This window comes from Pseudomonas sp. P110(2024) (assembly GCF_057480795.1).
The window spans coordinates 452,095-567,437 of sequence record NZ_JBLIYT010000001.1; the positions used below are offsets into that span (position 1 = coordinate 452,095).

Here is a 115,343-nt window from a genome sequence, read left to right on the forward strand (position 1 = left end):
GCTGCGCCAGGGCCGTCTGCAGTTGATGCTGGAAGTCGGCTTTGCTGGCTGCGGTGAAAAACGCCATCTGTGGTACTCCGCTTGGGCTTTGTTATAGGTGAAGCGTCGCGTACGTCCGCCGGTACGGATCAACGATAGCCAACCCGCGGCAAGCCGGACGGTAAAACCAGGCGTTGGACATGAACGTCATGTCCACCGACTGGGCAGCTTAACGACTGAACGGTCACCGCGGCTTGCAGCGCTGCGACAATTTCGGTCAATGCGCGGTAACTTTACGTTTATCGCGGCCGCCAAGGCTGTCAGAATTCCTTTCCTTTGCCATTGACCCGAGCCGCCCATGCAACTGAAAACCGCCCTGCTCTTCGCCACCCCCTGCGACGACGAGGAAGACAACATGGCGACCCTGTGCTGCCACAGCGACAAGGGCCAGATGTTCCTGCTGACCCGTTATCCGGACGAGGACACCGTCGACCTGACCCTGGATGACGAGCCGTCGACCCTGGACGGGCTGAAGGTGACCCTGAGCGCGCAGCGGCTGCTGATCGAGGTGGCGGCGGGGGATCGTGATGCGCTGAAGGGGGATGAAACGCTGGAGATCATTCTGACCAGCGCCGGAACCGACCTGGATGAAGTGAAGGAAACGTTGCAGAACATCCTTGCCGGGACCGGGACATTCGTGTCCGAAATCTGAGCTGTTACATCGCTCCTACAGGGACCGCGCAAGCCTTCAGGAGATTGACAGGCCACTATCGAGACAGGCATTGTCTGACAACCTGACCAATAAGAACCCCTGTCCATGCTAGAGCTCCAGCGCCCCGACACCCTCGTCGAACGTGTCGTCAGCGCCATCCGCGCCGAGATCGATTCCGGCCGCCTGGCCGCCGAATCGCGCCTGCCCACCGAACAGCAACTGGCTGAACAACTCAATGTCAGCCGCTCGGTGGTGCGCGAGGCCGTGGCGCAGCTCAAGGCCGACGGGGTGCTGATCGCCCGCCGCGGGCTCGGCTCGTACATCTCGCAGACGCCCAGCGGCACGGTGTTCCGCTTCCCCGGCAGCCAGGGGCGCAAGCCGGACCTGGTGCAGATGTTCGAGATGCGCCTGTGGATCGAAACCCAGGCCGCCGCCATCGCCGCCCGCCGCCGCGACGCCGACGACCTCGCGCGCATGGCCAGCGCCCTGGGCACCATGGAAAACCCGCGTAGCGACTTCGCCACGGCCTCGGCCGCCGACGTGGCCTTCCACCGCGCCATCGCCGAAGCCAGCAAGAACGACTACTTCGTCGCCTTCCACGATTTCCTCGGCGGCCAGCTGGCCGCCGCGCGCCGCACCGCCTGGGAAAACTCCGCCACCCCGGCGGTGGGCGGTTCGGCCGATGCCCTGCGCGAGCACCGGGCGCTGTACCAAGCCATCGCCGACGGTGACCGCCAGGCGGCTGCCGGCTGCGCTGAAGCCCACCTGCGCGCCTCTGCCAAGCGCCTGAAACTCGACCTTCCCGACCTCGACTGACTCCGGAGAACCCCATCGCGACCTGGCGAGGCTTTCACGCGAACTACTTAGTCTGACAACCTGATAAGCAGATTCACCGACAAGAATACCAAGGTACCCTGCATGACCTACGACTACTGCATCATCGGCGGCGGCATCGTCGGCCTCGCCACCGCGATGGCCCTGCTCGAACGACGCCCCGGCGCTTCGCTGCTGATCCTGGAAAAGGAAGCCAGCCTCGGTCGTCACCAGACCGGCCACAACAGCGGCGTGATCCATGCCGGCATCTACTACGCCCCCGGCAGCCTCAAAGCCGACCTGTGCAAGCGCGGCGCCCAGGCCACCAAGGATTTCTGCGGCGCGCACGGCATCGCCTTCGAGGTCTGCGGCAAGCTGCTGGTGGCCTCCAACGACCAGGAAGTGCAGCGCATGCAGGCGCTGTACGAGCGCTCGCAGCACAATGGCCTGAAGGTCGAGCGCCTGGATGCCGACGCCCTGCGCGAGCGGGAGCCGAACATCGTCGGCAAGGGCGCGTTGTTCCTCGATGCCACCGGAATCGTCGACTACCAGCAAGTGTGCGACGCCATGGCCAAGGTAATCCGCCAGGCCGGCGGCGAACTGCGCCTGTCCACCACCGTGCGCGCCATCCAGGAACATGGCGACCACGTCGCGATCAGCGCCGACGGCAACGCCTGGCGCGCCCGCCAGCTGGTGGCCTGTGCTGGCCTGCAGTCCGACCGCTTGGCGCGCCAGGCCGGGGTCAGGATCGACCATCAGATCATTCCCTTCCGCGGCGAGTACTACCGCCTGCCAGCGAGCAAGAGCCAGATCGTCAACCACCTGATCTACCCGATCCCCGACCCGGAGCTGCCGTTCCTCGGCGTGCACCTGACGCGGATGATCGACGGCAGCGTCACCGTCGGCCCCAACGCGGTGCTCGGCTTTGGTCGGGAGAACTACCGCAAGTTTTCGGTGAACTGGCGCGATGTCGCCGAGTACGCGCGCTTTCCGGGCTTCTGGAAAACCCTCTGGAACAACCTCGGTTCCGGCACCACCGAGATGAAGAATTCGCTGTTCAAGCGCGGCTATCTGGAGCAGTGCCGCAAGTATTGCCCGTCCCTCGAAGTCGAGGACCTGCTGCCCTATGAAGCCGGCATCCGCGCCCAGGCGGTGATGCGCGACGGCACCCTGGTGCACGACTTCCTGTTCGCCGAGACGCCACGCATGGTGCATGTGTGCAATGCGCCGTCGCCCGCCGCCACCTCGGCGATCCCCATCGGCCAGATGATCGCCGAGAAGATTCTCCAGGCCCACTGATCCACCCGCTGCATCCACAATTACAAAGACAACAAGGAAAACCTCAATGTCGGTACACGAAACGGCCCTGGCCGCGAGCGAAACCCCCGAACAGCAACGCAAGCGCCTGCGCAAGGTGGCGGCGGCGACCATCTTCGGCTCGATGCTGGAGTGGTACGACTTCTACCTCTACGCCACCATGGCGGCGATCGTCTTCTCGAAGATCTTCTTCGACCCGAGCAACCCGGCGGTGGCCTCGCTGCTGGCGTTCTCCACCTTCGCCATCGGCTTCATCGCCCGGCCCTTCGGCGGCGTGCTGTTCGGCTACCTGGGCGATCGCTTCGGGCGCAAGCACGTGCTGGTGATCACCTTTTGCATGATGGGCCTGTGCACCATGCTGATCGGCCTGATCCCCGGCTACGCCACCATCGGCATATGGGCGCCGATCCTGCTGGTGATCATCCGCATCATCCAGGGCCTGGGCGCCGGTGCCGAACTGTCCGGCGCGGCGGTGACCTCCTACGAGCACGCCAGCGAAGGCAAGCGCGGCAGCCAGGGCGCCTGGCCGGCGCTGGGGCTGAACCTGGGCCTGCTGCTGTCGTCGCTGACCGTGTACCTGTTGACCATGAACGGCAACGAGTTCCTGCTGGCCGGCGGCTGGCGCATCCCGTTCATCGCCAGCATCGCCCTGGTGGCGGTGGGCCTGTGGGTGCGCAAGAGCATCCCCGAGACCCCGGACTTCAAGGAGCTGGACAAGGACGACGACAAGCCGCAGGTGTCGCCGCTCAAGCTGCTGTTCCGGAACGACCTCAAAGGCCTGGCGGTGGTGTTCTTCGTGGCCGTGGGCTACAACGCCCTGAGCTACATCTTCAAGACTTTCTCGCTGGCCTACCTGACCCAGTTCAAGGGCGTCGAGGCCCACGTCACCTCGCTGTCGGTGACCTTGGCCAGCCTGGTGGCGATCTTTGCCGTGCCGTTCTTCGGCTGGCTGTGCGACAAGTGGAGCAGCAAGACCGTGCTGATGCTCGGCGGGTTGCTGTCGGCGCTGTTCGCCTTTCCGTTCCTGCAACTGCTGTCGACCGGCGAGCCGATGATGATCTACCTGGCCATTGCCGTGGGCACCGGGATCCTGGCGCCGATGATGTTCGCCCCGCAGGGCTCGTTCCTCAGCCGACAGTTCCCGACCCAGACCCGCTCGTCGGGGTTCGGCACCGGGCGCGAGGTCGGTACCGCCGTGGCCGGTGGCCTGGCGCCGCTGGGCGGGCTGGCGCTGGTGGCCGGGTCGGCGACTCACTCCACCGATGGCGTGGCGTTAATCCTCGCGGTAGCCGGGGTGCTGGTGGTGGTGTTTGCGTTCCTTGACCAGGGCTGGCGGCATTCGAAGTCGAAGAATTAAGCGACACCAACGATCTTGATCTTGATCTTGATCTTGATCTTGATCTTGATCTTGATCTTGATCTTGATCTTGATCTTGATCTTGATCGCAAGGCTAACCCCTCCTCACTAGCGACAGCTACGCCAGCCCAGGCGCCGCCCGTAACTTCGCGACTTCAGGAGGCCGAACGCAGGTCTTGCGCAGGGAGGTGACGGGCATGGATGCCCGTCAAGCGCTGGGGCCCAGGATGGGCCCTGCAGCGCGGTCCTCCCGGGAGCAAGGCCGGAGTGAGGGGACCCGAAGCGAAGCGTAGGGCCGGATGAATGGAGCGAGGATTTTTTGGTTCCTTTTTGATCCTTCAAAAAGGAACTCGCCGTAAGGGCGAAAAGGTGACTATGCGTCCACATCGCAAATGAATGCACCTACAACTATCAATACCAGCACTGACCGAATTTGACTTTGACTTTTAGAGCATGTGTTTTGAAATTTACATGCGCATTCATTCGCGATGGCGACGCGAATTTACCTTTCCGCCCTTACGGCGGGTAACTTTTTGAAGGATCAAAAAGTCACCAAAAAATCCTCGCTCCATTCATCCGGCCCCTACGCTTCGCTCCGGGGTCCCCTCGTTCCGTTCTTGCTCCCGGGAGGACCGCGCTGAACGCCCCATCCTGGGGCGCAGCGCTTGACGGCCATCCATGGCCGTCACCTCCCTCCGCAAGAACTCCGCTCGGCCTCCTGAAGTCGCAATTGGTGGCGCCTGAACTATTGCGCACTTAGAAGCAAGATCAAGATCAAGATCAAGATCAAGATCAAGATCAAGATCAAGATCAAGATCAAGAAATATGAATCACCTGCAGAGCAGGAAAACACCTATGGGGGATAGTGGGCGCCGCGTTACGTGTAACTACTGCCCCCTCAAAGCGACCGCCGTCAAGAAGCAATGAAGCGCCCCCAGCAACCCCATCCAACACCTGTAACAGACTTCCCTGCCACGATAGGTTCCCACTGCCTCACCTCTATCCTTTACACGATTTTTGCAAACCGCCATTGGTCGCCACCCCCCCGGATGGATTAAAGTATCCCCCCTCGCCCGGCAAGCGCCCTCAGCGCGCCAGGGCCCATCCCCAGGAACCGCCAACGATGGAACACCGTGAAGCGCTGATCGCGCTGCGCACCTTTCTCTCCTCCCAGATCCTCGGCCAGGAAAAACTGGTCGAGCGCCTGCTGATCGTGCTCCTGGCCGACGGCCACATGCTGGTCGAAGGCGCCCCGGGCCTGGCCAAGACCAAGGCTATCAAGGAGCTCGCCGAGGGCATCGAGGCGCAATTCCATCGCATCCAGTTCACCCCCGACCTGCTGCCCGCCGACATCACCGGTACCGAGATCTACCGCCCGGAAACCGGCAGCTTCGTGTTCCAGCAAGGACCGATCTTCCACAACCTGGTGCTGGCCGACGAAATCAACCGCGCCCCTGCCAAGGTTCAATCGGCGCTGCTCGAAGCCATGGCCGAGCGCCAGGTCAGCGTTGGACGCAGCACCTACGAGTTGTCGCCGCTGTTCCTGGTGATGGCCACGCAGAACCCGATCGAGCAGGAAGGCACCTACCCGCTGCCCGAGGCCCAGCTCGACCGCTTCCTCATGCACGTCAAAATCGGCTTCCCAGACGCCGCGGTGGAGCGACGCATCCTCCTGCAAGCCCGGGGCGAGGCACTGGGTGGCGAGGTGAAGCCCGAGCGCCGGGTCAGCCAGCAGGCCATCTTCGCCGCCCGCAAGGAAATCCTCGGCCTGTACATGGCAGATGCCGTGGAGGAATATCTGGTGCAGCTGGTCATGGCCACCCGCACCCCGGCCAAGTTCGACAGTGAGCTGGCCGACTGGATCGCCTACGGCGCCAGCCCCCGCGGCTCAATCGCCCTGGACCGTTGCGCACGCGCCCACGCCTGGCTGGCCGGGCGCGACTTCGTCAGCCCCGAGGATATCCAGGCAGTGCTGTTCGACGTGCTGCGCCACCGCATCATCCTCTCGTTCGAGGCCGAGGCGGCCGGGGTCGATCAAGACCGCGTGGTCCAGCGCATCCTCGACGTCGTCGCCGTCGCCTGACCCCATGCCCACCTCGCAGTTGGCCGAACCCGGCATCCGCATCGGCCTGGCCGACCTGATCGACATGCGCCACCGCGTGCGTGAGATCCAGCTGTTCTCCCGGCCCGGCCAGCGCAGCCCGCTGGTGGGCCTGCACCACTCCAAGCTGCGTGGCCGCGGCGTGGACTTCGACCAGGTGCGGGTCTACCAGGCCGGTGACGATGTGCGCAACATCGACTGGCGCGTCACCGCGCGCACCCAGGAGCCGCACACCAAGCTTTTTCACGAAGAGCGCGAGCGGCCGATCTTCATCATGGTCGAGCAGAGCCAGCGGCTGTTCTTCGGCTCCGGGCTGATGTTCAAGTCAGTGCTGGCGGCCCAGGCCGCGGCCCTGTTCGGCTGGGCGGCGCTGGGCCACAACGACCGTATCGGCGGGCTGGTGTTCGGCGACAGCGAGCCCCACGAGATCAAGCCGAGGCGCAGCAAGCAGAGCCTGCTGCAACTGCTCAACCGCCTGGCCAAGGTCAACCAGGCCCTGCACACCGAGGCCGTGCCACAGCCCGACAGCCTGGGCCTGGCCCTGCGCCGGGCACGCGAGGTGCTGCGCCCGGGCAGCCTGGCCATCGTCATCTGTGACGAGCGTGCCCTGAGCGCCAGCGTCGAGCAGCACCTGGCGATGCTGTCGCGTCACTGCGACGTGCTGCTGATGCCGGTCAGCGACCCGCTCGACCATGCCCTGCCCGCCGCCGGCCTGCTGCGTTTCGCCCAACGCGGCGCGCAACTGGAACTCGACACGCTGGATGCCAACCTGCGCCAGGCCTACCGCCAGCAGGCCGAGGCGCGCATCGAGCGCTGGGAACTGCTGGCGCAGAAGCTGCGGGTGGTGCTGATGCCGCTGAGCACCCAGAGTGAGATGATCGAGCAATTGCGCGAATACCTGAACGCGCAGCGTCCCGGGAGCGCCAAATGAACCCCCTGGATCAGTTGCAACCGCTCATCGCACCGCCGGCCATCGGTCTGTGGCCACCGGCCCCAGGCTGGTGGCTGTTGCTCGCCTTGCTGCCATTGCTCGGCTGGGGCCTGTGGCGCCTGCGCCACTGGCGCCCAGGCAAGCGCAAGGTGGTGCGCGCCGAACTGCCGCTGGACCCGATTCGTGTCGAGGCCCTGGCCGAGCTGGCGCGCCTGCCACGCCCCTATGACGGCGCGCCGGCCGGCGCCTGGCTGCAGCAGATCAACGCCCTGCTCAAGCGCCTGTGCCGCAACCACTATCCCGGCGCCAACAGCCACACCCTCAATGGCCGGCAGTGGCTGGCGTTTCTCGACAACCGCTGCCCGGCCGCCGGCCTGACCCGTTGGATGGTACTGGTCGAAGGCGCCTACAAGCCCGAGTGCAAGCTCGACGACAAGGCCATCGCCGGGCTCACCCAGGCGGTCGAAACCTGGATCCGCAAGCATGTTTGAACTGGCCTGGCCGTGGATCTTCCTGCTGTTGCCGCTGCCCTGGCTGGCGCGCTTGGCGCTGCCTGCCGCCGACAGCGGCGAGCCGGTGCTCAAGGTGGGCTTTCTCGACGAACTCGAAGGCCTGGCCGGGCGCCGCGCGCGGCTGAACCTGCCAACCTGGCGCCAGCAGGCGCCGTTCATCCTGATCTGGCTACTGCTGTTGCTGGCCGCCGCCCGCCCACAGTGGCTGGGCGATCCGCTGCCGGTGTCGGCCAGTGGCCGCGACCTGCTGGTGGCAGTGGATGTGTCGGGCTCCATGGACTTCCCCGACATGCAGTGGAAGGACGACGAGATCAGCCGTCTGGACCTGGTCAAGGCGCTGATGGGCGACTTCCTCCAGGACCGCCAGGGCGACCGCGTCGGCCTGATCCTGTTCGGCAGCCAGGCCTACCTGCAGGCCCCGCTGACCTTCGACCGGCGTACCGTGCGCACCTTCCTCGACGAGGCGCAGATCGGCATCGCCGGCAAGAACACCGCCATCGGCGACGCCATCGGCCTGGCGGTCAAGCGTCTGCGCCAGCGCCCGGCGCAAAGTCGGGTGCTGATCCTGATCACCGATGGCGCCAACAACGGCGGGCAGATCCACCCACTGACCGCCGCCCGCCTGGCCGCCCAGGAAGGCGTGCGCATCTACACCATCGGCATCGGTGCCAACCCTGAGGCCAGCGGCACGCCGGGCCTGCTCGGGCTGAACCCGAGCCTGGACCTGGACGAAGCCTCGCTCAAGGAAATCGCCGAAATTACCCACGGCAGCTACTTCCGCGCCCACGACGGCGCCGAGCTGAACGCCATCGGCGACACCCTTGACCAACTGGAACCGGTGGCCCAGCAGCCGACCCAGGCGCGCACCGCCCACGCGCTGTACGCCTGGCCGCTGGCCCTGGCGTTGCTGCTCAGCGTGCTGCTGGTGGTGGCCGTGCAGTGGCCGGACAACCTGCTGCAACGCCTGCTGCGCAAGCCACGCTTCCTGCAGCCCCACCCGGAATGGCGCCAGCGCCTCAAGCGCCTGCGCCTGAGGAGGCGGCGATGATCGAACTCTGGCCCCAATGGCTGCGCCCGCTCTGGCTGCTGGTGCTGCCCCTGCTCGGCTGGCTGCTGTTCAAGCTCTGGCATCGGCGCAAGCGCGCCGGGCGCTGGCAGTTGATCCTGCCGCAGCCGTTCCACGCGGTCTTGCTTGGCGGCGGCAGCGGCAGCACCAGCAAGCTGCCTTGGATCGCCCTGGGCCTGGCCTGGCTGCTGATCGTCCTGGCCCTGCTCGGGCCGAGTTGGCAGCGCCTGGAAGAAACCCGCCAACGCCCGGCCGACCCGCTGGTGATCCTGCTCGAACTGACGCCGCAGATGCTCGCCGAGGACAGCACGCCGAACCGCCTGGAACAGGCCCGGCGCAAGATCCTCGACCTGCTTGAGCACCGTCGCGACAGCCAGACCGCGCTGATCGTCTACGCAGGCTCCGCCCACACCCTGGTGCCGCTATCCGATGACCTGGGCACCACGCGCAACCTGCTCGAGGCCGTCGACCCGTCGATCATGCCGCAGCCCGGCCAGCGTGCCGACCTCGCCGTGCACAAGGGCCTGGCCCTGCTCGCCCAGAGCGGCCTCGGCCAGGGTCGCCTGCTACTGATCGGCTCGTCGCTGAGTGAACCGGAGCGCGAAGGCATTCGACAGGCCCTCGGGCGCCAGGGCCCAAACCTGCTGATGCTGGGCGTCGGCAGCGCCGAGGGTGCACCGGTACGCCAGGCCAACGGCGAGTACCTGAAGGACGACCAGGGCGGCATCCTCCTGCCACGCCTGGACAGCGCCTCGCTGAAAAGCTTCATCGGCTCGACCGGCGGGCGTTACCGCCATGCCCGCATCGACGACCTCGACCTGCGCGGCCTGGGCTTGTTCGACAACCCGCGACTGTTGCACAACGATGGCCAGACCCTGCAACTGGACAGCTGGGCCGACCAGGGCTACTGGCTGCTGTTGCCCCTGCTGCTGCTAGCCGCCTGCGCTGGCCGGCGCGGCTGGTTGTTCTGCCTGCCGCTGCTGCTGGCCTTGCCGCAACCGAGCCAGGCCTTCGAATTCAATGACCTGTGGCTACGCCCCGACCAGCAGGGCCAGCGCCTGCTGGAGCGGCAACGCCCGGCCCAGGCGGCCCGCCACTTCGAGGACAGCCAGTGGCGCGGCATGGCCCTGTACCAGGCCGGCGATTTCGAAGGCGCCGCCGCCGCCTTCGCCCAGGCCGGCACAGCGGCCGCCCACTACAATCGGGGTAATGCCCTGGCCCGCGCCGGGGAACTGGAGGCGGCGCTGGACGCCTATGAACAGGCCCTGGAACGCCAACCCGACCTGAAGGCCGCACTGGACAACCAGGCCCTGGTCCAGCAACTGTTGCAACAACGCCAGGCCAGCGCCGAGACCCAACCGAACAACGCCGATGCCCAAGGCACACCCGGCAGCGAAACCGAAGGCAACAGCAGCTCGACCAGCAGCCAGGCCCAGGGCACGCCAGGCAGCGACGAACAGGCCCAGGGCCAGCAGAACGGCGACAGCCAGGGCAACACCCAGGCCCCGCCCGGCGCTGCCGGCGGCGATGACGACAGCCTCACCCAGCCGCCCCAGCGGCCGCTCTCCACCAGCCTCGACGCCGAACAGCGCCAGGCCCTGGAGCAATGGCTGCGGGAGATCCCCGACAACCCGGCGGAACTGCTGCGGCGCAAATTCTGGTACGAACAGCAATTGCATCAGGAAACCCCACGATGAGTCGCCTCGGCGTCTTTCTCCTAGGCCTGCTGTGGAGCCTCGCGGCCCAGGCCGAACCGATCCTGCAGGCCAGCGTCGACCGCACGCGCCTGGAAGCCGGCGAAACCCTGGAACTCACCCTCGAGAGCCAGGACGTCACCCAGTTCGGCAAGCCCGACCTGCGCTCCCTCGAGCCCGACTTCGAGGTGCGCGGCACGCGCCAGCTCAACAGCTTGCATACCCTGGACGGCGAAACCCGCGCCAGCACCCGCTGGATCATCACCCTGCTGCCCCGGCGCAGCGGCAGCCTGCGCATTCCCGAGCTGCAGCTGGGCCAATCGCGCAGCCAGGCCATCGAACTGCAGGTGCAGCAGGCCGACAGCCAGCGCCCGGACGCGGCTGCGCAGGTGTTCGTCGAGGCCACCCTGGACAGCAGCGAGGTCTATGTCCAGGCCCAGGCCGTGTTGACCCTGCGCATCTACCATTCGGTGGCGCTGTACGACGACAGCAGCCTCAGCCCACTGCAGCTGGAAAACGCCAAGGTCGACCCGCTGGGCGAGTCGCGCACCTACGAGAAGGACATCAACGGCGTGCGTCACGGGGTGATCGAGACCCGTTATGCGATCTATCCGCAACAGAGCGGCAGCCTTGAAGTGCCGCCGCTGCGCTTCACCGCCACCGCCGCCGACAATGGCGAACAACCGGCCGGCACGCCGCGGGTCGGTCGCCAGGTGCAGGTCAGCTCGCTGCCGCTGCGTCTGACGGTCAAGCCGATCCCGGCCAGCTACCCGGCCGACCGCCCTTGGCTGCCGGCCCGCAACCTGACCCTGGAAGAACACTGGAACCCCGACCCGGAGCGCCAGCCGACGCAGATCGGCGACTCGCTCACGCGCAACATCACCGTGCGCGCCGAGGGCCTGTCGAGCACCCAGTTGCCGCCACTGCCGGCCACCGAAGCCGCCGGTCTGCGCCGCTACCCCGACCAGCCGCTGCTGCGCAACGAGATCGGCGAGCGCGGCATGGTCGCCAACCGCGAAGAGCGCGAGGCGCTGGTGCCGACCCACGCTGGCGAGCTGGCCTTGCCGGCGCTGGAGGTGACCTGGTGGAACACCCGCGAAGACCACCTGGAGCACAGCAGCCTGCCGGCCCGCACCCTGAACGTGCAGGACAACCCGGCGCTGAGCGCCGACACCCCGGCCGGCGACGGCAACCTGAGCCCCGGCCCGCTCTGGCCCTGGCAACTGGCCACGCTGGTCCTGGCCCTGACCACCCTGCTCGGCTTCACCCTGTGGTGGCGGGCCCGCTCGCAACCGGCGGTGCTGCGCGCGGCACAGACCGGCCCGAGCCCGCGCACGCTGCTCGATGACCTCAAGCGCGCCTGCCAGGCCAACGACCCGCAGGCCACCCGCCAGGCGCTGGACGCCTGGGCCCGGCAGCAGCCGGAAACCCTGGCCGAGATGGCGGCGCGCTTCGTGCCGTTGTCCGATGCGCTGGATGGGTTGAATGGCGCGTTGTACAGCGAGAGCGGGCAATACTGGCACGGCGACGAGCTGTGGCGCGCGATTGGCGCGATTCCGCCGGCCGAGCAGGTGCTGGCGCCGTCGGGCGAAGCCGGCAGCTTGCCGCCGCTGTATCCCAAGTAGCCTCATCGCGGGGCAAGCCCGCTCCCACGGCCCCGCGATGAGTTACCATAGCGCCCTAATCCAAACGCCCCCTGCCGCTCACCCAACGGATCTTCCATGCGTCTGTTTCACACCTCCGACTGGCACCTGGGCCAGAGCCTGCATGGCCAGGAACGCGATTTCGAACACGCCTGCTTCATTGACTGGCTGCTCGGCCAGCTGCGCCTGCGCCAACCCGACGCGCTGCTGATCGCCGGCGACATCTTCGACACGGTCAACCCGCCGGTCAAAGCCCAGGAGCGTCTCTACGACTTCATTGTCCAGGCCCACGAGCAACAGCCCAAGCTGAATATCGTGATGATCGCTGGCAACCACGACTCCGGCTCGCGCATCGAGCTGCCGGCGCCACTGATGCGCCGCCTGCGCACCCACGCCCTGGGCCGGGTGCACTGGCTAGACGAGGGCCAGCTGGACACCGAGCGACTGCTGATCCCGTTGACCAACGCCCGGGGCAAGGTCGGCGCCTGGTGCCTGGCCCTGCCCTTCCTGCGCCCCGCCGAAGTCACCGGCCCCGCGCTGGGGGACGACTACCTGCAGGGCATCAACCAGGTCCATGAGCAACTGATCGCCGCGGCGCAGAAGAAGCGCAAGAAAGACCAGGCACTGGTCGCCATCAGCCACGCGCACATGGCCGGCGGCAGCATCTCGGAAGACTCCGAGCGCAGCCTGATCATCGGCAACGCCGAGGCCTTGCCGGCCAGGCTGTTCGACAAGGCCATCAGCTATGTCGCCCTCGGCCACCTGCACAAGCCGCAGAAGGTCAACCGCGAAAACCGTATCCGCTACAGCGGCGCGCCGATCCCGTTGTCGTTCGCCGAGATCAACTACCCGCACCAGATCCTGGAGGTGGAGCTGGACGGTGCCGAGCTGGTCAGTGTCGAGCCGCGTCCGGTGCCCCGCGCGGTGGCCCTGCAACGGGTCGGGCCGGCGCCGCTGGGCGAATTGCTCGAACAGCTCGGGCAACTGCCGGTGATCGACCTGCTCGAAGACCCCAACCGCCAGCCCTGGCTGGAAGTGCGTGTGCGCCTGGACGAGCCGCAGCCCGACCTGCGCCAGCAGATCGAAGACGCCCTGCAGGGCAAGGCCGTGCGCCTGGTACGCATCAGCGCCGAATACGCCGGCAGCGGCCGCGCCGAGGACGACGAGCACGCCTTCGTCGAGCTGGCCCAGATGACCCCGCAGGACCTGTTCGGCCGTGCCTGGGAGCAGGCCTATGGCAACCCCGCCGACGACCAGGCCCTGGCCGATTTCGCCGAATTGCTGCAGGACGTCCTGCAAGAGGAGGAGCAGGCATGAAGATCCTCGCCATCCGCCTGAAGAACCTGGCCTCGCTGGCCGGCCCGATCGATATCGACTTCACCGCCGAGCCCCTGGCCAGCGCCGGCCTGTTCGCCATCACCGGCCCCACCGGCGCCGGCAAGAGCACGCTGCTCGACGCCCTGTGCCTGGCGCTGTTCGGCAGCGTGCCGCGCTTGAACGACATCGCCCGGGAAGCCAAGGTCCCGGACGCCGATGGCGAGATCCCCACCTCGGATCCGCGCAACCTGCTGCGTCGCGGCACTGGCAGCGGCTTCGCCGAGGTCGATTTCGTCGGCATCGACGGCGGCCGCTACCGCGCCCGCTGGGAAGCCAACCGCGCTCGCGAAAAGGCCACCGGCAAACTGCAGAACAGCCGCCAGAGCCTCTACGACCTGGACAGCGAGCAACTGCTGGGCAGCGGCAAGAACGAATACAAGCAACTGGTCGAGGCGCGCCTGGGCCTGAACTTCGAGCAGTTCACCCGCGCGGTGATGCTGGCCCAGAGCGAATTCGGTGCCTTCCTCAAGGCCGACGACCGTGAGCGCAGCGAACTGCTGGAAAAACTCACCAACACCGCGATCTACACCCGCCTGGGCCAACGCGCCTTCAGCAAGGCGCGGGAAACCGGCGAGGTTCACAACGACCTGAAGAAGCAGGCCGAGCACCTGCTGCCAATGGAAGCCGAAGCCCGCGCCGCCCTCGACCAGGCACTGGAACAGGCCCAGCAGCAGCTCAAGGCCGAACAGGCGCGCCAGCGCCAGCTGGAACAGCAGCGCACCTGGTTTGCCGAACAGCAGCGCCTGCAGGCGCTGCACAGTGAAGCCGGCACGGCCCTGCAAAACGCGGAACACGAGTGGCAACAACTGGCCGATCAGCGCGTCGACCTGCAACGCCTGGAACGCCTGGCGCCCCAGCGCCACCAGTTCCACCGTCAGCAGCACCTGGCCGCGCAACTGGCCCCGGTACTGGCCGATATCGACCAGCAACAGCGCCAGCACACCGAACTGCAGCAACACACCGACGCGCTGCAGCTGGCCCTGGAAACGGCCCGCCAGCACCTGATCGAGCACCAGGCCCTGCACGGCGAAAACGCCCCGCGCCTGCGCCAGGCCTTTGCTGCCCAGGGCGACCTGGCGCGCCTGGACAAGGAGCTTGCCGAGCAACGTGAAGCCTGCACCCGGGTCGAACAGGAAGTCGGTACAGCCCAGCAGCAACTGCTGCAGCTGGAGGACAGCCAGCAGCGCAGCCTGCAACAACTGGCTCGGATCGACAGCGCCCTGGCCGAGAGCGAAGCACTCGGCAGCCTGGCCGACGCCTGGCAGGCCTACCTGCCGCAGCTCAAACAGGTGATGCTGATCGGCGGCCGCCTGGCCAAGGGCCGCGAAGAGCTGCCCGCCCTGCAGGCCCAAGCCAGTCAGGCCAACGCCCAACTGCAAGCCCAGCGCGAGCATTTCGAGTTGCTGTTCCGCGAGGCCGGGGCCGAACCCCAGGCGCTGGCCGAGCAGATCGACCTGCTCGGCGCCATGCTCCAGGACAACCGTAAGCAGCAACGCGCGGTCGAGGAGCTGTCGCGCCTGCATGGCCGCGAAATGGAACTGCGCAACGGCCTCGATGCGCTGCGCGAGCGCCAACAATTGGCCATGCAGCAACGCCAGCAACTGATCGGTGAAGGCACGGCGGCCAAGGCCGAACTGGAGGGCGCCGAGCAGGCGCTGACCCTGACCCGCCAGTTGCTCGAGCGCCAGCGCCTGGCCCGCAACACCAGCGTCGAGGAACTGCGCGCCCAGCTGCGCGATGGCGAGCCCTGCCCGGTGTGCGGCAGCGCCGAGCATCCGTTCCATCAGCCCGAAGCGTTGCTGCAAAGGCTCGGGCGCCACGACCAGGCCGAGGAAGCGGCGGCGCAGCAGCAGGTCGAACAGCTCAATACCCGGTTGGTGGAGCTGCGCACCCAGCTGGGCGTGGTCAACGCCCAGCTCAAGGATTACCAGCAGCAACAGCAGCAGTTGGGCGAGCAGCTGCAGCCCGTCCTCGAGCAGGTCCAGGCCCATGCCTTGTGGCCAGCGCTGGCGCCGCAGGACGACAGCGGCCGGGGCAAGTGGCTCGACGGCCAGTTGCGCCGCCTCGGCGACGAGATCGACCGCGACGAGAAACGCCAGGGCGCCCTGCTCGCCCTGCAAAAGGACGCCGCGCGCCTCACCCAGCAATTGCAGGCCGCAGGCGAAGCACAGCAACAGGCCCAGCGCCACCTTGACCAGCAGCACCAGGCCCTGGCCGCCGACGAGCAGCAACTCGCGCAGGCCCTCGAAAGTCTCGAAAGCGTGCTGCCCCCGGACATTCTCCAGGCCCTGCGCGACGACCCGGCCAATGCGTTCCTCGGCCTCGACCAGCAGATTGCCCAACGCCGTCAGCAACTCGACCTGCGCAAGGACGAGCAGGAAGAACAGCAGGCTCGCCAGGTCCAGCTGGACAAAAAGCGCGATCAGCAACAGGCGCGCCTGCACAGCCAGCAACAGCTGCAACAGAAGCTTGCCGTGCTGGACGAACAACGCCGCCAGGCCCAGGCCACCCTGGGCGAACTGCTCGGCGATCAGCCCAGCGCCGAAGCCTGGCAGCAGCACATGGACACCCAGCTGGAGCAGGCCCGCGCCGCCGAGGCAGACAGCGCCCGGCAACTGCAGGCGCTGCACACCCAAGGTGTGCAACTGGCCGGCGAACTCAAGGCCAACCAGCAGCGCCAACAGGCACTGGAGCAGGAGCACCAGCAGCTGCAGGGCGAAATCGCCCAGTGGCGCAGCGAACACCCGGAACTGGACGACGCCGGCCTCGACCGCCTGCTGGCCATCGACGACAGCCAGGTGGGCGAGCTGCGCCAACGCCTGCAGGCCGCGGAAAAAGCTGTCGAGCAAGGCCGCGTGTTGCTAGGGGAGCGTGAGCAGCAGCTGCAGCAACACACCGCACAGGCCCACGGCGAACTGTCCGTCGAAGCGCTGGAAACCGCCCTCGCCGAGCTGGCCGTGCAGCTGTCAGCCCAGGAGCAGCAATGCGCTGAGCTGCGCGCCCAACAAGCCGAGGACCAGCGCCGGCAACAGGCCAGCCAGGCCCTGGCCGAACAGATCGACCAGGCCTACCAGCAATGGCAACGTTGGGCACGCCTGAATGCATTGATCGGCTCGGCCTCGGGCGATGTGTTCCGCAAGATCGCCCAGGGCTACAACCTCGACCTGCTGCTGCACCACGCCAACAGCCAGTTGCGCCAGCTGGCCCGGCGATATCGCCTCAAGCGCGGCGGCAGCGCCCTGGGCCTGCTGGTGCTGGACACCGAGATGGGCGACGAGCTGCGTTCGGTGCATTCGCTGTCGGGCGGCGAGACCTTCCTGGTGTCGCTGGCCCTGGCCCTGGGCCTGGCATCCATGGCGTCGAGCACCCTGCGTATCGAATCGCTGTTCATCGACGAAGGCTTCGGCAGCCTCGACCCCGAGTCGCTGCAACTGGCCATGGACGCCCTCGACGGCCTGCAGGCCCAGGGGCGCAAGGTGGCGGTGATCTCCCACGTGCAGGAGATGCACGAGCGCATTCCGGTGCAGATCCAGGTGCGCCGCCAGGGCAATGGCCTGAGCGACGTGCAGGTGTGCGGGTGATCCTCTACTCGTTCCGCCGCTGCCCCTGGGCCATGCGCGCGCGCCTGGCCCTGCGCTACGCCGGCTGCGACGTACAGGTCCACGAGGTGAAGATGAAGGAAAAGCCGGCCGAGCTGCTGGCACTGTCGCCCAAGGGCACGGTGCCGGTGCTCGATACCGGGGATGCGGTGCTGGAGGAAAGCCTGGACATCATGCGCTGGGCGCTGGCCCGACATGACCCCGAGGACTGGCGCCTGCAGGCAGACCCCGCCGCCGCGCGGCAGGCCGAAACGCTGATCGCGCGCAACGATGGCACCTTCAAGGCGCAAGTGAACTTGTACAAGTACGCCGAGCGCTACCCCGAGCACACCCGGGCGCACTACCGCGCCCAGGCCGAGCCTTGGCTGGCCGAGCTGGAACGTCTGCTCGAAGGCAGACCCTATCTGCTGGCCGCTCACCCAAGCCTGGCCGACGCCGCCTTGCTGCCCCTGATGCGCCAGTTTGCCGGGGTCGAACCCGAATGGTTCACCGAGGCGGCTTATCCGCGGTTGCGCAGCTGGTTGCAGGGCTGGCTGGCATCGCCGCTGTTCAAGGCCGTGATGGCCAAGTGAGACAGCGTGTCGCTCAAAGCGCCAGGATCGGCGCGGACATCAACAACAGCACTACCGCCGTGATACGCCACATCATGCTCTGCCCCTTTGGCGAGTCAAAAATTTAGCGTCAAATTAAATCACATGGCGTTGTGCTATTACCAATGGCTTTACACACTCAATTGGCATGCTTGCTCAGGGCGGCGTGGAAATGCGCGCTCTGCTGCAGGTATTTCTGGGTGTAGCTGTGGGTGTTGGACGCCTTGGCGCTTGGCTCCAGCTGGGCGTGGGCCGGCAGTACGACGGAGGCGGAGATGGCGGAAGCGGCGATGACCGGGAAGAGATTGAAGTTCATGTGGGCTGACCTCGACTTCGGTGGTTGACGTTGGCCCCTCGGGGGTCTTGGGTCAAAACTTACGCCGATGGACTCGACCACTGAAATTCATTGCAGCAGTAGCGATTATCACGCCTATCGATAATTGGAAGCCCCCCTGTGGGAGCGGCCTTGCGTCGCGAAAGGGCCGCACAGCGGCCCCGGCGATTCTTGCGTCAACGCTGAAACTCTGGGGCTGTTACGCAGCCCATTCGCGACGCAAGGCCGCTCCCACAGGGGGCGAGACAACCCGGCGGAGGATGATCACTCCAGAAACTTGAGGTCCGAAGGCGCCTGCTGGGGCAGTTTCTGCACCGTATCCCCCAACTTGCCGCTGCGCGGGTCGCGGCGCATGACCACGATCTGGTTGCTCTTCTGGTTCGCCACCAGCAGGTAGTTGCCATCCGGGTCGAGGGCAAACTCCCGGGGATGGTCGCCTTCCACCGAACGGCGCTGCAGCAGGGTGAGCCGGCCATCGTCCTTGCCCACGGCATACACCACGATCTCGTTGGCCGTGCCACGATTGCTGACATAGAGGAAACGCTCATCGGCCGACAGGTGCAGGCCGCCCGCGGCCTTCGCCGCGAAGTCCTTGCTTTCGGTCAGCGGCAGGCGCTGGCGCTCGGTCAGCGCGCCGTCCTGCACATCGAACACCACCACCTCGGCGCTCATCTCCAGGGTCAGGTAGGCATGCCGGCCCTTTGCGTCGAACAGCAGGTGACGTGGGCCGCTACCTGGTGGCAGTGTCACCGAGGGCGGGATCGCCGGGCTCAGCGGATGCTCGGGGCTGGCGCCGTCATAGCGGTAGATGAACACCTTGTCGGCGCCCAGATCGCTGGCGTACAGGTGGCGGCCATCGGGCGACAGCACCAGCGAATGCACATGGGCACCGGCCTGGCGCTCGGGATTGACCTGGCTCGGCGCATGCCGGGCCTGCTGCACCACCGGCTTGAGCTTGCCGTCGCGAGCCACCGGGATCACCACCAGGCTGCCACCGGGGTCGGGGGCTACGGCGTAGTTGGCGACGAACAGGTAGCGCTGGTCGTGGCTGAGGCTGGCGTGGGTCGGCTCGTCACCCTCGCTGGGCACCTGGTTCAGCAGCTTGATCTCGCCCTGCTTGCCCAGCGAGAAACCGCTGACCTGGCCCTTGGGTGTTTCATTGACCGCGAACAACTGGCGCCGGTCGGCGGACAGCACCAGCCACGAAGGGCTGACGCTCTTGACCACCTGCCGGGGCGTGGCGTCGATCTGACCGGTGCGGGCGTCGAAGTCGTAGCGGTAGATCCCTTCGCTGCCATTGTCGGTGTAGCTGCCCACCAGCAACGTGGCGGCCTGGGCGTTGACTGAAAACGCCATGAGGCTAGCGCTCAGCAGGTGGGTCCATTTCCTGTTCATCGTCTTCTTCATCCGGGGCACGAAAAGCACTCATACAGACTAGACGATGCTCGCCTTCGTCACTGGCCAGGCTCCAGTCGTCGCCCGCGCCGGTGGCGGCGGCGACCTGGTCGGGGGTGAAGGACCAGCGACGCAGCTGGCGGCCGTCCATGCATTCGATAGTGAGGCCGGATGCGTCGAAGGTGAAGTCGAAGGCGTGCAGGCCATCGATCAGGAGCATGTCGCAGGATGCGAGGGCGGTGGCGAGGGTGGTCATGGAGGCACCGATTGAGAAAATGGCCGCCATTATACGCATCGCGGGGCAAGCCCGCTCCCACGCCATGTAGGTCGTGGGAGCGGGCTTGCCCCGCGATCAGGCCCAGGTCAGTGAGCGAAGATCGAGCCACCCTCCTTGCCCGCCAGTTTCTCCGGCTTGATCAGGAACCGCGCCAGCGCCGGCAGCAGCCACAGGGCGCCGAACATGTTCCACAGCAGCATGAAGGTCAGCATCAGGCCCATGTCGGCCTGGAACTTGATGGCCGAGAAGATCCAGGTGCACACGCCGATGGCCAGGCACAGGCCGGTGAACAGCACCGCCTTGCCGGTGGAACGCAGGGTCTCGTAGTAGGCCTCCTGCAACGGCAGGCCGGCACGCAGGAAGCTCTCCAGGCGGCTGTAGATGTAGATGCCGTAGTCCACGCCGATGCCCACGCCCAGCGCCACCACTGGCAACGTGGCAACCTTCACGCCGATGCCCATGAACGCCATCAAAGCGTTGCCCAGCACCGAGGTCAGCACCAGCGGCAGGACGATGCACAGCGTCGCGGCGAACGAGCGGAAGGTGATCATGCACATCACCGCCACGCAGATATAGACCAGGATGAGGATGGTCAGCTCGGCCGACTTGATCACCTCGTTGGTGGCCGCCTCGATGCCGGCGTTACCCGCCGCCAGGAGGAACTGCAGGCCTTCCTTGTTGTGGCTGTCGGCAAAGGCCTTGGCCGCGGCGGTGACCCGCTCCAGGGTCTCGGCCTTGTGGTCGTTGAGGAATACCAGCACCGGCGCCAGCGAGCAGTCGGCGTTGTACAGGCCGTCGGCGCGGGCGATCGAGTTGTTGAGGATGTCCGGGTTGCGCGACAGGGTCTCCCATTTCAGGCTGCCCTCGTTCATGCCCTTGATGACCTGTTTCGACACGGTCACCAGGGAGATGGTCGACTGCACCCCCGGGGTGTTGTCCATGGTCCACATCAACTCGTCGATCGGCGCCATGGTCGAGTGGATCGAGCAGCTCTCGGCCGGGGTCTTGACCATGATCACCAGCACGTCGGAACTGGTCGAGTAGTTGCTGATGATGAAGCTGTTGTCCTGGTTGTAGCGCGAGTCCGGGCGCAGCTCCGGCGCGCCCTGGTCGAGGTCGCCGATCTTCAGGTTCTGGCTGTACCAGAGGCCGCCAACGAAGGCCAGCAACGCCAGTACCACCGACACCGGCGCTACCTTGGCACTGGCGAAGTTGGACAACAGGCGCCAGAACGGGTGCTCGCGGGTGGCGTCCTTCTTGCTGCGGGCGATGGCCTTCTGGCTGATGCCGACGTAGCTGATCGCCACCGGCAGCAGGATCAGGTTGGTGAAGACGATAACCGCCACGCCGATCGAGGCGCCGATGGCCAGCTCGCGGATCACCCCGATGTCGATGATCAGCAAGGTGATGAAGCCCACGGCGTCGGCGAGGATGGCGATCATCCCCGGCAGGAACAACTGGCGGAAGGTGCGCCGCGCCGCGGTCAGGGCGTTGTCGGCGTCGCTGGACTGCAGTGCGATGCCGTTGATCTTCTGCACCCCGTGCGAGATGCCGATGGCGAAGATCAGGAACGGCACCAGCATCGAGTACGGGTCCAGGCCAAAGCCCACCGCATGCATCAATCCCAACTGCCAGACCACCGCCACCAGGGTGGTGATGAGCACGGCGATGGTGCTGCGGATGCACCAGGTGAACCAGTACAACAGCGCCCAGGTAATCACCAGCGCCACGCCGAAGAACATCGCCACCATCACCAGGCCGTCGATCAGGTCGCCGACCTTCTTGGCGAAGCCGACGATATGGATCTTAACGTTGGGGTTCTGCGCCTGGAACTTGTCGCGGATCTTCTCTTCCAGCTGGTGCGAGAACTGCTGGTAGTCGAGCTTGACCTGGCGCCCCGGGTCCTGCGGGTCGGGGTAGCTTTCCAGCAGCGGGATGTCGATGATGCTGGACTTGAAGTTGTTGGCCACCAGGCGCCCGACCTGGCCGGACTTGAGCACGTTGTCGCGCAGCGTGTCGAGGCTGTCCTGGGAGCCGTTGTAGGTGTTGGGAATCACCTCGCCGCCGGAAAAGCCTTCTTCGGTGACCTCGCTCCAGCGCACGCTGGGGCTCCACAGCGACTTGAGGCCGGCGCGGTCGACGCCGGGGATGTAGAACACCTCGTCATGGACCTGACGCAGGGTCTCCATATAGTCCTTGTCGAAGATGTCACCCTTGGTCGACTCCACCGACACACGCACGGTGTTGCCGAGGTTGGCCAGGTCGTTGCGGTGCTCGAGCATCTGTTCGATGAACGGATGTTGCAGCGGAATCATCTTCTCGAAGCTGGTGGACGGGCGAATCTGCGTGGCCTGCCAGAACAGGAAGATGCTCACCAGCACGCAGATGGCGATGACAATCGGACGGTTGTTGAAGATCAGGCGTTCCAGCAGGGTGGCCTTGTCCTTGTGCTGCATGTCGAAACTCTCCCGGCTGGTCATGGACGCGCCTCCTGGGTACCGTCGGCCGAGGCCAGGTGCACGCCCCCTTGCCCGACCAGCAGCAGACCGCCACCGCCCAGGCCGCTGACGCCCGACAGGGCGATGCGATCGGCGCGGTTGCGCACGCTGAAAGTCTGCCCGTCATCATGGCTGCGCAGCACGCTGCCGCCGTTGCCGACCAGCACCAGGCTGCCGTCTTCGAGAAGCGTAGCGCTTGCCAGGCCGAATTCGAGCGGGCCGCGTTCGGCCTTGAGCTCGATCGGCTGCCAGCTGTCGCCGAAGTCGGTGGAGCGGAACAGGTTGCCGCGCAGACCGAAGGCCAGCAGGGTGTTGGGCTGAGCGGTGCCGATCACGCCGAACAGCGAGCCCTCGTAGGGGCCTTGGACCTTGGTCCAGCTCTGGCCGGCGTCGCTGGAGCGAAACATGCCGCCCTGCTCGCCGACGATGAACAGGCCGGCGTCCTTCACCAGAGTGATGGCGTTGAGGTGCAACTGGTCGGGGTTGTCCAGACGCTCGGCGACATCCTGCCAGTGCTGGCCGCCATCGAGGGTTTCCAGCAAGGCACCGTAGGCGCCCACGGCGAAGCCGTGCTGCGGGTCGAGGAAACGCACATCGAGCAAGGGGGCTTCGCGGGACAGGTCTTCGAACTGCTTGCTCCAGGTCGCGCCGCCGTCGCTGCTGGCGAGGATCTGCGCGTCATGGCCGACGGCCCAGCCGCGCTTGTCGTCGAGGAAGAACACGGCGGTGAGCAGTTGCCGGGTGGGGACCCGGGCCTGGGTCCAGGTCTTGCCCTGGTCGTCGGAGAACAGGATGTGGCCGCGATCACCGACCACCACCACGCGCTGCCCGGCGTGGGTGGCGCCGATCAGCAGGCTCTGGCTGGCCTTGGCCGACTCCACCGAGTATTCCTCGGCGGCCACCGCCGCCAGGACATGCCCGGACCCGATCCCCAGCGTCAGCGCCAGCATAGCGCTGGCCGCCAGGCTGTAGCGTGCCCTTGGCCGCTCTCTCATGACTGCCCCCTGTTGTGTTCTTGTGGTGGGTCAATCTATTGCCAGGCACTGCGAAAACCCTGTTCCAGAGCCCTGGAATAGCTTCGAGCCATCGTATCGGGGTTGTTCGGCGAAACACAACGAGCGGGACGTTATGTTTTGTTAACCACGAGAACAATTGGGGCCGCCTTGCGGCCCATCGCGACGCAAGGCCGCTCCCACAGGATATGCGCCAGTTCTGCCCTGGCGCCATCCCTGTGGGAGCGGCCTTGCGTCGCGATGGGCTGCGCAGCAGCCCCAATGTCTACCAGGCTTACGCCAGGCTCTTGCTCACCACCTCATACACATCGCTGGACAGCGCCCCGGACGCGAGAATCCGCTCCAGCTCGCCCTTCATCAGCGCCTGGCGCTTGTCGTCGTACTTGCGCCAGCGGGTCAGCGGGGCGAGTTGACGCGAGGCGATCTGCGGGTTCAGCGCGTTGAGCTCGATCACCAGGTCCGCCAGGAAGCGGTACCCCGAACCATCGGCGGCGTGGAAGTTGACCAGGTTCTGACCGGCGAAGGCACCGACCAGCGCGCGCACCTTGTTCGGGTTCTTCAGGGTGAAGGCCGGGTGCTGCATCAACGCCTGGACCCGCGCCAGGCCACCCGGCAGGGTGCTGGCCGCCTGTACGCTGAACCACTGGTCCATGACCAGCGGGTTGTCCTTGAAGTGCTCGGCGAAGGCTCCCAGCGCCTTGGCCCGCTCGGCCTCGAACGGCGAATTGACCAGCACCGCCAGGGCGGTGAGGCGCTCGGTCATGTTGTCGCAGTGCTCGAACTGTTCCAGGGTCGCCTCGAGCACCGGCGCCTTGGCGGTCAGCATCAGGTACGACAGGGCGATGTTCTGCAGGCTGCGGCGGGCGAAATGCTCGGCCGAGGCCACATAGGCGGTCTTGCGCGAGACCTCGCGGTTGGCCTGGTAGCGCGCCCACAGGGCGTCGAACAGCTGCTCGGCGATCTGCTGGCGGGCGAACTCGCGGGCGGCGTGGATCGCATCGACATCGGCCACCTGGCTGATCTCGGTGAGGTACGCCTCGCCCGGCAGCGAAAGCATCTCCGCGACCATGGCCGGGTCCAGCGCCTGATTGCCGAGCACGGTGCCCAATGCAGTGATCAGGCGCTGGTCGAGCGTGAGCGCTTCGCCCCGCTGGTGCTGGCCGATCAGCTCCTGCAGCACCTGTACCGACAGCTGCTGGCCCGCTTCCCAGCGGTTGAAGCCGTCGCTGTCGTGCTGCATGAGGAACATCAGCTGGTCACGGTCGTACGGGAAGCTCAGCTTGACCGGCGCGCTGAAGCCGCGCAGCAGCGACGGCAGCGGCTTGGCCTTGATCCCCTCGAAGGTGAAGGTCTGCTCGGCCTCGGTCACCGACAGCACGCGGCTGCTGCCGACGGCCTGCGCCTCGCCCACCAGGCGCAGCGGCAGGTCGTTGCCTTCGGCGTCCAGCAGGCCCAGGGCCACCGGGATCACGAACGGCAGTTTCTCGACCTTGTCCGGGGTCTGCGGGCAGCTCTGGCGGAAGGTCAGGCTGTAGGTCTGCGCGGCGGCGTCATAGGCCTCGCTGACTTCCAGGCGCGGCGTGCCGGCCTGGCTGTACCAGCGCTTGAACTGGGTCAGGTCGACGCCGTTGGCGTCTTCCATGGCCTTGATGAAGTCGTCGGTGGTCACCGCCTGACCGTCGTGACGCTCGAAGTACAGGTCGCTGCCCTTGCGGAAGCCCTCGGCGCCCAGCAGGGTATGGACCATGCCCACGACCTCGGCGCCCTTCTCGTACACGGTCAGGGTGTAGAAGTTGGAGATCTCGATGAAGCTCGCCGGGCGCACCGGGTGGGCCATGGGGCCGGCATCCTCGGCGAACTGGTGGGTGCGCAGGTAGGCGACATCCTCGATGCGCTTGACCGTGCGCGAGTTCATGTCGGCGCTGAACTCGGCGTCGCGGTACACCGTGAAGCCTTCCTTGAGCGACAGCTGGAACCAGTCGCGGCAGGTCACGCGGTTGCCCGACCAGTTGTGGAAGTACTCGTGGGCGACCACGCCCTCGACCCGCTGGTGGGCGGCATCGGTGGCGGTCTCGGCGCGGGCCAGCACGCAGCTGGAGTTGAAGATGTTCAGGCCCTTGTTTTCCATGGCGCCCATGTTGAAGTCGTTGACCGCGACGATCATGAAGATGTCCAGGTCATACTCACGACCGTAGACTTCCTCGTCCCAGCGCATGGACTTCTTCAGGCTGACCATGGCGTGGTCGCACTTGTCGAGGTTTTCCGGCTCGACGTAGATGCGCAGGGTCACGTCGCGGCCTGACTGGCGAACGAACGTGTCTTCCTTGCACCAGAGGTCACCGGCCACCAGCGCGAACAGGTAGGCCGGCTTCTTGAACGGGTCTTCCCAGGTCGCCCAGTGGCGGCCGTCCTCGCCCGGGCCGCTGCCGACCGGGTTGCCGTTGGACAACAGCACCGGGTAGCGATGCTGCTCGGCGATCACCGTGGTGGTGAAGGTGCTCATCACGTCGGGGCGGTCGAGGTAGTAGGTGATCTTGCGAAAGCCCTCGGCCTCGCACTGGGTGCAGAACATCTTGCCGGACTTGTACAGGCCTTCCAGCGCGGTGTTGCTCTCCGGGTGGATCTTCACGCTGGTGTCCAGGGTGAAGCGCTCGCCCTTCGGCTGCACGGTGAGGCTATCGTCGTCGAGCTGGTAGTCGTTGGCGTCCAGCGCCTGGTCGTCCAGCTGCACGCTCAGCAGTTCCAGGTGCTGGCCATCGAGCACCAGCGGCGGCAGGCCGGCGCCGCGCTCGGGGTTGCGGCGCATGACCAGCTGTGCATGGACCAGGCTGTGGTCCTCGAACAGTTCGAAGGTCAGGTGGGTCTCGTCGATCAGGTACTCGGGGGCCTGATAGTCCTTGAGGTAGATCACTTGCGGTTGTTCGGTACGCATGGTGACGATCCTTTTACTGGAGCACGGCCAGCTGGTAGGCCGTGTACTTGCGAATATTGATCACGCCGGTGTCGAAGATCAGGTACTGGCCCTTGATGCCCAACAGCGTGCCTTCCACGACCGGGTCCTTGTCGAGGTTGAAGCTGACGATCTTTTTCGGGTAGGCCTCGACCGGGTAGCGCATCTGCATCACCTCGGCGTCGGGCAGCGGCTGGATGGCCTGCAACCCGAAGCGCTCCTGCAGGCCGCGAATGCCGTCGGCGCAGGCGTCGAAGATCTGTTCGCGGATGGCCGGCAGGTCGAGTACCTCGGCATCGCCCTTGAGCAGCGCGCGCCAGTTGGTGCGGTCCGGTACCTGGCTGCGCAGCACGTCCTCGACCAGCCCGGATTGCTGGCGGGTGGCCACGCGCATGATCGGCAGCGCCTGGCTGGCGCCCTGGTCGAGCCAGCGGGTGGGCAGCTGGGTGGCGCGGGTGATGCCGACCTTGATGCCCGACGAGTTGGCCAGGTACACCACGTGGTCGGTCATGCAGAACTGCTCGCCCCACGAAGGCTCGCGGCAGGTGCCTGCGTCGTAGTGGCATTTCTCCGGGGCCATGATGCACACATCGCACTGGGCCAGCTTGGTCATGCACGGGTAGCAGTATCCCTGGCTGAAGCTGGTCTTGGTGCGTTTGCCGCAATGGGTGCAATGGATCGCCCCGAGGTATTCCAGACGGATCGACTGGCCGATCAGCGGATTGACCGGCACCTCGGCGTCATCCAGGCGGAAACTGTATTGAACGACCGGTGCGTCCAGGCGTACCGCCATCTTGCTCAAAGAGCCACGAGCGAGTTCGATCAATGTAGCGAGTCCGACTTGAACAGGATGTTGGCGATCGGCGCCGACTTCGAGGCGCACTCCTGCGGGCCCATGTAGCCGGTACGCTGCTCTTCGGGGAGGTTCTTCATCTCCCAGGCGATCACCGCCTGCAGCGACAGTTCCTTCTGTTCGGCGGTCAGCTTGCGGCCGTCGGACCATTTGCCGATCTCCACGGCCGTCTTCAGGCTCTCGTAGATCTCGGGGGTGATGTTTTCGATCATTTGCGCGAAAGTGGACATGCTGTCTCCTCAGTCAGGCGGACAGTTTACGCCGGGCCAGCGCGCCACCCAAGAGCCCTGTAAGGCATCCGATGAGCAACCCGCCGACATGAGCGGCGTTGGCGATCTGGCCGAAGCCGAGCTGCCCGACCACGCCGCTCAGGCAGATCACCAGCCAGATCAGCATCATCACCAGAACGCCTTTGGGCAGGTTGAACTGCGGATTGGGCGCCAGCCACTGGTACAGCCAGACATGCCCGAGCAAGCCGTAGAGCACCCCGGACAAGCCACCGAACAGGCTCGGGCCGCTGGTGAAATGCTGGGCCAGGTTGGACACCAGGCTGAACAGCAAGGTCAGGCCCAACAGCATCCACGGGCCCTGGCGCAGCTCGATGCGCTTGCCCAGCTCCCAATACCACAGGCCGTTCATTGCCAGGTGCAGCACGCCGAAGTGCAGCAGCATCGGCGACACCAGGCGCCACAACTGGCCTTCGGCCAGCCCCTGGAGCAACGGGGTGAAGTACAGGTAGTCGCCCTGCACCTTGAACGACAGGAAGGTGAACCAGCCGATGGTCGAGAGGTTGTCGCCCAGGCCGGTCACGGCGGCGACCACCACGCTCAGGATCAGTATCGCGGCGGTGACCTTGCAGGCCAGGACCTGCTCCTTCAGCGAAGGCTGCGCCGGAGCGACTTCCACGGGTTCGGGCATTGCCTGCAGATCGGCATTGCCGTCCGGGAAACGCCGGTACAACTCGAGCACATCCCCGGCCATGGCCGGCGGCGCCCACAGCACCTGTTCCTCGCCCTCCTCCACCACCCGGTGCGGCACCTGCAGGCGGCGCAGCAAGGCGACGAAACCGCTCAGGTCGACCGCCAGCGGCAGGCGCAGTACTTCGATCACGTTCATTGGCTGGCCTGCGGACGGTCGACGTCGACCCAGACGAACTTGTGCGGGTCGATGCGCGTTTCATCATCCAGGCGGTAGGCCGCCAGCTTGCCGTAGAGCACGGCGCTGTAGTCCAGGCAGGCCAGGTTGGCGCGAATCGGCGCCGGACGTCCGCTGCGCCAGTAGTGGCCAACGAATAGCAGTGGCTCGTCCTCGTCGTAGCGCAGCAGGGCGTTCTTCTGGCTGTGGCTGAGGGGCGTGCGGGCCACCTCGTCGGGTAGCGCGTCGGGCTGGAAGACGATGTCGCCGTAGGTCTGCGGGTCTTCCTCCCAGAACTTGGTGCGGAAGAAAGCGCGGGTCAGGCCGTCGCCGCCGGTCAGCGTCAGGCCGTCCGGCAGCCGCATGTCGGTACCGCGCAGCAGGCGGTTGCACACCGTGGCGGCGAAACTGCCGGACACCGCAGACGCCTGCACGAAGTGCTCGTCGATGCGGCCCGTGGGGTACTGCTGGCGCAGCGGCTCGATCAGCCGAGGGTCCCAGCAGGCGTGCACCAGGCGGAAGCGCCCGGCGTCGACGAACAGCGGCAGTTCATAGAACCACTGGATGAAATCGTGCCAGTCGCCGGGGTGCTGGGCGAACTGGGTGAGGGTCTCGTCGATCAGCCGGGCATGGCGCGGGGTGTGCTCGCGCACGAAGGCCTTGCCACTGCCGGGCAGTGCCGGGGTGACCCAGCCCAGGGCGTTGTACTCGTGGTTGCCCATGATGCAGAAGGCTTGGCCGGCCTCGACCATGTCGTGGACGATGTGCAGCGCCTCGCGGATGCGCGGGCCACGGTCGACGATGTCGCCGAGGAACAGCGCCTGGCGCCGAGGGTGTCGCCAGACCCCGCCGACACGCTTGTAGCCGAGCGCGTCGAGCAAGCGTTCGAGGGTGAGCGCACAGCCGTGCACGTCACCGATGATGTCGAAACTGCGCGCCGGATCGAGCATCAGTCGTCCCTGCCGCCCAGGCGGCTGCCCCAGCCGAGCTTGGTGCGGCAGACCTCGTAGTAGTTGTGGTCCAGCGGATGGATCAGGCGCAGCTTCTGCGGCTTCTTGCTCACCGTGATGGTGTCGCCGGGGGCGCAGGTGAAGTGGTTCTGCCCGTCACAGGAGACCTGCGGGTAAATCTGCAGGTCCTTGGATACGACGATCTTCAGTTCGCTGTTGCCGTCCACCACGATCGGCCGGCCCGACAGGGTGTGCGGGTACATCGGCACGATGACGATGGCGTCGAGCTTGGGGTGCATGATCGGGCCGCCGGCCGACAGCGCGTAGGCGGTTGAGCCGGTCGGGGTGGCGACGATCAGGCCGTCGGCCTTCTGGCTGCAGACGAACTGGCCGTCGATGTAGATCTCGAACTCGATCATTCGCGTCGACTTGCCCGGGTGCAGCACCACATCGTTCAGCGCATCGCCTTGGCCGATGGCCTCGTGGTGACGGCGCACCTCGGCCTGCAGCAGGAAGCGGTTCTCCACCAGATAGTGGCCGTCGAGCACCTCGGCGACCTTCTCTTCCAGCTCGTCGGGGCGGATGTCGGTGAGAAAACCCAGGTTGCCGCGGTTGATGCCCAGCACCGGGATGTTGTGCCGGGCCAGGGCGCGGGCAGCGCCAAGCAGGCTGCCGTCGCCGCCGACCACGATAACCAGGTCGCAGACCTCGCCCAGCAGCTTGCGCGTGGAGGTCTGCAGGCCGTGGCCGGGCAGGACTTCGGCGATGGTGTCCTCGAGGATCACGTGCAGGTGGCGCTCGAGGAGGAATTTTTTCAGTCGGCGAATGGTATCGAGCACCTGTGAGCTGCCAAGGCGTCCGATGATACCGATATTGCGAAATTGCTCCATGGTGCTCCTGCAAAGCTCTGCGGCGGGGGTGACAATGCCGGGATTATGGGCGAAAGGACCGGCCAGCGGCAAACCGGCTATGCTCGCTGGATGATGCCCTTCGCCGATCTCGAGTCCCTGCCCCGCCAGCTGCGCCACCCTGCCGTGCGCGACCTGGCCTGGGCGTTGCTGTCGCCACCGCTGCTGGCCCAGGCCGGCTGCCCCCAGCGCCACCCGCTGCAGGGCAGCGCCTGGGCCGATGATCCACAGCGTCTTGGCCACTGGCTCGCGGCGCTCGACCTGGCGCCCACGCCGCTGCTGAGCTGGCTGACACGCCTGAACAGCCGGCGGCTGGGCTTGTACTACGAAAGCCTGTGGCAGTTCGCCCTGCAGCAGGCGCCAGGCATCGAGCTGCTGGCGGCCAACCTGGCAATCCGCGACGGCGGGCGCACCCTGGGTGAACTCGACCTGTTGCTGCGCGACCGTGACGGCGATCATCATCTGGAACTGGCCATCAAGCTCTACCTGGGCCCACCCGTCGACGATGGCCAGGTCCCCGCGCACTGGCTCGGCCCCGGCTGCCACGACCGCCTCGGCACCAAGCTGGCGCACCTGGCCAGTCATCAACTGAGGATCTCCGGTCAGTCGCATAGCCGCGAAGCGCTGGCTGGCCTGGGTATCGCCGAAGTTCAGGCGCACTTGTGGCTCGGCGGTTATCTGTTCTATCCCTGGCCCGGACATGCCGAGGCGCCTTTGGGTGCTCATCCGACGCATTTGCGCGGGCGTTGGCTGCATCGGCGGGATTGGGCGGATTACCTCGAGCACTGCCCCCTGGGACGCTGGCAACCGTTATCCCGGCAGGGGTGGCTGGCTCCGGCGCGGGTTGAAGCAGACCGTTGCTGGGCGGCGGAGCAGTTCGACAGCTGGTTGCTAGGACTGGATGAAGTGGCTCCGGCGCAGTTGCTGGTCAGGCTTGAAGAGGTTGGAGACGGTGCCTGGCACGAAGCCGAGCGGCTGTTCCTGGTGGCAGACAGCTGGCCACACCTTACGGGGTGATGACCGTGTAGCACGAGACATTCTTGCCTGCCCATATCAACACATTTTTTACACCGCACCGTTACGATGACAGCCAGGCGCCAGCAAGAGCGCCCTTTCCAACCTGATGACGAGGACTCACCATGGATTCATCCACCCCCGCAGCCCATTACGCGCGGCTGTCGATCGCCCTGCACTGGCTGATGCTGGTGCTGCTGGCCGCTGTCTACGCCTGCATCGAGCTGCGCGGCCTGTTTCCCAAGGGCAGCGCCGAACGCGACCTGATGAAAGACTTGCACTTCATGCTTGGGCTGACGGTGTTCGTGCTGGTCTGGCTGCGTCTGGCCCTGCGCCTGTCGCGCCCCACGCCGCCAATCGTACCCAGGCCGCCGGCCTGGCAGACAGGCCTGTCGCACCTGGTGCACCTGCTGCTGTACCTGATGATGATCGGCCTGCCGCTGGCCGGCTGGGCGATCCTCAGCGCCGCTGACAAGCCGATCCCGTTCTATGGCCTGGAGCTGCCAGCCATCGTCGCTCCGGATCCGGACCTGAGCAAGTTCATCAAGGGCTGGCACGAGCGTATCGGCAGCTGGGGCTACTGGCTGATCGGCCTGCACGCGCTGGCTGGGCTCTATCACCACTATGTGCGGCGCGACAACACGCTGCTGCGCATGCTGCCCTACAAATAGCCGCGTCGTCCCTGCAGGCCTCCGGTGTGCAGGAACACCAGGCGGGTGCCGGGGGCGAAACGCCCGGCCTCGACCTGGTCGCGCAGGGCCAGCAGGGCCTTGCCGGTGTAGAGCGCTTCCAGCGGCATGCCGGTTTGCCGTTCGGTGTCGGCGATGAACGCCAGCAGTGCATCGTCGATACGGGCAAAGCCGCCACGGCTGGCGTCGTGCAGCTCGTAGCCCTGCACGCCCGCCAATGACACGACGGTCTCTGGCACGCCGTGGTCAAACGGCACGGCGAGAGCGCCATGAACGGCATGCCTGCCCGCCTCTTCCAGCACCAGCCCCGCCAGGGTGGTGCCGGTTCCCGCTGCCAGCCACCAGACGTCGTAGTCGGCCCAGCCGAGCGTTGCCAGTTGCGCCCGGCACTGCTCGATGATCAACCCGCAGCCCTGGGCACCAGCCAGGCCGCCACCGCCTTCGGGAATGCAGTGCCAGCCTGGGTACCGGGCCTGCCAGGGCTGCCAGAAGCCGGGTTCATGGCGGGCGCGGTAGCCGCCGAAACCGAGCCAGTGCAGTTCCATGCCCAGAGCTCGCAGGTCCTGTACCGTCGGTGTTTCCTGGGGGTGGCCACGCAGCAGGCCGGCGGTGGCGAAGCCGAAGCGCTTGCCGGCGGCCGCCAGGGCATGGAGATGGTTGGAATGGTTGCCGCCCAGGCTGATCAGGCCCGGGGCATTGGCCGTGCGGGCCTGGAGCAGGTGATGACGCAGCTTGAACCATTTGTTGCCGCTGATCAGTGGGTCGATCAGGTCCAGGCGCAGGACCGCGGCGTTGATTCTCGCGTGGCATAACCAAGGCAGGTCCAGGCGATGCAGAGGGGCTTGGGGGAGTGAAAAATCAGACATGAAGGCAGTTTATCTGATCGCGCAGATGCAGACGTGCTGCTCGTTGCCGTTGCCGTTGCCGTTGCCGTTGCCGTTGCCGTTGCCGTTGCCGTTGCCGTTGCCGTTGCCGTTGCCGTTGCCGATCAAGAGTCTAGCGCCATAGCCCGCTAGCGACAGCTGCGTCAGCCCAGGCGCCGCCCGTACCTCCTGAAGTCGCAATTGGTGGCGCCTGAACTATTGCGCACTTAGAAGCAACAGCAAGATCAAGATCAAGATCAAGATCAAGATCAAGAAGTGCGAAGTGGTAGTTAGCCGATTGGCAATAAAGAAACGAGCTTGACCCTATTACGTGCAAACCCGCTTCTACAAGTCATGTATAACTTCTTGTAGGAACGGGCTTGCACGAAATCAAAACAGACTTTAACGCGCTGGCGCGAGTTTGCCCTTGTCATCGGAGAAGACGATCTCGACCCGACGATTCTGCGCCCTGCCCCGCTCCGAGGCATTAGCCTCCACCGGATACTGGTCGCCATAACCCTCGACCTGGATACGCTTCTCATCTACCCCCAGATCGACCAGCATATCGGCGACCGACTGGGCGCGATCACGGGACAGCTTGAGGTTCTCTTCCGCAGCGCCAGTGCTATCGGTGTATCCCTCGATCCGCACCACCCGCCGTGGATTGAGCTGAAGGAACTGCACCAGCTTCAGTACAGTACGGCTGGCAGAATTCTTCAGGTCGGCCTGGCCGGTATCGAACAGCACGTCACCCAGAGTCATCACCAGGCCACGATCCGTCTGCTCCGACGCCAGCGCGACAATCTGCGCCTCGACGAACTTGCCCTGCTGCTGGACGCTGGCCAACTTGGCCTCGCGCAGCGCCAACTGCAGGCGCTGGCGCTCCAGATCAAGCTTGGCCAGACGCTCCTGGTTCAACGCCAGCTTGGCGTGCTCGCTGGCAATCTCGCTGTAGCGCTGGCTCAGGTAGGCGTAATGACGCACATCGCTGCCGGTGCCGACATAGCCAGCCAGACGCTCCGCGCGCGCCAACGACTCGCCGGCGCGGATCACATCGCGAGGTGCGCTGCGCAGCACATCGGAATCGTCCTTGACCTTCTGGAACGCGGCACTGGCGTCGTCCAACGCCGACTCGCTGCGCTGGCTGGCACAACCCTGCAAACCGACCAGGGCCAGCAAGGCCAAGGCCGCCATGGGCTTGAGGCGCTTCATGGCTGCGCCTCCAGTTGCTTGCGCAGGCGCTTGATCCGTGACTGCATCACCTGCAGCTGCTCCTCGCTCTTCTGGTTCAGCACCCGCGCCTCGGCCAGGCGCGCATCGAGCTCGGCCTGCTCGGCGCGCATGCGCGCATCGCGATGGCTTTCGCCGAGCATGTTGCTCTTGGCCCGGGCCAGCTTGTCTTCGGCCAACTTGAACTCCGGTACCTGCTCATTGGCGCCGACCGCCTTGGCCTGCTCCAACGCCTGTTCCGACAGGCGCAGCTGTTCATTGGGTGCCGGGTCGTTGGCACAGCCGGCCAGGCCAAGCACGGCCAGGGCGAGCATCAAGGGTTGGATTCTCACTCACGCTTCCTACTGTTTGGGGGCACCCTGCGACGCCTGCATCTGCGCCTTCCAACGCTCGACATTGCGCTGCAGCACAGCCTCGCTCGCCCCGGAGACCGGCAATTCTGTCAGTTTTTTCGCCAGTTGTCCGCGCAACCAGCTGTCGTTGCACGCCGAGTTGTGCGAGACCGCCAGGTACAGCCCCGGACGGTCCACCGGCAAACCCCGGGCGATGAGGTCGTTGCCCACGCCCAGGCTCTGCGCCATGGCCATGCCCGCGTAGCGCCCGGCCAATACATAATCGACCTGGCCGAGCACCAGCTTCTGGAAGGCCTGCGTCAGGTTTTGCGCCGGCTCCAGCTTGAGCTGGGACTTGGCGAAGGCATCGAAGGCCGGGGTCAGGCGGGCCTTCTCGGACAGCGCGCCACGGTACTGGGCGAGGTCTGCCGGGCCCTCGAACACCAATGTGGCGTCGTGGCGGGTCCAGACCAGGTACTCGTTGAGCTGCAAGGCCGGATGGATGTAGTCCAGGCTGGTCAGCTGGGTGACCTGCATCGGCGTGTCGAGCAGCAGGTCCATACGCCCGCTACGCACTTCCTCCAGGGCCTGCTCGCGCTTGCCTGCGTGCAGCACCTCGATCTTCACCCCAAGCTCGGCCGCCACCTGGCGCAGCAGGTCGACATTGGCGCCAATCAGGTGTTTCGGGTCCTGCGGGTCCTGCCAGGAGTACGGCGGCGCATCCGGGCTGCCGGTGGCGACCAGGCGCTCGCACTTGCCCACCGCCAAGGCCTGCGTCGACAGCAGCGCCAGCACGCAGGCCAGCCCTCCCTTGCTCCAGCGAAACGCCATGCAACCTCTCCCCGCCCCTGAAAAAACCATGAAAAAACCCGGACCGCCAAGGGCGGGCCGGGTTCTTTATAAGTGAAGCAGGCGGATCAGACCAGCTTTTCCAGCTCCGGAACCGCTTCGAACAGGTCGGCGACCAGGCCGTAGTCGGCGACCTGGAAGATCGGCGCCTCTTCGTCCTTGTTGATCGCGACGATCACTTTCGAGTCCTTCATGCCGGCCAGGTGCTGGATCGCGCCGGAGATACCGACGGCGATGTACAGCTGCGGCGCGACGATCTTGCCGGTCTGGCCGACCTGCATGTCGTTCGGCACGAAGCCTGCGTCAACCGCCGCGCGCGAGGCGCCGACGGCGGCGCCGAGCTTGTTGGCCAGGGCGTACAGGTGCTTGAAGTTGTCACCGTTGCCCATGCCGCGTCCGCCGGAAACGACGATCTTGGCGGCGGTCAGTTCAGGACGGTCGGACTTGGCCAGCTCTTCGCCAACGAAGGCCGACTTGCCGGCGTCATGGGCGGCAGCGACGGCTTCGACAGCGGCCGAACCACCTTCGGCGGCCACGGCGTCGAAGCCGGTGGTACGCACGGTGATGACCTTGACCGCAGCGCTCGATTGCACGGTGGCAATGGCGTTACCGGCATAGATCGGACGCTTGAAAGTGTCGGCGGATTCAACGGCGATGATCTCGGAGATCTGGTCGACGTCCAGCAGCGCGGCAACGCGCGGCAGGATGTTCTTGCCATTGGTGGTGGCCGGGGCCAGCACGTGGCTGTAACCCTTGGCCAGTTCGACCAGCAGCGGCGCGACGTTTTCCGGCAGGGCGTGGGCGTAGGCGGCGTTATCGGCAACCAGCACCTTGGCTACGCCGGCGATCTTGGCGGCGGACTCGGCGACGCCACCGACGTTCTGGCCGGCGACCAGCACGTGGATATCACCACCGATCTTGGCGGCAGCGGCGACAGTGTTCAGGGTGGCCGGGGCTACGGCACCGTTCTCGTGTTCAGCGACAACCAGGATAGTCATTTAGATTACCTTCGCTTCGTTCTTCAGCTTCTCGACCAGTTCGGCCACCGACTTGACCTTGATACCAGCGCTGCGGGCGGCAGGCGCTTCGACCTTGAGGGTCTTGTTGGTGGAGGCGATGGACACGCCCAGCGCGTCTGGAGTGATGGTCTCCAGCGGCTTCTTCTTGGCCTTCATGATGTTCGGCAGCGACGCGTAGCGCGGCTCGTTCAGGCGCAGGTCGGTGGTGACGATGGCAGGCAGGTTCAACGCGACGGTCTGCAGGCCGCCATCGATTTCACGGGTGACATTGACCTTGTCGCCAGCGACTTCGACCTTGGAGGCGAAGGTGCCCTGGGCGAAGCCGGTCAGCGCGGCGAGCATCTGGCCGGTCTGGTTGTTGTCGCTATCAATGGCCTGCTTGCCGAGGATGACCAGCTGCGGCTGCTCCTTGTCGACAACAGCTTTCAGCGCCTTGGCCACGGCCAGGGAATTCAGTTCGTCAGCGGCCTCGACCAGGATGGCGCGGTCGGCGCCCAGGGCCAGGGCGGTACGCAGTTGCTCCTGTGCGGCGGTCGGGCCGATGGAGACGACGACGATTTCGCTCGCCACGCCCTTCTCTTTCAGGCGGACGGCTTCTTCCACGGCGATTTCGCAGAAGGGGTTCATGGACATCTTGACGTTTGCAAGGTCGACGCCGGAGTTGTCCGCCTTGACGCGAACCTTGACGTTGTAGTCGACCACTCGTTTGACAGCTACAAGAACCTTCATGGATTCCTCGTTACTCTCCGGTGAAAAGAAGATCGCCTGGGGACTGCCCGGCGAATGCGCGTGGGTACAAGGGCACCTCTAAAAACGTTCCGACGCCGACAAAGCTCAATTGACCGATCAGTCCTGTTTCGACCCTTGCGGGTAAAACCCACGGGTCATTTTCTGTCGTGGCGTGTAGACTCCACTACAAAACCTGATTCGGCCCGTAAACCCTGCTCCACGCCTGGTCTTTAGGGGTGCACCTGCGCCCGACGGTCAGCCTACGGCGAACGCGAAAGCGCTCGTATCTTGACCGTAACACCCAATCCGGTCAATACGGCAAATTGGCCAGCCTCCAGCCGCCCACCTGCGATTCTACGGGCCTTCGGCAAATTCAAACAAACGTTTGTATTGGACCCGCCAAGTGGTGTAGATATAATGCGCGGCCAAGACAAAACGGTGTAGTCCATCACCTGCGAAGCTACAGCCTCTGCACGCCGCACGTGACCGTGAACACCCATAAAAGACAAGCAACGCGATGAGCCTTGAGTAGGAGAGAACCTGTGGAACGCGAATACATGGAATTCGACGTGGTCATCGTCGGCGCAGGCCCGGCGGGTCTGTCCGCCGCCTGCCGCCTGAAGCAGAAGGCCGCCGAAGCCGGTAGCGAGATCAGCGTCTGCGTGGTCGAGAAAGGCTCCGAAGTCGGCGCCCACATCCTCTCCGGCGCGGTGTTCGAGCCGCGCGCCCTGAACGAACTGTTCCCCGACTGGAAAGACCTCGGCGCGCCGCTGAACACCGAAGTGAAGCGCGACGACATCTATGTGCTGAAAAGTGCCGACAGCTCGACCAAGGTTCCCGACCTGTTCGTGCCCAAGACCATGCACAACCAGGGCAACTACATCATCTCCCTGGGCAACCTGTGCCGCTGGCTGGCCCAGCAGGCCGAGAGCCTGGGCGTCGAGATCTACCCGGGCTTCGCCGCCCAGGAAGCGCTGTTCGATGAGAACGGCGTGGTCCGCGGCATCGTCACCGGCGACCTGGGTGTCGACCGTGAAGGCCAGCCGAAGGACGGCCTGTACACGCCGGGCATGGAACTGCGCGCCAAGTACACCCTGTTCGCCGAGGGCTGCCGTGGCCATATCGGCAAGCAGCTGATCAAGCGCTTCGACCTGGACAACGAATCCGACGCCCAGCACTACGGCATCGGCCTCAAGGAAATCTGGGAAATCGACCCGGCCAAGCATGAGCAGGGCTTGGTGGTGCACACCGCCGGCTGGCCGCTGGACGTGATGAGCGCCGAGAACACCGGTGGCTCCTTCCTTTATCACCTGGAGAACAACCAGGTGGTGGTCGGCCTGATCGTCGACCTGTCCTACTCCAACCCGTACCTGTCGCCGTTCGACGAGTTCCAGCGCCTCAAGCACCACCCGGTGATGGCCCAGTACCTCGAAGGCGGCAAGCGCATCAGCTACGGCGCTCGTGCCATCTGCAAAGGCGGCCTGAACTCGCTGCCGAAGATGGTCTTCAATGGCGGCGCACTGATCGGCTGCGACCTGGGCACCCTGAACTTCTCCAAGATCAAGGGCACCCACACCGCGATGAAATCCGGCATGCTCGCCGCCGAGGCGGTGGCTGACGCATTGATCGCCGGCAGCGAAGGCGGCGACCAGCTCAACGGCTATGTCAGCGCCTTCAAGGCCAGCTGGCTGTATGAAGAGCTGTTCGCCAGCCGCAACTTCGGCCCGGCCCTGCACAAGTTCGGCCCGTTGCTCGGTGGCGCGTTCAACTACATCGACCAGAACTGGTTCGGCGGCAAGCTGCCGTTCACCCTGCATGACACCAAGCCGGACTACGCCTGCCTCAAGCTCGCCGCCGACTCGAAAAAGATCGACTACCCGAAACCGGACGGCAAGCTCAGCTTCGACAAGCTCAGCTCGGTATTCCTCTCCAGCACCAACCATGAAGAGGAGCAACCCTGCCACCTGAAGCTGACCGATCCGAATATCCCGATCGCCAGCAACCTGCCACTGTACGACGAGCCGGCACAGCGCTACTGCCCGGCCGGCGTGTACGAAGTGGTCACCCAGGAAGACGGCAACAAGCGTTTCCAGATCAACGCGCAGAACTGCGTGCACTGCAAGACCTGCGACATCAAGGACCCGGCCCAGAACATCACCTGGGTCACCCCTGAAGGCGCTGGCGGGCCGAACTACCCGAACATGTAAGCGCCCTGCCCTTGCGGTAAGCAAAAGCCCCCTGGCCGTGCGGCCAGGGGGCTTTTTCATGGTCGCTGATCTCGAGCACAAGACCTGCCCTGAAGTGCCATTGACCGGTCGTCCGTTTATAGGACTGTCAGATCGGAGGTCATAGCCAGATTAGCCTTCTAGTCCACTGCCAGGAAGTCCTGACCATGGGTGAGCATGAACGAAATCTCACTGGGTAGGCCATGCCCCGGAGCCTGATCGCCACTCCTGCCATCCAGTGTTTTCAATAGGGAGAAATCGACCGTCTGCTGGCGTTGCGCACTGTCAGTCAATAGCACGGCATGGCTGCTGGCGGTCAACTGGATACGGCTGATGTGGCGAAAGTCATGCAGCAGGTGCACGCCGGTCAGTTGCTTGCCATCACCGTAGACCACCATCCAGGCCTGATCAGGGTGCAGGCGGGACTCCAGCACGCAGGCCAGGCTGCGGCCCCAGCGGATCACCGGCGTTCTGGCTTGATCATCCGGTTTCGTGCTGGCGGGATTGGCAGCCGAAAAGCTCATCTGTGGCGGAAACGCAGGCAGCTGGGCCCGCGTCATCCAAGTGATGCTGAAACTGGACATGCATATTTCTCCTGACTGTATGAACGAATGGTCCATCAACGATCAGTCGAAATTACGTGCACAATCTCGAAGGCGCAGTAGGGGAGCAGAGCTGCAGACGCTCAAAATCCCTACCCTGCCTGTAGGACCTGTTGATTGCCTGGCCCGGAAGTCTGCCTCACTGCCCTGCAGCCTTTACCGCTTCATTTGTCACCACACATGAGCGGCATCGGCTGCGCCGCAAACCCCAACGGCTCACGGCGTCTGAAGTAGAGCGCCGTCAGCAATCCGACCATGCCCATGACCAGACAAAAGCCGACGCACACCCATGGGCTCCAGGGCATCAAGGCGATCAGCGCCAACGGCGTGGTGCTGGCCCACAGGGCGTACGCGACGTTGTAGGTGAAGGAGATGCCCGACACCCGGATCTCGGCCGGGAACAGCCCAACCATCACCGACGGCACCACCCCCACCACGCCACAGGACAGGCCAGCCAAGGCATAGGCCGCCCAGGTCTGCCCCCACTGCCCCACCAGGCTGGCGTACAAGGTGCCAATGCCCAAAGGCAGCAGCAGGCAGTAGAACATCAGCGCCCGCCAGGCGCCGATACGGTCCACCAGCAACCCCGCCAACACGCAGCCGATATTGAGGAAGACGATGCCCACGCTGCTCAGGGCGAAGGTGTGCCCGGCTGTCATGCCGAACCGTTGCTGCATCACGGTCGGGGTGATCACTACCAGTACCACCACCGCCGAGGTCAGCACACAGGTCAGCAGCGCGGCTGGAATCAAGGCCCGTCGGTGAGTGCCCAGCACCCGTCGCAGGGGGAAGGCCACCGGCTGCTCCTGCTGCGCCCGCAGGGCCAGGAACACCGGGGTTTCACTCAGCCAACGACGCAGCCAGACACCGATCACGCCAAACACGCCGCCAAGCAGGAAGGGATAGCGCCAGGCGTAGTCGAGGATCTCCTGGGGCGTGAACAATTGCGCCAGCAGGGTCGCGGTCAGCGCCCCGAGCAGGTAGCCGAAGGTCAGCCCGGCCTGCAGGAAGCCCAGCGCATAGCCGCGACGCCCAGGTGGCGCATGTTCGGCGACGAAGGTCCAGGCGCTGGGCACCTCGCCGCCGACCGCCGCCCCCTGCAAGATGCGCAAGGCCAGCAGGATCAGCGGCGCGGCGTAGCCGATGTCGGCGTAGGTCGGCATCACCCCGATCAGCAGGCACGGCAGCGCCATCATCAGGATACTCAGGCTGAACACCCGCTTGCGCCCCAGGTGGTCGGCGAAATGGGCCATGAGGATGCCACCCAGCGGCCTGGCCAGGTAGCCGGTGACGAAGATCCCGAAGCTCTGCAGCAGGCGCAGCCACTCCGGCATCTCAGGCGGGAAGAACAGCTGGCTGAGGGTCAGCGCGAAGAACACGAAAATGATGAAATCGTAGATTTCCAGGGCGCCACCCAGCGCGGCCAGTCCCAGGGTCCGGTGATCGCTACGGCTGAACCGTGGCGGGCGGGTGGTATCGATGGCAGTCATGGCAGCTTCCGCAACGAGGCAAAAGGCCAGAGGATAGCAAATTCACTGATCGCTCAGGGATTGCGGCAAAACACGGTCTGCGCAAGGTTGGTACGCCGCCGGGCATAACTGGACGCCCCCGCCAACCCCGGCGGCAAGGGCAGTTGCCCAACCAGCACCGGCATGTCGATGATCGCCATGAACGACTCCAGCGCCTCGCTGTCGGGCGCCTGGGGCAGGCTGATGCTGACGGCGTGGCGATCGCTCGGCGGTACGGCGGGCACTTTCAGGTGTGACGAGTGGTACAGCAGTGCGTGCTGGATCTGCGAACTGACCCTGCAGAAGCGCGCCAGGTCTACCCCGGCATGACTGGCCAGCTCTATGTTACCCACCAACAGGTTGAAGGGTTCCAGTGCGCTATGCACCAGGCGCTGCAGGTCGTCGAAACTCTCCACCGGGGCGATCCGGTAATAACCCAGCCCATTGAGCATTTTCTCCAGCTGCAGGCGCTGGCCGGGGTGCTCGTCGGCGATGAGGATGCGCATGGATTTGTTAGGCATCGTCCGGACCTGGGCAGTTGGGTGGTAACGGTAGCTCCATGACCATACTGCGCCGGCAACGGCAACGTCGGGCGCAATGCCTGAACGGGGGTCTTTATTGATAGTTGTCGTGATCCCGGGAGAAATCAAGTCGCCCACTCACGGAATTTTCACATCCGCAGGCGGCTCGCTCAGGACTCCCACTGGCGCATGCGCACACGGCAATGCTTCATGGCATTGACGATGTGCTTTTCCACCAGGCTGCGGGAAATACCCAGGCGCTCGGCGATCTGCTGGTGCGACAGGCCATCGAGCTTGCGCAGCAGGAAGCTGTCGCGGCAAGGCCCACTCAATTCATCCAGCGCCTGGCGCATCAGCGCCAGGCGCTGGTCGAGCTGCATGCTCTGGGTCAACGCCGGAGTATGCCAGCGCTCATCGTTGTCCAGAACCTCCAGCGGCTCGGCCTGACGCACCAGATGTCGACGGTGATGATCGACCACAAGATTCATGGCCGTACGATAGAGGTAGGCGCGCGGGTGCTCGATATGCTCGCCCTCCGTGCGCTCCAACACCCGGATGTAGGCATCGTGGGCGACGTCTTCGGCCGACTGGCGATTACCGAGTCGGGCGGACAGGAAGCTCACCAATTCGCGATAGTAATGTTCCACGACGGCACCTGGCGTCACCCTGCCCTAGCGTTGCGAGCCAAGGAAGAGGTCTGGATGATATCAGCGTGCGATCTTACAAATTATAATTATTCGCAGCAACACGCAGCCCCCTTCTCTGCGCTAAATCGTCATCGATATCATTCGTTTAACTGGGACCCCCGAGCGCACGCCCCATCGCGGCACTCGGCCACTACCTCCGGCTGGAAGCCCGCATGACACGCACATTCAATACCCGCCGCAGCGTGCTGATCGGCGCCCTGGGCCTGGTCGGTCTCGGCAGCCTGGTGGCCTGGCAGGTCCTGCCGCTCGGCGGCGCACCGGTCAGCACCGTGCCGGTGATCCGCGCCGACATCGAAAGCAGCGTCACCGCCTTGGGCACCCTGCAGCCGCGCCGCTATGTCGACGTGGGCGCCCAGGCCTCGGGGCAGATCCGCAAGCTGCATGTGGAACCCGGTGACGAAGTGCGCCAGGGCCAACTGCTGGTGGAGATCGACCCGTCCACGCAGCAGGCCAAGCTCGATGCCGGGCGCTACTCGATCGAAAACCTCAAGGCCCAGCTCGCCGAACAGCGGGCGCAGTACCTGCTCGCCCAGCAGCAGTACAAACGCCAGCAGGATCTGGCTGCGGCCGGCGCCAGCCGCCAGGAAGACCTGCAAACGGCAGCGGCGCAACTGAAGGTGACCCAGGCGCGCATCGACATGTACCAGGCGCAGATCCGCCAGGCCCAGGCCAGCCTGCGCAGCGACGAGGCGGAGCTGGGCTACACGCGGATCTACGCGCCCATGAGCGGCACCGTGGTGGCGGTGGACGCCCGCGAGGGCCAGACCCTCAACGCCCAGCAGCAGACACCGCTGATCCTGCGCATCGCCAAGCTCTCGCCAATGACCGTGTGGGCCCAGGTATCCGAAGCCGACATCGGCAAGGTCAAGCCGGGCATGACCGCCTACTTCAATACCCTGGCCGGCGGCAAGCGGCGCTGGACCAGCACCGTGCGGCAGATCCTGCCGGTACCGCCCAAGCCCCTGGACCAATCCAGCCAGGGCGGGGGCAGCCCGGCCAGCACCACGGCTGGCACCACGGGCACCAAGGTGGTCCAGTACACCGTGCTGCTGGACGTGGATAACCCCGACGGCGCCCTGATGGCGGAGATGACCACCCAGGTGTTCTTCGTCGCCGGCCAGGCCAGCCAGGTGCTCAGCGTGCCATTGGCCGCGCTGGACGAGACCCCCGAAGAGGGCTTGCGCCTGGCCCAGGTGCTGAACGGCAAGGGCCAGGTCGAGGCGCGCCAGGTGCGCACCGGCTTGAGCGACCGCCTGCGGGTGCAGATCCTTGAGGGTTTGAACGAAGGCGAGCGCCTGGTCATCGGCCTTCCTGCCGCCAGTGGGGGTTGAGATGGCCACGCCCCTGATCGAGCTGTGCGACATCCGCAAGGTCTATGGCGGTGTCGATTCGCCCAGGGTCGAGGTGCTGCGCGGCATCAGCCTGAGCATCCACCCCGGCGAGTTCGTCGCCATCGTCGGCGCCTCGGGCTCCGGCAAGTCGACCCTGATGAACATCCTCGGCTGCCTCGACCGCCCCACCTCGGGCAGCTACCGCTTCGCTGGCCGGGACGTGGCCGAACTGGACAGCGACGAGCTGGCCTGGCTGCGCCGCGAAGCCTTTGGCTTCGTGTTCCAGGGTTACCACCTGATCCCCTCGGGCTCGGCCCAGGAGAACGTCGAGATGCCGGCCATCTACGCCGGCACCCCGCCCGCCGAACGCCATGCCCGCGCCCGCGCCCTGCTCGAACGCCTAGGGCTGGCCAGCCGCACCGGCAACCGTCCGCACCAGTTGTCCGGCGGCCAGCAACAGCGGGTGTCGATTGCCCGTGCGCTGATGAACGGCGGGCATATCATCCTCGCCGACGAACCCACCGGCGCCCTCGACAGCCACAGTGGCGCCGAGGTGATGACCCTGCTCGACGAGCTGGCCAGCCAGGGCCATGTGATCATCCTCATCACCCATGATCGCGAGGTCGCGGCCCGCGCCCAGCGGATCATCGAGGTGCGCGACGGCGAGGTGGTCGGTGACTCGGCCACCCCGTCATCGGCCGATGCCCCGCCCCGACAGGTGCAAGCCGACGACCTGCGCCAACGCCTGGACTTCGGCGCCACCCAGCGCGGCGCCTGGAAAGGCGAACTGGCAGAGTCCCTGCAGGCCGCCTGGCGGGTGATGTGGATCAACCGCTTCCGCACCGCCCTGACCCTGCTCGGCATCATCATCGGGGTGGCCTCGGTGGTGGTCATGCTGGCGGTCGGCGAAGGCAGCAAGCGCCAGGTCATGGCGCAGATGGCCGCCTTCGGCTCGAACATCCTCTACCTCAACGGCAAGCACTCCTCCGAGGAGCTGACCGGTATCGTCACCCTCGATGATGTCGACGCCATCGGCGAACTGCCGCAGGTCAAGCGCGTCATGCCGGTGATCGGCGACAAGCTCATGGTGCGCCACGGCAACAAGGGCGAGCAGTTCTATGTCGGCGGCAACAACACCGGATTTCCCGAGATTTTCAACTGGCCGGTGGTCGAGGGCAGCTTCTACAGCGAGGCCGACGAAGCCAACGCCGCCGCCGTGGCCGTGATCGGACAGAAGGTGCGCGAGAAGATGTTTGGCGCAGGGAGCAATCCGCTCGGCCAGTACCTGCTGATCGGCAACGTGCCGTTCCAGGTGATCGGCGTGCTCCAGGGCAAAGGCGCCAGCTCCGGCAGCGAGGACAGCGACGAGCGCGTGGTGGTGCCCTACTCCGCCGCCTCCATCCGCCTGTTCGGCAGCCGCGATCCGGAATACGTCACCATCGCCGCCCTGGATTCCGGCCGGGTCAAGGAAACCGAGCAGGCGATCGAGCGCCTGATGCTGCAGCGCCACCAGGGCAAGCATGACTTCGTTTTGACCAACGATGCCGCGCTGATCCAGGCCGAGGCCCGCACCCAGAACAGCCTGTCGCTGATGCTTGGGGCGATCGCCGCGATCTCGCTGCTGGTCGGCGGCATCGGCGTGATGAACATCATGCTCATGACCGTGCGCGAGCGCACCCGCGAAATCGGTATCCGCATGGCCACCGGCGCGCGCCAGCGCGACATCCTGCGCCAGTTCCTCACCGAAGCGGTGATGCTGTCGATGGTCGGCGGCGTGACCGGCATCGTCCTGGCCCTGGCCATCGGCGGCGGCCTGTTGCTGGCCGACATCGCCGTGGCCTTCGCCCTGCCCGCCATCCTCGGCGCCTTCGCCTGCGCCGTGATCACCGGCGTGGTCTTCGGTTTCATGCCGGCCCGCAAGGCCGCCCGCCTCGACCCGGTCAAGGCCCTTACCAGCGAATAGTTCATGACGATTCCCAGCCGTACCAGCCTGTTGACCCTGAGCCTTTGCCTGGCCGCCTGCAGCAGCCCGCCGCCACCGGCGGCGAACATCGACACGCCACCCGCCTGGCAGGGGCCGGCCACAGCCCAGCCCCTGCCTGACAGCCAGTGGTGGCGCGCCTTCGCCAGCACCGAGCTGGACCGGCTGGTCGAACGCGCCCGCCTCAACAGCCACGACCTGGCCGCCGCCGCGGCGCGGGTGCGCAAGGCCCAGGCCAGCGCCGTGATCGCCGGCGCGCCATTGCTGCCCGAGGTGCAGTTGGGCCTGAACGGCAGCCGCCAGCGCTTGCTGCGCGGCGAGGGCAACGACCAACTCGACGCCAGCAGCAACGAACGCACCAGTACCTCGTTCGGAACCCGCCTGAGCGCCAGCTACGAGATCGACTTCTGGGGCGGTCTGCGCGCCACCCGTGACAGCGCCCTGCGCAGCCTCGACGCCAGCCGCTTCGATCGCCAGACCGTGGAGCTGACCCTGGTCAGCGCCGTGGCCGACAGCTATCTGCGAGGCCTGGCTCTCGACGAGCAACTGCGCATCGCCCGCCTCAACCTGAGCAACGCCCGCGACGTGCTGGGCCTGGTCGAAGCCCGTGAACGCTCGGGCTCGGCCACCCGCCTGGAACTGGCCCAGCAGCGCAGCCTGGTGGCCGCCCAGGAGCGCCAGTTACCACTGCTCGAACAACGCCGTCAGGACAACCGCATCGTCCTTGCCACCTTGCTGGGCGATCCTGTGCAGGCGCTGCCCGCCACCGACGAAACCATCGGCAACGTGCAGTGGCCAGCCATCGGCAGCGGCGTGCCCAGCGAACTGCTCGGCCGCCGCCCGGACATCGCCGCCGCCGAGGCACGCCTGGCGGCGGCTAGCGCCAATATCCAGGTAGCTCGGGCGGCGATGCTGCCGCGTCTGATACTGGGCGCGGACCTGGGCAGTGGCGCCCGGACCGTGCCCAATATCTTCGACAGCCCCTACTACACCCTCACCGCCGGGCTCACCGCGCCGATCTTCAACAACGGTCGGCTGAGTGCCGCCCGGGACGCGGCCCGTGCCGAACAGCAGGAGTTGCTGGAGCTGTACCGCGCCAGCATCCTGGCCGGGTTCTCGGATGTGGAGAAAGCCCTGAACGCCATCGCCGGCGTGGAGCGCCAGCGCCGCTGGCAGGACCAGGAAGTGGAACAGGCGCGTATCGCCTTTGATTTGGCCCAGCAACGCTACACCGCCGGTGCCGAGACCCTGCTCACCGTACTCGAGACCCAGCGCACGCTGTACCTGGCCCAGGACCAGCAAGCGCAGCTGCGCCTGGAGCAGTTACGGGGAAGCGTGGCGTTGTACAAGGCACTGGGCGGAGGCTGGCAGGCGCCGCAGACGCTGTAGGAGCAGGCTTGCACCGCAAAAGCGCCAGGCCAGAGAACTTCATTGTCTGGTCTGGCGCTTTCGCACGGAGCCTCAGGAAACGATGTTCTTCAACGAAAGGTGTCGCGCATACCAGGGCCGTTGCGGCACCTTGCGCAGCAGGTTGTCGAGCTTGTCCTCGTCACCGAAGGTGATGCGCAGGGCCAACTTCATGGTCTCCACGTCCATCTCCACCGACTTGCCCGGGCGCATGCCCGGCTGCGTGCTGCAGCCATGGGTATCCGGACCCAGCCAGGGATCATCGACCTCCACCCAGCGCCCGGGAGCGAACCAGGGCACGCCGTTGACTTCGAGGCGACGTACCTGACCGGGGTGATGGCGCTCATGGGCACGGAACCAGTCATCGATGCGATCGTCGATCCAGCCGTGGAACCCCCAGAAGACCGGATGCACATGGGAGGAAAACGGATCACCGAGGAAGTCGTTCTCAGGTTCGAACCAGCGCGCGGCGAAGTCCGCCTGGTCGCGGGCGAACGGCACCGGCGCGCCATTGTTGGGATCGCGCGGCACCGACGCCCAGCACATGTGCAGCCAATCGTGCAGGTTCATCTCCAGTTCCGAGCCGAAGGCGCCCAGGGTCAGTTTCGACAGGTACACCGGATCCTGGTACTGCGACTCCCACACCTGGAAGTTGCTGCAGTAGGTCTCGCCGGCCTTGATCGCTCCCACCCACTGGCCATAGGCGTCGTCGCCCGGCGCCTGCCAGCCTGGCGGCACGCAGTAGCCGTCGTGGTTGTCGAAGTAGCGGGCGAAACCTGCTCGATCGAATTCGACGCTGGGTTGCGGTAGCGGAAAGCGTTGCCAGGAAGGCAGGTCCTGCAGTGTGCGGGCATACATCAGCATGTGCCGGTGCATGAACAGGAAATCGATACCCGAACCATTGCGGTGCTTGCGCGGGCCGCGGGCATCACGCTCACGGTCGCGCGGCCCAGGTTGCCAGCCAAGGCCACGCAGTGCGTTCTGCTTGGTCTGCGGCAACTTGTGCCACTGGTCTCGGGTGGCATGCCAAAGCTGGTGGAACAGGCGATGCTCAGCGCCGACCACCCACTCGCGCATTTCGGGGGTATAGGGCAGACGCTCGCGGGCCTCGGGGAACAGACGCTTGACCGCGACGAAACGGCTGTCGGGCACCGGCAGGGTCAGCGGTCTATCCAGGCGTTGTACGCGGCCACTCAACGTGCCGCTACCGGCATTGGCGAACTCGGCCCAAACCTCGTCGAGACTCGCCACGCATTCATAACCCGGCCCGCCGTGCTGGTTGACCAGGCGCCAACGCACCTCGGTGCTGCTGGCACCGACCAGGTCACCGAGCACACGATAGGCCGGCTCGGCGGCACCGCGAAGACCCTCGCCGGTATCGACGAATCCGCGCAGGCCACGCCCCTTGGTGGCGACGTCGAGGAACATCTCGACGCCCTGTCGAGGCAGCCCGTCAAGTCCTCGTTCTACACCGTCGAAGCGGATCTCCCACACACCGCGCAGCCGGTCGGCCAGGACCTGCCCGGCATAGTCGGCCAGTTCGACGCTGGCCTCGCCGGGCGTGACGATATCGTCTTCAGGGTCGTGGGTCAGCTGCTGGTGCGCGTAATAGGCCGCCGTGCCTGTGGCGCCCGCCACTGCCAGGCCAGCGATGAATCCTCGTCGGGAAATTGTCATTGCGCCTCAATCCGTCTTCGCGTGCCGCGACTTCTATCCAAGCTAGGACGTAGATAGGCCGGGAAAATTTAGCCGTCTAATTAACCACCCGGCGCGCTCGTCTGTTGGTTATCTCCCGCTGACAGAGGCATACCCATGACCTCCCTGCACGATCGCCTGACCCAACCGCTCAAGGCCACGCCCTACCGCGTCTTCGACATTGATCTGAAGACCGTTGAACCCTTGAGCCCGTCACTGAGCCGCTTTGTCTTCACTGGCGAGGACGTGGCGCAGATGACCACCCTGGCCCCCGACCAGCGCGTCAAGCTGCTGTTTCCGACGCCCACAGGAGCACCGCCAAGCCTGCCCAAGCACGCGCAATGGCAACAGGCGCGGCGCGAGCTGGCGGCGCAGGACATGCCACCGATGCGCACCTACACCATCCGCGCCCTGCGCCGCGAAGCCCTTGAGGTAGAGGTGGACTTTGTCCTGCATGGCGTCAATGGCCCGGCCTCGGCCTGGGCCACCCATGCCCGTCCGGGTGACCGCCTGCAGATGGTCGCACCCAACCTGGCCTATGCCGACGACCCCGGCGGCTACGAATGGAAGCCGCCGCACAGTGTCCGGCGCATTCTGCTGATCGGTGACGAAACCGCCCTGCCGGCCATCGCCGGCATCCTCGAGCAGTTGGCCACGAACACGCCGGAACTGCAGGTGGAGGCCTTTATCGAAGTGCCGCTGGAAGCCGACTGCCTCGACCTGCGCCACAGCCCGGCCACCCGCCTGCACTGGCTGCCGCGTGACCTGCTGCGCAGCGAACATGGCCAGGGCATGCAGCACGCTGTGCGCGAACTGGCCAGCCTGCCGGCGGTGCGCGGCGCATCGACGGTCGAGCTGGAAGACGTGGATATCGACGAGCGCATCCTGTGGGAGCAGGCCAGCGGCGAGCACGGCGACTTCCATGCCTGGATCGCCGGGGAGTCGGGGACCGTCATGGATATCCGCCGGCACCTGATCAAGGAGCGCGGACTGCCAAGGGAGAGCCTGACGCTGATGGGCTACTGGCGCGCCGGTCGCACCTTCGACTAATACCTGCATCCTGCAGGAGATCACCCAGCCCTTCGGCCAGGGCGATCTCCTGCAGGGAATTTCGCCTGGATTCGAACACTCAGCCAGCTGATACCGCCGCCGCGACGGCCTCGGCAAACCTTGCCGCCACCTCGTCGATCTGCTCGGCACTGATGATCAGCGGCGGCAGGAAGCGCACCACCGCACCATGGCGGCCGCCCAGCTCGAGGATCAGGCCACGACGCAGGCATTCGCGCTGCACCTTCGGCGCCAGCTTGCGGCAGGCCGGCGGATGGCCTTGGACGTCGCGCTTGCCCGCCGGATCCACCAGTTCCACGCCCAGCATCAGGCCACGGCCACGGATATCGCCAAGCTGCGGATAGTCCTGCTGCAACCGTTGCAGGTGCCCGCGCAGGCGCTGGCCCATGGCCTCGGCGTGCTCGCACAGGCGGTGCTCCACCAGGTACTTCATCACCGCCGAGCCCGCGGCCATGGCCATCTGGTTACCACGGAAGGTACCGGCATGGGCACCCGGCGACCACTGGTCGAGCCAGTCGCGATAGACCATCACGGCCAGCGGCAGGCTGCCGCCAATAGCCTTGGACAGGGTGACCACGTCGGGCACGATGCCGGCGTGCTCGAAGGCGAACATCTTGCCGGTACGGGCGAAACCGCTCTGGATCTCGTCGACGATCAACGCCACCCCGGCCTGCTCGGTGATCCGGCGCAACCCGCGCAACCACTCGATATCGGCGGGGATCACCCCCCCCTCGCCCTGCACAACCTCAACGATCACTGCCGCCGGCAGCGCAACGCCGGCCTCCGGATCGCACAGCAGGTTTTCCAGGTAGTGCAGGTTGGCGCGCACGCCCGCCTCGCCGCCGAGGCCGAACGGGCAGCGGTAGTCATAGGGATAAGGCAGGAACTGCACGCCATTGTTCAGCAACGCGCCGAGCGGCTTTTTCGGCCCCAGGCTGCCCATCAGGCTCAGCGCGCCCTGGGTCATGCCATGGTAGGCCCCCTGGAACGCCAGCACGGTGCTGCGCCCGGTGACCGTGCGCACCAGCTTGAGCGCAGCCTCGACCGCATCGGTACCGGTCGGGCCGCAGAACTGGATCTTCGCTTCCCGGCGCAGGCCCTCGGGCAGCAGGGCGAACAGGTCCTGGACGAACTGATCCTTGACCGGCGTGGTCAGGTCCAGGGTGTGCAGCGGCAGTTCGTCGGCCAGCACACGCTGGATCGCGTCGATCACCACCGGATGGTTGTGACCCAGGGCCAGGGTGCCGGCACCTGCGAGGCAATCGATGAACTGGCGGCCCTCGACGTCCTCGACGTACAGGCCACGGGCGCGCTTGAGCGCCAGGGGGATGCGCCGGGGGTAGCTGCGGGCGTTGGATTCCTGCTGCTGCTGGCGCAGCAGCAAGGGCGAATCCTCGAATTCGTACAGGGCACGCGGCGCAGTGGCCGGCAGTACCTGGGCAAGACTGGAAGCGGTCGACATCGGAAAAACCCTCGCAAGCAAGCGAATGTGCCCGCCACGCGCCCTGTAACCGGATGTGTGTCGGGTTCTTATCGCTTGAAAAACGCTTCAGCGAGGTGCGGATTTAGCGGTTGTCATGGGATTTGTCGTAGATGTGCGGCCTCTGTCGCGGAGCAAGCCCGCTCCCACGGGCTCATGACCAAGCTGCTTGGGAGCGGGCTTGCCCCACGATGGGTACAGCGCCGAACTCAACTTCCTGAACGCGCCGGCACCTGCAGGCTCACCCGCAAACCATCGGCCCGGCTGTCGAACCGCAGGCTGCCAGCGCAGCGCTGGACGATGGCCTGGACGATCGCCAGCCCCAGCCCGCAACCTCCGCTCTGGCCGTTGCGCCAGAAACGTTCGGTCAGGTGTTCGAGATCTTCCTGGGCAATCCCCGGCCCATGATCGCGCACCAGGAAGTCCACCCGCCCGTCCTGCGCCTGTACCTCCAGCTCCACGGCGGCGTCGCCGCCATGGCGCAGGGCGTTGTCCAGCAAGTTGCGCAGCGCCGCCACCGCCAACGGCGCCGGCATGCTCAGGTAGACCTTGGCCGCCGCCTCGGGCAGGCGCAGGTGAATGCGCCGGTTGTCGCCGCCACCAGCATCCTCGATGGCCTGTCGGGCAACCTGCTCGGCGCTGCACTGCACGCCATCGTCGAAGGACAGGCTGCCCTCGACCCGCGCCAGCATCAGCAGTTGCTCCAGCGTGCGGTGCATGCGATCGGTACCCTGCTCGGCATGCTCCAACGCCTGCTCACGCACGGCACCGTCGGTCATGCGCGCCACCTGCAGATGGGTCTTGATGGCGGTCAGCGGGCTGCGCAGCTCATGGGCGGCGTCGTCAGTCAGACGGCGTTCGCGCTCGATGGTCTGGGCAATGCGCAGGAACAGCTGGTTCTGGGTATCGAGCAGCGGTTGCAGCTCGCTGGGCAGGCCGGCCACCTGCAACGGCTCGACGCTGTCGGCGCGGCGCCTGCGCAAGGCATCACGCATGCGATTGAGCGGCGCCAGCCCCTTGCCCAGGCCGATCCACAATAGCCCCAGGCTGCCCAGCAAGGCCATCAGCACAGGCGCCGAGGCCGCCAGCAGGATTGACTGGTTCAGCGCCTCGCGCTCCTGGTGGCGGTCGGCGGTGGTGATGCGCACATCGCCATGGTTGTAGGTGAAGGTACGCCAGGAGGCGCCATCGATGGTCTGGTCACGGAAGCCGCTGCGCTCGTCGTCCATGGCGCCGTCGTGCTTGTGGTTGCTGGCGAGGATCTCGCCGCGCAGCGAGCTGACCTGACAGGCCATGCCGTCCGGCACGCTGAACTGGTCGGCGGAAAAATGCGCATCCTGGCCCTTGGCAGTCAACGGTTGCGGCAACTGGTCGATCAGCCCCGCGACCATGCGCGCCGATGCCACCAGGCGCTGGTCGAGGGAGAACATCATCTGCTGGCGCAGGTCGCGCAGCATCCAGGCCGCCGCCAGCGCCCAGATGACGATGAACACACTGCCGAGAATCAGTGAAAGGCGAACCCGCAGGCTCATGACACACGCTCCTCCGGCTCCTGGGCCGGCCCCAGACGGTAGCCAAGGCCGCGTACGGTCTCGACGATGCTGTTGCCCAGTTTGCGCCGCAGGTGGTGGATATGCACGTTCAGCGCGTTGCTTTCGACCTCGTCGCTAAAACCGTAGACGCAGTCCTTGAGTTGCTCGCTGGACAGCACGCGCCCCGGGTTCTGCAGCAATGCCTGCAGCAGGGCCTGCTCGCGGCGCGACAGGTCCACCGCCTGGCCGCCCAGGGTCGCCGCGCAACTGCTGGGGTCGTAGCGCAGCGGGCCGTGCTCGATGACGTTCACCGCCCGCCCGGCGACGCGGCGCAGCAGGGTATGCAGGCGAGCGGCCAGTTCGCGCAGGTCGAAGGGCTTGAGCAGGTAGTCGTCGGCGCCGGCCTGCAGGCCGTCGACCCGGTCGGTGACCGCGTCGCGGGCGGTGAGCACCAGCACTGGCAGGGTCTCGCCCTGCTGGCGCAGGCGGCGCAACAGCTTGAGGCCGTCCTCGTCGGGCAGCCCCAGGTCGAGGATCATCACATCAAACTTCGCGGTTCCGAGCATCTGCCGGGCCTGCGAGGCGCTGTCCACCCGGTCCACGGTCAGGCCCTGGGCCGAGAGGCCGGCGCAGATGCCGCTGGCGATCAGGTCATCGTCCTCGCAGAGCAGAACATGCATATGGGGTCTCCTGGGTGGGGAAGCTGGCATTGCACAGGGTGGCGATTAAGGGGGGATTATGAACGGGTTTGGAGGACTTCGTCGGGCTGATAGCATCGGTACAGACAAGGCTGTCACCGGTCCTAAGACCAACTTAACTTTCAGTTAATAACCCAAGGCCAGCATGGCCCTCTTCAAAGCTCTGCCAAGGCGTCGACATGCGTGTTCTCCTGCTCTTCCTGACATTCCTGCTCGCCGGCCCCCTCCAGGCCAACCCCTTTGCGGTCAAGCCGGACTTCCTGCCGGTCAACGAAGCCTTCGTCCTGACCCACGATCGCCTGGAAAACGGCCAGATGCGCCTGCATTTCCAGATCAAGGACGGTTACTACCTTTACCAGAAACGCCTGAAGTTCGACGGACTGCCCCCTGAGCAGCACCCCGTGCTGCCCCAGGCCGAGAACCACCACGACGAGTTCTTCGGCGACAGCGCAGTCTATCGCTCCGAGCTGGAACTGCTGCTGCCGGCCGGCGCCGGCGGTGAACTGCGCCTGGGCTGGCAAGGCTGCGCCGACGCTGGCCTGTGCTACCCGCCGCAGACCACGCCGATCGCTCTCGGCGGCAGCGCCACGCCAGTCGCCGCTGCCGATCAGGCCAGCGACCAGGCGCTGGCCGGTACCCTGCAACAGGACAGCCTGGCCTGGAGCCTGCTGGCGTTCTTCGGCTTGGGCCTGCTGCTGGCCTTCACCCCCTGCTCGCTGCCGATGCTGCCGATCCTCGCCGGGCTGGTCCTGGGCAACGGCGCCAGCGCCCGGCGCGGCTGGTGGCTGGCCGGTATCTATGTGCTGAGCATGGCGCTGGTCTACGCCGCCCTGGGCGTGATCGCCGCGCTGCTGGGCGCAAGCCTGCAGGCCTGGTTGCAACAGCCCTGGCTGCTGGGCAGCCTGGCCGGCCTGTTCGTGCTCCTGGCCCTGCCGATGTTCGGCGCCTTCGAACTGCAGTTGCCGGCCGCCCTGCGTGACCGCCTGGACCGAGCCGGACAAGGCACCCGTGGCGGCAACCTCTACGGTGCGGCATTGCTGGGCGCGTTGTCGGGCCTGCTGCTGGGACCTTGCATGACCGCGCCACTGGCCGGCGCGTTGTTGTTCATCGCCCAGAGCGGCGATGTGCTGCAAGGCGCGCTGGTGCTGTTCAGCCTCGGGCTGGGCATGGGCGTGCCATTGCTGTTGCTGGTCACCCTGGGCAACCGCTACCTGCCACGCCCGGGTGCCTGGATGAACCTGGTCAAGGGCTTGTTCGGCTTCGTGTTCCTGGCCATGGCCCTGTACACCGTGCGTGGCCTGCTGGCGGAAACGCTGGTGCTGGCCCTGGCCGGCGCCTGGCTGATCGCCCTGGGCTGGGCCGCCTGGCCGGCCCTGCAACGCCTGCCCGCCTTGCGCGCCATTCCTCTGCTCGGCGCCCTGTGGGGTGGCCTGCTGCTGGTGGGCGCCGCAGCCGGGGGCAACGACCTGTGGCAACCTCTGCAGCCCTTCGCCGGCAAGGGCACGGCAGCAGCCCCGGCCAACGCCCACGACGCCTTCGTCACCGTGAGCGCGCCGGCCGACCTGCAACGTGAGCTCGACGCCGCCAAGGCCCGTGGCCAGTGGGTGCTGGTGGACTACTATGCCGACTGGTGCGTGTCGTGCAAGGTCATGGAAAAGCAGGTGTTCGGCCGTGGCGATGTCCAGGCTAGCCTGGCCGGCATGCACCTGCTGCGCCTGGATGTGACCGCCGATTCCCCGGCCAGTCGCGAACTGCTGCAGCGCTTCCAGGTACCAGGCCCGCCCAGCCTGATCTGGATTGGCCCGGAAGGCGACGAGCGCCGTGCCCGACGCATCACCGGCGAGATCGACGCCACCGGTTTCCTGCAACACTGGGCCCAGACCAGGAGCCAAGGCTGATGCTGACCGTCACCCTCGGTCCACTGACCATGGCCCTTAACCACCTGCTGCTGCTCGCGGCGCTGGGCATCGCCAGCCTGGTCGGCTGGCGGGTGGCCAGGCACGGCGGCGAGAATCCGGAGTCGGCGCTGTTCAATTTGTTCCTGCTGGGATTGCTGTTCGCTCGCCTGGGCTTCGTCCTGGCCTACTGGCCGATGTACCGCGACGACCCGCTGCAGGTCATCGACATCCGCGACGGCGGCTTCCTGCTCTGGGGCGGCCTGCTGGGCATCGTCCTCGGCACCCTGTGGCAGGGCTGGCGGCGCCCCGGCCTGCGCCGGCCACTGGGCTGGGCGTTGTTCAGCGGCGCGCTGTTCTGGGGGCTGTCCAGCCTGGCCAGCCACCTGTACAGCAAGGGCACCGAGCTGCCGGACCTGAGCCTGCGCGACAGCCGCGGGCAGGTGGTGGCCCTGCACAGCTACCGCGGGCGACCGCTGGTGATCAACATCTGGGCCACCTGGTGCCCGCCCTGCCGGCGCGAAATGCCGGTATTGCAACAGGCCGAGGACGACTACCCCCACGTGACCTTCCTGTTCGTCAACCAGGGAGAAACCCCGGAAAACGTCAGCACCTTCATGGCCACAACCGGCCTGACCCTGTCCCACGTACTGTTTGACGGCACTGGCGAACTGGCCCGCAAGGTCGGCTCCATGGCCCTGCCCACCACCCTGTTCTACAACGCCGAAGGGCGGCTGGTCGGCAGCCACCTGGGCGAACTGTCGCGCGCCAGCCTGCGCCACGCCCTGGAACCCTTCGAACGCGCCGATGCGCCCGCCCCACAAGGAAACTGACATGCGATTGAATGCGCTGCTGCCCCTGACCTTCACCCTGCTCGCCGCGCCCCTGCTGCACGCCGAAGAGCTACCCAAGCCGATCCAGCAACTGCAGGCCAAGGGCGCCGTGATCAAGGGCAGCTTCGACGCCCCCAACGGCCTGCGCGGCTATGCCGCCGAGTACCACAACAACGGCATCGCCCTGTACCTGACGCCCGACGGCAAGCACGTGCTGGTGGGCAGCCTGTTCGACGAGCAGGGCAAGGACCTCAGTGCCGAGCCACTGGAAAAGCTGGTGTACGCACCGATGAGCAAGGCGGTCTGGGCGAAGATGGAAAAGACCGCCTGGATCCAGGACGGCAAGGTGGACGCACCCCGTACCGTCTACCTGTTCAGCGACCCCAACTGCCCCTATTGCAACATGTTCTGGCAGCAGGCCCGGCCCTGGGTCGAGTCGGGCAAGGTGCAGCTGCGCCACATCATGGTCGGCATCATCCGCGAGGACAGCCCGGGCAAGTCCGCCGCGCTACTCGCCGCCAAGGACCCGGCCAAGGCCTTGCAGGAACACGAGAAGGCCGGCAAGGCCAGCACGCTCAAGGCGCTGGACAAGGTGCCGGAGACGGTTCAGAAGAGGCTCGAGGCGAATCTGGCGCTGATGGAAGAACTGGGCCTGGCCGCGACACCGGCGATCTTCTACCAGGATGAGCAAGGGCAGTTGCAGAGCCAGCAAGGGGCGCCGCGGCCGGAGATGCTGGGGAAGATACTCGGCAAGCGTTAAACGGCAATCTATCTGAAGGTGCAACGATAGCCTTTGGCGAATACCTCGACAGGGCTGTCGTAACCCACCAGCAGACAGCGCTTCAAGCCCAGCGACCCTGACGGGTCGCAAAGCGCTTTGCGTTCGCCTGGGCACTGTACGAAAAGTAATGCCATAAACACCGCCGCCAGCAAGCCATCCTGATCATTGCAGCAAAGCTTTCCGCCAGCTTGCAGCGGCGTGTACCCAGGCGGCGGTTCTCCTTCAGCCAACCAAATAGTCGTGGACAAGGAGATACGGTCGGCACACGGCCGGAGCCGTCCTTTACACGCTCATTGATACGCCCGCTTCACCCTCGACCTTGACCATGGCTCAAGCCATCAAGGTCTCGGAAAATAGAGTGTGTATACGCTGACAGAAATCTGATTTTTCGACACTGTCCGGCAACACCAATACATAGTAAAAAATTCGATTGAAGCGCAAATTGATATCGTACGGTTCGAAATCCGAATCACCTTCAAACTCGAATAGCGTAGCGATCCCGTTCAACGCTGCTGGCTTTGCCTCAACGCCGAAGCACCCCTCGCCCGTCGCCCCCAGATTGTAACCTTGCTCAAGGTGGGCCTTCAGCATCCCCTCATCTTTATAGAAAAGAATAAACTCCTCTCCCCGAATGCACTCCTGCTGTGACTGAAACCCCAGACGTGCTGCTTTTTCCGTCAATGCCGCGAGCCCTGCCTCCAGCGACGTATCGGTATAAAAGCCATACATGACACCCGACCAATCAGCCATTTCACTGTCTCCTATAGCTTGCATCCGGAAGCACCGTGACTGACATCAGCGCGAAGTCTTCTATTAGCGTCCCGGAGCTGAATATCTTCTTGTATATAGAGCCTTAGATAAGCATTCTGCCGATCCACTTTTTTAACTTTCCCGCTATCAACCTCAAATGAAACAAAATGGGTACTTTTCTCTTTGGTCAGCCCCATTTTACCTCTTACATTGGTGCTCTCCATTTCCTCAGGCGTTAGTGTCGTCACGTAGACACCTTTGGGCTTGCCTTGAATAGCGCCTCGCCCCCTGGCGCCGGGGTCACTTTGATTAATCACGCCTGTCCCCATGATTCCCTTATAACCTTCCTTGCTCGTGTAATGATAAACACGCACCACCTCCAAGCCTAACGGATCGATCCATGACAGAGGATTAGGCGCATATTGATAGAGGTTGATCCCGCCCCTCAAACCTAGCGGGTCTTGTTGGGTAAACCGCCCGATATCCGGGTCATAGAATCTGAATGTGTTGTAGTGCAGCCCAGTTTCCCGATCCAGGTACTGCCCCTGAAAACGCACATTCTGCCGGCTGACCTGCTCCGGCGCATGCCATTCCTCGCAGTTGTTGCCCCATACCTGGTACTGCCCCTGCCAGGCAGTTATCCCGTGTTCGTCGGTCAGTTGCTCTACCAGGCCGACCAGATTCGTATGAAAGTGGAAAACCTGCTCATGTCCAGGCAGCCCATCTACCCTGGCCAGTGGCTCATGGCCCGCCGCGTCTGCGTACAGATAGAGACTCGGTTTGCCGTCCTGAACTTCTCGCAACAGACGCAGGCCTTGCCACTGAAACTCGGTTCGGCTGACCGGCACGTCCAGCTCGTCACGGTAGACCCTTTTGTCGATGCGCCTGCCCAAGGGGTCGTAAGCAAACTCGATCCGTTCGCGAAGCGGCCCACGCCGCTGACGGATACAGACCAGCCGGTGCTCTGCATCGTACTCAAAACGCTGGAGCAGACGATTGCCGGAGCGTTTCTCCTCGAGCCGACCAAAGCGGTCGTAGCGATAGCGTCTGTCTTGGAACACCTTGACCCGGTTATGCCGTACCCGACCGTTGACCTGATATCCCTCTAGCAGGTTGCCGGCAAGGTCGTAGCCAAAGTGCTCGACCATCGGCTGTTGCTGAGGCAACTGGCGTGACGCGCCATGGATTCGTTCGGTGGGCCCATAGTCATAACCAATGCGCCCCTGGTAGCTGCCACGCCCACCGGCACCGGCCTGGAAACGACCGACCAGATGCTCAAGCTCGACCCCCAGCCCGCTACCAGCGCGCTGCGTCTGGGTCAGTACCTCGCCGACAAGGTTGTCTGTCGCATCGTACTCATAGTCCTTCTGCAGCAATGGCAAGCGGGTGGGCTCGCCATCCTGATATTCCACAGCCTTGCGCAGCAGGCGCCGCGTGCTGTCATAACGGGTTCTGGTAAGCAATGCGCCCTGGCTGCGCAAGACCTCGCCGTGTAGCGCATCGCGCTCGAAATCGCTGATCACCCGCCCATCGAGGTTGATCTGGTGCAGATGTCCGCTGCCGTAACACAGGTAGTTGATCCGGCGAGAGTCAGGCAGCGTCAAGGTCTGCAGGTTACCGAGGGGATCATAGGTGTAACCGAGTTGCCCTGGACCCTGACTTTCGCTCAGCAATCGCCCCATGGCGTCGTAGGTGAAGTCCAACTGCTGGACCTGACCATTACGGTGAGTGAAACGGATCGCCAGCAGATTGTCAGCAGCATCGTAGCGGTAGGTCGTCTCGCCATCGTCGGTCCGCCTGCACAACAGACGACCGACCGCATCGTGTTCATGGTAGTGAACCTGTGCAAACACTTCGGGCTCATCCGGGCTGCCCGGCAACACGGGCTCCGCTTCGCGGCATGGGTGCACGGTGCGTTGGGTGATCGCATCCAGGGCATCATAAAGCAGACTGAAACCGCCACCATCGAGGTTACGCTGACCAACCAACCGATCTAGTGCATCCCACTGGAAGCGATAGTGCTCGCCATTCTCGTTTTCCAACTGCTGCAAGCGGCCATAGGCATCCCAGTGCAACCGCACGGTGTGCCCCAGCGCATCAGTACGCTGCAGCAGTCGACCGCTGCCGTCATATTGCCATTGGGTCATGCGCTGTGCTGGGTCGACATGGCGGGCCAACTGCCCCGCCGCATCGATCTGGTAGTGCTCGACCCTGCCGTCAGCCAACTCGCGCTGCAACAGGCGACCACGGCTGTCGAAGCGATAGCGCGTGGTGCCACCCTCGGCGTTGCGCACCTCACTCAGGTGCCCGCGCCAATCGTAGCGATAGTGGGTCTGTTGAGCAGAGCAGTCACGCGCACAGATCAGTTGGCCGCGATCATTCCAATTGAACGAACGCTCCTTGCCTATGGCGTCGACACTACGCACCATACGCCCCTGACGATCGTGGTCGTAACGTGTCAGTTGCCCGAGTGGATCGACTTCGGACAACAGGTTGCCCCGAGCATCATAGGTATAACGACGCTCATGCCCTGCTCCATCGACGATGCGGGTGGGCAAGGCCCAATGTTCGGTGTAGCCGATGCTTTCACGACGCCCCAACGGGTCGGCAGTGGCAACCACGCGCCCGAGCGCATCGTAGCTATAGGACCACTCGCCACCTTGTGGATCGAGGGTGCGTCGCAACAGGCCATCGACATAGTCGTGCCGCCAGCGATATCCCAGCGCATCGATGTAGGTGTGTACCTCGTTCAGCGCGCCCCAGTGATAGTGTTCCTCACGCCCCAGGCCATCGATGACCTGGGTATGGCCCTGCTCCAGGTCATAGATGAAGCGATAGTCCTCGCCGTCGCTGCCCCAGTGCCGAACCACGCGCCATTCATGCTCAGGCTGTGGCTCCAACAGCGCAGGCATGGCGTAAGGCGTGCCATCCAGACTGCACGGTTGGCGCGCCGGCGGTGGCGTGAAGCAGGCCCACTCGTAGTACCGGGTAGCCCCCATGGGCAGCGTATGGCTGGCCAGCAACCCTTGGTCGGTGTAGGTAAACTGCCTCAGCAATTGCCCTTCGGCATCGGCGACAGCCTCCAATTGCCCTGCCGAGGTGTAGCGATACTGCACCAGGCATTCGCGCTGCTCGACGGCAAAGGCCTGGCCGGGCCGCAAGGACAGTCTGTGGATCTCGGCTACCCGGCGCGGTTGCCCGTCGGCATAGCACAGTTCGATGAAGATCCGGGCCGAGCTGTCGCCGAGGAACTGCAATCGGCCGTGTTCATCGTAGAACAGCTCCAGGCAATTGAGGTTGCGATCACCGACCTTGACCAGGCGCGACCGCCGACTGTCCAGTGGATCGGTATGAAACACCCGGTACAAGCCGCTGTTGATGTCCTCGACGATGGTGAAGCCGTTGTCCTGATGAAAAAACGCCAGGCCATCGAGAATGCTGACAAAGGCACTGCCGACCTGCAGACGCCCGAGCTCCAGCCTGGCGCCCTCATCATCGACGTAGATCCACAACTCGCCCCCCTCAGGGTGCGCGACACGCTCCAGGCGCACTTCGTAGGGCACACTCCAACCCATGCCGAACAGGCCATCGCTACGCCGGTCGTTAATGTCATAGCGCCGCGCCCAAGTGATCGGGACCATCGCCGCGAGTGTGAAATCCACATCCTCGGGGCCGTCCTGGAATTTGCTGCCCATCGCGGGAGCCACCGGGTTGCCCACCCCGCAGCGGCGCCCCTTGAGCATGCCCCGGCGACTGATGAGCATCCCGGCAATCAGGCCAATGATCTTCGCCGCGGCGCTCTTGCCGTCGTGGATGTCGCGCACGGTGGTGGTGCCGCCACCGATGCGCACATTGGGCGAGTAGGTCATGCCGATCGGCCCGTCGCAGGTGGTCTTGTCTCCGACCCGCGCTGCCGGCTGACCATTGATGAACACCTTGTCCGAGCCCTGGGCAACGAACTGTTCGGGCATCGGTGGGTGCTTGCTGCAGACCGCCTTGTCCTCGGGCTTGGGAATCGATCCGGGCGCGGCCGGCGTGGTCACCGGCGGGTTGAAGATGCTGTTGATCTCCTGCGCCAGGCCGATCACCGGCAACACCATCGAGGCGCCGACCATGGCGTAGGCACCGATGTTTTCGAGGATCGACGGTTCATCGGCTGGGCCCGGCGCCTCGACCGGGCCACCACTCACTCCGGCGGCGCGCGCCGCGAAGATACCGTTGATGCGGGTGTTGTGCGAACCACTGCTGATCGAGCCGTACGGCTCGGGCGGAAACAGCGAATTGCCGACCCAGTTGCTGAAGTCGCTGATATGGTCGCCAATGCTCTTGTCTTCACCGGCCGGCAGCATGGCGGCGGCACTGACCATGACCCCGGCAATCAGCGGTGTGAGCACGGCGGCGGCGCCGCCGGTACCGACCACCGCGACCACCGCGCCACCGATGGCGGCGCCGACCGCGGCGACCGCCGCCGCATAGACGGCGGCCTCGACCAAGCCACTGACCAGCTCGGCCATCAGCGGGGGATGAAGAATGAGATCGCCCATACGGGCGGCATGCAGGCTATCGTCCATGAAACCAGTGAAATCCTTGCGCAGTGTGTGCAGCGTAGCACCGGCAAGTGTGAGGATTACAGGGTGGCCATGCGCCACTTCGGCGCATCAGCGCAGGACTTGCCTGATCCTGTGGGAACAGGCAGGCCCTGCGCTGAAGGCAATGTGGCTACAACGCCTCCAGCTCCGCCATAAGGTCGCTCAACCGATCGACCTTGGCGTCATCCAGCGCGCTGTCCTGCAGCCCGCGCACATAGTCCGCCAGCTCTTCGACCGTGCTGCACTCGAACATCGCCCGCAACGGCACATTCAACTGCAGGGCCTTCTGCACCCGCGAGGCGATCTGCGTCGCCAGCAGCGAATGCCCGCCCAGCTCGAAGAAGTTGTCACGCACGCCCACCCGCTCGGCCTTGAGCACATCGGCCCAGATGCCGGCGAGGGTCTGCTCCAGATCGTCGCGCGGCGCCAGGTAGGCCTGGCTGTGCTGGCCGCCGATCTCGATGGCCGGCAGCGCCTTGCGGTCGAGCTTGCCGTTGGCGTTGTGCGGCAGGTTGTCGAACCAGCCCCAGTGCAGCGGCACCATGTACTCCGGTAGCTCGGCGCGCAGGCGCTGCTTGAGCTGGTCGAGCAGCGCGGCGTCGGCGGCGACGCCATGGTGCGCCACCAGGTAGCCGACCAAGTGCTTGCCGTTGATTCCTTCCTGCACGCCCACCGCGGCATCGCGCAGCTCGGCTTGCTCGTGCAGGCGTGCCTCGATCTCGCCCAGCTCGATGCGGTAGCCGCGGATCTTCACCTGGTGGTCGATACGCCCGACGTACTCCAGCACGCCATCGGGACGGCGCCGGGCCAGGTCGCCGGTGCGGTACAGGCGCTCGCCCGGCGCACCGTACGGGTGTGGGATGAAGGCCTGGGCGGTGCGCAGCGGATCGCCGACATAGCCACGGCCCACGCCGGTGCCGGCGACGCACAGCTCACCCACCGCGCCCAGCGGCACCAGGCTCTGGTCCTCGCCGAGCAGATACAGGCGGTTGTTGTCAGTCGGCGTGCCGATCGGCAGGTAGCTGCCCTGGGTCGAGGCGGCGTCGACGCGGAAGAACGCCACGTCATCCGAACACTCCGCCGGGCCATAGGCGTTGACCAGGCCGATGGTCGGGTAACGCTGCAGCCACTGGGCGGCCAGCTCGGGCGGCATGGCCTCGCCGGTCGGCAGCATCCAGCGCAGGCCGTCGAGGGCCTGGTGATCGTTGGCCAGCATGCCCTGGATCAGCGACGGCACGCTCTCCAGCACGGTGATGCCGGTGGCCTGCACATGGCTCAGCAGGCCCTGCGGGTCGTGGGCGATGGCGTTCGGCACGATCTGCACCTTGGCCCCGAACAGCGGCGCGGCGAGGAACTGCCACACCGAGATGTCGAAGCTCTGCGAGGCGGTCTGGGCGATCACGTCCTGCTCGTCCAGGGCCAGGTACGGCACCTTGCTCAGCTGGTTGTTGAGCATGCCGCGCTGCTCGACCATCACGCCTTTGGGCAGCCCGGTGGAGCCGGAGGTGTAGATCACGTAGGCGAGGTTGTCCGGCGCGCTGTGGATGCCGGGGTTGTGGCTGGCCACGTGGCTCGCCTGCACCTCTTCCCAGACCAGCAGCTTCGGCCGTGCCGCACCCGCCACTTCGTCGAGCAACTGGCGCGCCTGCTCGGCGCAGGCCGCGCTGCACACCAGCACCGGCGTGCGGCTGAGCTCGACGATGCGTTGCAGGCGCGCCGACGGCAGGCCCGGATCCAGCGGCAGGTAGCCGGCGCCGGCCTTGAAGCTGCCGACGATCATGCCCAGCAGCGCCAAGCCGCGCTCGGCCAGCAGCGCCACCGGTTGGTCGATGGCCACGCCGGCCGCGACCAGGGCATGGCCGAGGCGGTTGGCCGCCACGTTCAGCCCGGCATAGTCGTAGGACGCCTCCAGGCAGCGGGCGACGGTGCGCTGCGGGTGCGCGGCGACCCGCGCCTCGAACAGCTCGACGTAGCTCTGCTCCAGGGCGTAGCTGTGCTCGGTGCGATTGCAGTCGTCGAGCAGGAAGCGCTGCTCCTCGGCGCCCAGCAGTGCCAGCTCATCCACCTCGCCATTGAAGCCCTCGACCAGCGCCAGCAGCAGGCGCTTGAACTCGGCGAGCAGGCGCTCGACGGTCGGGTAGTCGAAGTAACGCTGGTCGAATGACAGGTGCAGGCCCAGGTCATCGCCCGGGTAGCACACTGCGGTCAGCGGGAAGTTGGTGTGGGTGCGGCCCGAGTCGGAGCTGGCGTCCAGGTGCTGGGCGTGGTCGAGCACGGCGGTTTCCACCGGGGCGTTCTCGAACACGAACAGGCTGTCGAACAGCGGCTGGCCCTTGGGCAGTTCGCTGCACTCCTGGATCGCCACCAGCGGCAGGTACTCGTACTCACGCAGCTGCATGTTGCGCTCGAGCAGGCCTTGCAGCCAGTCACGCACGCTGCGCCGTTCGCCGGGCTGCGGCATCTGCACACGCAGGGCGATGCTGTTGATGAACAGGCCGACCGTGCGCTGCATCTGCGGCAGGCTCACCGGACGCCCGGCCACGGTGACGCCGAACACCACGTCGCGGTCGCCGCTGTATCGGGCCAGGGTCAGGGCCCAGGCCGCCTGGGCGAAGGTGTTGACCGTCAGCTGGTGGGCCTGGGCCAGTTCGCGCAGGCGCGCGCCCTCGCTCACCTCGAGGCGGGTGTAGCAATCGCCCACTACCATGCCGTCACCGGCGTGATCGTGGCGCAGCGGTCGATCGCTGGGGATCGCCGTGGCCCGTTCGAAGCCGGCCAGGTTGGCCTGCCACCACTGGCGCGCCTCGTCGAGGTCCTGGCGCTGCAGCCAGCCGATGTAGTCGCGGTAGCGCGGCGGCACCGGCAGCTGGGCCTGGCGTCCCTCGCCCAGGGCCTGGTAGATCTCGAAGAAGTCGTTCATCAGCAGCGAGCGGCACCAGGCATCGATGAGGATGTGGTGGTTGCTCATCATGAACCAGTAGCGTGCCTCGTCGACGCGCACCAGGCGCAGATGGAACGGCGCTTCGCGCAGCAGTTCGAATCCGGCCTCGCGCTCCTGCTTGTGCAAAGCCTGCAGGCGCGCCTCCTGGGTGGTCTCGTCGAGGCCGCGCCAGTCCTGGTAGTCCACCGGGGTCTTGCCGGGCTTGTGGATGATCTGCAGCATCGCTTCGCCGGCGTTCCAGCTGAACGATGCGCGTAACGCTTCGTGGCGCGCCACCACGGCCTGCCAGGCCTGGGCGAAGCGCTCGGGGTCGAGGGCGCTGTTGATGCGGTAGCGGTCCTGCATGTAGTAGATGCCGGTGCCCGGCTCGAGCAGGGTGTGCAGCAGCAGGCCTTCCTGCATCGGCGTCAGCGGATAGACATCCTCGATCTCGGCGGCCGGGATCGGCAGCGCGTCGATCTGCTCCTGGGTCAGTTGCGCCAGCGGGAAGTCCGACGGCGTGAAGCTGCCGTTGCCGTCCGCCAGGCAGTGGCCGATCAAGGCCAGCAGCTCCAGGCGGTAGGCTTCGGCCAGGCGGGCAATGGTCGCTTCGTCGTAGCGCTCGGCGCTGAAGCTCCAGCGCAGTTGCAGCGCGCCGCCGTACACCTGGCCATCGACGCTCAGCCAGTTCGGCAGCGGCGCATCGAGGTCATGGGCCAGGCCCGCGGGGGCGTCCAGCGGCTGGAACAGCGCCGCCTGGTCGAACTGCTGGTCGAACTGGCCCAGGTAGTTGAAGGTGATGCGCGCCTGGGGCAGCGCGGCCATGCGTTCGCGCCCGGCCTCGTCGGCCAGGTAGCGCAGCACGCCATGGCCCAGCCCCTTGTGCGGCACCTGGCGCAGTTGCTCCTTGATGCGCTTGATCGACCCGGCACGGGCCGACTCGTCCTCGCCCATCTGCGGGCTCAGGCTCAGCGGGTAGGCATTGGTGAACCAGCCGACGCTGCGGGTCAGGTCCATGTCCTCGAACAAGCCGTCACGGCCATGGCCTTCCAGCTGCACCAGCACCTGTTGATCGCCGCTCCACTGGCACAGGGTGCGCGCCAGGGCGGTCAGCAACAGATCGTTGACCTGGGTGTGGTAGGCCGCCGGCGCCTGTTGCAGCAGCTGGCGGGTCTGTTCGACGTCCAGCTCGATGGCGATGCTGCGGGCATGCCTGTGCAGGTTGCCGCCCTGGGGATGGTCGCAGGGCAGTTCGCGACGGGCGCTGCCCAGTTGCGCCTCCCACCAGTCCAGCTCGTCACGCAGCGAATCGCTGCCGGCATAGCTGGCCAGGCGCGCCGCCCAGTCGCCCATGGCATGGGTCTTGGCGGCCAGCGTTTCACCCCGATAAAGCGCCTGCAAGTCTTCCAGCAGGACACGCCAGGACACGCCATCGACCACCAGGTGATGGATCGTCAGCAGCAGGCGCTGGGCGCCCTGCTCGTCGCTGACCAGCAAGGCGCGCAGCAGCGGCCCCTCGGCAAGGTCGAGGCTGCGCTGCGCATCGGTATAGAGGGCCTGGCAGTTCTCCAAATCGCTCACGGTCGCGGTCCACAGCAACGGCTGGGTGCTCGACTGGGCGTACTCGGCCTGCCAGCGGCCATTGGCCCGGCCGAAGCGCAGGCGCAGGCTGTCATGGTGTTCGACCAGCGCGGCCAGGGCCTGCTCCAGCGCCTCGGCCTGCAGCGGCTGGCGTACCTGCAGCAGCACGGCCTGGTTCCAGTGCTGTGGTTGCGGCACTTCGCTGTCGAAGAACCAGTGTTGGATTGGCGTCAGGCCGGCTCTGCCCTCACGCGGGCCCTGCTCGATGCTGCCCGGCGCCTCGCTGCGGGTCACCACCGCCGCCAGGGTCTGGATGGTCTGGTGCTGGAACAGGTCGCGCGGGGTGAACTGCAGCCCCAGCTGACGGGCCCGGCTGACCACCTGGATCGACAGGATCGAGTCGCCGCCCAGTTCGAAGAAGTTGTCCTGCACGCCGATGCGCGGCAGGTTGAGCACTTCGCGCCAGACCTGCGCCAATTGGCTTTCCAGCTCATTGGCCGGTGCCTGGTAGTGCTGGCGCGCCTGCTGCAGGTCCGGCGCCGGCAGCGCGCGGCGGTCGAGCTTGCCGTTGCCCATCAGCGGCAGGCTGTCGAGCAGCACCAGGTGCGCCGGTACCATGTAGTCCGGCAGGTGCAGGCGGGCGTCGGCCTTGACCGCCTCGCGCAGCTGGGCCTGGGCCTCGCCGTCGGCGCTGGCCTGCGGGCACACCAGGTAGCCCACCAGTTGCTTGCCCCCCGGCAGGTCGAGGGCCAGGACCACCGCCTCCTCGACGTCGGCGTGCTCCTGCAGGCGGCTTTCGATCTCGCCCAGCTCGATACGGAAGCCACGGATCTTCACCTGCTGGTCGGCACGCCCGACATATTCCACCAGGCCATCGGCGCGCAGGCGTACCAGGTCGCCGGTGCGGTACAGGCGGCCACCGTCATGGCTGAACGGGTCGGCGACGAAGCGCTCGGCACTCAGGCCTGGACGGTCGTGATAAGCCTGGGCCAGGCCCGCGCCGCCCACGTACAGCTCACCGATGCCGCCCTGTGGCAGCAGGGCCAGGTCGTCGTCAAGGATGTAGGCCGTGCGGGCGCCGATCACCCGGCCGATCGGCACGCTGCCGGCATCGACGGGCAGCGTGTCCGGTGCCAGGCACGCCAGCGGCATGACCACGGTTTCGGTCGGGCCGTAGGCGTTGAAGAACTGTTGCGGAGCAAAGGCCTGGCGGATGCGCTGCAGGTGTTCGCCGGTCAGTGCCTCGCCGCCGGTGATCACCAGGCGCACCGGCAACTGCTCGCCCTGCCCGGCCAGGTACTGGGCCAGCTGGCTGCCGTAGCTCGGGGTGAAGCCGAGCACGCTGACCTGCTGTTCGCGCACCAGCTGGCAGATTTCCTCGGCGCCCCATTGGCCCTGGGCGCGCAGCACCACGCGGGCGCCGCACAGCAGCGGCACCAGCAGGCGCTCGCTGGCGGCGTCGAAGTTGATCGAATAGAAATGCAGCTCACAGTCGTCGCTGCGCATGCCGAACTCGGCGATCACCGCCTTGCAGTGCATGGCGATTTCACCGTGGCTGACTACCACGCCCTTGGGCTTGCCAGTGGAGCCGGAGGTGTAGATCAGGTAGGCCTGGTGCTGCGCCAGGTTGAGGTTGTCCAGGGCAGCGTCGCTGTAGGCGGACAGGCTCGCGGCATCGTCCTCCAGGCTCCAGCGCGCGACGCCCGGCGGCAGTTCGCCCAGGGTGTCGAGCAGGTCGCGCTGGCCGATCAGCAAGCCGAGGCGGCTGTCCTCGATCATGTAGCGCAGGCGGTCGAGCGGGTATTCCGGGTCCAGCGGCACGTAGGCGCCACCGGCCTTCAGAATGGCCAGCAGGCCCACCACCATCTCCAGCGAGCGCTCCAGCGCCAGGCCCACCCTCACCTGCGGGCCGACGCCACGCTCGCGCAGGGCGCGGGCCAGGCGGTTGGCCTGCTGGTCGAGCTCGGCATAGCTCAGGTGCTTGCCGGCAAAGGTCAGGGCCAGGGCCTGCGGGGTGCGCTCGGCCTGGGCGGCGAACAGGCCGTGCAGCGTCTGGTTCAGCTCGACGTCCTGCTCGCCCTGGAGCTGGCCGATCAGCACCTGCTGCTCGGCTTCGGCGAGCATCGGCAGTTCGCACAGGCGCTGCTGCGGGTCATCGATCAACGCCACCAGCAACTGCTGCCAGTGCTCGGCCATACGGGCGATGCGCGGCTCGTCGAACAGGTCGCGGCTGTAGGTGAAGCAGCAGCCCAGGCGGCCGTCGAGGTCGGTGACCTCCAGGTACAGGTCGAACTTGGTGGCACTGGCGTCGTTGACCAGGTAGTCCACCTGCATGCCCACCAGCTCGCGGCTCTGCTGGAAGGCCCAGCGCTGCACGTTGCACATCACCTGGAACAGCGGGTTGTAGGCGCTCGAACGCGGCGGTTGCAAGGCCTCGACCAGTTGCTCGAACGGCAGGTCCTGGTGCGACTGGCCGTCGATGATGGTCTGGCGCACCTGGTCGAGCAGCGCGTCGGCGCTCATCTGCCCGTCCAGCTCGCAGCGCAGCACCTGGGTGTTGAGGAAGGCGCCGATCAGTCCTTCGCTTTCCGGACGGATGCGGTTGGCCACCGGCGCGCCGATGCGCAGGTCGCGCTGGCCGCTGTAGCGGTGCAGCAGCGCGGCCAGGGTGGCGGTCATGGTCATGAACAGGGTCAGGCCGCGCTGGCTGTTGAAGGCATGCACGCGCTTGACCAGCGCCGGATCCAGGTCGAAGCGGTAGAGTTCACCCTGGTGGCTCTGCACCGCAGGGCGCGGACGATCGGCCGGCAGCGCCAGCACCGGGTGCTCGTCACCCAGGCGGTCTTTCCAGTAGGCCAGCTGACGGGCGCCCTCGCCGCCTTCCAGCCACTGGCGCTGCCACACACTGTAGTCGAGGTACTGCACCGGCAGCGGCGCCAGCGGCGACTCGCGCTCGTCGACGAAGGCCTCGTACAGCTCGCCCAGTTCACGGGCGAAGATGTCCATGGCCCAACCTTCGGTGACGATGTGGTGCAGGGTCAGGACAAAGTAATGCTCGCGCTCGCCGGACTTGACCAGGCAGGCGCGCAGCAGCGGGCCGCGCTCCAGGTCGAACGGCTGGTGCGCCTGGTCGTCGGCCAGTTGCTGCAGGCGTTGCTGGCGGGCGTCGTCGGCCAGGGCGCTGAAGTCGTGCCAGTGCAGTTGCAGGTGGCTGTCATCGGCCACGCACTGGTAGGGCTTGCCGTCGATGCTGGGGAAGGTGGTGCGCAGGGTTTCATGGCGCACGATCAGCGCCTGCAGGGCGCGTTCGAAGGCGTCCACATGCAGCGGTCCCTGGAAGCGGGCCATGCCGCCAACGTTGTAGGCGGGGCTGTGCGGGTCCATCTGCCAGAGGAACCACATGCGCTGCTGCGAGTACGACAGCGGCACGGCCTGGCGGCGGTCGACACGGGCGATGGCGCCCTGGCGGTTGCGCTCGCCGCTGCCCTGCAGGCGGGCGATCTCGGCGCAGAACGCGCCCAGCTCGCTGGCGTCGAACAGGGCCTTGAGCGGCAGCTCGACATCCAGCGCCTGGCGGGTGCGCGAGACGATCTGGGTGGCCAGCAGCGAGTGGCCGCCGAGGGCGAAGAAATCGTCCTGCAGGCCGATTTGCGGCAGGTTCAGCACCTCGCGCCAGATCGCCGCGACCTGCTGCTGCAGCCCGCTCTGCGGCTCGACATGTCCACGTTGTTGCCAGACCGGCGCCGGCAGTGCCTTGCGGTCGACCTTACCGCTCGGCCCCAGGGGCATCTGCGCCAGGTGGATGAGCTGCGCCGGCACCATGTAGGCCGGCAGGCGCTCGGCCAGCGCGGCCAGCAGCGCGTCGCTCTGCTCGATGCCGCTGTAGTAGCCCACCAGCTGGGCGCCGACGGCGTCCTGGTGGATCAGCACCAGCGCCTGGGCGACACCCGGCTGGGCCAGCAGCACCGCCTGCACTTCCTCGGGTTCGACGCGGAAACCGCGCACCTTCACCTGCTGGTCGAGGCGGCCCAGGTACTCCAGGGCCTGGCTCTGTACCTGCCAGCGGGCGCGGTCGCCACTGCGGTACAGGCGCGCGCCGTCGCCATCGGGCTGGGGCACGAAACGTTCGGCGGTCAGCCCCGGGCGGCCGAGGTAGCCACGGGCCAGGCCCGCGCCCCCCAGGCACAGCTCGCCGGGCACGCCCGGCGCGCTCAGCTCGAATTCGTCGTCCAGCACCCGGCACAGCACGTTGCCCAGCGGGCGGCCAATGGGCGAGCGGGCGCCATCACTCGCCTGGCAGTGCCAATGGGTGACGTTGATGGCGGTTTCGGTCGGGCCGTAGCGGTTGTGCAGTTGCACTTGCGGCAGCAGTTGCAGCACGCGGTCGCGCAAGGCCGCAGACAGCGCCTCGCCCCCGGAGAACAGCCGACGCAGGCTGGTGCAGCCGGCGGCCAGCGGCTCCTGGACAAACACCTGCAGCAGCGGCGGCACGAAGTGCAGCGTGGTCACCTCGTGTTGCTGGATCAGCTGGGCGATGCGCTGCGGGTCACGGTGCTCGCCGGGGCCGGCCAGCACCAGCCGGCAACCGCTGACCAACGGCCAGAAGCACTCCCACACCGACACGTCGAAACTGATCGGCGCTTTCTGCATCAGCACATCGCTGTCATCCAGCGCGTAGGTGGCCTGCATCCACTGCAGGCGTTCGGCCAGGGCCGCGTGGGTGTTGCTCACCCCCTTGGGCTGGCCGGTGGAGCCGGAGGTGTAGATCACATAGGCAAGGTTGTCACCGTGCAGGTGCAGGCCGGGGGCCTGGCTCGGCCAGCTGTCCAGGTGCAACTGGTCGAGGGCGATGGCGCTGACGCCGTCCACCTGCGGCAGCTTGTCGAGCAGGCTGCCGTGACTGAGCAGCAGGCCGGCCTTGCAGTCGGCCAGCATGTAGGCCAGGCGCTCGGCCGGGTAGTCGGTGTCCAGCGGCACATAGGCGCCGCCGGCCTTGAGGATGGCCAGCAGGCCGACCAGCAGCTGTGGCGAACGCTCCAGGGCGATGGCCACGCAGGTATCCGGGCCGACGCCCTTGTCACGCAGGTAGTGGGCCAGGCGGTTGGCCTGCTGGTGCAGCTCGGCATAGCTGAGCTGGCCGCCCTCCCACACCAGCGCGGTGCGTTCGGGGGTCATGCGGGCCTGTTCATTGAGTTGCTCGACCAGCAGGCGCGGCGCGCTCGCCATCGGCGCCTGCCCCCAGCCGAGCAGTTGCGCGCGGCCTTGCTCGTCGAGCAGGCGCACTTCGCCAAGGGCCAGCTGCGGCTCGGCGCAGACCTGCTCGAGCAAGGCCAGCAGATGGCTGGCCAGGCGCTTGACGGTGGCCGCCTCGAACAACCCGGCGGCGTAGTCGAAGGCCAGCGTCAGACGGCCCTGGTGGTCTTCCTCGCTGTGCAGTTGCAGGTCGAACTTGGCTTCGCGGCTGTGCCACGGCAGCTCTTCGGCCAGCAGCCCGGGCAGGCGGCGCAGGGCCGACAGGTCGCGCTGCTGGTGGTTGAACATGACCTGGAACAGGCCCTGTTCACGGGCCTGCGGCAGCGCCTCGAGCAACTGCTCGAACGGCAGGTCCTGATGGGCCTGGGCCTCCAGGGCGGCCTGGCGCGCCTGGGCCAGCAGCCCGGCGAACGGCAGGCGGCCATCGAGTTCGGCGCGCAGCACCTGGGTGTTGATGAAGAAGCCGACCATGCCCTGGGTTTCCAGGCGCGGACGGTTGGCGTTGGGCACGCCGACGCGGATGTCGCCCTGGCCGCTGTAGCGGTGCAGCAGGGCCTGCCAGCCGGCGAGCAGGACCATGAACAGGCTGGCCTGCTGGTCGCGGGCCAGTCCCTTGAGGGCACTGGTCAGCGCCGCCGGCACCTTGAGGCTATGGCGCGCGGCGCGGGTGTGCTGTTGGCTGGCGCGGGGCTGGTCGGTGCACAGGTCGAGCACCGGTAGTTCATCACCCAGCTTGTTTTTCCAGTAGTCGAGCTGACGGGCGCTCTCGCCGTCGGCCAGCCACTGGCGCTGCCATTGGCCGTAGTCGGCGTAGCCCAGCGTCAGTTCGGGCAGTTGTACGGTCTGGCCTTGGGCGGCGTACAGGCGGGCGAACTCATCCAGCAGGATGTTCAGCGACCAGCCGTCGGCGACGATGTGGTGCAGGGTCACCCACAGCTGGTGCTCTTCATCGTCCAGGCGGGCCAGGGTCACCCGCAGCAGCGGACCCTGGCGCAGGTCGAACGGCTGCTGCGCCTCGTCCTCGCGGCGCGCGGCCACCTCGGCGGGCGACAGCCCATCGAGATCCAGATGACGCAGGCTGAACGACTGGCTCGGCAGGATACGCTGCACGGCCTGGCCGTCGACTTCGTCGAACAGCGTGCGCAAGGATTCGTGGCGGGCGACCAGGGCCTGGAAGCTCGCCTGCAGCGCCGCCTCGTCCAGCTCGCCGCGCAGGTGCAGACCGGCGGGGATGTTGTAGGCGGCGGACTGCGGCTCCAGTTGCCACAACAGCCACAGGCGATTCTGTGCCAGTGACTGCGGTAACGCCTGATCGCGGTCCTGGTTGCGGATCACGCCGGCTGCGCTGCCGCCTTCGGCGACAATGGCCGCCACGGCGGCGCTGTACTCGGCCAGGGTCGGTGCTTCGAACAGGGTGCGCAGGCTCAGTTGCAGCCCCAGCTCGTCGCCCAGGCGCGCGGTCACCTGGGTGGCGGCGATGGAGTTGCCGCCCAGCAGCAGGAAGTGATCGTCCGCCGCCACCGCCTCGACCTTGAGCAGTTCACGCCAGATACCGGCGATCCGTGCCTGCAGGTCGTCACCGGCCAGGACATGGCCCTGCGCCGTTTGCGCCATCGGGAACCGCGCATAGATATCCAGGCTGCCGTCGTTCATGCGCAGGCGGCAGGCCGAGCGCTGCAGCTTGCCGCTGGAGGTCTTGGGCAGCGCGCCGGGATTGAGCAGCAGGACCACGGCCGGCGCCTGGCGGCAGGCGTCGGCGATGACCCGGCGCAGGGTATTGATCAGCGCCTCGGGCGTATGCGCTTTCTGCACGTTGCGGCTGATCTCCACCGCCACGCCGATGCCTTCCTCGCCCTGGTCGTCGACGGCGAACACCGCCACCCGGCCCTTGCGCAGCATCTCGACCTCACGCTCCAGGGTCTTCTCCAGGTCCTGCGGGTAGAGGTTCTGGCCACGGACGATGAGCATGTCCTTCAGGCGCCCGGTGACGAACACCTCGCCGTCGCGCATGAAGCCCAGATCGCCCGTGCGCAGCCAGGTCTGGCCGTCCATCTCGACGAAGGTACGGGCGCTGGCCTCGGGGTTGCGCCAGTAACCCAGGGCGATGCTCGGGCCGCCGGCCCAGATCTCGCCCACCTGGTTGTCAGCCAGCACCTGCAGCTGTTGCGGCTCGACGATGCGCACCGCGTGGCCCGGCTGCGGATAGCCGCAGCTCATCAGTACGCTGCCCTTGCCCGGCTCGGCACGGTTGGCGGCGAAGGCCTCGGCATCCAGCTCCAGGGCACCGATGCCCTGGCCGCGGCGGCTGCCGCTGACGAACAGGGTGGCCTCGGCCAGGCCGTAGCTGGCGAAGAAGCTGCTGGCGTCGAAGCCACAGGCGGCAAATTTTTCGGCGAAGGTGTCGAGGCTGTCCTGGCGAATCGGCTCGGAACCGGAATAGGCCACGCGCCAGCGGCTCAGGTCCAGGCCGGCGAGCGCGGCCTCGCTGACCCGCTCGCTGCACAGCCGGTAGGCGAAGTCCGGGCCGCCACTGATGGTGCCGCCGTATTCGCTGATCGCCTTCAGCCAGCGCAGCGGTCGGGCGAGGAAATAGCCCGGCGACATCAGCACGCAAGGCACGCCGCTGAAGATCGGCTGCAGCAGGCCACCGATCAGGCCCATGTCGTGGTACAGCGGCAGCCAGCTGACGATCACGTCATCCGGGTTCAGGTCGATGCCGAAACCCTGGCGGATCAGTTGCTCATTGGCCACCAGGTTGCCGTGGCTGACCTGCACGCCCTTGGGCAGCGCGGTTGAGCCGGAAGTGTACTGCAGGAAGGCGATGTCATTGCCCGTGAGCTCAGGCTCGCGCCACTGCTCGGCCAACTGCGGGTCCAGACGATCCACGGCCAGCAGGCCCGGAGCGCTGGCGCCAGCCAGGGCTTCGAGGCCCTGCAAACTGTCACTCAGCGCTTCTACCGTCAGCAGCAGGCGCGGCTCGGCGTCGTCGATGATCGACAACAGGCGCTCCTGGTGATGCTGGCGCGAAGACTCCGGCGGATAGGCCGGCACGGCGATCACCCCGGCATACAGGCAGCCGAAAAAGGCCGCGACATAGTCCGGGCCGCTGGGGAACAGCAGCACGGCTCGCTCGCCGAACCCGGCCCGGGCCTGCAACGCCGCGGCGATGGTCCGCGCGCGTTGGTCGAGGTCCCGGTAGCTGAGCACCGCCTGCTCGCCGGGCGCGTCGGCCAGGAAGCGCAAGGCGATGCGCTCTGGGGTCTGGGCGGCGCGCTGCGCCAGGGCCTGGACCAGCGAGTGCGGGAGTTCGAAGGCGTCCGTCATGGAATGTTCCTGCCAGTGTCTGGGTGAGTCGCGCCTGACTGACCCGCGCACGACAGGCGGGCAGTGTTCGGCAGCCGAGATGTACACAGGGGAACGGATGGGCCGGGGAAGAAATTAGGCCTGTCGGACGGCCCGGGAAGGCCGGCCGCAAAGGGATGGAGTGAAGCAGTTCACAGCCTGGAGCTTAGAACCAAAATAGATCAAAACTCATTAACTTTCGTATTTGACAATCATTATCATTACGAATAGTTTGTCGCACGTCGTAGGAAGCCTCCTTCAGGGGGCGCTCCCACTCCTCTTCGAGACAAGGTGATTTCCATGGCGGAACAACTATCCACAAGTAAGTGCGATTCACCATTACTCCAGGCATTCGTCGACAACCGCAGCATCCTGGTGAAGATCGCCGCGCGCATCACCGGTTGCCGCTCCCGCGCCGAGGATGTGGTGCAGGACGCCTTTTTCAGGCTCAGCGCCGCCCCGCAGATCACCTCGTCCTTCAAGGCCCAGCTCAGCTACCTGTTCCAGATCGTGCGCAACCTGGCTATCGATCACTACCGCAAGCAGGCCATGGAGCTGAAATACACCGGCAGCGAAGAGGAAGGGATGAATGTGGTCATCCAGAATGCCTCGCCCGAGGCCACCCACATCAATCTCGCCACCTTGGAACACATCGCCGACGCCCTCGACGAGCTACCCAAACGCACCCGCTACGCCTTCGAGATGTACCGCCTGCATGGCGTGCCGCAGAAGGACATCGCCAAGGAGCTGGGCGTGTCGCCGACGCTGGTCAACTTCATGATCCGCGATGCGCTGATCCATTGCCGCAAGAGCAGCCGCCTGGGCTGAAACCGCCATCGCAGGGCAAATCTCCAGTTCCTCGCGTCGCGAAAGGGCCGCTACAGGCACGTTTGCCTCGGACCCTGCACAATCCTGCACACTCATTACTGAATACGCGGCGGCTTCGTCGAAATTTAGTCGTGCGGGGCTTCGACGGTGATCTTGTAGGGCTGGAAGATGCGCAGCAGCTCGCCATTTTCCCGCAACTGACGCAACAAGCCGGCAAAGGCTTCGGGGCTGATGGAAGCCCCTGGACGCAGCAAGGCGTAGTGATGGTAGACCTGATCGACCCGTTGCGACGCCAGCAACTGCCCGGCGCTGTCCGGGTTGCGCTTGAGGAAGTCACTGAGGTACGAGCGGGTGACCAGGGCGATGTCAGCACGCCCACGCTCGACCATGTTGAGGTTGCTGTCGTGGGAGTAAGTCAGCGTGGCACGGTAGCGCTTCTTCAACCAGGCCGGGTCCGCGTTGAAATCGGCAAAGGCATAGTGATAGCCATTGAACAGCGCCAGGCGCTTGCCCTCAAGATCGTCGAAGTAATGCTGGTCACGCCCTGACTGCTGGCGGCTGACGAAGATCTCGGCATCCTCCAGCCCCATGTCCACCGCCTTGTGCTCGATCTCCTGCCAGCCCCACTGCGGATTCTCGAAGATCGCCATGTCGGTGCGGCCCTGCTGGAAATCGCCGAAGCGCCGGGGAATCGAGGTGGGCACCAGGACGAAACGGTACAAGGACTGCAAGCGGTTCAGCGACTCCACCAGCTGCGGCAGCAGACCGGTGTCGGCGCCCTGCTCCGGACGCACGGTGTAGGGCGGGAAATGCGCGGCCCCGATCTTCACTTCCCGCACCACCTCGGCCTGTGCCGCGGCATTCAGCAAAACCGTCGCGAACAGCAACAGGAAGGACGACAGCTTGGCACTGGGCAGTGGAATCAAGTCGGGACACTCATCACGGGTAAGGGCCTGAATGCGCCTAAGCTAGGCGTTTTCCCGCACGGGCACAACCGCCGAATATGCCAAAGTGCCAGGGGATGTCGTGAACCTCGAGTTTGGCTACGCTCTACTGGCCCGCGCACGCGCCCCGGCAAGTGCGCAGGTTTTTCTGCATTGATAGGGAGCCTGGCATGGGCCACTGGTTGGTGATCGACCTGGAAGCCACTACCGACGACGGCGGCTGGCCGGTCACGGAGATGGAAATCATTGAAATCGGCGCAAGCCTGGTCACCCGCGACGGGCGCGAGGTCGACCACTTCCAGCGCTTCGTGCGGCCCCGGCGGCGGCCGCAGCTGACCTCCTTCTGTCGCGAGCTGACCCACATCGGCCAGGCCGAGGTCGATGCCGCCGCGCCCTTCCCGGAAGTCTGGGCCGCGTTCGAACGCTGGCTGGGTCATCACCAGGCACAATTGCAGGCCTGGGTAAGCTGGGGCGACTACGACCGCAAGCAACTGCTGCTGGAATGGCAGACGCACCATGTGCGCAGCCTGCTGGAGCAACTGCCGCACATCAACCTCAAGCAACGCTTCGCCAAGGCCCGCCACCTGCAGCGTCCGGCAGGCCTGAACAGCGCCCTGCAACTGGCCGGCCTGCAGTTTGCCGGGCAACAGCACCGGGCCCTGGAAGACGCCCGCAACACCGCACGCCTGCTGCCCCTGAGCCTGCCGCCAAGCAGCGCCTGAAACAGATGACGCAGGGGCGGGCCTTGGGCATACTGGCCAGCCCTTTTTTCAGTCCTTTTTCAGGAGTCGCCCGATGTTCAAGGTCAATGAGTACTTCGATGGCACCGTCAAGTCGATCGCCTTCGAAAGCAAGGAAGGTCCGGCCACCGTGGGTGTGATGGCCCCGGGCGAATACGAGTTCGGCACCGCCAAGCGCGAGATCATGCACGTAGTCTCCGGCGCCCTGAGCGTGAAGCTGCCAGGTAGCGACAACTGGGAAACCTTCAACGCGGGCGACAAGTTCAACGTGGCCGCCGACAGCAAGTTCCAACTGAAGGTGGCCGTGGATACCGCTTACCTGTGCGAGTACCGCGACTGAGCTGAGGCCCTCATCGCGGGGCAAGCCCGCTCCCACGAAGAGCGGGCTTGCCTCGCGATGGCTACACCCGCAGGAAAGCCGCCACGCGCTGCGCCGCCGCCTGCATGTGCTGCTCATGACTGAACCCTGACGCCTTCAACGGCTTGAGGTCATGATCGGCCGCCACCAGCCAGCTCACCTCGATCGCCGGCGATAGCGCATACCCCGCCACCGCCTCACGATTGCCCAGGGCATCCCGCTCGCCCTGCACGATCAACGTTCGCGTATGCAGCCCGGCCAAGTGCTCCACGCGTGGCTTTTCAGGCTTGCCCACGGCATAGAACGGATATCCCAGGCACACCAGCGCATCGGCGCCCAGTTCGTCCGCCACGAGACTGGCCATGCGTCCGCCCATGGACTTGCCACCGACAGCCAACCGCCCTGCGACCAATGGTCGCAGCTGGTCGTAGACAGTCCGCCAGCATTCAAGCAACACCTTCTGCGGATTGGGCGGCCGCTTGCCGCCGCTCAGACGCCGCTCGGCCATGTATGGGAACTCGAAGCGCACCACCCCTACCCCTTGCCCCGCCAGCCTTTGCGCCATGTCCTCCATGAACCCGCTGTCCATTGGCGCACCGGCGCCGTGGGCCAGGATCAGGCAGCTGGAAATGCCACGATCCTGCGGAATTTTCGGAGGATCGCAGCGCAAGCCTGGGACATTTCCGATCTTCGCCCATTGATCCCCGTCAATACCGGCACTTTGCCCATTAATCATGCTTGCCTCGCTGTCTAGCCTGCCTATAACCGTGGATGGGAACCCATACATGAACACAACCAGCAGTACCGCCTACAACTATCAGGTGGTCCGCCAATTCGCCATCATGACGGTGGTGTGGGGCATCGTCGGGATGGGGCTCGGCGTCTTCATCGCCGCCCAGCTCGCCTGGCCCGCCTTCAACCTCGACCTGCCGTGGACCAGCTTCGGCCGCCTGCGACCCTTGCACACCAACGCGGTGATCTTCGCCTTCGGCGGCTGTGCCCTGTTCGCCACCTCCTATTATTCGGTGCAACGCACCTGCCAGACCACCCTGTTCGCGCCACGACTGGCCGCGTTCACCTTCTGGGGCTGGCAACTGGTGATCCTGCTGGCGGCGATCAGCCTGCCGCTGGGCTACACCAGCACCAAGGAATACGCCGAACTGGAATGGCCGATCGACATCCTGATCACCATCGTCTGGGTGGCCTATGCCGTGGTGTTCTTCGGCACGCTGATGAAGCGCAACACCAAGCACATCTACGTGGGCAACTGGTTCTTCGGCGCCTTCATCCTCACCGTGGCGATCCTGCACATCGTCAACAACCTGGAAGTACCGGTCAGCCTGACCAAGTCCTACTCGCTGTACGCCGGCGCCACCGATGCCATGGTGCAGTGGTGGTACGGCCACAACGCCGTGGGCTTCTTCCTGACCGCCGGCTTCCTGGGGATGATGTACTACTACGTGCCCAAGCAGGCCGAGCGCCCGGTGTATTCGTATCGCCTGTCGATCGTCCACTTCTGGGCCCTGATCACCCTGTACATCTGGGCAGGCCCGCACCACCTGCACTACACCGCGCTGCCGGACTGGGCGCAGTCGCTGGGCATGATCATGTCGCTGATCCTGCTGGCGCCAAGCTGGGGCGGCATGATCAACGGCATGATGACCCTCTCGGGCGCCTGGCATAAGCTGCGCAGCGACCCGATCCTGCGCTTCCTGGTCGTCTCGCTGGCGTTCTACGGCATGTCCACCTTCGAAGGCCCGATGATGGCCATCAAGACGGTCAACGCCCTGTCCCACTACACCGACTGGACCATCGGCCACGTCCACGCCGGCGCCCTCGGCTGGGTGGCGATGATCTCCATCGGCGCGCTGTACCACACCATCCCGAAAGTGTTCGGCAAGGAGCGCATGTACAGCCTTGGGCTGATCAACGCGCACTTCTGGCTGGCCACCATCGGCACCGTGCTCTACATCGCCTCGATGTGGGTCAACGGCATCGCCCAGGGCCTGATGTGGCGCGCGGTCAACAGCGACGGCACGCTGACCTACTCGTTCGTCGAAACCCTGGTGGCCAGCCACCCAGGCTTCGTCGTGCGCTTCGTCGGTGGCGCGATCTTCCTCAGCGGCATGTTCCTGATGGCCTGGAACACCTGGCGCACCGTGCGTGCCCCGGCCGCCGAGCAAGCCCCCGCCAACGCCCAGCTGGCTTGAGGAGTAGAGCCTGATGAACCATGAAGTCGTTGAGAAAAACATAGGCCTGATGGCCCTGCTGATGGTGTTCGCCGTCAGCATCGGCGGCCTGACCCAGATCGTCCCGCTGTTCTTCCAGGACGTCACCAACAAGCCGGTCGAGGGCATGAAGCCCTACACCGCCCTGCAACTCGAAGGCCGCGACATCTACATCCGCGAAGGCTGCGTGGGCTGCCACTCGCAGATGGTCCGGCCATTCCGCGCCGAGACCGAGCGCTACGGCCACTACTCGGTGGCCGGCGAGAGCGTATGGGACCATCCGTTCCTGTGGGGCTCCAAGCGTACCGGTCCGGACCTGGCCCGCGTCGGCGGCCGCTACTCGGACGACTGGCACCGCGCGCACCTGTACAACCCGCGCAACGTGGTACCGGAATCGAAGATGCCGTCATACCCATGGCTGGTGGCCGCGCAGGTCGACAACAGCCACACCGACGTCAAGATGCGCGTCCTGCGCGGCCTCGGCGTGCCCTACAGCGACGACGACATCGCCGGCGCGAAGGACGCGGTCAAGGGCAAGACCGAGATGGACGCACTGGTCGCCTACCTGCAGGTGCTCGGCACCGCGATCAAGAACAAGAGGTGAGTGCGATGGAAATGGACATCGGCATGATCCGCGGCCTGGGCACCCTGGTGGTGATGATCGCCTTCATTGGCCTGTCGCTCTGGGTGTTCAACCGTCGCCGCGACCGTGATTTCGCCGAAGCGCGCCTGCTGCCCTTCGTCGACGACCGCCTGCCCCCCGCCGGGCAGGAACCTGCCGTATTGAGGAGTACCCAGCAATGACCACCTTCTGGAGTACGTACATCAGCGTACTGACCATCGGCAGCCTGATCGGCCTGACCTGGCTGCTGCTCGCCACCCGAAAAGGCCAGAGCAGCGACACCACCGACCAGACCATGGGCCACAGCTTCGACGGCATCGAGGAGTACGACAACCCGCTGCCCAAGTGGTGGTTCTGGCTGTTCGTCGGCACCCTGGTGTTCTCGGTCGGCTACCTGATCCTCTACCCGGGCCTGGGCAATTGGAAAGGCATCCTGCCTGGCTACGAGAATGGCTGGACCCAGGTGGACGAGTGGCAGAAAGAGATGGACAAGGCCGACGCCAAGTTCGGCCCGATCTTCGCCAAGTATGCCGCCATGCCGGTGGAGGAAGTGGCCAAGGATCCACAGGCGTTGAAGATGGGCAGCCGGCTGTTCGCCTCCAACTGCTCGGTGTGCCACGGCTCCGACGCCAAGGGCTCCTACGGCTTCCCCAACCTGACCGACAACGACTGGCGCTGGGGTGGCGAGCCGGAGACCATCAAGGCCTCGATCATGAACGGCCGCCACGGCGTCATGCCGGGCTGGTCCACGGTGATCGGCGAGCAGGGCGTGGCCGATGTGGCAGCCTTCGTGCTGACCAACCTCGATGGCCGCAGCCTGCCGGAAGGCGTCAAGGCCGACCCGGCCAAGGGCCAGGAAATCTTCGCCACAAACTGCGTGGCCTGCCACGGGCCTGAAGGCAAGGGCACCCCGGCCATGGGCGCGCCGAACCTGACCCATCCGCAGGCGTTCATCTACGGCTCGAGCTTCGCCCAGCTGCAGCAGACCATCCGTTACGGCCGTCAGGGCCAGATGCCGGCGCAGCACGACATCCAGGGCAACGACAAGGTCCACCTGCTGGCGGCCTATGTGTATAGCCTGTCGCAAGAGCAAGCAGCAGAAACGGTAACCGCCAAGTAAAACCCCGTGGGAGCGGTAGTGCGCCGCTCCCACGACTCCCTCCCTCGCCCCTCCCCGCCTTGCACCCCCTCCGAACGCAACTAAGCTTGTTGCCACAGTGGCTCCGCTCGCAGCGACCGGAACAGACGTGGTGCACAGCCTGACATCACGCATCGACTCCACGCTCACGAGCCTGCGGCTTTGGGATGACGCCTTGCGTGCCCGTCCCGATCAAAAAGCTTGACCGAACGATCAGAAAAACATGGAAAACGGTACACATTACAAATATTTATTTGTGTACAATCATCCAGCCCAAAAACCGCGGGACGGCGGTGAGAAGGGCCTGGACACGGGTCGGCGCAGGTTTCCTTGCGTTGCCATAACCCTGGTGGTTATCGATACTGGCGCCGATTTACCAACCAACAAGAACACCCAAACCGTGGAACCTTAGAATGAGCACTGCAATCAGTCCGACTGCTTATAACTATAAGGTCGTCCGCCAGTTCGCCATCATGACGGTGGTCTGGGGGATCCTTGGCATGGGGCTTGGCGTCTTCATCGCCTCGCAACTGGTATGGCCCCAGCTCAACCTGGACCTGCCATGGACGAGCTTCGGCCGCCTGCGCCCACTGCACACCAACCTGGTGATCTTCGCCTTCGGTGGCTGCGCCCTGTTCGGCACCAGCTACTACGTGGTGCAGCGTACCTGCCAGACCCGGCTGATCTCCGACAGCATGGCCGCCTTCACCTTCTGGGGCTGGCAGGCGGTGATCGTCGGCGCGCTGATCACCCTGCCGATGGGCTTCACCACCACCAAGGAATACGCCGAGCTCGAGTGGCCGCTGGCGATCCTGCTGGCCATCGTCTGGGTCACCTACGCCCTGGTGTTCTTCGGCACCATCGTCAAGCGCAAGACCAAGCACATCTACGTCGGCAACTGGTTCTACGGCGCGTTCATCGTGGTCACCGCGATGCTGCACATCGTCAACCACATCTCGCTGCCGGTGAGCCTGTTCAAGTCCTACTCGGCCTACGCTGGCGCCACCGACGCGATGATCCAGTGGTGGTACGGCCACAACGCCGTGGGCTTCTTCCTGACCACCGGCTTCCTGGGGATGATGTACTACTTCGTCCCGAAACAGGCCGAACGCCCGATCTACTCCTATCGCCTGTCGATCGTGCACTTCTGGGCGCTGATCACCCTGTACATCTGGGCCGGCCCCCACCACCTGCACTACACCGCACTGCCGGACTGGGCGCAGTCACTGGGCATGGTGATGTCGATCATCCTCCTGGCGCCGAGCTGGGGCGGCATGATCAACGGCATGATGACCCTCTCGGGGGCCTGGCATAAGCTGCGCACCGACCCGATCCTGCGCTTCTTAGTGGTGTCGCTGGCGTTCTACGGCATGTCCACCTTCGAAGGCCCGATGATGGCCATCAAGACGGTCAACTCACTGTCGCACTACACCGACTGGACCATCGGCCACGTCCACGCCGGCGCCCTCGGCTGGGTGGCGATGATCTCGATCGGCGCGGTCTACCACATGATCCCGAAACTCTACGGCCGCGATCAGATGCACAGCGTCGGCCTGATCAACGCGCACTTCTGGCTGGCCACCATCGGCACCGTGCTGTACATCGCCTCGATGTGGGTCAACGGCATTACCCAAGGCCTGATGTGGCGCGCCATCAACGACGACGGCACCCTCACCTACTCCTTCGTCGAAGCCCTGCAGGCCAGCCACGCGGGTTACATCGTCCGCGCCCTGGGCGGTGCGTTCTTCGCCTCCGGCATGCTGCTGATGGCCTACAACGTGCTGCGTACCGTGCGCGCCGCCAACCCGGTTCAGGCTGAGGAAGCCGCCAAGATCGTCGTCGTGGGAGCCCACTGATGAAGCATGAAGCAGTCGAGAAGAATATCGGCCTGATGGCCTTCTTCATGGTCATCGCCGTCAGCGTCGGTGGCCTCACCCAGATCGTCCCGCTGTTCTTCCAGGACGTCACCAACAAGCCGGTCGAGGGCATGAAGCCACGTACCGCGCTCGAGGTCGAGGGCCGCGACATCTACATCCGCGAAGGCTGCGTGGGTTGCCACTCGCAAATGATCCGGCCGTTCCGCGCCGAGACCGAACGCTACGGCCACTACTCGGTGGCCGGCGAGAGCGTGTGGGACCACCCGTTCCTGTGGGGCTCCAAGCGTACCGGGCCCGACCTGGCCCGCGTCGGCGGCCGCTACTCGGACGACTGGCACCGCGCCCACCTGTACAACCCGCGCAACGTGGTACCGGAATCGAAGATGCCGTCGTACCCGTGGCTGGTGGAAAACAAGCTCGACGGCAAGGACACCGCCAAGAAGATGGAAGTGCTGCGCACCCTGGGCACGCCGTACACCGACGAAGACATCGCCGGCGCCCGTGACGCGGTCAAGGGCAAGACCGAGATGGACGCCATCGTCGCGTACCTGCAAGGCCTTGGCACCCTCATCAAAAGCAAACGGTGACACTGATGGATATCGGGATGATTCGCGGCCTGGGCACCGTCGTGGTGCTGGTGGCCTTCGTGGGCCTGGCGCTGTGGGTATTCAGCCCGCGGCGCAAGCAGGAATTCGACGAAGCGACGCAATTGCCGTTCGCGGACGATCCAGAAGCCACCCGCCACGTCGAGCAAGCAAAAGCTTCTAGGAGCAAACAACAATGACAACCTTCTGGAGTCTGTACGTCACCGTCCTGACCCTGGGCACCATCTTCGCCTTGACCTGGTTGCTGCTGTCGACCCGCAAGGGCCAGCGCGAAGAGATCACCGACGAAGTCGTCGGCCACGCCTTCGACGGCATCGAGGAGTACGACAACCCGCTGCCGAAATGGTGGTTCTGGCTGTTCGTCGGCACCGTCGTCTTTGCCCTCGGCTACCTGGTGCTGTACCCGGGCCTGGGCAACTGGAAAGGCATCCTGCCGGGCTATGCCTACGTCGACAACGACAAGAAGACCGAGTTCTCCAACGGCCAGGCCGGCTGGACCGGCGTGCACGAATGGGAAAAGGAAATGGCCAAGGCCGACGCCCGCTTCGGGCCGATCTTCGCCAAGTTCGCCGCCATGCCGCTGGAGGAGGTGGCCAAGGACCCGCAGGCCCTGAAGATGGGCGCTCGCCTGTTCGCCTCCAACTGCTCGGTATGCCACGGTTCCGACGCCCGGGGCGCCTACGGCTTCCCCAACCTGACCGACAACGACTGGCGTTGGGGCGGTGAGCCGGAGACCATCAAGACCACCATCATGAACGGTCGCCACGGCGTGATGCCAGGCTGGGCCTCGGTGATCGGCGAACAGGGCGTGGCGGACGTGGCGGCCTTCGTGCTGACCAACCTGGACGGGCGCAAGCTGCCCGAGGACGCCAAGGCCGACCCGGCCAAAGGCCAGCAGATCTTCGCCACCAACTGCGTGGCCTGCCACGGCCCCGAGGGCAAGGGCACCCCGGCCATGGGCGCGCCGAACCTGACTCATCCGCAGGCGTTCATCTACGGCTCGAGCTTCGCCCAACTGCAGCAGACTATCCGCTATGGCCGTCAGGGACAGATGCCGGCCCAAGCGCAGATGCAGGGCAACGACAAGGTCCACCTGCTGGCGGCCTACGTCTACAGCCTGTCGCACCAGGAGCAACAAGAGCCAAAAGCCGAGTGATGGGTCAACCGTGGGAGCGGCGGTGCGCCGCTCCCACGTTCATTCGAGCATAAAACGAGCCGAAACTGACCTGAATCAATTGACACCCGCCATAACACGATTCACACCACGAACCCAACGCGACTAAAGGTCGCAGCGCGCCCCGCACGCGCCATCTCAGGCGTATCATGGGCCGCAGAGCGCTAGCAGAACGCGCGAGACTGCGGCCGGCACGCACTGGCCGCGGCATTTCTCCACTGCCGTGGGACTTGATGATGAGCAAGCAAATTCCGGTACATGACGTCACCCCGCCTGCCAGCAAAGGGAAGGATTCCGTCGACCTCTACGCCTCGCGCGAAAAAATCTACACCCGCGCCTTCACCGGCATCTTCCGCAGGCTGCGGATGGTCGGTGGCGCGGCGCTGTTTTTGCTGTACTTCGGCACCGTCTGGCTGAACTGGGGCGGCCACCAGGCCGTCTGGTGGAACCTGCCCGAACGCAAGTTCTACATCTTCGGCGCCACCATCTGGCCCCAGGACTTCATCCTGCTCTCGGGGATCCTGATCGTCGCCGCCTTCGGCCTGTTCTTCATCACCGTGTATGCAGGGCGGGTCTGGTGCGGCTACACCTGCCCGCAAAGCGTCTGGACCTGGGTGTTCATGTGGTGCGAAAAAGTCACCGAGGGTGATCGCAACCAACGCATGAAGCTGGACAAGGCGCCCATGAGCACCAACAAGTTCCTGCGCAAGCTGGCCAAGCACAGCCTGTGGCTGCTGATAGGCTTCGTCACCGGCATGACCTTCGTCGGCTACTTCTCACCGATCCGCGAGCTGGCCATCGAGTTCTTTACCGGCCAGGCCGATGGCTGGGCCTACTTCTGGGTCGGTTTCTTCACGCTGGCCACCTACGGCAACGCCGGCTGGCTGCGCGAGCAGGTGTGCATCTACATGTGCCCGTACGCGCGCTTCCAGAGCGTGATGTTCGACAAGGACACCCTGATCGTCTCCTACGACCCGCGCCGCGGCGAGACCCGCGGCCCGCGCAAGAAGGACATCGACTACAAGGCCAAGGGCCTGGGCGACTGCATCGACTGCACCATGTGTGTGCAGGTCTGCCCCACCGGCATCGATATCCGTGATGGCTTGCAGATCGAGTGCATCGGCTGCGCCGCCTGCATCGACGCCTGCGACAGCATCATGGACAAGATGAACTATCCCAAGGGCCTGATCAGCTATACCACCGAGCACAACCTGTCCGGGCAGAAGACCCACATGCTGCGCCCGCGCCTGATCGGCTACGCCCTGGTGCTGCTGGTGATGATCGGCGCCTTGGTCACCGCTTTCGCCACCCGTTCGCTGATCGGTTTCGACGTGGCCAAAGACCGCGTGCTGTACCGCGAGAACGCCCAGGGGCGGATCGAGAACGTCTACAGCCTGAAGGTGATGAACAAGGACCAGCACGACCACGTCTACGTGCTCGACGCCGCTGGCCTGCCCGACCTCAAGCTCGAAGGCCAGCGCGAGATACGCGTCACCGCCGGCGACATCGTCAACCTGCCGGTGCAGTTGTCGGTCGCCCCTGAACAACTGCCCTCGACCACCAACGAAATCACCTTCATCCTCAAGGACGCCGACGACAGCGCCAGCCAGGTTGAAGCCAAGAGCCGTTTCATCGGCCCACAGATCCGCTGAGAGAGAACATCGACAATGCCTGCAGCCACCGCCGCCAGCCCCTGGTACAAGCACCTCTGGCCCTGGATCATCATCGGCATCCTGGCCACCTCGGTGTGCCTGAGCCTGACCATGGTCAGCATTGCCGTGCGCAACCCGGACAACCTGGTCAACGACAACTACTACGAGGCCGGCAAGGGCATCAACCGCTCGCTGGACCGCGAGCTGCTGGCCCAGACCCTCAACCTCAAGGCCAGCGTGCACCTGGACGAGCTGACCGGCGAGGTGGAGGTGCGCCTGACCGGCAACAGCGACCCGCAGACGCTGGAACTGAACCTGATCTCGCCGACCCAGCCGGACAAGGACCGCAAGGTGCCGCTGATCCGCGCCGAGCAAGGCCGCTATGTCGGCCAGCTCGACGACAAGGTCCAGGGGCGGCGCTTCGTCGAGCTGCTGGGCAGCCAGGATGAGCATGTGTGGCGGTTGTTCGAGGAGGAGAAGGTCGAGCATGGGGTGACCTTGCAGCTGGGGGATGAAGCGCTGCAAGGGGCCGAGCACCAGCAATGAATCGCCGCACCGCAGGGGGCGCCTTGCGCCCCTTTCGCGGCACAAGGCCGCTCCTACAGGGACACGCGATCCCCTGTAGGAGCGGCCTTGTGTCGCGAAAGGGCTGCAAAGCAGCCCCAACAACCCCAAAGTACAAGACCGCACCAAGATGACCCACCCCACCCCCTGCTACCACTGCGCCCTGCCCGTCCCCGCCGGCAGCCGCTTCACCGCCGTGGTCCTCGGCGAGCCGCGGCAATTCTGCTGCCCCGGCTGCCAGGCAGTGGCCGAGTCCATCGTCGCCGGTGGCCTGGAGCACTACTACCAGCACCGCAGCGACACCAGCGCCAACCCCGAGGCCCTGCCCCGCCAGCTCCAGGATGAACTGGCGCTGTATGACCGCAGCGACGTGCAGCAATCCTTCGTGCGCCATGCCGGCGAGCTGGCCGAAACCATCCTGATGGTCGAGGGCATCAGCTGCGCCGCCTGCGGCTGGCTGATCGAGAAGCACCTGCGCAACCTGCCCGGCGTCGACGACGCCCGCCTCAACCTGTCCAACCACCGCCTGCTGGTCAGCTGGGACGACCAGCAACTGCCGCTGTCCAGGCTGCTGGCCGAGCTGCGCCAGATCGGCTATGCCGCCCACCCCTACCAGCCCGACCAGGCCGCCGAACAGCTGGCCCGGGAGAACCGCGGCGCCCTGCGCCGCCTGGGCGTGGCCGGGCTGCTGTGGTTCCAGGCGATGATGGCGACCATGGCCACCTGGCCGGAATTCAATATCGACCTGTCGCCCGAGCTGCACACTATCCTGCGCTGGGTCGCGCTGTTCCTCACCACCCCCATCGTGTTCTACAGCTGCGCGCCGTTCTTCAAAGGCGCGGCCCGCGACCTGCGCACCCGCCACCTGACCATGGACGTCTCGGTGTCGCTGGCCATCGCCCTGGCCTACTGCGCCGGGATCTGGACCGCGATCACCGGCAGCGGCGAGCTGTACTTCGACACCGTCGGCATGTTCGCCTTGTTCCTGCTCACAGGCCGCTATCTCGAACGCCGCGCCCGCGAGCGCACCGCGGCAGCCACCGCGCAACTGGTCAACCTGTTGCCAGCCTCGTGCCTGCGCCTGGACGCCAACGGCCAGGGCGAGCGCATCCTGCTCGGCGAACTGCAGTGCGGCGACCGGGTGCAGGTGCTGCCCGGCGCGGTGATCCCGGCCGACGGGTTGATCGTCGACGGCCGCTCCAGCGTCGACGAATCGCTGCTGACCGGCGAATACCTGCCCCTGGCGCGCCGCGTTGGCGACCGGGTGACCGGCGGCACCCTCAACGTCGAGAGCACCCTCACCGTCGAAGTCCAGGCCCTGGGCCAGGACTCGCGCCTCTCGGCCATCGTCCGCCTGCTGGAGCGCGCCCAGTCGGAAAAACCGCGCCTGGCGGAAATCGCCGACCGCGCCTCGCAGTGGTTCCTGCTGTTCACCCTGGTGGCCGCCGCCGTAATCGGCGTGGTCTGGTGGCAACTGGATGCGCCACGGGCGTTCTGGATCGTCCTGGCCATGCTGGTCGCCACCTGCCCCTGCGCCCTGTCACTGGCCACGCCGACCGCCCTCACCGCGGCCACCGGCAGCCTGCACAAGCTCGGCCTGCTGATCACCCGCGGGCATGTGCTGGAGGGGCTGAACCAGATCGACACGGTGATCTTCGACAAGACCGGCACCCTCACCGAGGGCCGCCTGGCCCTGCGCAGCGTGCGACCGCTGGGCCAACTGGACAGCGACCAGTGCCTGGCGCTGGCCGCCGCCCTGGAAAACCGCTCCGAGCATCCCATCGCCCGCGCCTTCGGCCGCGCCGCCCAGGCCGCCGAAAGCGTCAATGCCATGCCAGGGTTGGGTCTGGAAGGCGAGTTGGCCGGCCAGCGCCTGCGCATCGGCCAGGCCGCCTTCGTCTGCGCCCTCAGCGGCGCAGAGGTCCCCGCCGTGCCGGAGCCGCGCGGGCAATGGCTGCTGCTGGGCGACCGGCAAGGGCCGTTGGCCTGGTTCGCCCTGGACGACCGCCTGCGCGACGACGCCCAGGACCTGGTGACCGCCTGTAAAGCCCGTGGCTGGCAAACACTGCTGCTGTCCGGCGACAGTTCACCGATGGTCGCCGAGGTGGCCGCGCAGCTGGGCATCGACCAGGCGATCGGCGGCCTGCGCCCGGACGACAAGCTCGCTCGCCTCAAGGCCCTGCAAGGCGAGGGCCGCAAGGTGCTGATGCTCGGCGACGGCGTCAACGACGTGCCAGTGCTGGCCGCCGCCGACATCAGCATCGCCATGGGCAGCGCCACCGACCTTGCCAAGACCAGCGCCGACGCGGTATTGCTGTCCAACCGCCTGCAAGCGCTGGTACAGGCCTTCGACCTGGCCCGCCGGACCCGCCGCAATATTGTCGAGAACCTGCTCTGGGCGACGCTGTACAATGGCCTCATGCTGCCGTTCGCCGCGCTCGGCTGGATCACCCCGGTGTGGGCGGCGATCGGCATGTCGGTCAGTTCGCTGATCGTGGTGCTCAACGCCCTGCGCCTGACCCGGCTGCCCGCCGATGCGGCGCCGGCCGCGCGCGAGCCGGCGTCGCTCGAAAGGAAACCGCTATGCCCGCCCTCTACGTGATGATTCCCGCCGCCCTGTTGCTGGTCGGCGTCGCCGTGTACATCTTCTTCTGGGCGGTGGACAGCGGCCAGTACGACGACCTCGAAGGCCCGGCCCACAGCATCCTGTTCGATGACCAGGATCCGCGCCATCAGGCCGCCGTGAAGCCCGGGGCCGAACAGCCCGACGACCAGGACCCCTCGCCACGTGCCTGAACTGATTCCGCTCCTGGGCTCGGCGCTGGTCCTGGGCCTGCTCGGCGGCGGCCACTGCCTGGGCATGTGCGGCGGCCTGATGGGCGCCCTCACCCTGGCCATCCCACCCGAGCAACGCGGCCGGCGCCTGCGCCTGCTGCTGGCCTACAACCTCGGGCGCATCCTCAGCTATGCCGCCGCCGGCCTGCTGCTGGGCCTGGCCGGCGTGGCGCTGGCCAGCAGCCCGCTGGCCATCGGCTTGCGCGTCATCGCGGCGCTGCTGTTGATCTGCATGGGTCTGTACCTGGCCGGCTGGTGGAACGGCCTGACCCGTATCGAGGCGCTCGGCCGCGGCCTGTGGCGCCATGTGCAACCCGTGGCCACCCGACTGCTGCCGGTGTCCAGCCTGCCTCGCGCCCTGCTGCTGGGCGCCCTGTGGGGCTGGCTGCCGTGCGGGCTGGTATACAGCACCCTGTTGTGGGCGGCGAGCCAGGGCGATGCGCTGCACAGCGCGGCGCTGATGCTGGCGTTCGGCATCGGCACCTGGCCGGTGCTGCTGGCCACGGGGCTCGCGGCGGAGCGCGTCGGCGCCCTGTTGCGCAAGCGCGGCGTGCGCGTGGCCGGGGGCGTGCTGGTTATCCTGTTTGGTTTGTGGACGTTGCCAGGGCCGCACCAGCACTGGTTGATGGGACACTGATCGCGGGGCAAGCCCGCCCCCACGCCAGCCCCGCAACGGTCGCCAACTCACCTTGATACAAATCAACACGACTTCTTACATCCGCCCCTAGACTCCGGACACTGCAGCTCTATCCGGGGACCACCCACATGCTCGACGACCTACGCTGGGACGCCGACCTGATTCGTCGCTACGATCTGGCCGGGCCACGCTACACCTCCTATCCGACCGCCGTGCAGCTGCACGGCGAAGTGGGCTCGTTCGACCTGCTTCACGCCCTGCGCGAAAGCCGCCGCGCCACGCGTCCGCTGTCGCTGTACGTGCACGTGCCGTTCTGCGCCAACATCTGCTACTACTGCGCCTGCAACAAAGTCATCACCAAGGATCGTGGCCGCGCCGCGCCCTACCTGCAGCGCCTGGAGCAGGAGATCCAACTGGTCGCCTGCCACCTCGACCCGAAACAGGTGGTCGAGCAGCTGCACTTCGGCGGCGGCACGCCGACTTTCCTCAGCCATGTGGAACTGCGCCAGCTGATGGCCACCCTGCGCCAGCACTTCCACCTGCTGGACGACGACTCCGGCGACTACGGCATCGAGATCGACCCGCGCGAGGCCGACTGGTCGACCATGGGCCTGCTGCGCGAGCTGGGCTTCAACCGCGTCAGCCTCGGCGTGCAGGACCTCGATCCGGCCGTGCAACGCGCGGTCAACCGCCTGCAGAGCCTGGAGCAGACCCGCACCCTGATCGAGGCGGCGCGCACCCTGCAGTTCCGCTCGATCAACCTCGACCTGATCTACGGCCTGCCCAAGCAGACCCCGGAAGGCTTCGCCCGCACCGTCGAGGAAGTGATCCGCCTGCAGCCCGACCGTCTGTCGGTATTCAACTACGCACACCTGCCAGAGCGCTTCATGCCCCAGCGGCGCATCGACAGCGCCGACCTGCCGGCGCCGGCGGCCAAGCTGGAAATGCTCCACGCCACCATCGACCAACTGACTGCCGCCGGCTACCGCTACATCGGCATGGACCACTTCGCCCTGCCCGACGACGAACTGGCCATCGCCCAGGAGGAAGGCACCCTGCAGCGCAACTTCCAGGGCTACACCACCCACGGCCACTGCGACCTGATCGGCCTGGGCGTGTCGGCAATCAGCCAGATCGGCGACCTGTACTGCCAGAACAGCAGCGACCTCAACACCTACCAGGACACCCTTTCCACCGCCCAGCTGGCGACCCAGCGCGGCCTTTTGTGCAACCAGGACGACCGCCTGCGCCGGGCGGTGATCCAGCAACTGATCTGCCACTTCGAACTGGATTTCGAGGCGATCGAGCAGGCCTTCACCATCGATTTTCGCGGCTATTTCAAAGAGCTGTGGCCGCAGCTGCAGGCCATGCAGCGCGACGGCCTGATCAACCTGGACGCCAAGGGCATCCGCATCCTGCCAGCCGGCCGCCTGCTGGCGCGCTCGGTATGCATGGTGTTCGACGCCTACCTCGCGCAGCAGAATCGCCAGCGTTTCTCCCGGGTGATCTGAGGCGATTGAGGCGTTTCACCACATGGACAGCCCGCCTTTCGAGGCACACTATGGACAGTTGAACGGTAGCGGAACACCCCTTCCCTGCCGCCGCTAGCGTGCACCAAAAATGCGCACACTGGCCTACAGCCCATGCCGCAGGTTATCCTTACGGCTTATGTGTGCTTTCCCACAAGGATCGAAAGAAATGTCCGAGCCAGTAAAACTGCGCCCACACAACCAGGCCCACTGCAAGGATTGCAGCCTGGCCCCCCTGTGCCTGCCCCTGTCCCTGAACCTGGAAGACATGGATGCACTGGATGAAATCGTCAAACGCGGTCGCCCGTTGAAGAAAGGCGAGTTCCTGTTCCGCCAGGGTGACAATTTCGGCTCGGTCTATGCGGTTCGCTCTGGCGCCCTGAAAACCTTCAGCCTCAGCGATGCCGGCGAAGAACAGATCACCGGCTTCCACCTACCCAGCGAGCTGGTCGGCCTGTCGGGTATGGACACCGAGGCCTATCCGGTGTCGGCCCAGGCCCAGGAAACCACCTCGGTGTGCGAGATCCCCTTCGAGCGCCTCGACGAACTGTCGGTGCAGCTGCCGCAGCTGCGCCGCCAACTGATGCGGGTGATGAGCCGCGAGATCCGCGACGACCAGCAGATGATGCTGCTGCTGTCGAAGAAGACCGCCGACGAGCGCATCGCCACCTTCCTGGTCAACCTGTCGGCGCGCTTCCGCGCCCGCGGCTACTCGGCCAACCAGTTCCGCCTGAGCATGTCGCGCAACGAGATTGGCAACTACCTGGGCCTGGCGGTGGAAACCGTGTCGCGGGTGTTCACACGCTTCCAGCAGAACGGCCTGCTCAAGGCCGAGGGCAAGGAAGTGCACATCCTCGACCCGATCCAGCTGTGCGCGCTGGCCGGTGGTGCGCTCGAAACCTGATCGCCGCGTGAACAGGGTATACTGGCGCCGAGTTTTTCCAGGATACCCGCCCATGCACAGCGACACCTTCGACCTCAAAGCCCTGATCCGCCCGGTAGTGGACTTCCCCAAGCCGGGCGTGATCTTCCGCGACATTACCCCGCTGTTCCAGTCGCCGCGCGGACTGCGCTATGTCGCTGACCAGTTCATCGAGCGCTATGTCGAGGCCGAGTTCAGCCATATCGGTGCCATGGACGCGCGGGGTTTCCTGATCGGCTCGATCATCGCCCATCAGTTGAACAAGCCGCTGATCCTGTTCCGCAAGCAGGGCAAGCTGCCGGCCGACGTGTTGAGCGAGGGTTACCAGACCGAATACGGCGAGGCCTTCCTGGAAGTGCACGCCGACAGCCTCTGTGAAGGCGACTCGGTATTGATCTTCGATGACCTGATCGCCACCGGCGGCACCCTGCTGGCCGCAGCCAACCTCGTGCGCCGCACCGGTGCCCAGGTGTTCGAGGCGGCGGCGATCATCGACCTGCCGGAACTGGAAGGTTCACGCCGCCTGCAAGCGGCCGGGGTGCCGACCTTCTGCCTGACCGAGTTTTCCCTGAGCGAATACTGAGTTCGCCTTCAGAACAATCGCGGGGCTACAGCCAGCCCTTTCAAGGTGCTGAAAATTGGCGTCCGACTTGGAATTGCCGGGGCTGCTTTGCAGCCCCGGCAATGTTGAGCTGGAAACGTCATATCTCAAAAATCGCAAGACCTTGAAAGGGCTGGGTCTTACAGCGAAATCGGCCTGCGCCCGGCAAAGGCGTGCGCCAGCGTCCCGCCATCCACCAGCTCCAGCTCCCCACCCAACGGCACGCCATGGGCAATGCGCGTGGCGGTCAGGCCCTTCTCGGCCAGCAACTGGGCGATGTAGTGTGCAGTCGCTTCCCCTTCCACCGTGGGGTTGGTGGCCAGGATCACCTCGCTGAAGGTGCCCTGCTCTTCGATCCGCGCCATCAACTGCGGAATGCCGATCGCCTCCGGCCCCAGGCCATCGAGCGGCGACAGGTGTCCCTTGAGCACGAAGTAGCGGCCGCGATAACCGGTCTGCTCCACCGCGTACACGTCCATTGGCCCTTCCACCACGCACAGCTGGCTGTCGTCGCGGCGCGGATCGGCGCACTGCGGGCACAGCTCCTGCTCGGTCAGGGTCCGGCACTGGCGGCAGTGGCCGACGCCTTCCATGGCCTGGCTCAGGGCCTGGGCCAGGCGCGTGCCACCGCTGCGGTCGCGCTCGAGCAGCTGCAAGGCCATGCGCTGGGCGGTTTTCTGGCCGACGCCGGGCAGGATGCGCAGGGCGTCGATCAGTTGGCGGATCAGGGGGCTGAAGCTCATCTCGGCGGGCCGTCCAATTTCAGGAAACACAATGAACAAGGGAGCAACGTCCCACAGGTCGTTGCTCCCCGGTGTGAAGCGATCAGCCGATCAGAACGGCATCTTGAAACCAGGCGGCAGTTGCATGCCGGCGGTCATGCTGCCCATCTTGTCCTGGCTGTTCTGCTCGATCTTGCGCACGGCGTCGTTCAGCGCGGCGGCGATCAGGTCCTCGAGCACTTCCTTGTCGTCCTCGTCGGTCGACATCAGGCTCTGGTCGATGCTGACGCGCTTGACGTCGTGGCGACCGGTCATCACCACGCTGACCAGGCCACCGCCGGACTGGCCGGTGACTTCCGCGTTGGCCAGCTCTTCCTGCATCTTCTGCATCTTTTCCTGCATCTGCTGGGCCTGCTTCATCAGGCCGGCCATGCCACCTTTCATCATGGGGGTATACCTCGATTGGGTCATGTGATGCGGCCCCGCACAGGCGGGCCGCATGGTTATCCGTTATTGGCCCTGGCTGGCCAGGGCATCTACAGGCTCAATAGTATCCTGCCTGACCGTCGCGCCGAACTGCCGGATCATCTGCTGGATGAGCGGATCCTGCTCGATCGATACGACGGCGTCATGCTGGCGCTCGGCGCGCTTGCGCGAGGCCGCCTGGGCCGGCGTTTCCTGCTCGGGGCGAATCAGCTCGATCTTCAGGCGGATCTCGCGGCCCAACTGTTGGTTGAGCGCCTCATTCAGTCGGCGCTGCTGGGTCGAGTTGAACAGCGCGCCCTGCCCCGGGTCCAGGTGCAGCAGCCAGTCATCACCATCAGCGGCGATCAGCGTACAGTTTGCGGCGATGTTGCCTGTCATACCGGAGACAGGCAACTGTGGGAATAATTCCAGCCATTGCAGGGCCAGCCCGGTCGCCGGCATGGCCGCCGGCAGCGGCTCCGGCGCCTGGACGGGCGCCTCTTCCTGCACGTGCTCGGCCAGCTCGTCCAGGTAGCTGAAGCCGGCCGGGTCGCTGTCGGGCGTGTAGTAGTCCTCGTCTCCCGGCGGCTCGTCGTCACGCTCCATGCCCGCCGGGCTGTAGGCCGACGGATCGAACGGCGGCTCGTCGTAGTCCGGCTGCGGTTTGGCGGCTTCGACCTCAGGTGCAGGCTCGGGCGGCTGCTCGGGTGCAACCGGCGCCGGCGCGGCAACGGGCTCCTCCCACGGCAGGTCGATGACCTCCTCGACGGGCTGCGGCTGTGGCTCGGGCTCTGGTTCCGATTGCGGCGCCTCGACAACCTCGGCAACGACCGGCACTTCGACGACTGGCGGCTCGGGCTGCTCGGGTGGCTCAGCCATGGGCACCGGCGCGACCGCTTCAGCGACAGGGCTGGCGACAGCGGGCGGCGCCACGGCCACAGCCGCCGCTGCCACCGGTTGGGCCGGATCAGCTGTGGCCTGGCTGATCCCCAACGGCTTTAGTAGCGGCTTCGGCGCATCGTCGGTGTCGGCTGGGCGGAACGCCAGCATGCGCAGCAGGACCATCTCGAAGCCGCCACGCGGGTCCGGCGCCAGCGGCAGGTCGCGACGGCCGATCAGGCCCATCTGGTAATAGAATTGCACATCCTCGGCCGGCAGGGCCTGGGCCAGCGCCAGCACGCGCTCACGGTCGCCCTGGCCGTTGTCAACCGCCTCGGGCAGGGCCTGGGCGATGGCCACCCGGTGCAACACATTGAGCATTTCCGACAGCACGCCGTTCCAGTCCGGCCCTTGTTCGGCCAGGTCGCGCACCGCCTCCAGCAATGCCCGGGCATCACCTTCAAGCAACGCCTGCAGCACCCCGTACACCTGGCCATGATCGAGCGTGCCGAGCATCGCCCGCACGTCGGCAGCCAGCACCTTGCCCTCGCCAAAGGCGATGGCCTGGTCGGTCAGGCTCATGGCATCGCGCATCGAGCCATCGGCAGCGCGGCCGAGCAGCCACAGGGCATCTTCCTCGAACGGCACGTTCTCGGCGCCCAGCACATGGGTCAGGTGCTCGACCACCCGTTCCGGGCTCATGTTCTTCAGCGAGAACTGCAGGCAGCGCGACAGGATGGTCGCCGGCAGCTTCTGCGGGTCGGTGGTGGCGAGGATGAACTTGACGTAGGGCGGCGGCTCTTCCAGCGTCTTCAACAAGGCGTTGAACGAGTGGGTGGAGAGCATGTGCACTTCGTCGATCAGGTAGACCTTGAAGCGCCCGCGGCTCGGCGCGTACTGCACGTTGTCGAGCAGTTCGCGGGTGTCCTCGACCTTGGTGCGACTGGCGGCGTCGATCTCGATCAGGTCAACGAAACGGCCTTCGTCGATCTCCCTGCACACCGAACAGGTGCCGCACGGCGTGGAGGTGATGCCGGTCTCACAGTTCAGGCACTTGGCGATGATCCGCGCGATGGTGGTCTTGCCCACGCCCCGGGTACCGGTGAACAGGTAGGCGTGGTGCAGGCGCTGGTTGTCCAGGGCGTTGATCAAAGCCTTGAGCACATGGGTCTGGCCGACCATTTCGCGGAACGAGCGCGGACGCCATTTACGTGCAAGAACCTGATAACTCATCAAAAAACCATCGTGACCGGAGCGGGCGGAAAGAGCGCTAATGCTAGCGGAGCGGGGCCGAAATTGCACCCTGCCGATCTCGTCTAAGCTCATAGGCGGGCACACCAGCGGCAGATCAGGGAGGATGAGGCGTGCGGCGAGTCCTGGCCATCCTGTTACTGTGGACCACCCACGGCCTGGCGCAACCGCCGGTGCTGCGCTTTTCCGTCGCCGAGAGCTGGAGCATGCCGTTGATGCGCACCGAGGACCAGCAACCGGTGGAAGGCATCCTGTTCGAGCTGATGCAGGCCATTGCCCGGGAGACCGATGCCCGCCCGCAATACCACGTGATGGCCCGCCTGCGCCTGCAAGAGGCGATGCAAGCCGGCGAAATCGACGTGCGCTGCTATGTCTCCACCCAGTGGCTGACCGACCGGCCGGGCGACTACCTGTGGAGCATCCCCATCATCGAGCAGCGCGACCTGCTGATCGGCCGCCCCGGCCACAGCGGTCCCACCCGCCCGGAAACACTGCCGCCGCAGGCCATCGGCACCGTGCTCGGCTACACCTATCCCACCCTGGAGCCCCTGTTCAGCCAGGGCCGCCTGCAGCGCGAGGACAGCCGCAACCAACTACTGGCCCTGCAGAAGCTCGAGGCCGGACGCTTTCGTCACGCGATCAGCAACCAGCTGTCATTGCAGTGGTACAACCGCTCACTGCCACCGGGGCAGCGCCTGCAAGCCTTGGCCGTGCTGGAAGAGCAAGCGCTGGGCTGCATGGTGCGCAACGATCCCCAACTGCCGACCCAAGGTGTGCTCAGGGCGCTGGTGCGGATCAAGGAGTCCGGGGAGATGCAGCGAATCGTCGAGCGGTATACCGATGGTCGCCAGCCCCGCCAGTTCGCCGATGACCAAGGGCCTCAAATACCTGCTGCCACGACACCCAGCGCCGCCAGGTAGAGGCCGATCCCGAACACGCAATGCGTCACCAGGCTGCGCAGACAACTCTTCAAGGGCGATGGCGTATTCGCAGCGAAGTACCCTGCACCCAATGCAGGCTGCACCACCACCAGCGGCACCAGCACCGAGACCACCCCGAACAGCAACGCGGGCCACAGGACCGGCGCCAGCAACCACCCCTCCCCGGCAATAGCCACCAGCAGCGCCGCAAACACCAGCCCCGTGGCGTAGTGGAGCAACCAGCCCCACGCCAGCTCACCCCTGACCGGCGCGGCCTTGCCGATCGCCACATGCCGCCAGCGCCCCGCGAACAGGTGGCCCGCCCAGCGCCCGACCAGCGCGTAGTTCAGCGTGGTGACGCCCAGGCGCCTGAGCAGCAGGGTCCACAGGTCCATGACCAGGGTGGCGCCGATGCCGATAAGCAAAATGGAAAATGCGAGAGAAGAAGCGCTCATGACGAAAGCCCTTGGCGGATTGACGGAAAGGTCGATGCCAAGCAGCATGCAAGTTGAAGTCAACTTCAAGTCAAGGGAGCTAAGATGGACATTGCCGATGTCGCCAGGCGCACCGGAGTGCCGGCGTCGACCTTGCGTTACTACGCGAACAAGGGCTTGCTCACATCGCTCGCCGGCCATGGCCAACGGCGGCAATTCCCGGCGGATACGCCAGAACGCCTGGCCCTGATCGCCCTGGGCCAGGCGGCAGGCTTTTCGCTGGACGAAGTGGCGGCGATGCTGGATGAGCAACGGGTTGACCGAGCGTTGCTGCTGGTCAAGGCCGATGAGATCGAGCAGAGGATCAAGCGCCTGCAGGCGATGAGCAAAGGGCTGCGGCATGCGGCAGTGTGCCCCGAGGAGAACCACCTGCAATGCCCGACCTTTCGGCGACTGATGCAAGTGTCGGCCAGCAAGGGCAAGCGTGGGAGTCGCCCTGTCCCGCGATAAGGCCCGCCAGACCACAGTACGACAGCGGGCTCAGTAGCCGTGCAACTCGCGGAACGGCTGGCCCTTGTGGTAGTTGATCCACTCTTCCACGTCATAGGGCAGGTACAACTGCCGACGCGCCCGCGACAGGGCGATGTACACCGCGCAAATCCGCGCATCGAAGGCGTAGGCGTCCTTGAAGCGCTGGGTGGTCATCAGCTCCGGCGTCAACAGCACCTGATCGAACTCCAGGCCACCGGCCTCCTCGGCCATCAACAGCGTGAGGCTGGCAGGCTGCGCGGCGACCCGCGCGTCCAGGCCGGTCAGGTCGGCAAGCTTGAAACCCGCCTCCAGCCGCGCCTCGACCCACTGGAACGCGGCATCGAAACGCTCGGACTCGCGCACCTGCTGCCAGTCGAGCAGGTGCGCGAAGTACCCATGCGGCCCTTCGGCGTCTTGTCCCGGTGCATAGAACGCCGCCCTGAACAGGCCAATCGCGGTGACCATGAACCGTCGCATGTCAGGCCAGTCGGGGAAGTTCAGCAGGCAGTTGGACTCGGCCATCTCCATGGCCCAGCGCATCGTGTCCCAGCGCGAGGCGGTCAGCACCACGCAGCCCTCGGGCGGGACGAACCCTTCGGGGAAGTGCTCGATGCCGACATCGACATGCCGCGCCGCCTCGAACGCGACCTTGGACTTCTTCGAGTGCACACCGATCAACGGGTTGATCAGCCGTTCCACCTTGGGCCCGGAGCGCACGGCGAAGGCCATGTCCTTCTGGCGCACCTGACGCTCGCGCCTGACCACCTCGCCGTAGGCCTTCTGGTACTCGTCGCCCAGGGTGATCAGCACCTGGCGGCCACGCTCGATAACCTGCAGCAGCGAGGCCGGCACGTCCTGGCTCTCGTCGATGATCACATGGCTGAAACGCGCGGGCACGCTGCAGCCACCCAGGCTGGCGCGCTTGAGCAGCAGCAACGCCTCGAACCCGGTCTGCGCGCCCCAGGTCGGCTGCGCCTCCAGGTAACGCCACAGGCGGCTGGCGTACTCGAGCAGCACCTGGGCATCGAGGCCGGACAGCGCCTGGCGAAAATGCGGCAGGTGGCGGCTGGACAGGCTGTAGTCCCGCGACTCGCAATAGTTGCGCAGCACTTCCAGGCAGATATCCAGGGCGTGCTCGGCGTCGTACTGGCGCAGCCCGACGATCCCCAGCTCTTCGGCCAGCCGGCGCTTGCCGGGGCCGCGCTGGGCCGTCCGGGCGGGAACCGGCCGGGTGTCCTTGAGCAGGGCCCGGGCGAACTGGCCAAAGGTCATGCCGACCTTGGCCTGGGCATCCAGCCCCATGCGTCGACGCAGGGTACCAAGCTTGGCCGGCGTGCGCGCCAGGGCCAGCACCCGGCCACGGGGCAGGCATTCCATCAGCGCGCCGAGCAGGTAGCTCTTGCCGATCCCGGCGTAGCCCTGCACATGGATGTCCTCGTCGAGGTTGGCCTGGATGACCTTGAGCAGCTTGTCCTGCTCGACGGTCAGCCAACGCTCGCTGTCGAAGCCAGTGGTCACCCGCTGGCTGAACGGGTTGTCACTGTGGTGCAGGCGGATACGGTAGTCAAAATCCCACTTGCCGTCCGCCAGCAGGTACTCCCGCGCCTGAACCTGTTCGGCATCGAGCAGGCGCAGCTTGGAGCCCTTGATCACCTCGAGACCAAAATAGAGCTTGCGCGCATCGAACAACCGACGGGCCTCGGACAGCAAGCCCACGCCAGGCGAGTGCGCGCCATCGACCGCCCATGCCAACAGCTTGCCGAGCACCTTTTCCGCCGCCCGCGCATCGACCTGGCCCTGTGCCTGGGCCAGGTTCTGGATCACCAGTACCGCCGCCAGCTCCGGCTCGCCCAGGGCGTCAAGCGCAGGCGCGCCCTCGGCCTGCAGCAAGGCCTGGCACACCTCTGCGCTGACCGGCAGGTACACCGGATGGGAAAAATCGAAGTGTTCGGGCTGCATGTCGGTATGGGTCCGGGGATCACTCAAGATTTGTCGGATTCAGCGGCCTGCCCCACCACCAATTCGAAGCGGTAGGCCCCCAACGACCCCGACATGTCGCCGGGATAGCTGACACCCACCCGCGGTGCGTCGAGTACGCCATCGAGCTCATGCAGCGCCAGTTCCAGCAGCTTGCGCAAGTCGCGCACCGACTGCGCCGACACCTGCACCTGCAGCTCGAAGGCCGCCGCGTCAGCCGTTACTGCCACCGGCACGACCGCTGCCTCGAGAATACGCTCGTGTTCTTCTTCCATCTGGTCGAGCACCTGCGACAGCTCCAGCACACGCTCGGGGCTGGCGGCCATCTGGTCCTTGATTTCCAGGCGGCGCAGCTGCCACTCGCGGATCTTCTGGCGGGTGAGGTCGTCGACATGTTCCACGGTCGCTATCTCCTGGCCGAATGGGCCAACACGATGGGATGCATGATAAGGCGCTGCGCGGGATCGTGCAGGCGGAAAACGGTGCGAGGGTGTAAAGAAACGCGTCTGATGGGCGACGCCTGACAGGTACGCCGGAAAATTCCTGCGCCCAAAATGGAGGCGGCCCCACCAGCCACACCCCGGCACTCGATGTTCCCGCTATGGCTGCTCCCTTCCGGGCCATGCCGAGTAGCATGCAAGCACGCTTTGCAGGCTTGCCGAAAGCCGCGCTGCGTCTGGGTTGGTGACAATTTTATGGGGCTCTACCGACATTCGTTTCAGGCCGCAGAGTGTACCTGAAGCAACGCTCAAAATCTTGGGGTGTGATCAGAATTGTTCCACTCAATTGGTCCACTTCACTGGTCCACTCTGGTGTCTTCCATGTCCTATATTGTCCGTCGTCAGTCCGTTTACTACCTTAACCTTCGACTACCGAAGTATCTGTTTCCGACCCGTCAAACCCTACGTATCAGCCTTGGGATCAGAGAGCGGCAAGCCGCCACGTTTCTCGCTAGCACACTGGCCCAGCAAGTACATCACCACCTCAGCGAGCACCCGCTAGAAGACCTCCAGACGCTACGTGCGCTGTGCACGCAGTGGCGAGAAGCTACCCCTCAACGAATCATCCAGAGTGCACCACGGAGGGTTAAAACCGTCGCACCACGGAGCAATGGCCCGACCCTCGCCTCTCTGTCGAAACTCTATATTGAGGAAGGCAAACGGGGCGGCACATGGCGGCAGGGCAGCGCCGAGGAAGTGGAGCGTGCATTGTCCGATCTGTTCGAGCTAATGGGCGATATGCCCGCTGAATCCTTCGACGTCCAGCAAGCCCGACTGCTAAAGGAACGACTCAGCCGGTGCCCCCAGTACTTCGGCTTACGGCCCGAGTTCAAAGGAAAGACCCTGAAGCAGGTGGTAGAGTCGGGCAGTACGTACAAGACCATCACCGCCGTCACCGTGAACAACCGGCTACGGAAGCTCACTGCCTTCATGAACTGGTGCAAGGCAAACGGATACATGACCGATAACCCACTTGCCGGGATGAAGGTGATGACGGGATCGGCCAAAGACGCACGACTGTCATTTGACCGCGAAGACTTGGCTGTTCTACTCAACCTCGACTCGCTGCGCGCAGATGCCCGCAAACACCCTTGGCGATATTGGCTGCCCCTTCTGGGACGAACCACAGGTTGCCGACTGGAAGAACTCTGCCAACTTCGAGTGGATGACATTACCGAGCACCAGGGCATCGCGTGCGTTCGGATAGATGACAAGCGTGACGATCAGCAGCTGAAGAATGCCAGCAGTCGCCGAGTACTGCCCCTACACCCAGCCCTGATCGACCTTGGCCTGTTGCTGCACGTGGAGTCTGTCAGGGCCACAGGAGCTGATCGGCTATTCCCCGAACTGGAAGCAGTGCGGGGTAAGCTGGGCCACGCACCATCGAAGTGGTTTGGCCGCTACAAGACAAAGCTGGGCATCGTGGACTCACGAAAGACGTTTCATAGTTTCCGCCACACGCTGATTGACGATCTGAGGGAAGCCGGGATACAGGACTCCCTTATCAAGAGAATCGCAGGCCATGAGGACGGAGCAGTAACGTTTAGCATCTACGGCAGCCGCAGCCCACTCAAAGCAATGTTCGAAGCCATTACGAAGATAGAGATAGGGCATCCTGCCTTGACAACTAGCTCGACCATCACACGACTCAACCAAACGTAGAGAACCTCAACTCGATGAGCATGAAAAATAATTGACAAAGTTGTGCCATGCATGCCACGGATATTGACAAATAAGCTTTATTTTGTTATAATATCAAATATAAGAGCTTGACTTTGTTACACTCTTTTCGAAGAAAACCCAAGAACCCCCGTAGCTAAGCAGGCATTGGTTAATTAGGCGTTTTACTTCACTAATTGATCTAGCCAAACTTAGCCGCACCCGCTCCATCACCCCCTTCCGTGAAGAAGCCCCTAATTACCAACGAATGATCTAACAGTGCACCTGCACCACGGTATCGCTTGGCAATTAGGGGATTCTTCATGCCCAATACAAACTAAAGCGAGGTATCAAAAATGAACCCCTACATTCAGGGGCGGCACTGTGTCGTCTGCAATTCAGCAATTAATCCTACCAGCCGCTCTCATCGAAAAACCTGCTCCCAATCTTGCCGAAGTAAGCTTTCAAGAGCCAGCAAGAAAGACGGCCTTTTAGTACATCTTCGTTTGCCGGTACTCCAATACACCAGCCTTGTCATCGCGACCCTATCTGCAGGGAAGGGCTTAGGGGAATACATCATCGATGCACTACCAATCCAAAGAAAAAATCATGAACAACACTGTGGAGAGTTACAGCAATGACTAGCAACAGCAGCGTAGAGGCGTTCGTACGCGGCTTGCGAAAAGCAACCGCCAAGCGAAAGGCGATTGTTCATACGGGAACCGTGTGTAACGACGAGACTACCACAAGGGAACAGAAGGCAGAGACATATCGTGCCAATCGGCTGAGTTCTATCCTTAACCATATGCGTAAAGTAAAGGAGCAAGACAATGAGTAACAAGGCAAGCAAAACAACCATTCACGGCGTTCCGCCTAAATGGTGTGACGTGCAGTTCAATCATAGGCTTCGTGTGCGGCTGCATGCATATGAGAACACCAGCGAATCTACTATTATCGTGTCTCATCCACTTGAGCATGACTGGCTAAGGCTGGTCGCAAATAAGGTGCATGAAGGTTACATGCTTGACCGTCGCTGGCCGATTACACATGCCGAACTTACACATGCTGTACCAATGATCAAACCGCAGTCTATACAGGACGAAGAAAAAGAGGTATTGAAAGCTCAAGTCAAAGCGGACTACGTTGCTTACTTGCAAGCGTCTTGTGATGAGTACAAAGCACAGCTGACACAACAGTTACTGGAAGCAGCAGAAGAAAGAGATCGACGTAAAGCTCAGGAAGCAGCAGCCAAACGTCGTCGAGATGCAGAGCGTGAGGCTGCTGAGTGTTTTGGCGAGCTTATAGTTCCTGATGGCTTCCCTGAGCAGCCAGAGCCGATTGGTGCTTTGTTCAGCTTGGAACAAGGAGGGCGAGGATGAATGTCCTGACCCTCCACTGGCCCAGCAATTCGATTCATGCCGGGTATGGGAATGTCAGTGCTGACGAGCGATTGATTATTGATCATCGCTACAAGGGTAGACAATGGCATGTGATGTCTGTCTGTCCCAGGGTGTTCGAAAAGTATCAACACTTGACGACCAAGCATGACACTGTGTCTGTTTATCACTTGGTGAGGATCAGTAAGGCGTTTCTCGCAGCAGTGAAGCACCTATCACCACGCTGGCGTTGTAACCGGATGGTCAACCTACATTGAGGAAGGCTTGATGATGTGTCTTGCTGAGCTATCAGAAAAGCCCCGATCATTAACTGGCGATGAGCTTGTGGTGGTCGGGGCTTTTTCGTCTGTGAACGCTTGGTTTGAAGCCATGGACTATTGGTGAATTCTTGCTTGGAAACGTATTTTCACGACCTCTCTAAGTTTTATTAGAGTTCTCTAAGAGATTTTCTGCTGATTTCATTTAGATAATCTGTCAAGACGTGTTCATGTTTTTTTGGTTGCTGTATGATTCGCCCCTCATTCAGCATGCCACCCTCCACACGACCGCTTTCGTAAAACGAATTGCGCATCGTAGATGGCTTTGTCATGCCTGTGATTTAAACAGTTACACCCACACCAAATCGGCACAACCCGAGAGGAATGCCTATTGAACTGAACGAAAAAAGGAGAATAGAAGTAATGGCAAATATTGGTGCTACATATGAAATTAATCTGGAGAATGAAGTAGTACGACTGTACGAAGTGGACGGCTTGTCGATTGCGAAGATTGTAAGCGCTACTGGAGTGCGAGAACGCCGCGTCAAGCAACTAATCAAGGGTAAGATTAAAGGTGCTGGCGTGCTGACAAACTTGGACAAGGCATCTGCTGCTGTCTACGACCATGCAATTTCAAGTTGCGGTATTTCAAATGATGAACTCAGAACCATTTGTCATGGCATCTACGGAGTAACTTGGAATACCGGTACTGGCAAGTATGATTCCAACCTGACTCAAACTGAGATTGATAAAGTGAAACGTAAGGTTAGAGACTTGGCAGTTGCGAGCAGCGAAGTGGCGACATTCCGACCAAGTTGGATGAATCCTCTACACGCCACCGCCTGCCGGGAGTGGATGGAGTCTTTTGCTCTTGAAATGCGAACTCGCTATGAAGAGGGCATGACCGAGTTTATGGAGCGTTTTGCAGTTCCTGTTGTAAATTCGGACGAAGGCGACCGGTTACTGTCTGTGCAATATTACAGCGGGATGAGTCACATTAAAGCTTTAAGTACCGGCCTTGGGTCAGAACCTTTTGAAAAGCTACTGAGTCGAACAAAGGGTATTGCTGATCGAATCGACGGCACGGAAGACTTGCCAGCACCGGCTAGGCCACAGGGAAAGCTGCGGCAACTGATTCCTGAGCCAAAACGGGAATGCTATGACCCATTCTTCGATGAGATTGAGCGGATGGAGCTAGCACTACAGCTTGCAGCCTAACGTCCCGTCATGTTGACCTTATTAAGAGTCGGACGGCTCGGACGACGATTAATAAGGGGGCTGTCTTCTGTGGAGATTGTCCACAGGATAGGTTTTTCTTCAAGGTGAAACCTTGGGTGGATTATGAAGGATAGGTGAGAGGGAGAAGGGACAAGCTCCCTTCAGAACCAAGAGCATGTATACCTGTGTGCTTACACACAGATAATTTATTCTTCTGTGCTTCAGCACAGAAAAGGTCAAGAGCTGGACAGGCTTCACTGATCTGTCCTTCTGAAGAGCATTCGCACTCTGTGCTCACTTGCGGACACTGATGTGTGCAAGTAGATGATCGCATTCGCACGTAGTGCAATTGTATGCCTATGTGCAATGCACATGTGACTACGCTCTCTCTTATGTGCCTGTGTGTGTAACACACGATTAACAGGTGCTAGTCATGCGAACATGCTCCACATCTCCTGCAGGGAGATACGAGCAATTTGGCTACACCTTTGATTCTGCTTGATGTCGCTTGCTTGCGTGCCAAGCACAGGCTGCTTTCACATCAATTGATCTTGATCCATCTACGCTTTAGTCATTTCCTGATCAATTCACAGACGCAAGTAGACCTGAAAGCTCCTGCAAAGCTATTGCAGATGCGTTCTCAATGAGTTTATGAGTAGGTATAGACAAGAAGGGAAAGCGCCTCCTATGCGAGCAGGAGAGCTCTCAGCTCAAGATGAGGATGCTATGTCGAGTGCGGATCAATAGGAAGAAGGGCGTCTGTCAGGCACTGACAAGAATGCGATTTTGAATTTTCGTTGCTTACCCACCACAACTTCGCACTCGTTCGCGGGTACTGAGGTGATGATGGCAGTCGCTTGACCGTTGATAGGCGGTGTCTCACTTCCACCGTCACACAGTAGATGACTGCCATCCCCCTTACACAAGCAAGGGCTTTACTATTCGTCAGTAGGAGGAAGGACGGATGTCCAACATTGGTTGGAATGCAATTCTGAATGTTTGTTTTTCACCAACCTCAAGCCATGTTGCCACTTCCCTTTTGAATTGAGCGTTCCCTGAACAAGGTCCAGCCCCTTGAGGGTCGGAGCCGACACCAATGAGCCTTCTGCCGGGCTTCACATAGAAGCTGGCCTTCTCGCCATTATCTAGTCGAGCGACAAGCTTCCCATCAAGGTAGATACCAAAGAAACAATGACCACCCTGTGCAGCTCCTTCACGAATCACAGTGACCGTGCCGTCCTTACCTTGGTCCTCTGCTTGCAGTGCAAGAAGTCGGTTAGCCGGTGCGGGAGTAGCCTCACCAATGGAGGGCGGTGCAGCACAGCCGCTGAGGAATGCTATGGTGGCAGCTGCAATAAATGGTCGCATGAATCCTTCCTTTAAATCAGTAAAGTATATATGAGATTGATTGTGAGACATGCAGTGCTAATCGATCACATACCTTGCTCTGCAATGCACTTGGTTCGCTGCCTCTCAGCAAATTCGTGAGCAACAAGCCCCGCTCGCTCAGAGCTTACAAGCTCAACCTGATATGCTTCATCAATCAGCTTATATTGGCGCATCCGGCTGCTAGGACTGGTCATATGATTGTCTACGATGTCTTTCAACTCATGTTTAGGTGTGGATAGCTGACGCATTTCCATCGTGCTATATGCTTGGGCACTCATAGCGTCGCATAGCGCTGCTACCGCTTCAGCCTCAGATTGAGAGCCCTGAGCTTGATTGGCGTACAGACCCAGTGTGATCGGGACCACCCCCACACCAGCGATGACCTTCTTTATCAGCCCTTCATAGGTTTTGGCAGCATTGGCCCGCTGTCCTTCGGTCCTAGCCGGCTTTACCCCAAAAAATCTTGAAACCGTCATCAATTACCCCAAGTCGTCATGTCCTCGAAATTTGGACGATGTCTCACACTCAATCCCTGATCGATCCATCGCGCGGAGCCATCATCCCGATTGGGATCGTGTCATATCTTTTTGCTTTTTCACAGTATATTGTGAAGACCTTGCCACTCCTCACACCCGAAAGTCCGCCCTACATCAGAGGGGGCATGGATTGGATACTGGATTGGCATTTGGAAAAGCTCTTCGTAAAAGAAGAACGGAGGCAGGGCTCACGCAGGAGCAGTTGGCCCTCGAAGCTGACATTCAGCGGAATTACGTCAGCCTCATTGAACGCGGAGTGAATCAGCCCACTATCACCATCATTTTCAAGCTCGCCTGGGCGTTAGGGTGTCGCCCATCATCCCTTGTAGAAGATGTAGAAATCCTGACCAGCTCAGGCTCGCAAAGCCACCCTGACTGAACGGTGCGAGCCACCAGTCGAATCCGTGATCACACCACCCTCAATCGTTCATGAGCGACGTGGAGAACGGGACGCCTAGGCTGGACATTGTGCAGCTCCGAGACTTAGGTAAGGTACTGGGAATCAACCTCCCAGAGCTGGTGCAAGAGCTTGAAAACGCAATCACGGCAAGCTACGAAGACTGAACCAACCTCATAGGACGCCCCATCATGGACGACCGCTCCTCAAGCACTGCCGATACCCTTGAGCTGCTGCACATCAACCAAATCGCCATCCGTGCGGCTATTGAAGAGGTGAGCTTGTGGATCATGCAGCGTGGATCAATAGACGTGCATGACAACGTTCTAAACATCCTGCAAACCCTCGACACCAATGCCGAATCCATCGCATCAGGTATCGACTCGCTCCGATCCTAAGGTTTGGAACACCGAAAATTAAACTGCACGAGGCATCTACAACCATGCCCGGAAAACTGCAACACTCATTGGCAAGCGGAATTACCGTAAATTTCGGCTACTACCCAGTACGCAGCGATATGAAGACTGAAAGGTTTTCCATCCTGACCCTACCAGATCACGAGGAAACCGTATCCTTAATCGCCGAAGATAAGAACATCATCGACGGCTGGCTCTACCCGGGGCCACAGGAGCGATTGAATTTCGTGAGCGGAATTGTCCGACCCATGCCCTATAGCAGCCGCATCTTCGGACTGCCTAAAACCCACGCTCTGACCCTTCATAGAAACAAGGACCAAGACGACCTCGACTTCATAGTCTGGTGCCTATCCTTGTTTACTGGCATGCGTCTGACAACTACAGAGGCAGGCTTTCTTGATGCGACCCCCGTTAAGCCGCACAAACTCGTTGACTTCGCCCTTAACTGTCGCACCCTAATCGAAGCTGTGCATTTGGCACTCGATTTCCTAGAGCAGGAACGCGACGCTCATCGTGCACCCAAGAGAATCGCCGCAGTCATCCACGCTTTGTTCTTGGCCCAGTACCCACAGAGCCTTCCTTTTGAGCGGTTTCAATACCTCTACATGGCATTAGATGGCTGTTTCAAGCTTCTCGAAGTCAAGGAGAAGACCAACCTACGAGTGCCTCATGCACGACGAATCCAATGGATGTGTGAAAAATTCGACATCCCCATACCCGAATGGGCAGAAAGCAAAGCAGGTGCTTCACCCCTATCAATCGCCCGTAACGATGCCATCCACGAAGCCCTATTCTTCGATGAGCCTTTAGGGTTCTCGATTTACGGTGGTAATAAGCCCGATGGAAACCCTACCAACGTCACCCTGCAAATGAAGGCATTGGTATGTCGACTTCTGGTTGCCATCCTCGGAAAGGCTAATACCAAATATGTCAAATCCCCAGTCGATAGCCGAATGCTACATAGGCTTGACTTGTCAGATCGTGTCACCGGCTAACGCTGGGACGATGCCGAGGACAGTGAGCCCATTTGGGTATACATCAGGCAGTACATCTTGGCGACCTCATGGCAGCCGCCACCCTGCACCTATAATATAATTTGACCACTCTAAGCGGTACACCTATAGTCGGTACATCCAAAACGATACAGGATGGATTCAATATGTTCATTCGCGGCTACCTTCGGGCATCGGCACAAGATCAAGATGCAAACCGCGCACGTGCCGCTCTGTCAGAGTTCGCTAATGCACACGATCATAAGGTCGCCGCGTTCTATGTTGAGAACGTGTCTGGTGCAAAGCTGGAGCGTGACCAACTTAATAGGCTGATCGATGACAGTCATGAAGGTGATGTGCTGCTCATCGAACAAGTGGACCGCCTGTCTCGTCTCCAAGCTGATGACTGGGATGATTTGAAGGCTCGCATTAAGGACAAGGGCATTACCATAGTTAGCCTAGACCTACCCACTAGCCATGCAGCCTTGGCCAAATCAGATGCGGCTGATGACTTTACTAAAGGCATGATTAATGCCGTCAACAGCATGCTACTCGACATGCTGGCCGTGGTTGCTCGTAAGGACTATGAAGACCGTCGCCGCCGTCAAGCTGAAGGTATCACTACTGCAAAGGCCAATGGTGTGTACAAGGGACGAAAAACTGATAAAGCCTTGCATGAGCGAATCCGTATGGCCCTTGAGGCCGGTCAGAGTCTTCGCAAGACAGCAACCGTTGTTGGTTGCGCTCTCAGTACCGTACAGCGAGTACAGAAAGAGATGAAAGCAGCCGCCTGAGTATATCCCTGTATAGCAAAGCCTTGCCAACACAACCGTGAGCTACGCATAGACTCACTCGCCTCGCTGCGGCCCTCTTTAGAGCTATGACGGGGCCATGTTATGTGCTATACGGATTCCCATAAAGTATTGCACTCCAGTGCTTGTACAAATGGAAAAGGTTAAGTGCAGTCACCACCCCGCAGGGATTTTTGCACTGGATGTGTTTTCGCATGATCCAAATCCAAATTTTTGAATGAACGGGGGATTAGGTTTTCACTGGGATGCTCGCAGGTATGAAACCATCTGAGTGACTGCTGCACATGGGCAAAGCTACTACCACCGCAGATGCACTTGAGCTGCTGCCCCTTAACAAGATGCCATACGGGAAGATATCAAGGACGTCAGCGCATGGATACACCACCGAAGTTAGGCAAATGCTTCCGACAGCATGATAGTCTTGTTAACTACCCTAGATACAAATGTCGATGTTGTAGACTAAGCGATGGATTCCTTTGCTTATCATCGTCGCAAGGTGAGTTTAATGCATGTCCAGCAGCATTGAAATGCAAACCACCTGCATTACCGTCTCTGAACCTATCCTAAAGGACCCGGTATGAACATTCCTGAGAATTTTCTAGAAGACATCCAAGACAACCCAAGCCGAGTAGCCTTCGACATATGTGAATATGTACTAACAGTGGTCGACGGTGAGCAAGGTTGGAATAGGTCCATACACGAATTATTACAAGAGTGCTACGCACTTATCGTTGCCCTGGATGAAGCACAGCTAATAAAGTTTGACTTCTACTTGAGCGATGCCTCCGATGAAGACCTTGGGACTGCTTGTGGAATCATGGCCGGCGGTATTGCTCAGGTTAGAGATGCTTTGGAGAAAGAACTATCTAGCCACCGATTTGACTCACTCAAGAAGAAATTTGCAGGAATCGTGACAAAAACCTTTTCTTATGAATTTACAGATGGCGACGTTAGCAGAATACAAACATTAATAAACGAGTTGCGCCAGCTAATTACAGATAATACCGAACTTGAGGATCAGCATAAGCGCCGACTATTAAAACGACTAGAAAAGCTGCAATCTGAAATGCATAAAAAGATGTCTGACCTCGATCACTTCTATGGCCTAACGGTGGAAGGAAGCGTTATGCTGAAAAAGGTCGGAGGAAACCTGAAGCCTATCGTTGATCGGATCAGTGAAATCACAAAAATCACATGGGCAACTCAGTCTAGAGCTGAAGACCTTCCATCTGGTAGTGAACCTCCCCTACTTGGGCACGAAGGCGACCCGCATTCACTAAAGTAGGTTAAATTTGTAATCATCAGGGAGACACACCGGCATGCTTCTCCCTGATTACACCTTATCTATCCAAATAATTTAAATGATCATTGCTGTCGCCACAAGTGCGCTACAGCTATCCCACCAAAGTCTCGGCCAGAGAAAGCATTTGACCTGACCCCATCCTTTGAGGGCTTATCACCTCCACTCCGCATTCTATGGTTAATCGCACAATATCTACCTGAGCATAGTTAGAACTGAGCTGCCGCATAACTTCGACCTTTGCACCTGCCATAATTAGAAAGAAAGAGCATTCAGACTGGAAGGCATGCAAGATTATGTCAGGTACTCATAACGAGGCGTTGAAAGAAACATTGAAACTCGGTACAAAAAATCCAGCATGGCGAAGTGGTGGCAAATGCAATCCACACAGTCGAATGCTTAACCCCAACTGAGCTCATAGAGAAACAGCAAAACCACAGTCCAAGTCAGTAATTTCAAATCTACCCGAGACAACCATCTGTGGAGTTCTCTTTGTTTATGGCATGGTGATTAACGAAGATATTGCGAACAAGAACTAATGGGTACCCGACAGCACCGCAGCACCGCAGCACCGCAGCACCGCAGCACCGCAGCACCGCAGCACCGCAGCACCGCAGCACCGCAGCACCGCAGCACCGCAGCACCGCAGCACCGGGCGTTTTAAAGTTTACTAGCACTGGGCTTCAGCTGCCCATCAATATACAAGAGAGAGATATTTGAACCAGAAATAGCCGAATGGATTTCATTCATACTATCAACTTGTTTTTGACTCATCCCGAGATCAAGTATCAAGTAAATTGCCTTTCTGGACTTTTCCGATTTCATATACTCCGGAAGCTGACGCACTATACCACTTTTTATATGTGAATTGTCAGATTTCTTTATTTCCACAAGCACGCTATTTTCATTGTTTGAACCAAACTTGAAATCGACCGGGCCACGACCCGAGTTCGATTCCCTTGCTATCATAATTTTATTGGCTTCGCAGTAAGCCTCTGCTATCCCATAAAAAGCCAGTTGAATAGCAGTCTCATTTTTAACTTTCGACTTACCGTCATAGAACAGGGTGTTCAACCCATTATTCTCAACAAGTTGCCTAAACTTCTCACATATACACACAACCAGGGCATAAACCTCATCAAGTGTAGGATGTGCACTAAGCGAAAGTGATAAGGGATGTTCGGAAACGGCTTCCACACTACGCCGATACCAAGCATACTCCCCCTTTTTATCCTCATTAAAATCGTAAGGCTTCACATCTTTAGAAGCGTACTGATCCACAAGATCGTCAATTAAATCCGGATATTTAAGAACCAGCTTCTTCAGCTCTTCCTTTTTCATATTAGCGAGCGAACGCCAACTATTACCTACTAGTGCATTCAGAGTTTCGCGAACATCAGCACTACTGATCCCAATTTCATCAGAGCCACTCCACTCAAACGCCGAAGGCAAGTCACGAAGCAGCTCCTTTGGAACAAGCAATATAGGCTCTTTGGTAAATGGGTTTTTAGGTAGCCCTGTCCCCTTATCGATAGGTCCCGCCCATCCTTTCGGCAATATTTTCCCATAAGTATTGCGCGAATAAGTCAGGATATCTTCTCGAATAACATTTGCGGTCATATCACTAATACGATCCGCCCCGAAGTTATCTTCGAACAGCCCTACCAACTCAAAAAGTTCTGGATCACTGCGCCCTGCATCAATAATTAGCTTTGCAGTATCAAGTATTCGGTCTCGCAGCCCTTTCCCAATTCCGCTCCCGGCAGTACCACCCGTAGAATAACCTATACAAAGACCGCGAACTTCATGCCAACTCATTTTAGTGGCAGCAGACTTCCAGAATGGATCATGCTTACTTTTGCTGTGATGGAGCAACTTCCCAATTGCTAAAAATCTAGCCTGCAAATCAGAATAGCTGGAAGCAAACTCTGGGGTCTTGCAGTGCTTCAACAGCAAAGGGTCAATAAAAAGACGCGTATCGTGATCGAGGATAGGATCAAATACCCCGAGCGACTCCAACGTATTGTTGGGAATTCCGAGGTATTTTGATAAAGAGGTTGGCATGACAATCCCTGTGCATTGGCGTGTAGGGCAAAATGCCATGATGCGTAGGTACTTTCAAGCGCCTCTTGCCTTAGTCCACGCTCCGCCTGGGGAAATGGGGAATGACGGGTAGGCCGAGGGCAACACGAAGTGAACCTAGCAGCGAGGTCGACGCCCTAAACCCACTTGGGATAAGGTTGGCAGCTAGATAGAATGCGCAGCTGAGTGCACCACTTAGGTGTACCTAACCACTGTTCTACTCTAAGATTTTTGAGCGAGAAATCCTTGAGAACTCAAGGACTTAAGAAATGGAGGCGGCCCCACCAGCCACACCCCGGCACTCGATGTTCCCGCTATGGCTGCTCCCTTCCGGGCCTGACCAGGTTAACGGGTAATCAATGCGGGGGGACCGATGGGGCCACCACGACGGCTCGTCAGTTGACGAGCCGCGCCATTGTACAGCGCCGGGGCGAAGTTACAACCTTTGATCGTGAAAAAACCATCATTTCTCAAGGACTTGTGGCAAATCTATCGCGGGGCAAGCCCGCGCCCACGCCTCATCACCCGC

General features: G+C 64.0%; 94 protein-coding genes, 1 other RNA gene and 1 pseudogene (1 of these 96 running past the window's edge). 53 read left to right on the plus strand and 43 right to left on the minus strand.

Annotated elements, in window-relative coordinates; translation table 11 throughout:
* Positions 1-67: the 5' portion of an NAD-glutamate dehydrogenase gene (locus AC25ND_RS02225; protein ID WP_486976069.1), read on the minus strand. It extends 4,799 nt beyond the left edge of the window; 67 of the gene's 4,866 nt are visible here — the first part of the coding sequence; its start codon is at positions 65-67; its stop codon lies beyond the left edge, outside the window.
* Positions 68-337: 270 nt separating this feature from the next.
* Here AC25ND_RS02225 and AC25ND_RS02230 point away from each other — a divergent pair, with 270 nt between their 5' ends.
* From AC25ND_RS02230 to AC25ND_RS02290, 13 genes are all read left to right on the plus strand, one after another.
* Complete coding sequence (locus tag AC25ND_RS02230; RefSeq protein ID WP_028692932.1) at positions 338-691, plus strand: hypothetical protein; 354 nt, start codon at positions 338-340, stop codon at positions 689-691.
* A gap of 105 nt (positions 692-796) precedes the next feature.
* Complete coding sequence (locus tag AC25ND_RS02235) at positions 797-1,507, plus strand: FadR/GntR family transcriptional regulator (protein WP_028692931.1); 711 nt, start codon at positions 797-799, stop codon at positions 1,505-1,507.
* Between the two features lie 102 nt (positions 1,508-1,609).
* Positions 1,610-2,803: an L-2-hydroxyglutarate oxidase gene (gene lhgO, locus AC25ND_RS02240; RefSeq protein ID WP_486976070.1), complete on the plus strand. Its 1,194-nt coding sequence runs from the start codon at positions 1,610-1,612 to the stop codon at positions 2,801-2,803.
* Between the two features lie 46 nt (positions 2,804-2,849).
* Positions 2,850-4,178 carry an MFS transporter gene (locus AC25ND_RS02245; protein ID WP_028692929.1) on the plus strand — a complete coding sequence of 443 codons (1,329 nt, stop codon included), beginning with the start codon at positions 2,850-2,852 and terminating at the stop codon, positions 4,176-4,178.
* A 1,122-nt stretch (positions 4,179-5,300) separates the two neighbouring features.
* Entirely contained in the window at positions 5,301-6,260 is a 960-nt protein-coding gene (locus AC25ND_RS02250; protein WP_011532987.1) for an AAA family ATPase, read from the plus strand.
* Between the two features lie 4 nt (positions 6,261-6,264).
* Entirely contained in the window at positions 6,265-7,209 is a 945-nt protein-coding gene (locus AC25ND_RS02255) for a DUF58 domain-containing protein (protein WP_028692928.1), read from the plus strand.
* A complete protein-coding gene (locus AC25ND_RS02260; RefSeq protein ID WP_062363855.1) occupies positions 7,206-7,700 on the plus strand; it encodes a DUF4381 domain-containing protein in 495 nt (164 codons plus the stop codon). The genes AC25ND_RS02255 and AC25ND_RS02260 overlap by 4 nt, the downstream gene beginning before the upstream one ends.
* Positions 7,693-8,769, plus strand: a complete 1,077-nt coding sequence (locus AC25ND_RS02265; protein ID WP_028692926.1) for a vWA domain-containing protein — start codon at positions 7,693-7,695, stop codon at positions 8,767-8,769. The genes AC25ND_RS02260 and AC25ND_RS02265 overlap by 8 nt, the downstream gene beginning before the upstream one ends.
* The gene (locus AC25ND_RS02270) at positions 8,766-10,484 is read left to right on the plus strand and encodes a vWA domain-containing protein (RefSeq protein WP_062363853.1); all 1,719 of its coding nucleotides are present in this window, start codon (positions 8,766-8,768) and stop codon (positions 10,482-10,484) included. The genes AC25ND_RS02265 and AC25ND_RS02270 overlap by 4 nt, the downstream gene beginning before the upstream one ends.
* A complete protein-coding gene (locus tag AC25ND_RS02275; RefSeq protein ID WP_088852622.1) occupies positions 10,481-12,106 on the plus strand; it encodes a BatD family protein in 1,626 nt (541 codons plus the stop codon). Before AC25ND_RS02270 ends, AC25ND_RS02275 begins: the two co-directional genes overlap by 4 nt.
* Positions 12,107-12,202: 96 nt before the next feature.
* Positions 12,203-13,441, plus strand: coding sequence for an exonuclease SbcCD subunit D C-terminal domain-containing protein (locus AC25ND_RS02280; RefSeq protein ID WP_486976071.1), 1,239 nt, complete (start codon positions 12,203-12,205; stop codon positions 13,439-13,441).
* Entirely contained in the window at positions 13,438-17,082 is a 3,645-nt protein-coding gene (locus AC25ND_RS02285) for an AAA family ATPase (RefSeq protein ID WP_486976072.1), read from the plus strand. Before AC25ND_RS02280 ends, AC25ND_RS02285 begins: the two co-directional genes overlap by 4 nt.
* Positions 17,079-17,672, plus strand: coding sequence for a glutathione S-transferase (locus AC25ND_RS02290; RefSeq protein WP_028692921.1), 594 nt, complete (start codon positions 17,079-17,081; stop codon positions 17,670-17,672). The genes AC25ND_RS02285 and AC25ND_RS02290 overlap by 4 nt, the downstream gene beginning before the upstream one ends.
* A 157-nt stretch (positions 17,673-17,829) precedes the next feature.
* On the opposite strand, the gene AC25ND_RS02295 is transcribed toward AC25ND_RS02290, so the two are convergent.
* From AC25ND_RS02295 to AC25ND_RS02345, 11 genes are all read right to left on the minus strand, one after another.
* Complete coding sequence (locus AC25ND_RS02295; RefSeq protein WP_236180368.1) at positions 17,830-18,006, minus strand: hypothetical protein; 177 nt, start codon at positions 18,004-18,006, stop codon at positions 17,830-17,832.
* 282 nt (positions 18,007-18,288) lie between these two features.
* Positions 18,289-19,419, minus strand: coding sequence for a lactonase family protein (locus AC25ND_RS02300; protein WP_486976073.1), 1,131 nt, complete (start codon positions 19,417-19,419; stop codon positions 18,289-18,291).
* Positions 19,385-19,675: a DUF5629 family protein gene (locus AC25ND_RS02305; RefSeq protein WP_213884110.1), complete on the minus strand. Its 291-nt coding sequence runs from the start codon at positions 19,673-19,675 to the stop codon at positions 19,385-19,387. The genes AC25ND_RS02300 and AC25ND_RS02305 overlap by 35 nt, the downstream gene beginning before the upstream one ends.
* 107 nt (positions 19,676-19,782) lie before the next feature.
* Positions 19,783-22,176 (minus strand): efflux RND transporter permease subunit, encoded by a 2,394-nt coding sequence (locus tag AC25ND_RS02310; protein ID WP_486976074.1) that lies wholly within the window; start codon positions 22,174-22,176, stop codon positions 19,783-19,785.
* Positions 22,173-23,189: a WD40/YVTN/BNR-like repeat-containing protein gene (locus AC25ND_RS02315; RefSeq protein WP_486976075.1), complete on the minus strand. Its 1,017-nt coding sequence runs from the start codon at positions 23,187-23,189 to the stop codon at positions 22,173-22,175. Before AC25ND_RS02315 ends, AC25ND_RS02310 begins: the two co-directional genes overlap by 4 nt.
* A gap of 292 nt (positions 23,190-23,481) precedes the next feature.
* On the minus strand, positions 23,482-26,139 hold the full coding sequence (gene pepN, locus AC25ND_RS02320; RefSeq protein WP_279153550.1) for an aminopeptidase N: 2,658 nt from the start codon (positions 26,137-26,139) through the stop codon (positions 23,482-23,484).
* A 13-nt stretch (positions 26,140-26,152) separates the two neighbouring features.
* Entirely contained in the window at positions 26,153-26,983 is an 831-nt protein-coding gene (locus AC25ND_RS02325; protein ID WP_062363869.1) for a DUF2797 domain-containing protein, read from the minus strand.
* Positions 26,980-27,240 carry a YeaC family protein gene (locus AC25ND_RS02330; RefSeq protein WP_207852464.1) on the minus strand — a complete coding sequence of 87 codons (261 nt, stop codon included), beginning with the start codon at positions 27,238-27,240 and terminating at the stop codon, positions 26,980-26,982. The genes AC25ND_RS02325 and AC25ND_RS02330 overlap by 4 nt, the downstream gene beginning before the upstream one ends.
* A 13-nt stretch (positions 27,241-27,253) precedes the next feature.
* The gene (locus AC25ND_RS02335; RefSeq protein WP_028692914.1) at positions 27,254-28,126 is read right to left on the minus strand and encodes a rhomboid family intramembrane serine protease; all 873 of its coding nucleotides are present in this window, start codon (positions 28,124-28,126) and stop codon (positions 27,254-27,256) included.
* Complete coding sequence (locus AC25ND_RS02340; protein ID WP_028692913.1) at positions 28,123-29,094, minus strand: metallophosphoesterase; 972 nt, start codon at positions 29,092-29,094, stop codon at positions 28,123-28,125. Before AC25ND_RS02340 ends, AC25ND_RS02335 begins: the two co-directional genes overlap by 4 nt.
* On the minus strand, positions 29,094-29,984 hold the full coding sequence (locus AC25ND_RS02345) for an NAD(+) kinase (RefSeq protein WP_023632574.1): 891 nt from the start codon (positions 29,982-29,984) through the stop codon (positions 29,094-29,096). The genes AC25ND_RS02340 and AC25ND_RS02345 overlap by 1 nt, the downstream gene beginning before the upstream one ends.
* A gap of 45 nt (positions 29,985-30,029) precedes the next feature.
* Between AC25ND_RS02345 and AC25ND_RS02350 the strand changes: the two genes are divergently transcribed.
* On the plus strand, positions 30,030-31,019 hold the full coding sequence (locus AC25ND_RS02350) for a DUF1853 family protein (protein ID WP_186596162.1): 990 nt from the start codon (positions 30,030-30,032) through the stop codon (positions 31,017-31,019).
* Between the two features lie 122 nt (positions 31,020-31,141).
* Positions 31,142-31,687 carry a cytochrome b gene (locus AC25ND_RS02355; protein WP_028692911.1) on the plus strand — a complete coding sequence of 182 codons (546 nt, stop codon included), beginning with the start codon at positions 31,142-31,144 and terminating at the stop codon, positions 31,685-31,687.
* Here AC25ND_RS02355 and AC25ND_RS02360 read toward each other — a convergent pair.
* The 7 genes from AC25ND_RS02360 to AC25ND_RS02390 form a co-directional block, all read right to left on the minus strand.
* Positions 31,678-32,571, minus strand: a complete 894-nt coding sequence (locus AC25ND_RS02360) for a 1-aminocyclopropane-1-carboxylate deaminase/D-cysteine desulfhydrase (RefSeq protein ID WP_062363859.1) — start codon at positions 32,569-32,571, stop codon at positions 31,678-31,680. The two genes, AC25ND_RS02355 and AC25ND_RS02360, sit on opposite strands and share 10 nt — an antisense overlap.
* A 9-nt stretch (positions 32,572-32,580) precedes the next feature.
* The gene (locus tag AC25ND_RS02365) at positions 32,581-32,769 is read right to left on the minus strand and encodes a hypothetical protein (protein WP_486971758.1); all 189 of its coding nucleotides are present in this window, start codon (positions 32,767-32,769) and stop codon (positions 32,581-32,583) included.
* A gap of 201 nt (positions 32,770-32,970) precedes the next feature.
* Positions 32,971-33,780: an OmpA family protein gene (locus AC25ND_RS02370; protein WP_028692909.1), complete on the minus strand. Its 810-nt coding sequence runs from the start codon at positions 33,778-33,780 to the stop codon at positions 32,971-32,973.
* Positions 33,777-34,130 (minus strand): DUF4398 domain-containing protein, encoded by a 354-nt coding sequence (locus AC25ND_RS02375; protein WP_028692908.1) that lies wholly within the window; start codon positions 34,128-34,130, stop codon positions 33,777-33,779. Before AC25ND_RS02375 ends, AC25ND_RS02370 begins: the two co-directional genes overlap by 4 nt.
* A gap of 9 nt (positions 34,131-34,139) precedes the next feature.
* Positions 34,140-34,961, minus strand: coding sequence for a substrate-binding periplasmic protein (locus AC25ND_RS02380; RefSeq protein WP_028692907.1), 822 nt, complete (start codon positions 34,959-34,961; stop codon positions 34,140-34,142).
* An 86-nt stretch (positions 34,962-35,047) separates the two neighbouring features.
* Complete coding sequence (locus AC25ND_RS02385) at positions 35,048-35,977, minus strand: electron transfer flavoprotein subunit alpha/FixB family protein (protein WP_486976076.1); 930 nt, start codon at positions 35,975-35,977, stop codon at positions 35,048-35,050.
* On the minus strand, positions 35,978-36,727 hold the full coding sequence (locus AC25ND_RS02390) for an electron transfer flavoprotein subunit beta/FixA family protein (protein WP_028692905.1): 750 nt from the start codon (positions 36,725-36,727) through the stop codon (positions 35,978-35,980).
* 542 nt (positions 36,728-37,269) lie between these two features.
* Here AC25ND_RS02390 and AC25ND_RS02395 point away from each other — a divergent pair.
* Positions 37,270-38,934: an electron transfer flavoprotein-ubiquinone oxidoreductase gene (locus AC25ND_RS02395; protein ID WP_486976077.1), complete on the plus strand. Its 1,665-nt coding sequence runs from the start codon at positions 37,270-37,272 to the stop codon at positions 38,932-38,934.
* A gap of 158 nt (positions 38,935-39,092) precedes the next feature.
* Here AC25ND_RS02395 and AC25ND_RS02400 read toward each other — a convergent pair whose 3' ends face one another.
* From AC25ND_RS02400 to AC25ND_RS02415, 4 genes are all read right to left on the minus strand, one after another.
* A complete protein-coding gene (locus AC25ND_RS02400; protein ID WP_028692903.1) occupies positions 39,093-39,536 on the minus strand; it encodes a hypothetical protein in 444 nt (147 codons plus the stop codon).
* 182 nt (positions 39,537-39,718) lie between these two features.
* Entirely contained in the window at positions 39,719-41,044 is a 1,326-nt protein-coding gene (locus tag AC25ND_RS02405) for an MFS transporter (RefSeq protein WP_028692902.1), read from the minus strand.
* Positions 41,045-41,097: 53 nt separating this feature from the next.
* A complete protein-coding gene (locus tag AC25ND_RS02410) occupies positions 41,098-41,583 on the minus strand; it encodes a hypothetical protein (protein WP_028692901.1) in 486 nt (161 codons plus the stop codon).
* A gap of 170 nt (positions 41,584-41,753) precedes the next feature.
* Entirely contained in the window at positions 41,754-42,230 is a 477-nt protein-coding gene (locus AC25ND_RS02415) for a sigma-70 family RNA polymerase sigma factor (protein ID WP_028692900.1), read from the minus strand.
* Positions 42,231-42,442: 212 nt separating this feature from the next.
* On the opposite strand from AC25ND_RS02415, the gene AC25ND_RS02420 reads away from it, so the two are divergent.
* From AC25ND_RS02420 to AC25ND_RS02430, 3 genes are read left to right on the plus strand one after another with little or no spacing between them, the layout of a single operon-like run.
* Positions 42,443-43,621, plus strand: a complete 1,179-nt coding sequence (locus tag AC25ND_RS02420; RefSeq protein ID WP_236180382.1) for an efflux RND transporter periplasmic adaptor subunit — start codon at positions 42,443-42,445, stop codon at positions 43,619-43,621.
* 1 nt (position 43,622) lies between these two features.
* Entirely contained in the window at positions 43,623-45,584 is a 1,962-nt protein-coding gene (locus tag AC25ND_RS02425; protein ID WP_088852632.1) for a MacB family efflux pump subunit, read from the plus strand.
* Between the two features lie 3 nt (positions 45,585-45,587).
* Positions 45,588-46,991: an efflux transporter outer membrane subunit gene (locus AC25ND_RS02430; protein WP_028692897.1), complete on the plus strand. Its 1,404-nt coding sequence runs from the start codon at positions 45,588-45,590 to the stop codon at positions 46,989-46,991.
* 72 nt (positions 46,992-47,063) lie between these two features.
* Here the strand turns inward: AC25ND_RS02430 and pvdP are convergent, their stop codons facing one another.
* A complete protein-coding gene (gene pvdP / locus AC25ND_RS02435; protein ID WP_186596156.1) occupies positions 47,064-48,686 on the minus strand; it encodes a pyoverdine maturation tyrosinase PvdP in 1,623 nt (540 codons plus the stop codon).
* Between the two features lie 135 nt (positions 48,687-48,821).
* Between pvdP and AC25ND_RS02440 the strand changes: the two genes are divergently transcribed.
* Positions 48,822-49,754, plus strand: a complete 933-nt coding sequence (locus AC25ND_RS02440; RefSeq protein ID WP_186596146.1) for a siderophore-interacting protein — start codon at positions 48,822-48,824, stop codon at positions 49,752-49,754.
* 79 nt (positions 49,755-49,833) lie between these two features.
* On the opposite strand, the gene AC25ND_RS02445 is transcribed toward AC25ND_RS02440, so the two are convergent.
* From AC25ND_RS02445 to AC25ND_RS02455, 3 genes are all read right to left on the minus strand, one after another.
* Positions 49,834-51,234 (minus strand): aspartate aminotransferase family protein, encoded by a 1,401-nt coding sequence (locus tag AC25ND_RS02445; RefSeq protein ID WP_028692894.1) that lies wholly within the window; start codon positions 51,232-51,234, stop codon positions 49,834-49,836.
* A 227-nt stretch (positions 51,235-51,461) separates the two neighbouring features.
* A complete protein-coding gene (locus tag AC25ND_RS02450; RefSeq protein ID WP_182322786.1) occupies positions 51,462-52,784 on the minus strand; it encodes an ATP-binding protein in 1,323 nt (440 codons plus the stop codon).
* Positions 52,781-53,464 carry a response regulator gene (locus AC25ND_RS02455; protein WP_186596144.1) on the minus strand — a complete coding sequence of 228 codons (684 nt, stop codon included), beginning with the start codon at positions 53,462-53,464 and terminating at the stop codon, positions 52,781-52,783. Before AC25ND_RS02455 ends, AC25ND_RS02450 begins: the two co-directional genes overlap by 4 nt.
* A gap of 197 nt (positions 53,465-53,661) precedes the next feature.
* Here AC25ND_RS02455 and dsbD point away from each other — a divergent pair, with 197 nt between their 5' ends.
* From dsbD to dsbG, 3 genes are read left to right on the plus strand one after another with little or no spacing between them, the layout of a single operon-like run.
* Entirely contained in the window at positions 53,662-55,380 is a 1,719-nt protein-coding gene (gene dsbD / locus AC25ND_RS02460) for a protein-disulfide reductase DsbD (protein ID WP_186596142.1), read from the plus strand.
* The gene (locus tag AC25ND_RS02465) at positions 55,380-56,210 is read left to right on the plus strand and encodes a TlpA family protein disulfide reductase (protein ID WP_028692890.1); all 831 of its coding nucleotides are present in this window, start codon (positions 55,380-55,382) and stop codon (positions 56,208-56,210) included. The genes dsbD and AC25ND_RS02465 overlap by 1 nt, the downstream gene beginning before the upstream one ends.
* A gap of 1 nt (position 56,211) precedes the next feature.
* Positions 56,212-56,970: a thiol:disulfide interchange protein DsbG gene (gene dsbG, locus AC25ND_RS02470; RefSeq protein WP_028692889.1), complete on the plus strand. Its 759-nt coding sequence runs from the start codon at positions 56,212-56,214 to the stop codon at positions 56,968-56,970.
* A gap of 82 nt (positions 56,971-57,052) precedes the next feature.
* Here the strand turns inward: dsbG and AC25ND_RS02475 are convergent.
* The 4 genes and pseudogenes from AC25ND_RS02475 to AC25ND_RS02490 all read right to left on the minus strand — a co-directional run.
* Positions 57,053-57,232: pseudogene (locus AC25ND_RS02475) on the minus strand (hypothetical protein); the annotation flags it as partial.
* 89 nt (positions 57,233-57,321) lie between these two features.
* The gene (locus tag AC25ND_RS02480; RefSeq protein WP_028692888.1) at positions 57,322-57,741 is read right to left on the minus strand and encodes a hypothetical protein; all 420 of its coding nucleotides are present in this window, start codon (positions 57,739-57,741) and stop codon (positions 57,322-57,324) included.
* A gap of 11 nt (positions 57,742-57,752) precedes the next feature.
* Positions 57,753-62,312: an RHS repeat-associated core domain-containing protein gene (locus AC25ND_RS02485; protein ID WP_486976078.1), complete on the minus strand. Its 4,560-nt coding sequence runs from the start codon at positions 62,310-62,312 to the stop codon at positions 57,753-57,755.
* 148 nt (positions 62,313-62,460) lie between these two features.
* Positions 62,461-75,408, minus strand: a complete 12,948-nt coding sequence (locus AC25ND_RS02490) for a non-ribosomal peptide synthetase (protein ID WP_186596133.1) — start codon at positions 75,406-75,408, stop codon at positions 62,461-62,463.
* A 318-nt stretch (positions 75,409-75,726) separates the two neighbouring features.
* Between AC25ND_RS02490 and AC25ND_RS02495 the strand changes: the two genes are divergently transcribed.
* Positions 75,727-76,254, plus strand: coding sequence for an RNA polymerase factor sigma-70 (locus AC25ND_RS02495; RefSeq protein WP_028692886.1), 528 nt, complete (start codon positions 75,727-75,729; stop codon positions 76,252-76,254).
* A 125-nt stretch (positions 76,255-76,379) separates the two neighbouring features.
* Here the strand turns inward: AC25ND_RS02495 and AC25ND_RS02500 are convergent, their stop codons facing one another.
* The gene (locus AC25ND_RS02500; RefSeq protein ID WP_028692885.1) at positions 76,380-77,180 is read right to left on the minus strand and encodes a substrate-binding periplasmic protein; all 801 of its coding nucleotides are present in this window, start codon (positions 77,178-77,180) and stop codon (positions 76,380-76,382) included.
* A gap of 188 nt (positions 77,181-77,368) precedes the next feature.
* Here AC25ND_RS02500 and AC25ND_RS02505 point away from each other — a divergent pair, with 188 nt between their 5' ends.
* A complete protein-coding gene (locus tag AC25ND_RS02505) occupies positions 77,369-77,920 on the plus strand; it encodes a 3'-5' exonuclease (RefSeq protein ID WP_062362495.1) in 552 nt (183 codons plus the stop codon).
* A 73-nt stretch (positions 77,921-77,993) separates the two neighbouring features.
* Positions 77,994-78,278 (plus strand): pyrimidine/purine nucleoside phosphorylase, encoded by a 285-nt coding sequence (gene ppnP, locus AC25ND_RS02510; RefSeq protein ID WP_028692883.1) that lies wholly within the window; start codon positions 77,994-77,996, stop codon positions 78,276-78,278.
* Between the two features lie 61 nt (positions 78,279-78,339).
* Here ppnP and AC25ND_RS02515 read toward each other — a convergent pair whose 3' ends face one another.
* The gene (locus AC25ND_RS02515) at positions 78,340-79,032 is read right to left on the minus strand and encodes an alpha/beta family hydrolase (RefSeq protein ID WP_028692882.1); all 693 of its coding nucleotides are present in this window, start codon (positions 79,030-79,032) and stop codon (positions 78,340-78,342) included.
* A 49-nt stretch (positions 79,033-79,081) separates the two neighbouring features.
* On the opposite strand from AC25ND_RS02515, the gene ccoN (AC25ND_RS02520) reads away from it, so the two are divergent.
* From ccoN (AC25ND_RS02520) to AC25ND_RS02595, 16 genes are all read left to right on the plus strand, one after another.
* Complete coding sequence (gene ccoN, locus AC25ND_RS02520; protein ID WP_028692881.1) at positions 79,082-80,506, plus strand: cytochrome-c oxidase, cbb3-type subunit I; 1,425 nt, start codon at positions 79,082-79,084, stop codon at positions 80,504-80,506.
* Positions 80,507-80,519: 13 nt separating this feature from the next.
* Positions 80,520-81,128, plus strand: a complete 609-nt coding sequence (gene ccoO, locus AC25ND_RS02525) for a cytochrome-c oxidase, cbb3-type subunit II (RefSeq protein WP_028692880.1) — start codon at positions 80,520-80,522, stop codon at positions 81,126-81,128.
* Positions 81,129-81,133: 5 nt separating this feature from the next.
* Positions 81,134-81,328 (plus strand): cbb3-type cytochrome oxidase subunit 3, encoded by a 195-nt coding sequence (locus AC25ND_RS02530; protein WP_028692879.1) that lies wholly within the window; start codon positions 81,134-81,136, stop codon positions 81,326-81,328.
* Positions 81,325-82,266 (plus strand): cytochrome-c oxidase, cbb3-type subunit III, encoded by a 942-nt coding sequence (gene ccoP, locus AC25ND_RS02535; RefSeq protein ID WP_028692878.1) that lies wholly within the window; start codon positions 81,325-81,327, stop codon positions 82,264-82,266. Before AC25ND_RS02530 ends, ccoP (AC25ND_RS02535) begins: the two co-directional genes overlap by 4 nt.
* Positions 82,267-82,697: 431 nt before the next feature.
* Positions 82,698-84,140, plus strand: coding sequence for a cytochrome-c oxidase, cbb3-type subunit I (gene ccoN / locus AC25ND_RS02540; RefSeq protein ID WP_028692877.1), 1,443 nt, complete (start codon positions 82,698-82,700; stop codon positions 84,138-84,140).
* Positions 84,140-84,748: a cytochrome-c oxidase, cbb3-type subunit II gene (gene ccoO / locus AC25ND_RS02545; protein ID WP_028692876.1), complete on the plus strand. Its 609-nt coding sequence runs from the start codon at positions 84,140-84,142 to the stop codon at positions 84,746-84,748. The genes ccoN (AC25ND_RS02540) and ccoO (AC25ND_RS02545) overlap by 1 nt, the downstream gene beginning before the upstream one ends.
* 5 nt (positions 84,749-84,753) lie before the next feature.
* The gene (locus AC25ND_RS02550) at positions 84,754-84,945 is read left to right on the plus strand and encodes a CcoQ/FixQ family Cbb3-type cytochrome c oxidase assembly chaperone (protein WP_028692875.1); all 192 of its coding nucleotides are present in this window, start codon (positions 84,754-84,756) and stop codon (positions 84,943-84,945) included.
* A complete protein-coding gene (gene ccoP / locus AC25ND_RS02555) occupies positions 84,942-85,922 on the plus strand; it encodes a cytochrome-c oxidase, cbb3-type subunit III (protein WP_062362508.1) in 981 nt (326 codons plus the stop codon). Before AC25ND_RS02550 ends, ccoP (AC25ND_RS02555) begins: the two co-directional genes overlap by 4 nt.
* A gap of 254 nt (positions 85,923-86,176) precedes the next feature.
* Positions 86,177-87,592: a cytochrome c oxidase accessory protein CcoG gene (gene ccoG, locus AC25ND_RS02560; RefSeq protein ID WP_241411786.1), complete on the plus strand. Its 1,416-nt coding sequence runs from the start codon at positions 86,177-86,179 to the stop codon at positions 87,590-87,592.
* Positions 87,593-87,607: 15 nt separating this feature from the next.
* On the plus strand, positions 87,608-88,138 hold the full coding sequence (locus AC25ND_RS02565) for a FixH family protein (protein ID WP_028692872.1): 531 nt from the start codon (positions 87,608-87,610) through the stop codon (positions 88,136-88,138).
* Positions 88,139-88,286: 148 nt separating this feature from the next.
* Positions 88,287-90,758 (plus strand): heavy metal translocating P-type ATPase, encoded by a 2,472-nt coding sequence (locus AC25ND_RS02570; protein ID WP_069017295.1) that lies wholly within the window; start codon positions 88,287-88,289, stop codon positions 90,756-90,758.
* Positions 90,740-90,952, plus strand: a complete 213-nt coding sequence (ccoS, locus tag AC25ND_RS02575) for a cbb3-type cytochrome oxidase assembly protein CcoS (RefSeq protein WP_062362516.1) — start codon at positions 90,740-90,742, stop codon at positions 90,950-90,952. The genes AC25ND_RS02570 and ccoS overlap by 19 nt, the downstream gene beginning before the upstream one ends.
* Positions 90,945-91,628 carry a sulfite exporter TauE/SafE family protein gene (locus AC25ND_RS02580; RefSeq protein ID WP_062362519.1) on the plus strand — a complete coding sequence of 228 codons (684 nt, stop codon included), beginning with the start codon at positions 90,945-90,947 and terminating at the stop codon, positions 91,626-91,628. Before ccoS ends, AC25ND_RS02580 begins: the two co-directional genes overlap by 8 nt.
* 128 nt (positions 91,629-91,756) lie before the next feature.
* A complete protein-coding gene (hemN, locus tag AC25ND_RS02585; RefSeq protein WP_028692868.1) occupies positions 91,757-93,139 on the plus strand; it encodes an oxygen-independent coproporphyrinogen III oxidase in 1,383 nt (460 codons plus the stop codon).
* Between the two features lie 187 nt (positions 93,140-93,326).
* Positions 93,327-94,061 (plus strand): Crp/Fnr family transcriptional regulator FnrA, encoded by a 735-nt coding sequence (gene fnrA / locus AC25ND_RS02590; protein ID WP_088851748.1) that lies wholly within the window; start codon positions 93,327-93,329, stop codon positions 94,059-94,061.
* Positions 94,062-94,113: 52 nt separating this feature from the next.
* Positions 94,114-94,662, plus strand: coding sequence for an adenine phosphoribosyltransferase (locus AC25ND_RS02595; protein ID WP_028692867.1), 549 nt, complete (start codon positions 94,114-94,116; stop codon positions 94,660-94,662).
* A 158-nt stretch (positions 94,663-94,820) separates the two neighbouring features.
* Here the strand turns inward: AC25ND_RS02595 and recR are convergent, their stop codons facing one another.
* From recR to dnaX, 3 genes are all read right to left on the minus strand, one after another.
* Entirely contained in the window at positions 94,821-95,423 is a 603-nt protein-coding gene (gene recR, locus AC25ND_RS02600; RefSeq protein ID WP_186596120.1) for a recombination mediator RecR, read from the minus strand.
* Between the two features lie 90 nt (positions 95,424-95,513).
* Positions 95,514-95,849: a YbaB/EbfC family nucleoid-associated protein gene (locus tag AC25ND_RS02605; protein ID WP_028692865.1), complete on the minus strand. Its 336-nt coding sequence runs from the start codon at positions 95,847-95,849 to the stop codon at positions 95,514-95,516.
* Between the two features lie 63 nt (positions 95,850-95,912).
* A complete protein-coding gene (dnaX, locus tag AC25ND_RS02610; RefSeq protein ID WP_186596118.1) occupies positions 95,913-97,979 on the minus strand; it encodes a DNA polymerase III subunit gamma/tau in 2,067 nt (688 codons plus the stop codon).
* Positions 97,980-98,110: 131 nt separating this feature from the next.
* Between dnaX and AC25ND_RS02615 the strand changes: the two genes are divergently transcribed.
* Positions 98,111-98,917: a substrate-binding periplasmic protein gene (locus AC25ND_RS02615; protein ID WP_028692863.1), complete on the plus strand. Its 807-nt coding sequence runs from the start codon at positions 98,111-98,113 to the stop codon at positions 98,915-98,917.
* On the opposite strand, the gene AC25ND_RS02620 is transcribed toward AC25ND_RS02615, so the two are convergent.
* Positions 98,878-99,372 carry a DUF2938 family protein gene (locus AC25ND_RS02620; protein WP_062362568.1) on the minus strand — a complete coding sequence of 165 codons (495 nt, stop codon included), beginning with the start codon at positions 99,370-99,372 and terminating at the stop codon, positions 98,878-98,880. The genes AC25ND_RS02615 and AC25ND_RS02620 overlap by 40 nt on opposite strands.
* A gap of 84 nt (positions 99,373-99,456) precedes the next feature.
* Between AC25ND_RS02620 and AC25ND_RS02625 the strand changes: the two genes are divergently transcribed.
* Positions 99,457-99,861, plus strand: coding sequence for a helix-turn-helix domain-containing protein (locus AC25ND_RS02625; RefSeq protein WP_028692861.1), 405 nt, complete (start codon positions 99,457-99,459; stop codon positions 99,859-99,861).
* A gap of 30 nt (positions 99,862-99,891) precedes the next feature.
* On the opposite strand, the gene AC25ND_RS02630 is transcribed toward AC25ND_RS02625, so the two are convergent.
* On the minus strand, positions 99,892-101,841 hold the full coding sequence (locus AC25ND_RS02630) for a hypothetical protein (protein WP_186596116.1): 1,950 nt from the start codon (positions 101,839-101,841) through the stop codon (positions 99,892-99,894).
* A 23-nt stretch (positions 101,842-101,864) separates the two neighbouring features.
* Positions 101,865-102,260 (minus strand): hypothetical protein, encoded by a 396-nt coding sequence (locus AC25ND_RS02635; protein ID WP_036986831.1) that lies wholly within the window; start codon positions 102,258-102,260, stop codon positions 101,865-101,867.
* A gap of 420 nt (positions 102,261-102,680) precedes the next feature.
* Here AC25ND_RS02635 and AC25ND_RS02640 point away from each other — a divergent pair, with 420 nt between their 5' ends.
* The 4 genes from AC25ND_RS02640 (at position 102,681) to AC25ND_RS02655 (ending at position 106,890) form a co-directional block, all read left to right on the plus strand.
* Positions 102,681-104,021 carry a site-specific integrase gene (locus AC25ND_RS02640; RefSeq protein WP_486976079.1) on the plus strand — a complete coding sequence of 447 codons (1,341 nt, stop codon included), beginning with the start codon at positions 102,681-102,683 and terminating at the stop codon, positions 104,019-104,021.
* Positions 104,022-104,374: 353 nt separating this feature from the next.
* Positions 104,375-104,659: a DUF2116 family Zn-ribbon domain-containing protein gene (locus tag AC25ND_RS02645; protein WP_486976080.1), complete on the plus strand. Its 285-nt coding sequence runs from the start codon at positions 104,375-104,377 to the stop codon at positions 104,657-104,659.
* A gap of 189 nt (positions 104,660-104,848) precedes the next feature.
* The gene (locus tag AC25ND_RS02650; protein WP_486976081.1) at positions 104,849-105,397 is read left to right on the plus strand and encodes a hypothetical protein; all 549 of its coding nucleotides are present in this window, start codon (positions 104,849-104,851) and stop codon (positions 105,395-105,397) included.
* Positions 105,398-106,056: 659 nt separating this feature from the next.
* A complete protein-coding gene (locus tag AC25ND_RS02655) occupies positions 106,057-106,890 on the plus strand; it encodes a hypothetical protein (protein WP_486976082.1) in 834 nt (277 codons plus the stop codon).
* Between the two features lie 945 nt (positions 106,891-107,835).
* On the opposite strand, the gene AC25ND_RS02660 is transcribed toward AC25ND_RS02655, so the two are convergent.
* Both AC25ND_RS02660 and AC25ND_RS02665 read right to left on the minus strand, forming a co-directional pair.
* Entirely contained in the window at positions 107,836-108,309 is a 474-nt protein-coding gene (locus AC25ND_RS02660) for a hypothetical protein (protein WP_486976083.1), read from the minus strand.
* A gap of 14 nt (positions 108,310-108,323) precedes the next feature.
* Positions 108,324-108,755: a hypothetical protein gene (locus tag AC25ND_RS02665; protein ID WP_486976084.1), complete on the minus strand. Its 432-nt coding sequence runs from the start codon at positions 108,753-108,755 to the stop codon at positions 108,324-108,326.
* Positions 108,756-108,957: 202 nt separating this feature from the next.
* On the opposite strand from AC25ND_RS02665, the gene AC25ND_RS02670 reads away from it, so the two are divergent.
* The 5 genes from AC25ND_RS02670 to AC25ND_RS02690 all read left to right on the plus strand — a co-directional run bounded on the left by AC25ND_RS02670 (position 108,958) and on the right by AC25ND_RS02690 (position 112,717).
* The gene (locus tag AC25ND_RS02670) at positions 108,958-109,194 is read left to right on the plus strand and encodes a helix-turn-helix domain-containing protein (protein ID WP_486976096.1); all 237 of its coding nucleotides are present in this window, start codon (positions 108,958-108,960) and stop codon (positions 109,192-109,194) included.
* A 209-nt stretch (positions 109,195-109,403) separates the two neighbouring features.
* Complete coding sequence (locus AC25ND_RS02675; protein ID WP_486976085.1) at positions 109,404-109,610, plus strand: hypothetical protein; 207 nt, start codon at positions 109,404-109,406, stop codon at positions 109,608-109,610.
* 44 nt (positions 109,611-109,654) lie between these two features.
* Positions 109,655-110,623 (plus strand): hypothetical protein, encoded by a 969-nt coding sequence (locus AC25ND_RS02680; protein WP_486976086.1) that lies wholly within the window; start codon positions 109,655-109,657, stop codon positions 110,621-110,623.
* A gap of 164 nt (positions 110,624-110,787) precedes the next feature.
* The gene (locus tag AC25ND_RS02685; protein ID WP_486976087.1) at positions 110,788-111,414 is read left to right on the plus strand and encodes a recombinase family protein; all 627 of its coding nucleotides are present in this window, start codon (positions 110,788-110,790) and stop codon (positions 111,412-111,414) included.
* 595 nt (positions 111,415-112,009) lie between these two features.
* Positions 112,010-112,717 carry a hypothetical protein gene (locus AC25ND_RS02690; protein WP_486976088.1) on the plus strand — a complete coding sequence of 236 codons (708 nt, stop codon included), beginning with the start codon at positions 112,010-112,012 and terminating at the stop codon, positions 112,715-112,717.
* Positions 112,718-113,392: 675 nt separating this feature from the next.
* Here the strand turns inward: AC25ND_RS02690 and AC25ND_RS02695 are convergent.
* Positions 113,393-114,796, minus strand: coding sequence for a hypothetical protein (locus tag AC25ND_RS02695; protein WP_486976089.1), 1,404 nt, complete (start codon positions 114,794-114,796; stop codon positions 113,393-113,395).
* A gap of 297 nt (positions 114,797-115,093) precedes the next feature.
* An RNA gene (gene ffs / locus AC25ND_RS02700) (signal recognition particle sRNA small type) lies at positions 115,094-115,190 on the minus strand.
* Positions 115,191-115,343: the final 153 nt, after the last annotated feature.

Coding starts and splice junctions, on each gene's coding strand:
- AC25ND_RS02445 (WP_028692894.1), bottom strand. CDS start 51,234: ATGTCGACCGCTTCCAGTCTTGCCCAGGTACTGCCGGCCACTGCGCCG.
- AC25ND_RS02665 (WP_486976084.1), bottom strand. CDS start 108,755: ATGACGGTTTCAAGATTTTTTGGGGTAAAGCCGGCTAGGACCGAAGGA.
- AC25ND_RS02260 (WP_062363855.1), top strand. CDS start 7,206: ATGAACCCCCTGGATCAGTTGCAACCGCTCATCGCACCGCCGGCCATC.
- AC25ND_RS02370 (WP_028692909.1), bottom strand. CDS start 33,780: ATGAAGCGCCTCAAGCCCATGGCGGCCTTGGCCTTGCTGGCCCTGGTC.
- AC25ND_RS02620 (WP_062362568.1), bottom strand. CDS start 99,372: ATGAGCGCTTCTTCTCTCGCATTTTCCATTTTGCTTATCGGCATCGGC.
- AC25ND_RS02255 (WP_028692928.1), top strand. CDS start 6,265: ATGCCCACCTCGCAGTTGGCCGAACCCGGCATCCGCATCGGCCTGGCC.
- lhgO (WP_486976070.1), top strand. CDS start 1,610: ATGACCTACGACTACTGCATCATCGGCGGCGGCATCGTCGGCCTCGCC.
- ccoN (WP_028692877.1), top strand. CDS start 82,698: ATGAGCACTGCAATCAGTCCGACTGCTTATAACTATAAGGTCGTCCGC.
- AC25ND_RS02660 (WP_486976083.1), bottom strand. CDS start 108,309: ATGTCTCACAATCAATCTCATATATACTTTACTGATTTAAAGGAAGGA.
- AC25ND_RS02490 (WP_186596133.1), bottom strand. CDS start 75,408: ATGACGGACGCCTTCGAACTCCCGCACTCGCTGGTCCAGGCCCTGGCG.
- ccoG (WP_241411786.1), top strand. CDS start 86,177: ATGAGCAAGCAAATTCCGGTACATGACGTCACCCCGCCTGCCAGCAAA.
- AC25ND_RS02230 (WP_028692932.1), top strand. CDS start 338: ATGCAACTGAAAACCGCCCTGCTCTTCGCCACCCCCTGCGACGACGAG.
- AC25ND_RS02235 (WP_028692931.1), top strand. CDS start 797: ATGCTAGAGCTCCAGCGCCCCGACACCCTCGTCGAACGTGTCGTCAGC.
- AC25ND_RS02410 (WP_028692901.1), bottom strand. CDS start 41,583: ATGCCTAACAAATCCATGCGCATCCTCATCGCCGACGAGCACCCCGGC.
- ccoP (WP_028692878.1), top strand. CDS start 81,325: ATGACCACCTTCTGGAGTACGTACATCAGCGTACTGACCATCGGCAGC.
- AC25ND_RS02675 (WP_486976085.1), top strand. CDS start 109,404: ATGGACGACCGCTCCTCAAGCACTGCCGATACCCTTGAGCTGCTGCAC.
- AC25ND_RS02565 (WP_028692872.1), top strand. CDS start 87,608: ATGCCTGCAGCCACCGCCGCCAGCCCCTGGTACAAGCACCTCTGGCCC.
- AC25ND_RS02380 (WP_028692907.1), bottom strand. CDS start 34,961: ATGGCGTTTCGCTGGAGCAAGGGAGGGCTGGCCTGCGTGCTGGCGCTG.
- AC25ND_RS02495 (WP_028692886.1), top strand. CDS start 75,727: ATGGCGGAACAACTATCCACAAGTAAGTGCGATTCACCATTACTCCAG.
- AC25ND_RS02345 (WP_023632574.1), bottom strand. CDS start 29,984: ATGGAGCAATTTCGCAATATCGGTATCATCGGACGCCTTGGCAGCTCA.
- AC25ND_RS02485 (WP_486976078.1), bottom strand. CDS start 62,312: ATGGACGATAGCCTGCATGCCGCCCGTATGGGCGATCTCATTCTTCAT.
- AC25ND_RS02480 (WP_028692888.1), bottom strand. CDS start 57,741: ATGGCTGATTGGTCGGGTGTCATGTATGGCTTTTATACCGATACGTCG.
- AC25ND_RS02650 (WP_486976081.1), top strand. CDS start 104,849: ATGAGTAACAAGGCAAGCAAAACAACCATTCACGGCGTTCCGCCTAAA.
- ccoN (WP_028692881.1), top strand. CDS start 79,082: ATGAACACAACCAGCAGTACCGCCTACAACTATCAGGTGGTCCGCCAA.
- ccoP (WP_062362508.1), top strand. CDS start 84,942: ATGACAACCTTCTGGAGTCTGTACGTCACCGTCCTGACCCTGGGCACC.
- AC25ND_RS02605 (WP_028692865.1), bottom strand. CDS start 95,849: ATGATGAAAGGTGGCATGGCCGGCCTGATGAAGCAGGCCCAGCAGATG.
- AC25ND_RS02550 (WP_028692875.1), top strand. CDS start 84,754: ATGGATATCGGGATGATTCGCGGCCTGGGCACCGTCGTGGTGCTGGTG.
- recR (WP_186596120.1), bottom strand. CDS start 95,423: ATGAGCTTCAGCCCCCTGATCCGCCAACTGATCGACGCCCTGCGCATC.
- AC25ND_RS02690 (WP_486976088.1), top strand. CDS start 112,010: ATGAACATTCCTGAGAATTTTCTAGAAGACATCCAAGACAACCCAAGC.
- AC25ND_RS02440 (WP_186596146.1), top strand. CDS start 48,822: ATGACCTCCCTGCACGATCGCCTGACCCAACCGCTCAAGGCCACGCCC.
- AC25ND_RS02330 (WP_207852464.1), bottom strand. CDS start 27,240: ATGTCCACTTTCGCGCAAATGATCGAAAACATCACCCCCGAGATCTAC.
- AC25ND_RS02310 (WP_486976074.1), bottom strand. CDS start 22,176: ATGACCAGCCGGGAGAGTTTCGACATGCAGCACAAGGACAAGGCCACC.
- AC25ND_RS02450 (WP_182322786.1), bottom strand. CDS start 52,784: ATGAGCCTGCGGGTTCGCCTTTCACTGATTCTCGGCAGTGTGTTCATC.
- AC25ND_RS02350 (WP_186596162.1), top strand. CDS start 30,030: ATGGGCGAAAGGACCGGCCAGCGGCAAACCGGCTATGCTCGCTGGATG.
- AC25ND_RS02530 (WP_028692879.1), top strand. CDS start 81,134: ATGGAAATGGACATCGGCATGATCCGCGGCCTGGGCACCCTGGTGGTG.
- AC25ND_RS02570 (WP_069017295.1), top strand. CDS start 88,287: ATGACCCACCCCACCCCCTGCTACCACTGCGCCCTGCCCGTCCCCGCC.
- AC25ND_RS02355 (WP_028692911.1), top strand. CDS start 31,142: ATGGATTCATCCACCCCCGCAGCCCATTACGCGCGGCTGTCGATCGCC.
- AC25ND_RS02275 (WP_088852622.1), top strand. CDS start 10,481: ATGAGTCGCCTCGGCGTCTTTCTCCTAGGCCTGCTGTGGAGCCTCGCG.
- AC25ND_RS02385 (WP_486976076.1), bottom strand. CDS start 35,977: ATGACTATCCTGGTTGTCGCTGAACACGAGAACGGTGCCGTAGCCCCG.
- AC25ND_RS02425 (WP_088852632.1), top strand. CDS start 43,623: ATGGCCACGCCCCTGATCGAGCTGTGCGACATCCGCAAGGTCTATGGC.
- pepN (WP_279153550.1), bottom strand. CDS start 26,139: ATGCGTACCGAACAACCGCAAGTGATCTACCTCAAGGACTATCAGGCC.
- AC25ND_RS02390 (WP_028692905.1), bottom strand. CDS start 36,727: ATGAAGGTTCTTGTAGCTGTCAAACGAGTGGTCGACTACAACGTCAAG.
- dnaX (WP_186596118.1), bottom strand. CDS start 97,979: ATGAGTTATCAGGTTCTTGCACGTAAATGGCGTCCGCGCTCGTTCCGC.
- AC25ND_RS02465 (WP_028692890.1), top strand. CDS start 55,380: ATGCTGACCGTCACCCTCGGTCCACTGACCATGGCCCTTAACCACCTG.
- AC25ND_RS02640 (WP_486976079.1), top strand. CDS start 102,681: ATGTCCTATATTGTCCGTCGTCAGTCCGTTTACTACCTTAACCTTCGA.
- ppnP (WP_028692883.1), top strand. CDS start 77,994: ATGTTCAAGGTCAATGAGTACTTCGATGGCACCGTCAAGTCGATCGCC.
- AC25ND_RS02335 (WP_028692914.1), bottom strand. CDS start 28,126: ATGAACGTGATCGAAGTACTGCGCCTGCCGCTGGCGGTCGACCTGAGC.
- dsbG (WP_028692889.1), top strand. CDS start 56,212: ATGCGATTGAATGCGCTGCTGCCCCTGACCTTCACCCTGCTCGCCGCG.
- AC25ND_RS02245 (WP_028692929.1), top strand. CDS start 2,850: ATGTCGGTACACGAAACGGCCCTGGCCGCGAGCGAAACCCCCGAACAG.
- AC25ND_RS02630 (WP_186596116.1), bottom strand. CDS start 101,841: ATGCAGCCCGAACACTTCGATTTTTCCCATCCGGTGTACCTGCCGGTC.
- fnrA (WP_088851748.1), top strand. CDS start 93,327: ATGTCCGAGCCAGTAAAACTGCGCCCACACAACCAGGCCCACTGCAAG.
- AC25ND_RS02405 (WP_028692902.1), bottom strand. CDS start 41,044: ATGACTGCCATCGATACCACCCGCCCGCCACGGTTCAGCCGTAGCGAT.
- AC25ND_RS02340 (WP_028692913.1), bottom strand. CDS start 29,094: ATGCTCGATCCGGCGCGCAGTTTCGACATCATCGGTGACGTGCACGGC.
- AC25ND_RS02645 (WP_486976080.1), top strand. CDS start 104,375: ATGAACCCCTACATTCAGGGGCGGCACTGTGTCGTCTGCAATTCAGCA.
- AC25ND_RS02280 (WP_486976071.1), top strand. CDS start 12,203: ATGCGTCTGTTTCACACCTCCGACTGGCACCTGGGCCAGAGCCTGCAT.
- AC25ND_RS02295 (WP_236180368.1), bottom strand. CDS start 18,006: ATGAACTTCAATCTCTTCCCGGTCATCGCCGCTTCCGCCATCTCCGCC.
- AC25ND_RS02360 (WP_062363859.1), bottom strand. CDS start 32,571: ATGTCTGATTTTTCACTCCCCCAAGCCCCTCTGCATCGCCTGGACCTG.
- AC25ND_RS02265 (WP_028692926.1), top strand. CDS start 7,693: ATGTTTGAACTGGCCTGGCCGTGGATCTTCCTGCTGTTGCCGCTGCCC.
- AC25ND_RS02515 (WP_028692882.1), bottom strand. CDS start 79,032: ATGATTAATGGGCAAAGTGCCGGTATTGACGGGGATCAATGGGCGAAG.
- dsbD (WP_186596142.1), top strand. CDS start 53,662: ATGCGTGTTCTCCTGCTCTTCCTGACATTCCTGCTCGCCGGCCCCCTC.
- AC25ND_RS02250 (WP_011532987.1), top strand. CDS start 5,301: ATGGAACACCGTGAAGCGCTGATCGCGCTGCGCACCTTTCTCTCCTCC.
- AC25ND_RS02505 (WP_062362495.1), top strand. CDS start 77,369: ATGGGCCACTGGTTGGTGATCGACCTGGAAGCCACTACCGACGACGGC.
- pvdP (WP_186596156.1), bottom strand. CDS start 48,686: ATGACAATTTCCCGACGAGGATTCATCGCTGGCCTGGCAGTGGCGGGC.
- hemN (WP_028692868.1), top strand. CDS start 91,757: ATGCTCGACGACCTACGCTGGGACGCCGACCTGATTCGTCGCTACGAT.
- AC25ND_RS02695 (WP_486976089.1), bottom strand. CDS start 114,796: ATGCCAACCTCTTTATCAAAATACCTCGGAATTCCCAACAATACGTTG.
- AC25ND_RS02455 (WP_186596144.1), bottom strand. CDS start 53,464: ATGCATGTTCTGCTCTGCGAGGACGATGACCTGATCGCCAGCGGCATC.
- AC25ND_RS02595 (WP_028692867.1), top strand. CDS start 94,114: ATGCACAGCGACACCTTCGACCTCAAAGCCCTGATCCGCCCGGTAGTG.
- ccoS (WP_062362516.1), top strand. CDS start 90,740: ATGCCCGCCCTCTACGTGATGATTCCCGCCGCCCTGTTGCTGGTCGGC.
- AC25ND_RS02680 (WP_486976086.1), top strand. CDS start 109,655: ATGCCCGGAAAACTGCAACACTCATTGGCAAGCGGAATTACCGTAAAT.
- AC25ND_RS02685 (WP_486976087.1), top strand. CDS start 110,788: ATGTTCATTCGCGGCTACCTTCGGGCATCGGCACAAGATCAAGATGCA.
- AC25ND_RS02625 (WP_028692861.1), top strand. CDS start 99,457: ATGGACATTGCCGATGTCGCCAGGCGCACCGGAGTGCCGGCGTCGACC.
- AC25ND_RS02285 (WP_486976072.1), top strand. CDS start 13,438: ATGAAGATCCTCGCCATCCGCCTGAAGAACCTGGCCTCGCTGGCCGGC.
- AC25ND_RS02315 (WP_486976075.1), bottom strand. CDS start 23,189: ATGAGAGAGCGGCCAAGGGCACGCTACAGCCTGGCGGCCAGCGCTATG.
- AC25ND_RS02655 (WP_486976082.1), top strand. CDS start 106,057: ATGCCTATTGAACTGAACGAAAAAAGGAGAATAGAAGTAATGGCAAAT.
- AC25ND_RS02420 (WP_236180382.1), top strand. CDS start 42,443: ATGACACGCACATTCAATACCCGCCGCAGCGTGCTGATCGGCGCCCTG.
- AC25ND_RS02300 (WP_486976073.1), bottom strand. CDS start 19,419: ATGAACAGGAAATGGACCCACCTGCTGAGCGCTAGCCTCATGGCGTTT.
- ccoO (WP_028692876.1), top strand. CDS start 84,140: ATGAAGCATGAAGCAGTCGAGAAGAATATCGGCCTGATGGCCTTCTTC.
- AC25ND_RS02270 (WP_062363853.1), top strand. CDS start 8,766: ATGATCGAACTCTGGCCCCAATGGCTGCGCCCGCTCTGGCTGCTGGTG.
- AC25ND_RS02400 (WP_028692903.1), bottom strand. CDS start 39,536: ATGTCCAGTTTCAGCATCACTTGGATGACGCGGGCCCAGCTGCCTGCG.
- AC25ND_RS02430 (WP_028692897.1), top strand. CDS start 45,588: ATGACGATTCCCAGCCGTACCAGCCTGTTGACCCTGAGCCTTTGCCTG.
- ccoO (WP_028692880.1), top strand. CDS start 80,520: ATGAACCATGAAGTCGTTGAGAAAAACATAGGCCTGATGGCCCTGCTG.
- AC25ND_RS02305 (WP_213884110.1), bottom strand. CDS start 19,675: ATGACCACCCTCGCCACCGCCCTCGCATCCTGCGACATGCTCCTGATC.